The following is a 115343-nucleotide window of genomic DNA, read 5'->3' as shown; positions in this document are numbered from 1 at the left end:
TCGGCTCCGAATCCGAGCATGCAGCTACCAGCGGGCTGATAACCGCAGCCGCCACAGCAAGCCGCAAGAAAGTCGCGCGCGTGGTGGGAGTCACGTCATGCACTGTAGCGGCAGCTCATGGGGTCAACCACCGACATCCCCATTGACCTGCGTCGTTATCGGGTCATCCGGTGTTTCGCAACGTCGGGTCACCGCAGCCGGTGTGCGACAGTAACGGGATGTTGTGGGCGCTGCTGCGACAGTATGCGCGGCCGTACCGGCGGCTGCTGGTCGTCGTCGCGGTGCTTCAGCTGATCAGCACCCTGGCGTCGCTGTATCTGCCGACGGTCAACGCGGCCATCATCGACGACGGCGTGGCCAAGGGCGACCTGACCACCATCGTCGAACTCGGCGGGGTGATGCTCGCCGTGACCGGCCTGCAGGCCGTGTGCGCGGTGGGTGCGGTGTTCTTCGGGTCGCGGGCGGGCATGGGGTTCGGCCGCGACCTGCGCTCGGCGATGTTTCACCACGTGACCGGATTCTCTGCCGAGGAGACCGCGCGGTTCGGCGCGCCGTCACTGCTGACCAGGACCACCAACGACGTCCAGCAGATCCAGGTTCTGGTGCAACTGACCTGCACCATGCTCATCACCGCGCCGATCATGTCGATCGGCGGCATCGTCATGGCCGTGCACCTCGACGTCGGCCTGTCCTGGCTGCTGGCCGTCGCCGTGCCCGTGCTGGCGCTGGCCAACTACTGGATCGTCTCCCGCCTGCTGCCGATCTTCCGGCGCATCCAGCGTCAGATCGACGGCATCAACCGGGTGATGCGCGACCAGCTCGCCGGTATTCGGGTGATCCGCGCGTTCGCGCGGGAAGGCTTCGAACGCAATCGGTTCGCCCAGGCCAACGAGGCGTTGACCGACACCGCGCTGGACGCGGCCCGTTGGCAGGCGCTGATGCTGCCGGTGACGACGCTGGTTATCAACGTCTCCAGCGTCGCGCTGATCTGGTTCGGCGGCCTGCGTATCGACGCGGGGCAGATGCAGGTCGGCGCGTTGATCGCGTTCCTGTCCTATTTCATGCAGATCCTGATGGCGGTGCTGCTGGCGACGTTCATCCTGGTCATCATTCCGCGCGCATCGGTGTGTGCCGAACGGATCACCGAGGTGCTGTCCACCGAGCCGCAGATCACCAGTCCCCCGCATCCCGTGCGGCCGGCCGCCGTCGACGGCGAGATCCATCTGCAGGCCGCGACCTTCAAATACCCCGGCGCCGAACGCCCGGTGCTGCAGGATGTTTCGTTGACCGCGCGGCCCGGAACCACGACTGCCGTGGTCGGGTCGACCGGATCGGGTAAGTCGACGCTGCTGGCGTTGATCTGCCGGATGTACGACGTGACGTCGGGTTCGGTGCACATCGACGGCGTCGACGTCCGCGATTACGACACCGAGCAGCTGTGGTCGAACATCGGCCTGGTGCCTCAACGTGGCTACCTGTTCTCCGGCACGGTGGCCGACAACCTGCAGATGGGCGCGCCGCCGGGGCAGGTGGCCACCGAGGACGAAATGTGGGAGGCGCTGCGGGTGGCAGGCGCCGACGACTTCATCCGCGCCAGCCCCGACGGGTTGGCGATGCGGGTGGCCCAGGGCGGCATCAACTTCTCGGGCGGGCAGCGGCAGCGGCTGGCCATCGCCCGTGCGGTCGTGCGTCGACCGGCCATCTATCTGTTCGACGACGCGTTCTCCGCGCTCGACGTGCACACCGACCTGCGGGTGCGCAGCGCGCTCCGCGACGTGTCGGCGGATGCGACGGTGCTCATCGTGTCGCAGCGGATTTCGACGGTCGCGCAGGCCGACCAGATCGTCGTCATCGACGACGGCCGCGTCGTGGGCGTCGGCACCCACGAGACGCTGTTGGTCCGATGCGCCGAGTACGCGCAGTTCGCCGATTCGCAGGCGATGGGCGCCGCCGTCGGGGGCGAACAGTGAGCGGGCCGGTGGCGCGGCCGATCCGGGGCGTGGTGCAGGCGCCGACCGAACGGTCCCGCGACTTCACGGGTTCGGCGGTGCGGCTGGTGAAGCGGCTGACCCCGCACCGCGCGTTGGCGACCACGGTGATCCTGCTGGGTGTCGGTGGCATCGCGATCAGCGTGATCGGCCCGCGGATCCTCGGACACGCCACCGACTTGTTGTTCAACGGTGTGATCGGACGCCAACTGCCCGCGGGTCTGACCAAGCAGCAGGCCATCGACGCCGCCCGCGCCCGTGGTGACAACACGTTCGCCGACCTGCTCTCGGGTATGGACGTCGTGCCCGGTCGCGGCGTCGACTTCGGCGCCATCGGCCGCACCCTGCTGCTTGCCCTCGGCCTGTATCTCATTGCCGCCCTTCTGGTTTGGCTGCAGTTCCGGCTGCTCAACGTCGCGGTGCAGCGGACCATGATGACGCTGCGTTCAGATGTCGAGGACAAGGTCCACCGGATGCCGTTGTCCTACTTCGACACCCGCCAGCGCGGTGAAGTACTCAGCCGGGTCACCAACGACGTCGACAACATTCAGACCTCGCTGTCGATGACGATCAGCCAACTCATGACGTCGGTGCTGACCGTGCTGGCGGTGCTGGTGATGATGTTGACGATCTCGCCGTTGCTGACCCTGCTCACCGTCGTCACCGTGCCGTTGTCGCTGTGGGCCACCAGGGTGATCGCGCGGCGGTCCCAGCGGCTGTTCGTCGCGCAATGGACTAACACCGGGCGGCTCAACGCCCACATCGAGGAGACCTACAGCGGCTTCACCATCGTCAAGACCTTCGGCCACCGGGCCAGCGCGACCGAACAGTTCGGCGACCTCAACGACGATGTGTACCAGGCCAGCGTCGGCGCCCAGTTCTTCTCGGGCCTAGTGTCACCGGCGACGACGTTCATCGGCAACCTGAGCTACGTCGCCGTCGCGGTGGTCGGCGGTCTGCAGGTCGCGACCGGCCAGATCACCCTCGGCAGCATCCAGGCGTTCATCCAGTACGTCCGCCAGTTCAACCAGCCGCTGACGCAGGTAGCCGGGATGTACAACACGCTGCAGTCCGGTATCGCCAGCGCGGAGCGGGTGTTCGACTTGTTGGACGCGGAAGAAGAGACCCCGGACGGCGAGGGCCGAACGTTCCTTACCGCGCGACAAATCGCCGAAACTTCGAGAGGTAAGGAACGTTCGCGCGGCGGCGTCGCCGGCCGGGTGGAGTTCGAGCACGTCAGCTTCGGCTATCGCCCCGGCGTCCCGGTGATCGAGGACCTGTCGCTGGTGGCCGAACCGGGCAGCACGGTCGCGATCGTCGGGCCCACCGGGGCGGGCAAGACGACGTTGGTGAACCTGCTGATGCGGTTCTACGAGGTCGATTCCGGGCGCATCCTCGTCGACGGGGTGGACATCTCGACGGTGAGCAGAACCTCGCTGCGGTCTCGGATCGGCATGGTGCTGCAGGACACCTGGTTGTTCGCCGGCACGATCTACGAGAACATCGCCTACGGCCGGCCCGACGCCGGCGAGGACGAGGTGATCGCGGCTGCCAAGGCGGCCTACGTCGACAGGTTCGTGCACATGCTGCCCGACGGGTACCAGACCCGCGTCAGCGACGACGGCGGCAACATCAGTGCGGGGGAAAAGCAGCTCATCACGATCGCCAGGGCGGTGCTGGCCCAACCGCGACTGCTCGTGCTCGACGAGGCGACCAGCTCGGTGGACACCCGCACCGAGCTGCTGATCCAGCAGGCGATGGCCGAGCTGCGCCGCGACCGGACGAGTTTTCTTATCGCCCACCGGCTCTCGACGATCCGCGACGCCGATTTGATCGTGGTGATGGAGGCGGGTCGCATCGTCGAACGCGGCAGCCACGCCGAGCTGCTCGCTAAGCGTGGCGCTTATTGGTCCATGACGCAGGTGTAGTCGCCGTAGTCTCGACGTGATGAGCGAAACGGTGTACACCTTCTGCCGGTACTGTCTGGCGTCGTGTGGCCTCGAGGTGACGGTCGACGGCAACCGCATCACCAAGATCGCCGCCGACAAGCAGAACCCGCATTCGTGGCAGGACTTCTGCGCCAAGGGCCGCACCGCCAACCAACTCGTCGAGCATCCGCGCCGGATCCTCAACCCGATGCGCCGCGTCGGTGACACCTACGTCGAGGCCACCTGGGACGAGGCGATCGCCGACATCGCCGCCAGGATGACCGCGCTCATCGATGCCGACGGCCCCGACGCCGTCGGCGTCTACTACGGCAATCCGGCGGGATTCTCGTCGTCGAACGTCATCTTCATGAACGGCTGGCTGGACGCGATCGGGACCCAGAACCGTTATGCGGTGGGCTCGGTCGACCAGAACGCGATGCACGTGGCGGCCCAGGCGATGTACGGCTCGATCCTGATGGCGCCGGTATCGGACATCGACAACTGCGACTACTTCCTGCTGGTCGGCACCAATCCCGCGGTGAGCGCATGGAATTGGCTGGAGACCGTGCCGGCTGGGTGGCGACGCGCGCTGGCACGCCAGAGGCAGGGCGCCAAGATCGTGATCGTCGATCCGTTGCGGACCGAGAGCACTGAGAAGGCCGACATGCATCTGGCGGTGCGGCCCGGCCAGGACTGGGCGCTGCTGCTGGCGATGGTCAAGGTGATCCTCGACGAGGGTCTCGAACACCGCCAGGACTGCACCGAGCTGGCCACGGGCGTCGACGATCTGCGCACGTTGGTCGCCGACGCCGACCTCGACGACCTGGCCGCGCGCTGCGACGTCCCCCGCCGCGAAATCGAGCAGGTGGCACGGGAGTTCGCCGCCGCGCGCGGCGCCATGGTGGTGACCCGCACCGGGGTCTCGATGCACGTGGCCGGCACCGTCGCCGAGTGGCTCGGCCACGTGCTCAACGTCATCACCGGCCGGATGGACCGCCCCGGCGGCCGCAGATATGAGCCGGGCTACGTCGACGCGATCCGGATGTCGGGGATGGTCAAGGCCAAGCCGCACCGCAGCCGCCTGCTCGGCCGCGAAATGGTCGCCGGCGCCCACGCGTTGTCCGAATTACCCGACGAGATAACCACCGCCGGCCGCGGCCAGATTCGCGCGATGCTGATCAACTGTGGAAACCCGGTGGTGTCCGGACCTGACGGGGCGCGACTCGACAACGCGCTGGCACAGCTGGAACTGTTGGTGGCCATCGATTTCGTGCAGCGCGAGAGCCACCGCCATGCGCATTGGCTGCTTCCCGCCGTGCACTGGCTTGAGCGTGATGACCTGCTGGCGTTCACCAGCAACATGCACGATGAGCCGTACCTGCAGTACGGGGCGAGGGCCGTCGAACCGCCACCGGGCGCGCGTGAGGAGTGGCGCATCTTCGTCGACCTCGCGATCGCGATGAACGCGCCGTTGTTCGGCGCCAAGGGGCTCAACGGTTTCGTCAAGGCCACCCGCAGGTTGGCGCGAATCACCCGCAGGCCCGCGCTGGAGTTCGGACCTCATTGGATCGACCGCCTGGTGGTCGCGACCGGCCGTAAGTTCAACGGCCGCAGGATCAAATGGCGCGACGTCATCTCCCATCCCCATGGCATGGTGTTGGGCCCCAGGGAGTTCGGCCACTTCAGGAATGCGCTGCGCACCGACGACAAGAAGATGCATGCCGCGCCGCCCGAATTCGTCGAGCGGGCCCGCGAGTTGCTTGCCGAACCTCGCCCCGAGGCGCCGCTGGGCTATCCGTTCCAGCTGGCCAACCGGCGCCGCAGGCATTCGATGAACTCGTGGCTCAACGAGCTACCCGGCCTGCACCCGGCAGGCAAGGGCAACGACGTCGTCATCCATCCCAAGGACGCCGCCGACCTGGGAGTCAGCGACGGCGATCTGGTGCGGGTCTTCTCCCCGGTCGGCGCGATCGAGTTGAAGGCGGTGCTCAGCGACGCCCCGCGCCAAGGCGTGGTGATCATCGATCATGGTTGGGGCTCACGCGTCTTCGACCCCCGCGGCGGAGCCGGGCCGGTGTCCTACGGCGCGAACCGCAACCTGCTCATCGACGCTCGACCGGTCGACCCGCTGTCGCAGACCGCGACGCTGAGTTCGTCGTACGTCGGGGTCGAACGCGTTTAGAGTTGCGGGCCCTCGGCGCGTAGATCATCGACGTTGCGCATCGCATCACGCAGCTTGCCCAGCCATTCGTCGGCGTGTTCGCCGACCAGGCGGACCGACCACGCCAACGCATCTGACCGTGACCGTGCCACCCCCGCGTCGACCAGCGTGTCGAGCACCTGGCGTTCCGGCTGCCGTAGCCGCGTCATGACCGGTACGGCGAGACGGGTGAACATGATCGGCTCGGCGTCATCGGAGCCGACCCGGACGCCCCAGGCCACCTTGCGCCCGTAGCGCGCCTCGGCTTCGTCGGCGATGGCCATGCGTTCGGATCGCGTCTCCTCCCGGAACCGCGCCACCCGGCCGGAGGCGTGCGCCTCACTTTCCGGGGTGTCGGAGCCCTCGGGGTCGGGCAAGCGCCCGATGACGGTGATTTCCTCGCGGTCGACGATGACCGTCGGGTCACCGGTGAACCAGCCCCCCGACAGGCGGCCGGCGAACCAGTCGGGCGCGTCGCCCGCATCGGGCTGCTGTGTCTGCTGCCAGCCACCGGGTCGGCGGCGGCCGTGGATGTGGTGTCTCATGATTACATGATTACACCGTTACAAAGCTGGTGGGACGGGTTTCACCCTAGGGCGAACAACCTGGCGACGAGTTGATCAGCGGTCGGCGAGAAGGACGCGGGCGCACCAATCGTCGACCTGCGGCTGTGCGACGCCCCGCTCACCAAGCCATCCGAGTGGTCCGCCGGGATGCGCGTCAAGTGCTTTGAGCGCTGCGAGGATTCCCTTGGGCAGGGTGCTGAACAGTTCCGACGGCGCCCCCATGAGCCGGCTCCGGAACTTCGCGCGCTTGGCCGGCGCGACGGTCCGAACCATGCGTTCGATCACGGCCGCCATATTCGGGCCCGTCCGGTAGTAGTCGGCCAAAATCTCGGCGTGCGTCACCCCGGCGGCCGCCAGGAGAACAGCGATGAGCACACCGGTGCGGTCTTTACCCGCGACGCAGTGCACCAGCGTCGGCCCGTCGGCGTCGAGCACAAGGTCGAAGATGGCCGCCATATGCGGGCCGAGTTCGTCGAGAATCCGCCGGTACAGTCCGGCGACGTCAAAGATGCCGGCATCTGACAACGCCGCCGCGGGGTCGGCATCGGGGGCCATCGGGATCCACACGACTCGGGTGCCATCGCGGTCCAGTGGGTGGCTTCGGCTGCGTGTCTGCACTGATCGAAGGTCGAGAACGACCGACGGCGGCCAGGCAACCGAGTCCGGGAGCGCGTCACCGTCGAGCGGAGCATCCGAGCGCAGGAGAACACCGTGCCGTAGCCGAGTTCCGTCGGCGCTGCGAAGACCACCGAGATCGCGGAGGTTTGCTAATCGCTGAATTGAGCGCGTGGCCACTGGCCGCTACCTCGCCTTCGGATCGACCGAATCCAGCAGTGCCACCGGCAGTTCGAGCCAGCGCGCCCGCAGCCACTCGGCCAGGGTCTTCGCTTGTGAATCCTGCCTGGTGTTCTCCGCGGCGCCGCGACCCAGCAAGCCGCGGACGACGAAGTTGAGCGCCCAAAGGTTGGGTAGTTCGGTGCGCATGACGGGTAAGTCGGCGACCTCGGGCAGCAGCTTGCGCAGCCGCTCGGTGCTGAGCGCGGACCGCAGCCAGCGCCACTCTTTTTCCGAGCGGACCCACACGCCGACGTTCGCATCCCCGCCTTTGTCGCCCGAGCGTGCTCCGATCATGCAGCCGAGGGGAGCGCGACGCGTCGGGCCGTCGAACTCGGCGACAACCGGTGACTCGTCGTCCCACCGGAGGTCAGCCGTCTGGGTCGCAGGTGGGACCGCACGCGCGGTGCCATCGGGCAGATGGGCAACGTGGCGAATCTCGGTGTTGGGCAGGTAAACCGGCTCGTAGATGCCGTATGGGCGGGCGTTCTCCGGCGGTGAGGTGAAGGCCGCGCCGGGGAAAGTCGCCAACCCGAGTTCTATGGCCGCTGAGGAGAACCTTCGGCCCACCTTCTGCGCGTCGGGATCGCGCGCGGTGACCGTCAGCGCGGCGACCGCGCACGCCGCGTCGTCCGGATCGGGTTGGTCGGTTCGATCCAGTCGCCATGTCACGTCGTCGATGTGGCCAAGGGCCGGCTCGAGTTGCCGACGGAACAATGCGGCTTTGACCTCGACGTCGGGGCCCGGCACGAGCAGTGTGATGCTGTTGCGATAGCCGCCCAGGGTATTGACGGCGACTTTGGTCGTCGGCGACGGCGGAAGCCCTCGGACGGGATGGACACGGACTCGGTCAGGGCCGGCGACACCAAGCGTGATCGACCGTAGGTCGGCGGTGACATCCGGATTCCCGTAGTAGCGCCCTTGAATCTCGTAAAGCAGTTGCGCCGTCACCGTTCCCACCGTGACTGCGCCTCCCGGACCCGGGTGCTTGGTGATCACCGACGAGCCATCCGCGGCGATCTCGGCCAATGGGAACCCGAGCGGTTGTCCGTCCATCACAGCTGGAAGTTCCCGAAAGAAGGAGTAATTGCCGCCGCAGACCTGGGTGCCGCACTCCAGAAGGTGTCCCGCGACCAGCGCACCGGCCAGTTCGTTGAAATCGTCGGCGGACCACCCATGCCACCACGCGGCCGAGCCGATGACCATCGCGGCATCGGTGACCCGTCCGGTGACGACGATCTGGGCGCCCGCCCCCAGTGCGGCGGCGATCCCCCACCCGCCCAGGTAAGCGTTGGCCGTCACCGCGTGTCCGGGGATCCCGGGACAGCCGCGCACGTCGTCGCCGTCGACGTAGGCCACCGGCAAGCCCAACGGCCTCAGTGCCGCCGCGCACGCCGCGGGTGCGAGACCTCCGGCGTTGGCGACGATGCGTACCCCCGAGGCGGCGATGAGGTCGCGACAATCGGTCACCTGCTCGACGAACGTGGCCGCGTACCCATCCGCCGAGCCCTTCTCCCGAACGCGAGCCAGCACCCACATCGTGAGCTCAGCCAGGTAGTCCCCGGTCAGGACGTCGAGTGGACCCCCCTCGAGCATCTCGCGCATCGCCGACCTTCGATCGCCGAGAAAACCTGAGCAGTTGCCGATTCGAATTGCGCGCTCGGCCACGTCTGAGATCACCACCACTCCTCCACCGGGGTAAGCCACCCGAAGCTGAGTGTATACTGTCCGACGTTATTCAGAGTTCTAAGGTCGGTCTAATCCGACCGATCGACACGTCGATACGACGTCTGCGTCCACAACCGGAGCCGAGATGATCTCCACCCCGGAACACGAGATCTTTCGCGCCAGTGTGCGCGGTGCCATCGAGCCGCCACATCCTGTCCTTCATCGACGACTGGGGGCCTGCCAGCATGACCAAAGCACCTTGGCCACAACGCATTCTGGGGCGACTCGCGGCCTAACGAAGCGCTGGCGATTGCAGAACGGTACCGAGTTTCTCTAACACCTCTGGCCATACGCGCAGCGGCGCCCTCGGTGAGCCAACGCAGATACGGTCGGCGCCGGCCTGGTAGAAATCGACGACGACTTGCTCGGTCACCTCCCGCGGGCTCACCATCACCGTGATCTCGAAGTCCTCGTCACCGCGGCCATATTCCGCAAGATAGCTTCCGATCCGCGCGACCACATCCCGCGTCGACTCCGGCGTATGCCACGTACCCAACCAGCCGTTGCCAAGGCGTGCCGCACGGCGCAGCGCATGTTCGGACTCGCCGCCGAACACGATGGGCAGCTTTGCTCCGCGTGGCGGTTTCGGATTGAAATGCACCGGTGGCAGCTTTACAAACCTGCCGTTCGACGACGTGATCTCGTTGGACCACAGCGAGCGCAGGACCGGAACGATCTCGTCGCAGCGCGCCGCCCTGGTCCGAAAATCGATTCCGGCCGCCGCGAACTCTTCGGCCATCCAGCCCAACCCCGCCCCGAGAATCACCCGCCCTCCGCTGAGGATGTCGAGTGTTGCCACCGCTCGTGCCGTCACCAACGGATCGCGAAGAGGTAATACGTACACACACGTGCCAAGCCTGATGGTCGTGGTCTTCGAAGCGACACCACCAAGCAAAACCCATGGGTCGTATAAGTTCACGGCGCTGGGCACCGGCGGGGCGCCGTCATCGCGATATGGATACTTCGATCTGATGACATCTGGCCAGATCAGATGCTCAGGCACCCATACCGAGTCACACCCGGCCAACTCGGCGTCCTGGGCGAACCCGACAAGCTGATCCGGCTCCACCACCGACAGCCAAATCCCGACCTTCGGCTTCGAGTAGGGCCTTACCGGTCTGAGGACAACCATGTGGCCCTCCACTGCCTTTCCACCGCCGACTCATCCCCCACGACGGCGTCGCCTCGGTGGGGCGCCCCAAGAATAGTCGGTTATTAGCCAGAGCGGAAGTGTCGGACTTTTAGGGTCGGGGCCGTGCCCGGGTCGGGCGGGGCAGCTGGACCCGGGCCGGCACGTATTCCGTCAGCCCGAGCTGCGCCTGGCTGAGCCATATGCGTCCGGTTCCCCCACGTGCGAGCGCCGCCAGCAGGTGCTCGGCGGCGTCCGCGGGACTCAGCAGTTCCAGACCGGCGTCGAGGACGGCGGATCGCACCTCCGAAGGCACCAGCGGCGTGTCGACGACGCCGGGACAGAAGATCGTCAACCGCACCCCCCGTCGCTGTAGGCTGCTCGCCACGCTGAGTCCCAGCCCGACCACCGCGTGTTTGGTCATCGCGTAATACGGGTCGTCCGGATACCCCATCACCCCGGCAAGGCTGGCGACGAGCACAACGTCGCCTCCCCCGGCGGCCTCCATCAGCGGGACACCGGCCCGCAGACCGTGGATCACCCCTTCGACGTTGACGGCGTAGGCTCGCCGCACGCGCTCATAGGCAACGCTGACGACGTCGGGTTCGAGGATCGGTACGGCAGCGTTGAGGACCAGCAAATCCAGTCCACCCAGCCGAGTGTCAGCCGCCCGGGTCACCTGCTGCCAGTCGGCGGGTTCTGCCACATCGGCGACAACGAGCTCGACACCGCGCTGCCGAAGCCGGGCTGCCCCCGCCGGGTCGATGTCCACCGCGAGCGCACTGGCGCCGTCCGCCGAGAGCCGCTCGGCGATCGCGAACCCTATTCCGCTGCCACCGCCGGTGACCACGGCCCTGCGCGGATGCACGGGGAGCCCATCGGCTTGGTTATCGTCCACCCGCAGATGTCAACCGTCTTTGGTGGAATGCTCTTCGAGGTACGACAGGTGTTCGCGCATCGCCATTTCCGCCTCGCTGGCATCACCCTTCTCGATGGCTCGGACGATCTCGACATGCTGGCGAAACGTCCGCTTGCCCACTTCGGCACTGAGTTTGAGGTGATGAACCGGTTCGGTGACCTGGTGCAGGGCAGAGACAAACGCGGCGGCGACCCGGTTTCCGGATGCCTTGCTGATCGTCGAGTGGAATCGAACGTCCAATTCTGGAACGGCGGGATCGTCGAACGTCAGCGCCTTCTCCTCCTCGAGCACATCGTTGAGTTCGTCCAGGTCGGCCTGCGAACGATTGAGCGTCGCCAACCTGACCGACGGCACTTCGAGCATCCGACGGACCTCGGCCACCTCGCGGTAATCGACCGATCCCACCCTCAACATGTTCTCGATGTACTCACCGACGTCTGCGCCGAACGCATGATGGTCGAGGCTGCGCACAAATGAGCCTCCACCGGCCCCTGGCATCTTCTCGAGCAACCCGTCGGCGACCAACGTGCGTAACGCTTCGCGAATCGTGGTTCTCGATACACCGAAATCCGCCGCCAACTCGATTTCAGTGGGTAGCTTCTGGCCCGTGACCAGCGCCCCTGACCTGATCGCGTGGCGGATCTGCTCTTCGACTTGGTGTCGAGGACGTTTCACAACCGTCGCAGAAAAAGTCGGCGATTGCTTTTCCTTGGTCCCCACGTTACCTCCGACGGCACAGCTCGGAACTTGCCTGACCTTGTAACTGTACTAGAGTCAGACAATTGCCGCTCGAACGCATATCTACAACTTCGAAGTTTTCCGTCAACAACCGTCAAGATTCAGGGGGCCGGCTTGCCGTCCGTGTTCGTCGAAGAGATTGCCCAGGGGTACAACCCGCAGGAATGCGGCGAGGTCACCGCATCGGCCGGCAGCGCTTTGGGGCTCCGGGGTGGTTGCCGGTGACCGGGGTGCGCTACCAGAGCGCGGACGGTATCGCCACGCTGACGCTCGACGAGGTGGAGAACAAGAATGCCCTGAGCGCGACGTTGGTGCGCGGACTGAACGGCGCCCTGGAACGGGCGCTCGCCGACCCTGACGTGCGCGCGATCGTTATCACCAACGACGGCAACACCTTCTGCGCGGGCGCCGATCTACGAGCCGGCGCCGAGCGGTCGAAGACGGACGTCGTTCCGGTGTTCAACATGATCCTGGACGCCCCCAAACCCGTGGTTGCACGGATCGCGGGCCACTGTGTGGCCGGGGGTGTGGGTCTGGCTGCGGCGTGCGATATCTCCGTCATCGACGAGCGGGCCAGGCTGGGATTCACCGAGGTCCGGATCGGTGTGGTGCCGGCGATAATTTCTCTGGTGTGCCTGCCGAAGCTCACCCGCGCCGATGCGTCCGATCTCATGCTGTCGGGCCGACGCATCACCGGCGCCGAAGCTGCTCGGATCGGGCTGGTCAACTACGCGGTGGCCGCCGAGGAACTGGACCAGAAGGTCGCAGAGCTATTGGGCGAACTGCTCGCCGGCGGGCCGATCGCGATACGAGAGACCAAGCGCCTGATCCGATCGATGTCCTCGATGGCTTCGCCCGAAGCGTTCGCCGCGATGACAGCGCTGTCGACGGCCCTGTTCGCCTCGGACGAGGCCGCCGAAGGCATGGCCGCATTTCGTGAAAAGCGCCCGGCGGCCTGGATTCCGGGGTCCTGCGAAACGGCCGACGCCAAGGCCTACTGAATGGATTGGCCGCCATCGGCCACCAGTACCGAGCCGGTCATGTAATCGGACCGGTTCGATGCGAGTAGCACGGCTAGCGGCCCGATTTCCGCCGCATCGGCCATGCGCCGTGCCGGGATACGTTGGAGAACACGAGTTTCCATCGCGGGATCGGCACGCACGTCGGCACTGAGGTCGGTCGCCACATAGCCCGGCGCAATGGCGTTGACCTGGACGCCGTGGCGCGCCCACTCAAGGGCCAGCACGCGGGTGAGGTGCAGAATCGCCGCCTTTGACGCGCAGTAGGCCGAAAAGCCCGATGCCGCCATCACCCCGAAGTGACTCGCCACATTGATGACCTTCCCGGATCCCTGGGCGGTCAGATGGCGCCCCGCAGCCTGACAGCAGATAAAGGTGCCGCGCAGATTCGTGTTGATCACCCGATCCCATTCCGCCAGAGACAAATCCAGAGCGTACGAGGCGGTCAGGATGCCTGAGTTGTTCACCATGACATCGAGACCGCCCAGTCCTTGACGGACGTCGTCGACGGCGGCATTGACACTTTCGGCGTCGGTGACGTCCATGTGAGCGACGACGGCCGCACGGCCCAACCCACGGACTTCGTCGGCAACCTTCTCGAGGTCCGGCAGCGACCGCGCCACGAGCCCGACATCGGCCCCGGCCGCCGCGAGTTCCAGCGCGATCGCCCGGCCGATTCCCCTGCTCGCGCCGGTGACCACGGCCTTACGCCCCACCAGAATCTGATCGCTCATACGGTGAGCATGCCAGATGCCGACCAATGGAGTTGATTGTCCGCTCTTTTTCACGTATAAATTGTCCATCAATTGCTCCGCGCGGGCCGCGGGTTGAATTAGGGGGTCGGCGATCGGACGCGTCAGCCTGGGATCGGGCAGACACCAGCAGACCGGCATCGGCGGCCGCACCGGTGCCGAGAGCCCGGAAATCCCGCCGACGGACTTTGGACAGTCTGCCGCTGTGTCGGACAAAACAATCCCAACCACCGTCGGGCTCACGCATAATCGCGGCGAAGAGATCAGCGCTGGAGTCCGCCCGAACCGACGCGCGGGAACGCGAGAATGACACAGTCCACCGAGCACGATGACGTGCTGATCAGCCGTCGCACCGGCGAGGCGGTTCACCTGATCCTCAACCGGCCTGCGGTACTCAACGCGCTCAACACCGAGTTGCTTGACGCGCTGGACAACCAGCTGGACTCCGCCTTGGCCGACGCGACCGTCCGGGTCATCATCATTCAGGGCGCGGGCGGGCGGGCGTTTTCGGCCGGGGCGGATCTGAAGGAACTCACGGGGCTCGAGAGCGAGGCAGCGCTGCAGCTGCTCAACCGGGGCCAGCAGGTGTTCCGCCGGATCGAACTGGCACCGAAACCGATTGTGGCGGTGGTGGACGGATTCGCCATCGGCGGCGGTTTCGAGCTGGCTCTGGCCTGTCATCTGCTGATCGCGACCGAGCGATCGGCGTTCGGTCTGCCCGAAGCGACGTTGGGCCTCATACCCGGCTACGGCGGCACTCAGCGCCTCACCGACGCACTGGGCCGCCGCCTGGCCTTACGACTGATGTTGACAGGTACCCGCCTGAGCGCCGAAAGCGCCGCCCAGGCAGGGATGCTGGCGTGCCCGGCGGTGGCGCCCGACTCGCTGGCCGCCGTCGTCGACGAGTTCGTCGAACAACTGTGCCGGGCAGCACCTGCCGCAACACGTGCCGTTCTCACTGCGACGAGCGCCGGGGTGCCGTCGACCTTGGCGCTCGGACAGGAAGCGGCGCTGGCCGCGATCGCGATCTCGTCGGACAACGGGCAGGGCGGTATCGCGGCGATGCTGGCGAAGATGGCCGACCGGTGAACCTGTCTGACGCCGCAGCCCTCGACGAAAAGGCTGCCGACCTCGCCCTGCGACCCGAAGAACTCACGCTGCGGGACAAGGCGCGCGATGTCATCGCTGCCGATATCGCACCATATGCCGCCGCCACCGATCTCACCGGTGAGTTCCCCCACAAGCAGTACCGAGCGCTCGTCGACGCCGGTCTCGGCGCGTTACCGATCTCGAAATCCGATGGCGGATTAGGGGCATCCAGTGCGGCTTACGCCGTCGTCATGGAGGAGATCGCTGCGGCGTGCGGGTCGACGTCGTTGGTGTACATGACCCAGATGCACGCCGCGTGGCCGATCGTGCGATGGGGCACCCCCGAACAGCGAGCAATGTACGTGCACCGCTTGTGCGTTGGTGACATCTACGGCTCCATCGCGATCTCCGAACCCTCGGGCGGCTCTGATGTCAGCGCCTTGACCACGACCGCACAACCGCTCGGCGACGGCTTCGTGCTCAACGGGACGAAGACGTTCATCACCTCCGGTGACGTGGCCGGGGTGATCGTGACTTTCGCGACGGTCGACCGCAGTGCCGGCCGTGACGGCGTGGTCGCGTTCCTCATCGATCCCGACAACGGCGGCGTCGATGCCAGCACGCCGTTCGCCAAGATGGGAATGCACGGCTCGTCGACGGTGGAACTGTGCTTCCGAGACTGTGAAGTACCGCGCTCGGCAGTGCTCGGCGACATCGGCAAAGGTTTCGCCGTCGCAATGTCTTCCGTCGTCAAGACGCGGCTCAGCGCGGCGGCCCAAGGGGTGGGATTCGCCGCGGCGGCGTTGCGGGCAGGCGTGGAATACGCCGCCGAGCGAGATCTTCTACACCCCAAGAACGATGCGGGACAGTTCATTCAGTCCGAGCTGGCATTCTTGCGCGCCAAGGTGCTGGCCGCCCGACTGCTGTTGATCCAGACCGCACGCGTCATCGACGCCGGGAACGGGACCGAGGTGGCCGAAGTCTCGACCGCCAAACTGTTGTGCACCGAGCTGGCCGTCGAAGTCGCCGACCGCGTCGTCGAGCTGATGGGCCCTGACGGCGACCGGCGTGAGGCCACCATCCAGCGGTTGTTGCGTGATGCGCTGGTGACCCGAATCTACGACGGAACCAACGAAATCCAGCGGTTGCTGATCGCGCGCGACACCTATTCACGAGGACAGAGAACATGACTCAACCACCCAGCCCGCTCAACGTGTCGGTGATCGGGGCCGGAACAATGGGTTCTGGCATCGCAATCACGTCGCTGCTCGGCGCGCACAACGTATGCCTCATCGACGTCGACGACGAACGTATCGAGCTGGGTAAGGAACAGGTCGCAAAGTTCCTGGCGCGCAGCCTTTCTCTCGGCAAGATCAGCGAATCCGATCATGCCGCTGCCACCGGTCGCCTCAGCGCCTCGACTTCGCTGAAGTCCGCCCGCGACGCCGACATCGTCATCGAGGCGGTGTTCGAAGACGTCGAGGTCAAGCAGGCGCTTTTCGGCGAGCTTGATGCGATCTGCCGACCGGACACCCTCTTTCACACCAATACCTCGACGCTGTCGGTGACGGCGATCGCCGCCGGTTCGGAGCGGCCCGATCGGGTCGTGGGAACCCACTACTGCAACCCCGCTCCACTGATGAAGCTGGTCGAAGTGGTACCGGGGCGCCGTTCGGCGGACGAGGCGATACGCCGCTCCGTCGCCTACATCGAATCCATCGGAAAATCCATCGTCACGGCCAAGGACGTACCCGGGTTCATCGTCAACCGGCTCCTGGTGCCGTTCGAGAACGATTGCATCAGAGCCTTGCAGGCCGGTCGTGCCGACGTGGAAACCATCGATGCCGCCGTCACGCTCGCCCTCGGGTATCCGATGGGCCCGTTCAAACTGCTCGATACGGTCGGGCTGGACATCCACTACGCGGTCTCGATGAGCTTGTTCACACAGCTTCACAATCCGCGCTTCGCGCCCCCTCCCCTGGTCACCCAGATGATCGCGGCCGGCGACCTCGGACGAAAAACGGGCAGGGGCTTTTACAGCTACGAGCAGAAGTTGGCGTTCGGTGCCTAAGGAGGCTCAGTTGCAGACAATCGGAGTTCTGGGATTCGGTTCGATGGGGGCCGGCATCGTAGATCTGTGCGCCCGCGCCGGGCTGTCGGTTTTGGTTCTGGATCAGTCACCGGAGCGGCTCGACGCCGGCCATCGCGCGATAACCGAGTTCCACGCCGCCGGAATCGCTCGCGGTCTGACCGATCCGGCTCTGCTCGAACAGGTTACCCAGCGCATTACCGGGACCGTCGACCCCGCCGACCTGGCCGCTGCCGACCTGATCGTCGAGGCCGTCACCGAAGACGAAGGGGTCAAGGCCGAGGTTCTCGGCAGGGTCGCGACCCACGTGAGCGAGGAATGTGTGATCGCCTCGAACACATCGGGGCTGTCGGTCACCCGGTTGGCGACCTACGTGTCACGCCCCGAGCGCTTTGGCGGTTTGCACTTCTTCAACCCCGCCCAGTTGATGCGTCTCGTGGAAGTGATCCGGCCGATCCAGGCCGACAAAGCCACGGTCAGCACGCTGGTCGCGTTCGCCGAACGGATCGACCGCCACCCGGTGGTCGTCAAGGACCGGCCGGGTTTTCTGGTCAACCACCTGCTCATCCCATACCTCAACCAGGCCATACAAGAGTACGACGACGGGCTTGCCACCTGCGCGGACCTGGCAACCGCGGTGAAGTTGGGGCTCGGCTATCCGATGGGGCCGCTGCAACTTCTCGACCGCATCGGACTGGACACACATCTACACGCCACCGGAGTCATCTACGAGGACACCGCCGACCCGGGATTCGCGGCGCCGGCCCTGCTGCGCGAACTTGTGGCGGCGGGCCGCCTGGGACGCAAGACCGGTTCGGGGATTTCCGATCTCGAGGACCCGCGATGAGCGCAGATGAAGCGGCCTACCAAGACCTGCTCGTCGAATTCGACAGTCCGGTACTTCGGATCACCATCAACCGGCCCGAGGCGGGCAACAAGTTCCGCGACCTCACCGCGATCGAACTCGCTGATGTGTTGCGCCGCTTCCGGTCCCAGCGTGAGCTTCGGGTCGCTGTGCTGACCGGTGCCGGTGATAAATTCTTCTGCATCGGCGGTGAACACGACCCGTTCGACAGCTATGACTACGGCAACGTCATGCCGATCGTGGACGTATACGAACTGATCGATTCGGTGCCCAAGCCGATCATCGCCGCGGTCAACGGGTACGCCGTCGGCGGCGGCAACGTCTTGCACACCGTATGCGACCTGTCCATCGCCTCTGAGCGGGCACAGTTCCGCCAAGTCGGCCCGAGCGTGGGCAGCTTCGACGCCGGTTACGGCACCGCCTATCTCGAAGAAACCATCGGCCGCAAGCGGGCCAAAGAGATGTGGTACCTCAATCGCAAATACACCGCGGAGCAGGCGCTGGCCATGGGGCTGGTCAATGAGGTGACACCGCACGCCGAACTGCCCGATCGGGTCAATGAAGTGATCGACGAACTGCTCGGTCGCGGACCGCAGGCGATCGCGGGACTCAAGGCGGCGTTCTCGGGCCGGCACACCGGTATCGTCGGTCAGGCTCGGATGGCTCACGATCTTCTGCTCACTCAATATCTCAGAACCGAAGAGGCACAAGAGATGTCCCGATCGTTCCGGGAGAGGCAACCACCCGACCCGACGAAGTTCTGGACATGAGCGACCTGCTGCTGGACGTGGTGCGGTCCTTTTCGGATCGCCAAGTGGCGCCCAGGTCGGCGGACATCGATGCCGCCGACGCAATCCCCGACGACCTCGTGCAGGCGATGCGCGAACTCGACCTCGTCGGGCTCACCACCGCCGAGCTTGATGTGGTGCCACTGTTGACAGTGATCGAACAACTCGCGCGGGCCTGCGCCAGCGTTGCGCTGCTCGTCGTGGCGCCTGACGGCACAGTCGGGCAACCACGTTCTACCGTCGGCCTGCGTGGCCTGCGAACGGGAGCGGTGGCGCGCACCCCCGATGCGCTCTTCCGGTATGCCGTCGCCGCGGCGGCGATCGGAAGTGCCCAGTACGCCCATGACCGGACGGTGCTGTATCTGTCATCGCGACGTGCGTTCGGCCGCAACCTCATCGAGATTCCGGTACTGCGCGAAACCACGTCAACATTGCACGCCCGCTTGACCAACGCGCGGCGCGCCGTTCACGCATCGGCCCACACCGAGGATTCATCCGACGTCGAAGCCGTCACTTTCGAGGCCGCGCGGGTGGCTGCAGCCGTCGCGTACAGTGCCATCGAACTGCACGGAGGGTACGGCTACATGTCCGAATACCCGTTGGAACGCATAGCACGAGACTGCGTTTCACTGCGCGCACTGGTGAGTCCACGCTTCGCGGGAACGTGATGGCCAGTCAGCGGATGCGCGAGCTGACCGCCAAGCTCAACGCGGCGCCGATGGTGCACCCGGACGAATCGGTGACAGCGCAGCGCACGAACTTCGACGACATGGACGCGACTTTCGTGCTGGCGTCCGACGTCACGGTCACACCCGCCGAGGTCGGCGGTGTGCCCTGTGACTGGGTCACGGTCGCAGGCGTACGCGACGATTATGTCTGCGTCTACCTGCACGGCGGTGGCTACGCGATCGGTAGCCGGCGCAGTCACCGCGAGGTGGCAAGCCGCTACAGCCGCGCGCTCAACGCCCGCACGTTGTTGGTGGAATACCGGCGCGCACCCGAATATCCCTGCCCGGCCCAACTTGACGATGCCGTCGCCGTCTATGACGCGCTCCTGGGCTCTTGCGTGGTACCGCAGAAGATCGCGGTTTGCGGCGAGAGTGCGGGCGGCGGGCTGACCATCGCTCTGCTGAGCGAGCTCGTCCGCACCGGCCGTCGAATTCCGGCCGTGGCGGCGGTGGTCTCACCGTGGGTCGACCTCACCCTCAGCGGAAATTCCCTAGCCGAGAACGACCGCAGCGACCCGATCGTCGTGCGCGAGGTCATCGTGCGATATCGAGATTGGGTCTGCGCCGGCCTGGCCAACGACGATCCGCGGGTGTCACCGGTCCACGGTGATCTGACTGGACTTCCGCCAACGTTTGTGACCGCCAGCAACTCCGAGATGTTGCGTGACGACGCGCGGTTGCTCGTGGATCGGTTGCAGACCGCGGGGGTGTCGGTCACCGTCGACATACTCGACGAAGCGTTGCACGCGTGGACCCTGTTTCCATACCTACCGGAGTCTCGGCGGACGGTTGAACAGGTCGCGGCGTTCGCTTCGGCCGCCTGGGGCGCGGTAAGCACCTAGGCCAACCGGTCTGCGTCGATGCGGGTGAGGGTCGATGCGGGTGAGGTAAGCCCCAGGCGACCCTCGACACGCCACCTAGCAGTCGGCGTCGCCCGACGTGCCCACGTGCCCCAACTCGTACGCCTCCTCGTCGACACTGCGGTACTGCGTCCAGAATCCGATGACGCTCTCGGCCGCGATAGTGACGATCTCCTGGCGATCTCCCTTGAACCAGCTGTCGACGCCTTGCTGATTCCAAACGGAGTTCGCCAGCCCCGCACGCACCGATTCGGTGTAGCTGCGGATCGCCGCGGGCCGCGGCGCCATCGAGCGGGCCCCCCGCGCGAACATCATCCGCAGACACTCGGTGATGTATCGCGCGTGGCATTCCGCGAAGAACATCGCGTTGCCGGCATGCCCCAGATATGCGGTCGGGCCGGGGGTGAGGAACAGGTTCGGGCAATCCTCAAGCGCCAGACCGAGGTAAGCCTTGGGATCGGCATCCAGACGAGCGGTGACGTCGACTCCGCCCGCACCCGTCACCTGCATCGGCAACAGATAGTGGTCGGCCTGGAACCCCGTCGCGTAGATGATGACGTCCAGTTCGTCCTCGCCGTCGGCCGTTCTCACGCCGGTCGGCGTTATCTCGTCGATACGAGAGGTGTTGAGCCGCACATTGTCCCGTCTCAACGCCTGATACCAGCCGTTGTCGATGAGCATCCGCTTGGTGAAGGGTGGATAGTCCGGCGTCACCAGCTTCACCAGATCCGGGCGGTCGCCGATCTGCTCGTCGATGTACTTCAGGAGCTGGTTTCGGAGCCGCTCGTTGTCCTTGCTGATCGAACCGGGCTTATCCCAGTTCGGGTCGACCGTGATGAACGGGGTGGTGCCGTCACCGAAACGCCAGGACTCCGAGAACCGATTCCACTGGCGGTACATCGGAATCCGTTCGTACAGTTCCCGCTCCCGGCCGGTGAGCTTTCGTCCGTACTTCTCGTGGGTCAGCAGCCACTGCGGGCTTCTCTGGTAGACGACCACCTGCCCGGCGATCGGCGCGATCGCGGGAACGATCTGCTGTGCGCTGGCCCCGGTGCCGATCACCGCGACCCGAAGCCCGCTGAGGTCGACGTTGTGATTCCATCGCGCCGAATGCCAGGATGGGCCTGCGAACGTGTCCTGCCCGGAAATCGCCGGGTACTTGGGGATCCTCAGCAAGCCGGGCGCCAGGATGACGGCGTTGGCGTCGGTGGTACCGGTCGTGCCGTCCGGGCGGCGGAAGCCAACGCGCCACAATGCCGCATTCTCGTCCCAGTGCAGTGTCCGAACCTCGGTGTTGACCTGCACCTTGTCGTCGAAGCCGCTGTCCTGCACGACCCCGCGAAGGTAGGACAACAGCGCAGGCTGCGGGCTGAAGTGCTCGGGCCACCCCGGATCCTGGTGGAACGAGAACGAATAGAGAAGGCTCGGTGTGTCGACCCGACATCCGGGATAGGTATTCGTCCACCAGGCCCCTCCGGGAGAGGGATTGGCCTCTGCGACTGTGAAGTTCTCGATGCCGCGCTCGTGGAGTCGGCGCGCCACCACGATCCCCGTGGCGCCGGCGCCCACGACGAGGATCTTGAAGTCGGCTGGGGCGTTGATCGGCTCCAGTGGCTCGACGGGGCCGATGCCGGTCTGCTCGCGGACGTAGGTCCGGTATTCGGCGGGCACAGGTGCCCCCACTGCCAGATCCATCGCCGCCTGCAACAACTCGTCGTCCGGCACCGGCGGCTGTCGCTCGCCTTCGATGAAGGGCGGCAGAATCTCTGCGGCCTTACGCTCGATATGGTCTCGGTCGGCCAGGTCCAGAATCGCGTTGGGATCACCGGAGAGGTGAGTTACCACTGCCGCAAGCGTTCTACGGTCGGCCTTGCTCAGCAAGGTCATCAGCTCTTCTCCGGTGAGCTCGGATAGCGGCATCGGTGTCCTCTCTTGCCACAACTGGACTGGCACGGCTGCCATGATGTACGTGGGCTCAGTCAGCGGCGCAGCCACCGCCGAACCGATCACGCGTTGCTGCGCTTGCGCTTCCGAGCGGGTCGGCCCATCAGCGGATCGAGCAGACGGTCCGGCAATGCCTTGAACTCGAGCAATGGTTGAGCGAGCCCCGGAATGGCCACCATGCCCCGCTTCCGGTTGCTCCTGAGCACGTCGACCATCCGCTTGGCCACAGCCTCAGGAGTGAGGACGCCGATCCCCCCTGCGCGTGCCTCGATGAAGCCGACGACCTGATCTTCGGCGGCCTTGGAAGCCAGCGGGGTGCCCTTGACCGAGCCGAGAGCAAAGGTGAAAACCCTGATGCCGTAATCCTGGACTTCGCTTTGCAGGTCGAACGCGAACCTGCTCAATCCGGCCTTGGACGGTATATAACAGCCGAGGTGGATCATCGATATCTCACTGGACAGTGAACCGGTGGTCGTGATGGTTCCCGTACGCCGCGAGATCATGCTCGGTAGCACCTGCCGAACCAGTTCCATATGAGCGATCATGTTGACCGTCACTGTCTTTCGGATCTGCTCGGTGGTGTACTCCTGGAACGGTCCGGACGGGCAGATCGCGGCCATGCACACGAGTATGTCGACTGGACCGTTGATTGCCTCTGCCCGGGCGACCATCCCATCGAGCTCGTCGAGGTTCGACAGATCGGCCGCGATGGTCGCAGCCCCGGTCTCGCGACCGACGTCCTCGAGCTCGGGTCCTGCCAAGGCCAGCACGGTGACTTTCGCCCCCTCGGCCACCAACGCACGGGTCAGTGCCGCCCCGACGCCGGTTGACCCCCCGATGATGAAGGCATGGGCGTTGCAGAGATCCATCTGATCAAAGTCCCTTTCGTGAACGATCTGCACAGATGTTGCCGCGCAGGTGATACCGGATGCCGGACAGCGCTTTGTTTTTCGCCATCTGTCCGGCCCCGACGTGGAAACCGCCGGGCTCAGCCGGCCTTGGGCGCAGCATCGAAGAGCAGATGGATCGGACCCCAGTTCCGCAGCGCGACACCGACGTACTGGGGCTTTTCGGCTTCCGGGTTGATCCGCAGATTGGGCATTCGGCTCAGCATCGAGGCGATTGACATCTCCATCTCATACCGGGCGAGGAAATGCCCTGGGCACTTGTGCAGGCCCACGCTGAAGGTGATGTGCTTACCCTTGGGACGGCTGATGTCGAAGTCCTTGGGCTCTGAGAACACGTCCGGGTCGCGGTTGGCGCCTGCGATCGAGGTATAGAGCTGGGTGTCCTTCGCAATGGGGCAGCCTGAGATTTCGACGTCCTCTTCGGTTGCCCGCCAGAAGATCTGCACGGGCGGGTCGAATCGCAGTGACTCTTCGACGAATGCCGGAATGAGCGACGGGTCGGCTACCAACTTGTCGTACATGCCCGGAATCGTGAGCAACCGATAGATCGCGTTGCAGATACTGTTGGTGACGGTTTCGCTTCCCGCCATGAGCAGGTCACGCGCGACGATCGTGACGATCTGCTCGTCGGTCAGCGGGGCGCCGTCTTCGGTCATTCCGATCAGCAGGGTGAGCAGGTCGTCCGCTGGGTTGGCCCGGTGATCGGCGATGACCTCCACCATCCGCGCCTCCATCTTCTGCTGTTCTTCGCGCGCCCTGCGCGCAACGTCCTCGGCATCGGGAGGCGAGTTGAACAATGCGTGCCGAGCGTGTCGGTACGACAGAAGCAACGGGAAGTCGGTTCGTTCCAGACCGAATAGTGTGCCGATGATATGCGCGGGCAACTTCTCGGCGAAGTCGGCGTATACCTCCATGTGCCCGGTGGGCAGCTTCGCGTCGATCAGCAGGTCGATCTCGGACTGCACGACCGACTGAAGGCGGGGCTGAATGTTCTTGAGGCTCAGTAGCTGGTTGAAGGTCCGCACCCGGTCCTTGGGCTGATGTTCTTGATACTGCTCCTCGGGACGGGCCTGCAGGCGGAAGCGCGCGTTGTTGAACATGACGGTGTACACATCGTCGAACCTTGTCACCAGGTAGCCGCGCAACATGGGATCCCAGGAGACCGGACAGTTGCTTCGAAGGTCGTCGAGGTACGCGAAAGGCTCACCAGGCGTCTGCTGAAAGAGCGAGCTGGTCGCATCCTGAGTGGTCATGCAGTTTCTCCTTTGCGGTGGTCACACCGTCGTGGACAGCGAATGCGCGTCCTCACTATCGGCGTTGGTAGCGAGCTGCACGGCACCGAATCACCCTGCAGGCGCGCTTGTTCGGCGAACTGGCCATCACGGCGCGGACCACTCAACACGTGTAAGCCCGTCCGAGCAGACACACCGGCTAACCGACCGAAATGCACATGTCCGACAATAGCCACACCCGCCATTAGACGTCAACTGTCAGACTCTAACTCCGACCGTTCGTTTCCAGCCGACGGCGAAGCCGTCGGTGCGAGGTGATCGAGGCGAGAAGGGCTGCCGGCCGACCGGCAGCGCAGCAGCGGCGACAGCTCCGCTCAGCGACCCGCTTGCGACGGATACAGCATCGTCTGCCATGTTTGGCGACCGTTGGCGCTGTGAGCCAGGTTGCTCTGGGTGTAGATCCGTCCGTCGGGCCCCAAATACGTGCCGGTGGCCGGATCGTATTGGGCACCAACGATCAGGGGCACCTCCGGCACCGGAGCAAGGACAGGTTCAGCGGCGGAGACGGTGGGTTCGGGGGCCTGGGCGTCCGCCGAGTGTTGCGGAACGTCCTGCCCGGAGAGGGTGGCGTTGGCATCACCCTTCCAGTTGTCGCCGGCGTTGAGCGCCACGTATTGCTCGTCGCCTTCACACATCCTGGCTGTCGGAGCCCGTTTACCGGGATGGGTGATGCAGGGGTAGTTTCGCGCGCCGCGGACATTGAACATCGAGTCCTGAGGTATGCGGCAGTACAGGTCGCCGCTCGGGGCGTCCGGGTAGTCGGTGATACTGGCCGAACGCCGTTGCTGTGCGGGCAGAAAGCCGGTGGTGCACGGGGGCGGCAGGTTGAGATTGAGGTTGAAGTCCAGAAAGGCGCCCTTGTAGTCCTGTTTGGTGTTCAGGTTCGGAATCCCCCCGGCCTGCATGTTGGCAACGCCCTGCGGCAGCAGCACCAGTATCTGCTCCAGCGCGGGTTGGTAGGTGAGGGCGACCTCTCCGACGCTGGCGAGGTTGGCCATCAGGATCGGCACTGACGGTTGCAGGCGCTGCATAAGTTCGCGGGCCTGTTCCGCCGACGCCGGCCCTTTTCGGAAGACCCCGGCCACGGCCGCGTCGGCGTCGCGAAGTCCGCCGGTGATGGCGGCGAGGTTCGCCGCCCACGCCGTGATGGCCGGCGCGGTATCGATCTGGGAATCGAGTACAGGTTGAGATTGTTCGATGAGCCCGACGAGGTGGTCGAGGTTGGTGCGAGCATCGATGGCAAGTTGCGTGGAGCCTTTGACGAACCGGGCGATGTCGGGACCCAATCCGCCGAGCGCGATGTAGCTTTCGTCGATCACGGTGCGCAGGTTGTCCTGCGGGATGGTCTCCAGACCACGGTTGGTCGCGTCGAGTACCGAATTGATGTTTGGCGGCACCCAGGTGCGACTCCGCGGGATCACGTCGCCGTTCTTCAGTGGTGCCGCGGTGGCATTGCGCGGTTGCAGCGCAATGTACTGCTCGCCGATGGCCGATTGGCTGTGTACCTGTGCGTCGAGATCTGACGGGATCTCGATGTTCGACTTGAGGGAAAGGACCGCTTCCACCCCGGTGTCGGTAAGCCGGACATCCACGACACGCCCGACTTCGGTGCCGCTGTAGGTGACGTTGCCGCTGTCGTAAATGCCTCCGGCCTCAGGCAGTTCCACAGTGACGGTGTAGCGGCCGACGCCGAATAGCAGCGCAGGCAGCTTCACGTATCCGAACATCATGACGGCGCCGGCAACCAACGCGATGACGATGAAGAGCACCAGCTGAATGCGGACCCGCTTGTGGAGGTGCATATCACGGTCCCTGGTCGAGGTGATAGGGCACTACCAGAGGGTTACCTGCGGTAGCGGGGCTGGGGAGTTGACCGATGGTGCGGCCCCACTGCATCTCCAGTTCCGTCAAGTCGCCTTCCCACCGGGTACCGGTGAACAGTGAGGTGTCGATTCGACTCAGTGTCAGGTCGACCACCGCCGTCAGGTTCGCGTAATCGCCGCGCACCCAATTTCGGATGTTCTCGTTGGGCCACGGGTAGGTGGCCAGAGCACTCAGCGCTCGGGTCAGCGCGGGTCCCGCATTGGCAAGCGATTCCAGAACCGGGCCCAGCTGTTTGAGTTCGGCGGCCAGCGCGTCCTTGCTCTTGTCGGAGACATCGCCCGCCACCGCAAGGAATTTGCCCAACTGGTCGACTGCTTCGACGAAGGGGTCACGCTGCTCGTTGAGCACCTTCAGCGCGTCGGGAATCACGCGGAGCGCGGTATCGACAACCGGTTTCTGCGCGGCGACCTTACCGACAAGGCTGTTGAGGCTCTCGGTGGCGCTGAGGATGTCCTGCTTTTGCGTATCCAGGTTCGCGGCGAACTGGTCGAGTTGTTCGACGAAGCTGCGTAAGTCTTTGTCCCGGCCGGCGAAGGCGGTCGAGAATGCCTTTGTGATGTCTTGGATGCGGCCGATCCCACCGCCGTTCAGGAGCAGCGAGATAGCCGCCAGTGTCTGTTCGGTGGTGGGGTAGACCGAGCCCCGCGACAGCGGGATCAGTGAGCCCTGACGCAGCTTGCCTTCGGGCGGCTCATCGGTCGGGGTGGCCAGTTCGATGTGTATGGAGCCCAACAGACTTGTCTGGCCCACCTTGGCGGTGACGTTGCCCGGGAGGTCGACATCGGCGTTGAGCCTCAATGTGGTCAGCGCATGCCAGCCTTGTCTTTCGATCTTGGTGACGTTGCCGACGGTGACGTCACCGACGCGGACCCGGGAATTCTGCTGGATGTTGATGACGTCGGGCAACTGCGCCTGGACCTCGTAGGCGCCGGGACCGTCGCCTTCGGTGCCCGGCAGTCGCAGCGAGTTCACCCCGCGCCATCCGCAGCCGGCCAGGGCAACGACGGTCAACATCAGCACGGCGCTTATCACGCTGTGGCGTAGCTGGTTTCGCGTCATGATCCACCGCCAGGCACGACCATGAGTCCGGGCAACCCGTCAGCGGGATCGGTCGCCGCCGCCGCATCGCCCGCTGTGGTTGGCATCTCGGCGGGCGACGACGGACCGGGAGCAGGCGGCGGCGATGGCGGGTAGCCCGGACGCAGCCAGTCCTCGCTGTATGTCACTTCGTTCGGCCGGGCCTGTGCGTTGACGAAAGGGTTGAGCCCGATCGGCGGGAAGTTGTATTGGCGGTTCTTGACGATCGGCGCGAGATACTGCACGCAGAGTTTGGCCGCCTGTTCGGCCCGCAGCCGCGATGCGGCCTGGATGGCCCCGCACAGGAACGTAATGGGGTCCGAGAAGTTGTTGATCGCCAGCGCCCCGGTCAGTGAGGCGTGCGCGGGTTCGTAGATGTTGACGAAGTTCTGAAAGGCGGTCGGGCCGACGTGCAGCGTCTGTTTGACGTCGTCGATGCTGTCCGCCACCGCTTGTGAGATCGACGTCAACCTATCCGAGGTGGTACCGAGCGCCTCACGATTGTCGGCAACAAAGCTGTCCACCGCCCCGGCAACGTTGTCGACGTCGACGAACATCTGGCCGAGTTCGTTTCCTTCGTTGGCCAACAGCGCGGTCACCGATGCCAGGTTGAGGTTGAGTTCACGCATGAGCACGGTGCTCGACTGAAGCGCCGACACCAGGGTCGCGAGGTTCCTCACTGTGGAGAAGATGTCTTGGCTGTGATCGCCGAGGGTCGAAAACACCTGCGATAGTTCGATGATGGAGTCCCGGATGTTCATGCCCTGACCCCGCAAGTTGTCGGCAGCCGTGTTGATGAACTCCCCGAGCGGACTGGCTCCCCCTGGTTGGGTCGGCTGCAGCATGTGCGCGAGCCTTTCCAGTTGTTGACGAAAATCATCCCACTCGACGGGGACGGCAGTTCGCGCCAGCGGGATCACCTCGCCGGTACGCAACACCGGGCCTCCGGTGTAGACCGGCGTGAGTTGGATGGCTCGAGACGTGATCAGCTGGGGCGAGAGGATCACGGCCTTGACGTCCGCCGGAACCTGGTAGGTGTCGTCGAACCAGAAGCTGACCTTGGCCCGGCCGGGAAGTGGCTCGATCGTGTCGATCTCGCCGACCCGGACACCGAGAATCACCACGTCGTCACCGGGGAATATACCGTTGCTGTTGGCGAAATACGCTGTCACGTGGGTTCGTCCGGCCTTCGCCGAACCGTTGACGGTGACCACTCCCCCGATCAAACTGAGCACGAAGACGATCGCGAGGGCGACTCGGACACTGGCGGTACGACTCATTGGCCACCGCCCATCGGCGGGGAGGCCTCGGCCGGCCCGGGAAGGTCCGCGGGCGCGGGCGTTGGCACGGCTCCGGCCGGAGACTCCGCGGGAGGCCCGGGTGGCGGACCGCCCGGCGGCGGGGCAGCAGCCGGCTCGCGGTAGGGATAGCGTGGATCAGCGGGGTTGCCCGTGATCGCTTCGGGTAACGTCAGATTCGGTGCACCGCCCTGCCCCGTTCGCGGGTACGGAACTGGGAGAGCCGGTGTGCCCGGTTGACCGATCTGGGGGTCGGTGCGCTGCGATGGCAGCAATACATTGGGATCGAGCCCCAGGTCCGAGAAGGCCGCCTCGACGAAAGGTTGCACGAACTGTCCTGGCAGCAGGTTGGCGACGTAGGCCTTGAAGAACGGGCCCGAGGACACCGACTCTCCGAGCGACAGGGCATATACGTTCAACATCTTGACGGACTTCTGAATCTGCTCCTTGCGGTTGTCGATGATCGTCAGAGCACCGTTGAGCTTGTCGAGCATGGGACGCAACTGCTCGTGGTTGTCGTTGACGACGGCCGACACCTGGTTGGCCAACCCCGAGATGTTGACGCCGAGATGGTCGAGTCCCGCGCCCTGATCCTGCAACGCCACCAACAACGCGTCGGTGTCGGCGATCAGGCCGACCACCTGTTGGCTGCGCTCACCCAGCACGGTGGCTGCCTTGTTGGCGTTGGCCAGCAGGTCGCGCAGCTGTTGATCGCGCTCGTTGAGGGTCTTCGAGAACCGGGCCACACCCGAGACGGCGATCTGCAGATCCGGTGGGGTGTCGCGGAAGGTCTCTGCCAAGGTTTCCAACGCTGTGCTTACCGCGTCGGTGTCGAGTCCGCTGACCGCCGCGGTCAGATCCCCCAGCGCGTCAGGCAACTGATAGGCCGGGATGGTGCGATCCAGCGGAATAGGCGCGGTAAGGGCGTTCTTCCCGCGTGGCACGACTTCCAGCACTTTGGCGCCCAGCAGGCTCTTGGTCTTGACCATGGCTTCGGTGCGATCACCCAACCGGACATCTCGCCGCACGTCGAAGGTGACCAGTACCTTGGGGCCGTCCAATTTCACCGAGGACACCTCACCCACCTTGAAGCCGGCGACCTGGACGGCCGCACCTGCGGGAAGCCCGCTGGCTTCAGCGAAGTACGCCGAATACTGTGCCGAGGAATCGAAGAACGGCAGCTTCTTGTACTGCAATGAGCCGGTGACGGCCGCGGCGACCACCCCGACGCCGATGGCGGCGATGATGACCGGGTTGCGTTCGGAGAAGGATTTCATTTCGCCGTGCACCGGCCCGTGTCCTGACCGGCCAACTTCACGTACACAGGTTGACCGCCCTTCCCGTTGAGCTTGAGTACCACGTCGCATAGGTAGAAGCTGAAGAAATCCCCGTAGAGTCCCAGCCGGTTGATGGCCTGATAGGCATCGGGCAGGGTCTTCAGCAGATGGTCGAAATATTCATGGTCGGCCACAACGATTCCGGCTGTCCGATCCATCTCGTGCACAACTTTCGGCACCGCCGGTCCCGCCCGACTGAGCAGATCCGTCAACGACGCCGCACCGGTACTGATGTGGGCCACTCCGGAGCTGATCTCGGCTTTCTGGTCGGCCAGCCCGCCCACGAGCTCAGATACCGAGTCGATCGCCGTGGCGAACTGGTCGGTTTGGTCTCCAAGCGATCCGAGCACCGTGTTGAGATTGACGATGACCTGACCGATGAGCGAATCACGGTCCGCCAACGTGTTGGTCACCGAAGCAGTCTGGGCGAGAAAAGAACTGATCGTCGCGCCCTGACCTTGGAACGCCTGGATCAACTGCGACGACAGCGCGTTGACCTGAACCGGGTCGAGCGCCTGAAAGAGCGGACGAAAGCCGCCGATCAGCGCGTCGAGGTCGAGCGCGGGTTCGGTGTGATTCATCGGAATCGTCTGACCGGGCTGGAGTCGTTGAACGGAACCGACGCCGTCGCGCAGCTCGAGATAGCGACCGCCGATCAGGTTGTCGTAGCGAATCGACGCCCTGGTGGCTTCGGTCAACACGACGCTGTCATCTGCCGAGAACTCGACCAGCGCGGTCGCCTCGGGACTGATCGAGATCTCGTTTACTTTGCCGACCTCAACGCCGGCAATGCGCACGAAGTTTCCTTCTTCGAGGCCACTGACGTTGGCAAACTCGGCGCGGTAGGTTTTTTCGGCTTGAAACCGCAACTCTCCGAACACCATTATCACCGCAAAGGTGCCGAGCACGCACACCACTACGAAAAGGGTGAGGCGCCACACCGCGCCGAAAAGGTTGTCTGTCATGGCGTTGAACCCCTGCTGCCTGCCGCCAGAGGTGCCTCTGGGGGTGGTATCGGACCGCTGGCCGGTGGTGGACGTTGTGGATCCATACCGGGGGGTTGGGGCACCGCCCGGGTTACGGGGAAGTAGTTCACCCACCACGGGTGCCCGATACCGGGATTCGACCGGATGTCCTGACCGGTACCCCACCCGGTGTTGGTGACCAACTGGCGCACCGGGAAGTTCTTCGATGCGTCCGGCAGCGAGCCGCACCCCGGTCGTCCGCCGGGCCCGCCCTTGGCCGCCACGATGGGCAGGTGGTCTGGGTAGCGATATGGGTTGTCGCCCAGCAGAATCGACGTGTCAATGATCAGTGACTTACCGTTGCCGCCGAAGGCGGCGTACCCACCATTGTCCAGCCACCACTTGGCGCCGACCAACATGCAGGTGAACTCGGGGTTGTACTTCATCAACAGCCCGGTCGTGGGTTCGGCGACGTTGATCGCACGAATCATGTTGTCGTGGCCTGGTGCGACGGCTTCAACGCCCACCCGGCCGAATCCCGCCACCGCTAATAGCAACCCGTTCAGCTCGGCTGCACGCGTGCTGATCGTGGTGCTCGTCGCACTCACCGCATCCAGTACGGTCAGGATATCTTCGGCCGCTGCATCGTAGGTATCGGCGAATCCCCGCAACGCGCGCCAGTCCCGCGCCACGGTGTCCATCCGTGGGTTGACCGCCATGAGTACGTGGTTCGCATCGGTCGTGGCGCGTCCGATCCGCTCGCCTTGCCCTTCGACCCCGTCAGCCATGGCACTCAACACAGCGTTCAGCTTCGGCGGGTCGACATTGCGCAGCACGTTGAGCAGGTTCTGAAACACCGTGTTGACCTCGGTGCTGACATTTCGGGAGATCAACTCGGCGCCAGCTGAAAGCCGTTCGGCGCTGGGGTGTTCCGGGTAGATCAAATCCACGTATTTGGCGCCGAACACGGTGGTTGCCCGGATCTCGGCTGTTACGTTGGCCGGGATGAACTTGACCTGATCCGGGTACAACTCCAGCTTCATGCGCACCGGGCGTCTGCCCGCTTCGATGCCGGCGACACGACCGACCTGCACGCCGCGCATCTTCACCTTGGCGCCGGACTCCATCACCAATCCCGAGCGCTGCGATGTCAGCGTCACCGGGACGAACGATCGGAATTTCTCGGCGAACAGGGCCGACGAAAGTAAGACGAACAACACACAGAACACGACCAACAAAGCTGTCCACCACAAGGGGTTGATACGGCGCTGGCCAGATCCGGTCGCCACGCCGCTACCCCGACAGGTTGAAATGGCCGGACTGACCGTAGATGGCCAGCGATACACACAACACCGCCAGCGAGGAGGACACCAGCGATGTTCGCACCGCGCGCCCTACTGCCTCGCCCACACCAGCAGGGCCGCCAGAGGCGGTGAAGCCGTAGTACGTGTGCACCAGCATGATGACCGTTGCCATGGTGACCGCCAACAGGAACGACCAGATCAGATCGATTGGGTTCAAGAAGGTGTTGAAATAGTGGTCGTACACACCCGTCGACTGCCCGTAAACCGCCGTTGTGCCGAAACGTGCGGACAGGAACGACATGAGGACCGCCACGCAGTACAACGGGATCACCACGATCACCCCGGCCACCACCCGCGCGGACGCCAGGTAGGCGACCGACCGGATCCCCATCACCTCCAGGGCGTCGATCTCCTCGTTGATGCGCATGGCGCCCAGTTGCGCGGTGGCCCCAGCTCCGATCGTTGCGGCCAACCCGATTCCAGCGGTCAACGGCGCGATCAGTCGCACGTTGAAATACGCCGATGCGAAGCCGGTCAGCGCCTCCACCCCGACCTCGGCGAATTGGTTGTAGCCCTGGACCGCCACCAGTGCGCCGGTGGTCACCGTCAAGAATCCGACGATGACGACCGTGCCGCCGATGACAGCCAACGCTCCCGCGCCCAAACCCATCTGGGCGATCAACCGGATGATCTCTACCCGATAGTGCACGAACGCATCGCCGATGGAACCCAATGTGCGGCCGTAAAACTCTGTCTGCACACCGATGCGGCTCAACCCCGCGACCCAACCGCGCGCGGTGCGTCTCAGGCGCGGAAACCGAGTACTCGGGACACCGACGGTCACGTCGTCGCCTCGACGCCTACCGCGGTCGCGATCACGTTGATCGCGAACAACGCCACGAACGTGTACACGACCGTCTCGTTGACCGCGTTACCCACACCCGCCGGCCCGCCGCCGACCGAAATACCCTTGTAGCAGGCGATCAGCCCGGCCGCCAAGCCGAAAAGCGCGGCCTTCACCAGCGAGATCAGCACATCTGCCAAGCCGGTCAACAACGTCAGCCCCGCCGCGAACGCGCCCGGGGTCACGTGCTGGACGTACACCGAGAAGAAGAACCCGCCGCAGATCCCGACCAGTACCACCACTGAGGACAGCAACGTAGACACGAAGGTCGCCGCCAACACCCGCGGCACCACGAGCGCCTGGATGGGGTTGATGCCCATCACGCGAAGGGCGTCCAACTCTTCACGTATCGTCCTCGCTCCGAGGTCCGCGCACATCGCCGTTGCTCCCGCACCGGATATCACCAGGACGGTCACCACGGGACCTAACTGCGTCACCGCTCCGTACGCTGCGCCTGTGCCGGAAAAATCTGCGGCACCGAACTCCAGCAACAAAATGTTGAAGGTGAACATCAGCAGCACCATGAACGGCACCGCCAGCATCAACGTCGGCAACAGCGAAACCCGCGCCACGAACCACGATTGCAGCAAGAACTCCCGCCACGCGAACGGTTTGCGTGGAATGAGCACCAGAGTGTCCAGCGACATGGCGAAGAACCCACCGACGGCGCGTGCCGGCTTGCCGATCACCGACGTGTTCAGCAAGACCATCACAGACCGTTTCGTCGATGTTGGGTCGTAGCCGTGTTCGCCATTTCTGAACCCGGTGAAAACCAGGTGCGCACCGGATTCTGCTGGAACGTTGGCACTGTCACTAGCCCCTGGTCGTCGGCTTGGTGGATCCGTTGGTGCTGGGGTCTGCCGGCGTGATATCGATCCCCTCGACGCCGAGCAGCTCCGTCAGCGCGGCCTCTGCCGGGCCTTCGGCGGACAGCGGATTCACAATGCCCAGGCGCACTGCCTCGTTCAGGGCGAGCCCGGCCACCACCAACCGTGCGGCCACGACCAGCAGCCGTGTCGAGGGCGGCTCGATACCGGCGTGGCGGGCCCGTCGTAACGCCACTGCGCTGCGCACCAGCCGCTCGGCGATGTCCTCAGACACCCCCGACTCGTGGATGACGACCCGTGCTTCGAGCTCGGGTCTCAGATAGTCGACTGCGACCGTCACGAAGCGTTGCCGGAAGGATGGCTTCAGCTCCTTGAGCAAGCTGCGTGACTCTGGGTTGTACGACGCCATGAGCGCGAATCCCTCAGCGGCGGGGATTGTTTCGCCGGTCCGGTCGAGGTAGAGCTCCCGGCGGTCGTCGAGAAGGGAGTGCAGGACCGCCAACGTGTCGCGGCGTGCCTCTGCGACCTCGTCGAGGTAGCACACATCGCCGTTGCGGACGGCCGTGGTGAGCGGACCGTCCACCCACCGGACATCTCCACCCACCACCAGGTAGCGGCCCAGCAGGTCACTGGCAGACAGTTCGTCGTGACACGAGACGGTGATCAGCGGTCTGCCGAGTGTCTCGCTCACGTGACGGACCAAACGCGTCTTACCGCAGCCGGTCGGCCCTGTCAGCATCACCCCGACGCCGCTCACGCAGGCCGCACGCATCGCGTCGCATTCCCCGCCGGCCGGCACGTAATACGCGCTGTCTGGCTCGAATTCGACTGCCGCTGTGGCGTTTTTCATTGACTAGTCAACTCCTCGTGTACGCGGCCGAGGACTGCGGGCAGATCCGCAGCTCTCGACACTCGATGGAACCGGCCAGGGCCGAACCGACGTTCAAGCTGCCCGTCGGTGGCCTTGCCGACCGCTAGCTGACGAAAGATGACGCCCGCCGCGACGGCCTCCTCGACCGCGCGGTTGACATCCGCATCGGCGTAGGCACCCTCGTAGCCTTCATCGGATGGCACCGCGTCGCCGATCGACAGCAGTACCCTGCGTTCTGCAGGCGCTTCCGCCAGCCTCTTCGTCACGTGGCGCAGGGCTGCGCCAAGGCGCGTGTAGCCCGACGGCCTGATCTCCGCTCCCGCAGGCAACGACCACACGGGATCGCTGAAGTTGCGCAGCCGGATGACCTCTACCCGGTGACGGGTTTCGCCGGTGAAGGCAAACACGGCGAATCGTTCGGCGCTGCTGCTCATCCCGGCGCACAGCGCGTCGCTGCACGCGAGTTGGAGCTTGAACTCCGCCCCGCCCCGGCCCTGTAACGAGGACGTAGCGTCGAGCAACATCGCCGTGGCGACATCGCGCTGTGCGGGCAGCATCGCCTGATATATCCGGTCGTCTGTATATCCCCCGGCCTTGGACTGCCCGAACTGCTCCACGTAGGCGGAGACGTCGAGTTGGTCACCGTCGTCCATCCGGCTCCGCCGGGCCAGTGCATGCGGGGCCATGAACCAACGTCGAATCTTCGGATCCAAGGTGGTATGCCGGTCATATCGCGGTGTCATTCGTCGTTCCACGACCGTGACGAAGTCTTGGCGGTACCGGCTGAGTCGGTAGTCCCACTCCGGATACGGCACGCCTACCCGGCGGTCGGCGTCACTGGATTCGGCTTCGCTGTCGGGCGATTCCTCGAAGATGACCAGCCGAGCAGATTCGCCCTCCGTGCCGCCGACCGGCATCGCGAGGCGCATGTGACGCAGATTGCGCCGGCTAGACCATGGCACCCGGTTGCGTCGCTTGCCGTCTCCGATGATTCGCTCACGGTGCTGGCTCAACGGTCGGATCCCGGGCGGAACGCCGAACAGCTCAGGAACATTGAGCACGAGGTTGCTGCGAGCCAACTCGTACGCCTGCTGCAGCAACTCGTCGATGTCGCTGACCGGCTCAGCCCGCTGGTCTGGCACCATCGCCGCGTAGCCCGGCGACATCGCAGGCCACGATGCGGTCGCCCAGCCCATCGCCGCCCGGCCCTCCACGATCCGCAACGCCCGTCGTTCCCGGGGCGTCAGCACCGACCAGTCGAGCGTCGACACCATCTCCTTGGTGGGCGAACTCTGCAACGCGATGCCCAGGGTCATCGCCCGAATGACGGTGATTCCCGGAGGGTTCGACTGCGCTACAGGCACATAGACGGTGGAGAGGTCCGTGCCGAACGAGCCGCGCTCACCCGAGACGAGCTGGGTGGCGTGTCGTCGCCCGCCGCTCAGCGCCGGAGCGAGAACCGCCGCGACGTCCGAAAGCGTACTGAGGTCGCACTCCGATGACGTTTGCACAGGCATTCGCTTCAGTGGCGACGGGTTAGGTGATCCTGGGAATGACCTCGCGGCCAAACAATTCGATAGACTCCATCACCGCTTCGTGCGGGATACCCGGCAGCGTTGTCTGACAAAGCATCTGGTCGACACCCGCCTCGAAGTACCGCTCGGCCTTCTTGGCGCACTCGTCGGGGGACCCAACGATCACCATGTCGTTGTCATTGACGACGTCGAAGGTCAGCTGTTCGAAGTCGATACCCATCATTTCCTGCAGGTAGTTGTAGCTACCCTCGCGAGGATCCATCCACTTGGCCGCCCCGACGAACGCCCCGAAGGCCCATTCGAGGTAGCGCATCACCGCCGCGCCGGCGCGCTCGCGCGCTACATCACCGTCTTCGGCGCAGTAGACCATCGTCATGGCCGCCACCTGATCGTTGACGAAGTGCCCGACGGGATCGGCATGCTTGATCCCCTCCCGGTACAGGGCGATTCGGGAGGCCAGCTCTTCCAGCGGCAGCATCAAGGTGAAAGACAGCAATCCCAGCCCCTTGCGCCCCATCAGCTCGTGCCCGGGAGCTCCGGTGGTCGCTGCCCACAGCGGCGGGTGTGGCTGCTGCACCGGCTTGGGAACCACAGATCGCGGCGGGAAGACGATGTCGCCCTCGCTGCGCTCGACAACCTCTTTGGTCCAAGCGTCGAGGATGATATCCAGGCTGCACTCCCACTGCTCGCGGGTATCGGCGGGGTTGATGCCGAAGCCTTCGAGCTCGAGCCGACTCAGGCTCCGGCCGGTGCCGAAGTCGAGCCGTCCGTGTGACAAAATATCAAGCACAGCAGCGGATTCCGCCACGCGGACCGGGTGGTTGTAGTTGTAAGGCAGCAGGCGTACCCCGTGGCCGAGGCGGATCCGCTCGGTCCTGGCTGCGATATGAGCCAGCATGACATCGGGCGCCGAGCTTTGCGAAGCCTCTTCGTAGAAGTGGTGTTCGACGAACCACACGCTGTCATAGCCGCACTTTTCAGCCTGAACGGCCTGTTCAACGACATCGTGGAACGAACGCTCAGTCAACTCCGGTGTGAACACCGCCTCAACCTCGTAGGGCTGGCCCTCGGAGTCGAACGCAGTGTGCTTCTCGCCGGGCCGTGGTTCCCGGGGGACCGGCATCTCGAACAACATCCCGCACTTTCGGGTCACCGACGTTCTCCTGTCTTGTTGTTTCGCGTTGGTCGTTAACTGGCAAAAACTAGGCAAACTTGTTGATGAAGGCGCCCGTGCGTTCGATCGAGGCCTGGGCCTCGGGCAAGAACGAGGCGAAGTACTGATAGACGTGCGGCAGGCCGTCGGCCACCGTCAGCGTCACCTCGACACCGTCGGACTGCGCCTTGGCCGCCATCCGGTGAGCGTCATCGAGCAGCACCTCTTCGCTGCCCACCTCGATCATCAGCGGCGCAAGGCCGGACAGGTCGGCGAACAGCGGTGAGACCATCGGGTCGGTCGGCGGGTGACCTTGAAGGTATGCGGTGGCCGACATCGTCAACGACTGGCCGCTGGCGATCGGATCGACGGCAGCTTTCGATTCGATTGTGGAACCCGACACCGTCATATCGACCCACGGCGACCACACGACGACTGCGGCCGGCCGGTTTGCGCCCTCGTCACGTAGCCGAATGGCGCACGAGATCGCCAGTCCCCCACCGGCCGAGTCTCCGAGCAGAGCCAGTCTGACGGGTTCACCGCCTCGTCGGCCCAGCACCCACGAAGATGCCGACGCCGCATCGTCGAGTGCCGCCGGATAGGCGTGCTCGGGTGCAAGGCGGTAGTCGGGCACCAGCACCGTGGCGTGCGCGGCGCGCGCGATCCGCGCCGCCGTCGAGCGAACACCTTCGGGGTTGCCGCACATCAGCCCGCCACCGTGGAAGTACACCACGTAGCGGCCCGGCTTACTTTCGCTCACGCGTACCTGTAGGGAGCGCACACCGTTGGCATCCACTTCGGTGATCTGTGCATCGGTGTCGATCGGGAAGTCGGAAAACATCGCGTCGTAGCCGGTACGGAATTCTTCGATCGTCGGTTCCGGATGATCGGGCAACATACCCCGCCACATGGCGAAGACTCGCGCCACGTTCTCGTTGCTGCCGCTCATGGACATCGCCGCCTCCGGTTGGTCCGAACAATGATGACCGACATTAACCGCTGACGCAGTTTCAGTCAACTGTCGGACTTCAATCCTAATGCGCATGAAGCATCGTCGTGGGGGCTGGTGCTGCGTATCACTGGGATGCGGCCGGCGTTCGACACCGCCGCGCACCACCCGGCCACCGTGAGAATGCGCAGATGGTCTGAGATCAGGAAAATCGGGTCAGTTCAACAGATCCACGAGCACCTGGTGGTCGCGCGAAGGCTCGGGCAGATCGAGCTTGTGGCCCATTCGGTCACGCTTGGCGCGCAGATAACTGAGATTGCTTTCGGTCACGGTCGAGGGCAGCGACACCTGCTCGACAACTCTGATTCCGCGCCGCTCGAGCTCGGCGCACTTCGCCGGATTGTTGGTGATCAGCCGCACCCGCACGATACCGAGGCCGGCCAGAATCGCCGCGCCTATCTCGTAGCTGCGGGCATCGACGGGCAGACCCAGATCGATGTTGGCGTCGACGGTGTCGCGGCCGCGTTCTTGAAGCGTGTAGGCGCGCAGCTTGTAGCCCAGCCCGATGCCACGGCCTTCGTGGCCCCGCAGATAAACCATCACCCCGCAGCCCTCGGCTGCGATGGCGCGCAGCCCACGCTCGAACTGGTTGCCACAATCACAGCGCAATGAGCCGACCACGTCGCCGGTAAGGCACTCGCTGTGCATCCGCACCAGGATCTCCGACCGGGCAGGGTCGGAGATATCACCCATCACCAAGGCGAGATGCTCCGTACCGTCGACAACCGAACGATAGGCGTGGGCTCGAAACTCACCAAAGCGGGTCGGCAGCCAGGCGCTACCGATGAGTTCGACGAATCGCTCTGTCGCCCTCCGGTATTCGACCAAGTCGGCGACGCTCAACACGGGCAGGCCGTGGTCGTGGGCGAATGCGTCCAGCTCCGCTCCGTGCGCCATCTGTCCGCCGGCACCGACGATTTCGCCGATCACCGCAACTTCGGACAGGCCGGCCAGCCGCAACAGGTCTATCGAAGCCTCGGTGTGCCCCGGTCGGTTCAGCACCCCGCCCTCGCGGTAGCGAAGGGGAAAGATATGCCCGGGGCGCCGGAAATCGGTTGCGGCGGCGTCTAGATCGGCGAGCGCCCGGATCGTCCGGCTCCTGTCCAGCGCGGAGACACCTGTCGTGGTGCTGCGATGGTCGACGCTCACGGTGAACGCGGTGGCGTGTGCGTCCTCGTTGTTCTGCACCATGGGAGGTAGCTGCAGCACGTCGAGGCGTTCACCGAGCATCGGCACGCAGATGATCCCGCTCGTGTACCGCACCAAGAAATCCAGGTCGTCGGGCGTCGCGAACTCGGCGGCCATCACGAGATCGCCCTCGTTCTCCCGATCCTCGTCGTCGACCACGATCACCATGCCGCCGACCGAGAGCGCGTGCACCGCTGACCAGACCGCGGAGGCCCCACCGGTATCGCGTCGATCACCGGAGGCTTTCGGCACCGCCCCCGGAAAGCGCCCAGTCGTCACCAGAACCTCCTCGTCCAGCCGACCGCAAGCGCCCCCGTGCGCTGACGTCAGCGGTTCCAGTCAATCCAAGGAGTGACCAACTGTCAACTGTTGGTCATTTAACCGACAGCTTAGGCCGGATCCGGCCGCATGTGCTCTTCGAGATAGCTGAGGTGATCGATCATGGCTTTTTCGGCCGCGTCGGGATTTTGCTTCTCGATCGCGCGGACGATCGCGATGTGCTGACGCACGGTGCGCTCCCCCACCTCGGCATCGAGGTCGAGGTGATGAACCGGTTCGGTGACCTGATGGAGCGCCTGGACAAATGCCGCCGCGACGCGGTTCCCGGAGGCCGCCCCGATCAGCGAATGCAGGCGTACGTCCAACTCCGGTACCACCGGGTCGTCGTGAGATGACGTTTTCTGCTGGTCGACGATCGCGCGCATCTCGGATACTTCGTCCTGCGTGCGGTTTTCCGCGGCCAGTCGCACGCACGGAACCTCGAGCATTCGGCGCACTTCGGCGGCCTCCTGGAAGGCAATCGAGCCCACCCGCACCAGGTTTTGCATGTCTTGGCCAAGTTCTTCGCCGAACGTGTGGTGGTCGAGCGCCCGAACGAAGCTGCCACCGCCCGCGCCGGGCACCTTTTCGATCAGACCATCGGCGACCAGCGAGCGCAGCGCTTCCCTCACCGTGGTGCGCGATACCCCGAAATCGCGGGACAGCGCCACCTCCGTTGGCAGTTTCTGGCCAGTCTTGACCACGCCGTTGCGGATCGCGGCCCGAATCTGCTCCTCGACTTGCTGGCGCGGGCGTTGCACGATTTTTGGCTTGAACGGTGAAGCCGTGAAATCTGCCGTCGTCAATTCCACACCCTTCCGGTGCTTTAGAAAACCCTGGTTAAAGCCCTATTTAAACCTATTTGCCTCTGGGTTCCAAGGGTACACCCGGGTGTGTCGATTTCATCCGCTGACCGTACTGTCGACTTTTAGCATGTTCGTGTTAATGTCGAACAGTCGTCCTACAGGCAGAAGGGGGCTGTGGATGTCCGACGGTCAAGGCAATGGTCTCGAAAACCACGACGGGCGTTCGGAATTGCCGCTGTCGGACGTGCGCGTCCTCGACCTCACCGGGTCCTACGCCGGTCCGACCGCCACGATGCTGTTGGCCGACATGGGCGCGTCGGTCATCAAGGTCGAAGACCCGCACGGTGATGACACCCGACGCTGGGGGCCGCCGTTCGTCAACGGCGCGTCCACGTGGTTCTTGTCGGCGAACCGGAACAAGCGCGGCGTCTGCCTTGATCTGAAAACGCCCGAAGGCGCCGAGTTTCTGCACCAACTCCTCGCCACCAGCGATGTGCTCATCACCAGCTTCAATCCGGCGAAGCTGGACCGCCTCGGGCTCTCTCCGGACGCGGTCACGCAACGTCACCCCGACCTGGTCTACTGCCTCATCTCCGGGTTCGGCCTCGACGGTCCAGACTCCGCGCTATCGGGCTATGACCTGATAGCACAGGCACGTTCGGGCCTGATGAGTGTTACGGGCCCTTCGCCCGACTCCCCGCAGCGAGTTAGCACCGCCCTGTCGGATTCGGTGGCCGGGCTGGTCGCCTCCTTCGCGATCGCCTGCGCGGTGTACCGCCAGCGTCGCACCGGGCTGGGCGATGTCGTCGACATCTCGTTGTTGGACTCGGCGCTTTTTCTGATGGCACCCAGAGTCGCCGCGTTTCTCGCCGGAGCCGAGGAACCCCGCCCATGCGGCGCAACCGACTCGGTCCTGACGCCATACCAGAGCTTCGCGACCAAAGACCGGCCGATCGTGGTGGCCGCAGGCAACGACCTGATGTGGCAACGCCTGTGCTCGGTGCTCGGCGACGATGCGTTGGGCGCGGACCCCGAACTCGCCTCCACCGAAGGCCGCCAACGTAACCGGCCCAAGGTGATCAACGCCATCGCCGAGCATCTGGTGCGCCGACCGGCGGCGGACTGGCTGGCACGATTCGCAAAAGTGGGTGTCCCGTCGTCGGCGATTCACACCCTCACCGAGGTCGTGCACGACCCGCAGCTCGAGTACCGCGAATCGATCATCAAAGCCGACCACCCGACCGCAGGGCCAACCGAGATGGTGGGCCCGCCATGGCGTCTGCTGTCCCACCCGAGCCGTGATATCAGGTTGCCCGCACCAGGTCTGGGGGAGCACACCGACGACGTACTGGCCGAGCTCAGCCGCGACGGCTTGGGCCGAGGTCTGTTACATCCCAACGGCGAACATCCCACCCCGCAGCCTCGAGATTGACCTGGGGGGTCGCCCACGATCACACGTATCGGTCGCGCAGGCACGCCTTGAGTACCTTGCCGGCCGCATTTCGCGGCAGCACATCGGCGAACTCGATGCGCTTGGGAACCTTGTACCCCGCCAACGACTCTCGGCAGACGCACCGCACATCTTCGGCCGTCAGCGTCTGTCCGGCACGGGGAACGACCACCGCGGTGACCGCCTCCCCCCATCGATCGTCAGGTAGCCCTATGACGGCCACCTCACTCAGCGCCGGCAGCCGGGCGATCACGTCCTCGACCTCGCGTGGATAGACATTCTCGCCGCCGGTGATGATCATGTCCTTCTTACGGTCCACGATGTACACCAGGCCCTCCTCGTCCATCCGGGCAAGGTCGCCGGTGCGCAGCCACCCGTCGACGAGGACTTCCGCGGTGGCCTGTTCGGCGCGCCAGTAGCCTTTCATCACCTGGTCCCCCGATACGACGATCTCGCCGATCTCGCCGATCGGTACATCTTTCATGTCGTCGTCGACCAACCGAACCGTCGCAAGGCATTCCATCTGGCCCGCGGCCGACAGCAGCCCAGGTTCGCCAGTGATCGCCCGGTGATGGTGGTCCAAACCCAATATCAGGACGTTGCCCGCGAGTTCGGTCATTCCGTAGGTCTGGACGAAGACCTCGCCGAAGCGCTCGATACCGCCTTCCAGCAGCGTCGGTGCCATCGGAGCCGAGCCGTATACCAGTAGTTCGACCGACTCGAGCCGGGCGCTGTCGATGTCGGGGTGCTGCAACAGAAAGTTGAGCATCGTCGGGGCCAGGCCGGTGTGGGTGATTTCGTGTTCTTCGACCAGGCGAAGGTATTCGGCCGCATCGAAGGAGGACATCAGCACGACGGTGGCCTGGCGCAGGTGGTACATGAGGGGGATAAACGCCGCGACATGGCACAGCGGGAAGCAGAAGAGTTGGCGGTCGTCTCGATCGGGTTTCCACTCGATCATCGCGTTCAGCAGTGCGCTGACGATGTTGCGGTGGGTCAGCATCGCGCCTTTAGGGCGACCCGTGGTCCCGGACGTGTAAACCAGCCAGGCAACGTCGTTTTCGTCACTGTGTCCGCGTGCCGGCTCCAGCGCCGTGGCACCCAGCAACGAGCGATAGCTCAACGCCCCGGATTGTTCATCCCCGATGACCACCACGTGTCGAATCGACGGCACGGCGGACCGGATCTCGGTCAGCCGTTCATAGTGGTTGCCCCCGACGATCAACACCGCCGGTTCGGCGTCGGACAGCACATACTCGATCTCGGGCACGGCCAATCGCTGGTTGATCAGCGCGAGGGTGTTCCCGGCCTGCGATACCCCGTACAGGCAATCGATGTACTCCACGCAGTTGTCCGCCAGGATGGCCACACGTTCGCCGGGTTCGGTGAGCATGCTCAGGCCGGCAGCCAGCCTGCTCGCCCGGTCCGAAAGTTCCCAGAACGCCCAACTGACCCCGTCGCAGACGAGCGCAGGGTGGGCCGGGCGCCTGAGGGCCGCACCGTGGACGATCGAACTCAGTAGCATGCGGCCCCCAACTCCTCTACCTTGCCCTGTATTGTCCGACTTTAGTCATAACTCCGGCCCTTGCCAAGGCCACGACGTGGGAGCGCAGTTGACCGTGCCGAATTCCGGTTCCTCACCAGCCCAGCCCCTTGAGGTCGGGGTGGGTTTCTGGAGCATGCAATCGACCTACATGCGTCCCATCCCGAGAACGCAGGTGTACGAGGAGGCGGTGGCGGAGGCGCGCACCGTCGAGGAGTTGGGGTTCGACACGCTGTGGATGGGCGAGCATCACCTGTCCTATGACGGCTATTGCCCGTCCCTTTTTCCGGCGGCGGCCGGTCTGCTGACTGCCACCAGCGGGCTACGGATCGCCTCCGGGGTGATGGTGGTGCCCTTCCACACCGCAACGCGAATCGCGGAAGGAACCGCCGCGCTGGCATCCTTGGCGCCCGGGCGATTCCGACTGGCGGTCGGGATCGGTTATCGCCCTGTCGAGTTCGCCGCCGCAGGAGTGAAGCTGGCGGATCGAGCGCGGCTGACCGACGAGCGACTCGACCAGCTGAGCAGCCCCGGCTCACAGGACCGGACGGGTCCCATCGACTTGTGGTTCGGCACCGGTGTTTCGCACGGCGTCGCGCGGGCCGCCCGATTCGGGGCCTCGGTGCTGCTCATGCCCACCGTCACCAGCCGGAACGTGGCGGCGATGCGGGAGACCTGGGCCGAGGCCCTGCCGCGGCGAGCCGATCGGCCGCCGAGGTTCGGCGCGATGCGGGAGTGCTGGGTGGATGACGATCCGGCAATGGTGCAATGGGCCCGCGGCCGATTACTGGAGATGTGGCGGCACTACTCGAATTTCTGGCTTGACGATCCCGCCGGCCAGCGGGCGCGCCGCGACGAGTTGGCCGAACAGATGACCAAGCAGGCCGTCTTCGGCTCCCCGGGGGAAGTCGTCGACCGCCTCGGCCGGCTCATCGAGGCCGGTGTGGACACGCTGGCGCTACGGGTGCGCTTCGACGGCGTCAGCGGTACCGCGCTGCGGCGTTGCCTGGACCTGCTCGCGGACAAGGTCTTACCGCAGTTGGGCGGGCGGGTATGAGCGGCCCTCGGCTCGCGGTTGCGGCATCCGGTGCAGACGCCGCAGAAATCCGACGACTGGCCGGGATCGCCGAACACCACAACATCGATGCCCTCGTCGTGGGCGCCGTCACGGCCGGCTTCCCCAATGCCGACGACACGTACGTGATGACGGCCGCCGGTGGCGTCACCGCCTGCACGCGGCACCTTCGGATCGCGGTGGCGCTCAGTTTGCGAGGCTCGGCGCCGCCCTTGCGGATCGCCGAGGACATCGGCGTGCTGGATGTGATGTCGGCCGGTCGACTCGAGTTGCTCCTACGTCGCCAGCCCGACGAGCGTTGGAGCCGGGACCTCGCCGCCGTCCTGGGCGCATGGTCGGGATGGCCGCTCGACGACGGCCGGCTGATGCCGGTCACCCCCGCGCCGGTGCAACCCAACATACCGGCCTGGACCGTCGACGTGTCCTCGCGCCAACCGACGGCAAAGCCGCTGGCACAAGGGAAGTCGATGATTTTCGTCGAATGGTCCCACGGGACAGCGGTGCCCGGCATCGTGGCGCTGCAGAACATCAGGCACGCCAGGGACGCGGCGGGCGCCGCGACGGTCGTGGTTGACGTCGGTTCGGTGCCCAAGGGCGATCGCGTCGAGGTGATTGCCGTGCTGGGTGCCGTCGTGGCGCCGTGCCTGCGGTGCGCTGCCGACGAAGTGGCGATCCTCGCGCAGGACGCCACCGACTGGCTCGTGCGACGTACCGACCTGCACCACCCGCCACGCGGGTAACAGACCGCACGGCGCGCGGCCGATTTGTCTATGTTTACCGCGTAAGTTTAAAGATAGACATTGACACGTGCGCCTTGCGCCTCTACTTTGGGGCGAGCCGTCAACTGCGCGTACCACTTCCCTTCGACGCCGAGGAGCCCCATCGTGACGACTGCAGCTCAAGCCGCCCGACAACTGCTTGATGGTTTCTCAGCTGGTGACCTGGCTGCCGCCCTCGCCGCGATCGATCCCGAGCTGGAGTTGACCTACTCCGACGCCGTCCCCTGGAGCGGTGTGTGGCGGGGCCATGCGGGTTTTCAGCAATTCGCAGGCAAGATGCTGGAGCGGTTCGAAGTTCAGGTCCTCGACTATGAGGTGTTCGACGCGGGGGACGGCAATGCCGCCAGTCGGGTGATGACCCGGTTCACCTCCCGAGCCACCGGTGAATCCGTCGACATGCCGGTCGCCGAACTGTATTGGGCCCGCGATGGCAAGCTATACCGCATCGAGCCGTATTACCAGAATCAGACGATCATCGCGGAGATGTACGCCAAAGCCGCTGCGCTCTAACCGCTTAAGCGATCCGCCGACCACCGCCCACAGTCCCGGGAATGCCACCCCGTCAGAAGCTGCGTGGCATCCCGAGGGACTCGGCGATGAAGTTCAAGGCCATCTCGTTGGCAATCGGAGCCAGCCGGTAGAGGCGGGTGCGACGCCAATAGCGGTTCACCCCGCATTCTGTCGTGTAGCCGATTCCGCCCATCACCTGCATGCCCAAGTCACAAGCGGTGAAACAGTTTTCGGCGGCAACTGCCTTGGCGGCGGTCGCCTCGGGACCGCAGGGGCGCGCCTGGCTCTGTAGCCATGCCGCGCGGTACACCATCAGCCTCGCCTGCTCGATGAGCAGGTGCATCCGCGCCACCGAGTGCTGCACCGACTGGAATCTGTTGATCGCACCGCCGAACGCCTGACGTTGCCCGGCGTAGGCGATCACTTCGTCCAGGGCGGCCTGTGCCCAGCCCAGGCACAGCGCGGCCGTACCGATCCGTTCGTGGTTGAGCATGTCGATCAGGTGATAAAAGCCGCGATCCACCTCGCCGATGACGCGATCGGATCCCACGCGCACGGCGTCATATCCGACGATGTTGGTGTCCTCCCCGCTGAGGACCTCGATGGGATCGATGCTGACGCCGGCTGCATCGGTGTCGACCAGGAACAGCGTCACCCCACCGGCTTTCTTGCCCTCACCGATCGGCCGTGTTCGTGCCGCCACGATCAAGTGATGCGCCGAGCGGGCCGCCGAGGTGAAGATTTTCCCGCCATTGATCACCCAATCGTCGCCATCGGCGGCGGCGGTCGTTCGCATCGCGCCCAGCACGTCGGTCCCGCCGCCGGGTTCGGTGAGCGAGAGCGCAAAGCGACGCCGGCCCGCGACCAGTTCGGGTAGCAGCGTCTTCTTCTGTTCCTCGGAACCGGCGGTCGCGAGCAGGTGACCGCCGAAGCACATCGTGGGAAACAGCGGCCCGATCGCGTCACCGGCCGGCGATGCGGCCTCCACCACCAACGTGGAATCCACGATGTTGCCGCCAGATCCGCCGTACGCGGGATCGATGCCGACTCCCAGCCAGCCCGCCGCGGCGAACTTATGCCAGATGTCCTCGCGATGCTCACCGGCTTTCGCGCACGCGGCGACGACGTCCGGCGGGCACTCCCTGCGCACGAAGCTGCGTACCGAATCCTGCAACATCTGCTGCTCGTCGGTGAGCATGAAATCCATCCGGCCTCCTCATCGCCACGAAAACGGCTAGGTCTGATGATATACATACCTGACTACTGTCGGACCTTTACCATGGAGGTGCCTCATGAGCGGTCAGCTCACCGGTCCGCTGGCCGGTCTCAAGGTGGTCGAACTGGCCGGCCTTGGCCCCGCACCGTTTTGCGCGATGCTGCTCGCCGACCTCGGCGCCGACGTGACCTGTGTGGACCGCGCAGCCTGGGTGGGCACCTCCGAACCCATGGATGTGCTGCGCCGGGGGCGCCGATCCATCGCAGTGGACCTCAAACATGACCGGGCCGCGGAAACCGTGCTGCGACTGGTCGAGCGCGCAGACGTCTTCCTGGAGGGGTTCCGTCCCGGGGTGGCCGAGCGCCTGGGCGTAGGACCGCAACCCTGCCGTGACCGCAACCCGGCCCTGATCTACGGCCGGATGACCGGTTGGGGTCAGGATGGCCCGTTGGCCAGTGTCGCCGGCCACGACATCAATTACATCGCGGTCGCCGGCGCGCTGCAGCCCATCGGTCGGGCCGGGGAACCGCCGGTGCCCCCGCTCAACCTGCTGGGTGACTTCGGCGGCGGCGGAATGTTGTTGGCATTGGGTGTGCTTGCGGCATTGCAGGAACGCGCGGTATCCGGGTTGGGCCAGGTAGTCGACGCCGCGATGGTCGACGGAGCATCACTTTTGCTCACGATGCTGCACGATCAACGTCACATCGGCATGTGGTCGGAGCGTCGCGCCGACAACTACATCGACACCGCGGCACCGTATTACGACACCTATGAGACGTCCGACGGTCAATATGTGGCGGTCGGAGCCATCGAACCGCAGTTCTGGTCGGAATTGCTCCGACTGCTCGACCTCGACCCAGCAGAGCTACCCGACCAGGAAGACAAGGACAAATGGCCCGCCATGAAGCGGCGGTTCGCCGACATCTTTGCCAGCCGGACCCGCGACGCATGGTGTGAGATCTTCGACGGCGCCGACGCGTGCGTCACCCCCGTTCTTGCCCCCAATGAGGTCGCAGCCTATCCACACATGGCGGCGCGCCGCGCGATGATCACCGTCGGCGACCGCGTGCTGCCTGCACCGGCGCCGCGGTTCAGCCGGTCCTACCCGGCCCACCCGAGCCAACCGCCCCGACCGGGCCAGCACAGTGTGCACGTGCTGGCCGGCGCCGGGTTCAGCGAGGATGAAATCAATGACCTGCTCTCCTCAGGGGCGGTGGCCGGCGACGACGGCGGATCACCGGCTCACATCCGGAACACGCCGTAACCGCCCTTGACGCCGCGCACTTCGGCGGAATGGGTCGCCGACAATGCCATCCCGAGCACGTGCCGGGTATCCCTGGGGTCGATGATTCCGTCGTCGTAGATCCGCGCGGTGTTGTACAGCGCCGTTGACTCATCCTCGATCTGGGCCTCGATGGACTGCCTCATCGTCGCGTCGGCATCCTCATCGAACGGCTTACCTTGGGCCAGCGCGGATTGGCGCGCGACGATCGAGAGCACGCCGGCCAGTTGTGTTCCGCCCATCACGGCCACCCGCGCCGTCGGCCAGGAGAAGGCGAACCGCGGGTTGAACGGCCGGCCCGACATACCGTAGTTGCCCGCGCCGTAGGACGCACCGGCCATCAGGGCGATATGCGGCACCGTGCTGTTGGCCACCGCGTTGATCAGTTTCGCCCCGTCCTTGACGATGCCCCGCTTCTCGTACTCGGCGCCGACCATGAACCCGGTGCAGTTGTGGATGAAGATCAACGGCTGATCCATCTGGTTCGCCAATTGAATGAACTGCGCGGCTTTCTCGGACTCTTCGTTGAACAGGACGCCCTGTTTGTTGGCCAGAATCCCGACCAGATATCCGTGAATTCGCGCCCACCCAGTCAGCAATGCCTGGCCGTAGTAGGGCTTGAATTCGTCGAACTCGCTGCCATCCACGATCCGCGCGAGAAGTTCGCGGATATCGAAGGGCACCTTCGGATCTGCCGAGGCGATGCCGAGCAGGTCCCCGGCATCCTCCAGCGGCTCGACAACGGGACCCGGCTCCGGACCGAGCTTGCGCCAGCCCAGATGCGAAATGATCTGTCTGGCAAGCCGAATGCAGTCCACCTCGTCGTCGGCAAGATAGTCGCACAGCCCCGAGTCGCGGGCGTGCATCTCGGCACCACCGAGAGTCTCGTCATCGGACTCCTCCCCGGTGGCCATCTTCACCAGCGGCGGCCCGCCCAGGAACACCTTGCTCTGGTCCTTGATCAGGATCGTGTAGTCGCACATGCCGGGCACGTAGGCGCCACCGGCGGTGGCATTGCCGAACACCAGCGCGACGGTGGGCACCCCCATCGCCGACATCTGCGTGAGGTGCCGGAACTGGTTGCCGCCCCGCAGGTAGAACTCACCCTGGCTGGGCAGGTCCGCGCCGCCGGACTCGACAAGAAACAACAGTGGCAACCGGTTCTCCCGGGCGATGTCCATGGCCCGCAGGATCTTGGTCACCGATATGGGATTGATCGCCCCGCCCCGCACGGTGGGATCACTGGCGATCAGCATGCACTCCGCACCCTCGACGACACCGATCGCGGTCACCACGCTGCCACCGGTCGGAAAACCGGTCCCGACAGCGGCCAGCGGCGACAGTTCGATCATCGGGCTGCCGATGTCGACGAGCAGTTCGATCCGCTCCCTGGGTAACAACCGCCCTCGTTCGCGGTGCCGGTCCACATACTTCTGGCCACCACCACCGAGCGCCTGTCCCACGTGCGCCTGGACCTCGGCCAGCGCGCGCTCCATCTCCTGCCGGTTGTCGACGTAAGCGCTCGCCCCCTGATCGACCGACGTTCTGAGCCGCTGCATGAGCCTCCTATGCCGAGTTCGACTGACGAACAACCCGAGGACGGGTATTGTCCAATGTCGGACTATACCCAGGAGGCGCGATACTTTGTCCACCCTGACGAACCAGCTCCGCGCCGATCTGGCCGCCGAGTACGACGACCTGGAACACACATTGGCAGCCGTCGGGCCGGACCAATGGGACGCGCCCACCCCCGCCGAAGGATGGGCGATCATCGATCAACTCGCACATCTGGCGTGGTCGGAGACGGTCGCCGCGCAGGCCGCGCTCGACCCGGACGGCTACATCCAGTGGCGCGACGCTCTCGACGGTGATTTCGAGCCAGCCGTCCTCGCCGGCTTGGAGCAGGGACGCCGGCTGTCACCGGCCGCCCTGCGGACACGCTGGCGGGAGGCGTCTCGGCGGCTTCTGACGGCGATCGACGGGCTGGCTCCCGGTAAACGTATTCCCTGGTTCGGACCCTCGATGAGCGCCACCTCGATGATGTCGGCCCGGCTGATGGAAACGTGGGCGCACGGACAAGACATCGCCGACGTGGTCAAAGTCGAACGGACGCCGACGGCCAGGCTGCGACATATCGCACATCTGGGCGTCGCCACTCGCGAGTGGAGCTATCGGCTTCGCAACCGTCCAGCGCCCGAACACGAGGTGCGGGTGGCGCTCACCAGCCCCGACGGCGACACCTGGGCGTGGGGTTCCAGCGACGCCCCCGAGCGGGTTGTCGGAGCGGCGCTCGACTTCTGCCTGGTCGTCACCCAGCGCCGCCACGTACTGGACACCGCGCTACGGACCGAGGGGGTGCACGCCGCCGACTGGATGGCAATCGCCCAGGCCTACGCCGGCGCCCCCGGCCCCGGGCGCCCACACGGATTAGTGGGCTAGTATCGGCATGATTTCAACTGTCCGACATTATGCTCATCGCATGTCGTCGTTCGTCGAGAGGATCCCGTGTTCCAGCGCGTGCTAATCGCCAACCGGGGCGAGATCGCCCGCCGTATCACCCGGACGTGTCGTGAACTCGGCGTCGGGGTCGCGGCCGTGTACTCCGATGCCGACGCGGACGCGCTTCACGTCCGCGACGCCGACGTCGCCGTGCACCTGGCCGGCAGCACCCCCTCCGAGAGCTATCTCGACATCGAGCGGGTGATCGAGGCCGCTCGGCGTACCGAAGCCGACGCCATCCACCCCGGCTACGGTTTCCTGGCCGAGAACGCTTCGTTCGCGCAATGCTGCGCGGATGCGGGGATCACGATGATCGGCCCATCCCCGGAGGCCATCCGTCGAATGGGATCCAAGACCGAGGCCAAGCGGACGATGGCTGACGCCGGGGTTCCCCTCCTGCCGTCGGCCGAGCTTGCGCCGTCCGATGACGTGGTGGCAGCGGCCCAGACCGTCGGCTATCCACTCTTGGTCAAGGCGAGCGCCGGCGGGGGCGGAAAGGCCATGCGGCTGGTGCACGACGAGACCACCCTTGTCGAACACGTCGCTGCCTGTCGCCGCGAAGCGCGCGCAGCATTCGGCGACGACACGGTGTTCTTGGAGCGTTATCTGCTCGGCGCCAGGCATATCGAGGTTCAGGTCTTCGGCGACGAGCACGGTCAGGTTTTCCACCTCGGGGAACGCGAATGCTCGATACAGCGGCGCTATCAGAAGGTTCTCGAGGAGGCCCCGTCGCCCGCGGTGGACCCACCGCTGCGCGAGGCCATGGGCGCCGCCGCGGTCGCCGCCGCCAAGGCCATCGACTACGTCGGGGCCGGCACCGTCGAGTTCCTGTTGGATACCGACGGCGGCTTCTATTTCCTGGAGATGAACACCCGCCTGCAGGTCGAACATCCGGTCACCGAACTCACCACCGGTCTCGACCTCGTTCGCCTACAACTAATCGTGGCCGCCGGTGAACCGTTACCCCGGGAATTGGCCGACATTCACATCGTCGGGCATGCGATCGAGGCCCGGCTCTACGCCGAGGACGTCGCGGCCGGGTTCTTGCCGGCGTCGGGAACGCTTGCCCGGTTCACCATTCCGGATCGGCCCGGCATCCGGGTGGATACCGGGGTCGGCACCGGATCGGAGGTGTCCATCCACTACGACCCGCTGCTGGCCAAGGTCATCGCCCACCGTGACTCCCGCGCGGAGGCCGCCGCGGCTCTCGCCGCAGCCCTCCAGCATGCCTGCGTGGACGGTGTCACTTCCAACCGCGACTTGCTGGTCGGGGTCCTGCGGCATCCCGCCTACTGTCGCGGCGAGACCACCACGGCGTTCCTGTCCGAACACTCGCCCACCGACCTGGTCAAGCAGGGACGTCGGGAAGTGGCAGCGGCACACCCGGCTTATATCGTTGCCGCCGCGCTCGCCGTGGTCGAACGAGGTCGCGCCACCGCGACGGTGCTGCGCAGCATACCGGCCGGCTTCCGGTCGACCCCGTCGATCCCGCAGGAAGTGCTGCTCGACGACGGCGATACCACGCACTCGACGCGGATCCTGACGCGCCACAACGGATATGACATCGAACTGGACGGCACGACACCGAACGTGTCTATCCACCACAGTTCGCCCGAGCTGGTCGACATCTCCCTGGACGGGGTGCGCCGCCGGTTGGTTGTCGAGTTCACCCCGGAGCGCCTCTATGTCAGTGGCCCGGAGGCGGTGTTGCCGCTGTCCGTGCGGAATCGCTTCGCCGAACCGGAGTCTCGGGTCGAAGCCGGTTCCCTGGTGGCACCGATGCCCGGCACCGCCATCCGAGTGGGCGTGGAGGTGGGTTCCCGGGTGGCCAAGGGCGATTCGCTTGTGGTGCTGGAGGCGATGAAGATGGAGCACACCATCACCGCAGCCGGGCCGGCCACTGTCGTCGCTGTGAAGGTGTCGCCCGGCGACCAGGTGGATGCCGGGGAGGTACTCGTGGTGCTCGAAGACGACCTCGACGAAGCCGGGAATTGACCGGAATGAGCAGGGACACACCGACGCTCGACGGCGCGAGCCGGTGAGCCTGCGGCGCAAGACGGTGATCGTGACCGGTGGCGGGTCAGGTATCGGCCGCGCTACCGCGCTCACCTTCGCCCGTCGGGGCGCCCTGACCCATGTGGTCGACATCGCGGCCGCGACCGACACCGCAGCCGAAGATCCTGGAGATGGACTGCTGGTCGGACACGCCATGGACGTGCGCGACGCCGAGGCGTGGACCGCGCTGGTGGACCGGGTGGGCCGGATCGACGGGTTGGCCCTCGTGCACGGCGTGGTCGCCCGAGAGCGCGACACCGTCCTCGAGATCGGCCTACCCGAGTGGGAGCGCCTTCACGCGGTCAACTGCACGGGGACCTGGTTGGGCATGCGGGCCGTGTTGCCGGCCATGATCAACGCCGGTGGGGGCGCTATCGTCTGTACGTCCTCGGCCACCGCGATCGGGGGCACCACCGGCCTGGCCGCCTATGTGGCGTCGAAGGGTGCAGTGATCAGCCTGGCCCGACAGGCCGCCATCGAGTATGCCCGCGCAGGAGTGCGGGTCAACGTCGTGGCACCCGGCGTGATCGACACCCGGCTGGTGGCGAACGCTCCACCACGGTTCATCGAAAGCGTCAGGCGTAGTACGCCGTTGGGCCGTGCCGGCTCCGTCGACGAGGTTGCCGCCGCCATCCGGTTCCTGATCTCCGATGACGCGAGCTTCATCACCGGCCATGTCCTGCCGGTGGACGGCGGTCTACTGGCCCAAGGCGTGACGCCGCTCGAGGCGCACTCCCCGTAGCCGACCCCTTGGGATGCGTCCAGCCGCCGGCTCCTCCCCCGGAGCCGACGGCTGGAATTCCCTCACTCCTCGCTCCACAGCTCCTTGTTCACCGTGTAGAGGTACGGAACCATCACGATGGGGCCGAGGATGTACATGCTGTTGAAAATCCACCAGCCCAGGAACCCGAACGCGGGGTCGCCTCCGGCTGCACCGAAACGCTCATCGAAGTGAATCAGTCCGTTGGTCGTCCAGCCCACCCAGAACAGCACGAGCATCCAGGTAGTGGTGATCATCCACCGGAAACCCCACCGCTTCATCTTCAGGAACGCCCACGCTGCGCACAGCCGCATCGGCCAGAGGACGAACATCGCCATGAAGATGTAGGACTGTTCACCCGGCCCTGCGACACCGTTGATCAGGAAGCTGCTTCCGTAATCGGCGTAGTAGAAGCCGTCGAATCCGAACCCGTAACCGTCCCGCAGAATCGACCAGGAAACGCCGGTTCGAGCCGCGAAGGTGCAAAATGACCACCCGACGAAGTTGGCTGCCGCATCGATGATGGCGAACGCCCCGATCACCGACACGTGCCAGGGCCGGACGGCGTGGCGTCCCTCCTTGGATATCTTCCACAGCTGGTAGACACCGTAGGCCAGTACGGGTAAGCCCAAGGGGCCCACCAGAATCGAGCCAGTGATGATGACACCGGCGAAGAACCACTTCTCCGCCCGCCGTATCCGTCCAGCTTGTACGTCAAAGTCTTCGGCAGAGTCCGCGCGCGCCGGTTCAAGTGATGTCGACATACCCTGTCCTCCGTTATCTTCCTGGCGTCCAGCCGTTTTGGATCAGGGCATAGGGGACCAGCGAAGCACCCTCAATGATGACGCCGGTGAACAGAAGCGCGGCCAGCACGACGCCGAACTTGACCAGGGGGTCGAGGTCGGCCCAACGGTGCTCGTCGTCGACGGATGCGGCGGCGGGTTCCTTCGTCGGTTCGGTCATATCGTTGTCCCCACTCGTTAGCGATCGCCAAGGCGGCTCATCACGAACCACCAGAACATGAAGATGAGGACGTCCGCGCCGACCATCAGGCCGTACCACAGGATGTCCCGCAATGGCAGATAAGCGTTGTTCATTCGAAACGTCCTTTCAGAACAGGCCATAACCCAACTGGTTGCTGTGTACGGCCTGCAACGCGATGACCGTGAGCATGAAACCCAGATAACCGCCGAGGAAGGCCAAAACCCCTCGACGCCGCCTGCGGTTTTCGTAGGACCTCGACATGGTGCTCCCCTTTCCGATGGTCCTAGTTCGCCAGACCTAACTGTCTAATACCAGACATTCGACATGCTAACACCTAATGGTCCTTCGGCATAGAAAATGGTGTACTCCCCGTTGGGGGCGGACATCCGTGCGCTCAGCGCGGGGCCGTCACGTTCGGGCGCCGCAAAGCGCGCACCCGGCGGAGCCGTTCAAGCCAACCGAAGCCCTGTTCACCGTCCCAGTCGAAGATGGCCGGGCCTTCGACAAGCACAACGGAATCCGGGTCCTCATAGGAGACGCCGAGCGAGAATCCCACCGGTGCCTGCAACGTGTAGGACATGGCATGACACTGAACGACGGCCGCCGTGCTGCGCTTGGCGCCGGTTTCCAACGTGACCTCGACGGCGGCAGGCAGACCGGCCGCGGATGTCAGCGCGGGCGCGGCCACCATTGTCAACGGCCGGGCTAGGCCTTCGGCGACAACGAAGCCGGTGCGAAGCGGCGGTGCACCGGCCTCCTCCACCAGCATGGCCATGATGACGCGCCCGCTGGGAAAGACACAGTTCACCCAGGCCTCGTGCGTGAGCGGTCCGTAGGAGCGCGCACCATAGGTGTGATCGCGAAAGCCGGTGCATTCAAGGGGTATCGGGCTGCCCTCGACCACGACATGGCCGTGGACCCGGCAGGCTTGTTCGAGGTGGAAGTGCCCCCATGACTGCTGGGAGAGCGCCGCCTTGTTCATCACCCAGGCGTCGTGGAGTCCGTCGAGGGTCAGGTCCACCCGTAACCGTTCGACCGGACCGTCGGCGATCGGCGCGGCGGCCGCCGCGGAACTCGTGACGCGCCGGGCCATCCCGTCGTAGCGCAGGCTCCACCGCTGAAGCGGGGTGTCGCAACTGAAGACCAGGTTGCCGCTGGATGCCGCGCTTCGGCAAGCATCGGATCCGAACGTGCGACTTACCAGGAGATGCTCACGGTCGGGCAGAAAGACGCTGAGCACGCCCTCCCACACATCGGCCTCGGGGGCCATTCGACCCATGTGGACATAGACCGAGAGTCCGCTGGATCGGTCGAATGACGTGAGGATCAGATTTTCGCTCCAGTTCGCCGGCCGGTCATCGGCCAGCGGTTGTATCCGGTCATCGGATGCGTCTGTCATGTGCCCGGTCTCCTTGTGTGCGCGTCACGCCGCAGGCGGTCCTTTGCCTCAGTGCCGGTTGAGTTCGATGATTCCCAGGCCCTGATGGGCGCCCCACGTCGCCACGCCGAGCGCGTCGTTGAAGTAGTGGCCATCGCCCATCCGGGGGTAGCGGACGGGTACGTGGCTGGCGACATCGATCTCCACGCGTTCTTCGCGGTCGGCTCCGAGGCACCGCCACGATGCCGAACCGTAACCCCTGCGTTCGGGGAAGCCGGCCACGCGGACCCAGGGCTGCTCGAAAAGAACTGCGCCCGAACCGGTGTCGATGAAGGTGAAGCCGACGTGGCGGCCACCGACCAGCATCGTCACCGCGCTGATGAACATCGTGGCATCGGCGAACACCATCGGTGTCCAGAACGCCAGATCGAACGTCGCAAGATCGCGGGGGCCCCAGCTGTGGTCGCGCACCAGCAGTCCGGTGGCCGACACCTGAGAGTCGCCGCACCAGACCGTGCCCGACCAGACACACGGCACCTCGTAGTGATCGAGGATGACGTCCGGTCTACCCAGCGCGGCCGCCGCAGGTCCCCAATCGGTCGGCGCCAGTGTCGAGGTGACCTCGAGGTCGAACCCGAACCGCGTTGGCCCATCCGTTCTTTCGGCAGCCCAACCGCCAGGTCCGTCGTCTTCTCCGGCCAGGTTCACCGCCACGCGCCACCGGCGGAACGGTTGTTCCACGGCAACGCTTACCCCCGGTATGTCGAAACAGTCGTCGCCGTGGTGAGCAACAACCGCCGAACATCTGTTGCCGGCCACCTCGACGAAGGCCTTCGCCTCGACCTCGTTGCGGCTGGGCATCCGTTCCAGATGCAGGTAGACAACGGTGTCGGTGGAATCGTCGCGTCCGACGAAGAAGTAGTTCTCCTGCCAGATCGGTGAGGCATCCGGGGTGTGCAGGAACTCGTCGTTGTCAGCAAGCATGATCTGCTCCAATGTCAGATTGCCGGTCAGCAGTGCACTTCAGCCGGTCGAACTGAGCACCTATTCGGCGGCCAGCACCTCAGCGAGAAGCCGAATCGCGGGATTGTTGCTGGCCATGTCCTGGGGCCAACCTTGGATGCCTAGCAGTTTGAACTTGCGGGCGCTCTGCGCGACGGTGATCGCGCAACGCAGCGCGCCGAACACTTCGTGGAACTGCCGGTTTTCGATCGGATGTCCGGAAACCTCGGCGTAGTGGGCGAACACCTCGTCGTCGTCGGGAAGTCCGGGGAGGCGCGGAAAGCCATGGGAATCCACGTGGATATGGTCACAGGCCAGCATCCAGGCGATGTCGGCCTCGGGCGGTCCGATATGGGCCATCTCCCAGTCCAGCACCGCGGACAGTTCGCCGTCGTGATAGAGCACGTTGCCGTGATGCGCATCGCCCCAGCACAGGCTCAGCCTGCTGGGTTCATAGCGATGATCTTTGACCCAATCGAAAGCCTTACCCATCAACGGCATCGGTTCGTCGGTCGCCCAGGCAAGCATGTCCTCCCAGTACTGAATCTGCGCGTCGAGGGCCGCCAATCCCGAATCAGGAGAGCCCAGATCCGGCAGGTCAAGTGAGCGCCAATCGATACGGTGCAACTCGGCCATCGCGCCGATCACCTGGTCGTGCATGCGTCGTCGCTCAGCGGGTGTGGACTCGAAAAACAGGCCGTGTCCGTGCGGTCCCGGCGGCGTGTCGGGTGGAAATCGTCCCTCGACATAACTCATGGCGTAAAACGGCTTTCCGATCAACGTGGGATCGTCTTCGACACCGACCACGTCGGGCACCGGGAGATTCCCGGCGGCCAGTCCGCGCATTGTCCGCGCTTGAGCCAGGATGTCGTAGTCGAGGAAGATCGGAACATCTGGCGCCCAGCGGAATACGAATCGTCGCGGCGAGTTCGCACCGACTTCCTTGACGGTCAGGATGAAGGTGTCATTGCTGTAACCGCCCGCGGACCGCGCGTAGTCGACGACTTCCAGTGGGCCCGTCGACAGCGCCTCGGCAAGCCATCCCGCCAATAGCGCGGCCCGTTCGACATCAGCCTCCACCGGTGCAGCCATGTGTCCCCCGTCGGTGCGGTGTGTTGCAGCTAATAGTCCAACAATTGACTATTGACTAATGTATGTCAAGAGTCTCAACAGGACGTCCTGCCGGGCACAACCGATCCGCCAGCGCCTCCCGATGAGCCGTCGGCGTGCCGAACATGAGTTGACCGGTCTTCGCACGCTTGAAGTGCAGCTGCGCTGCATGCTCCCAGGTGTAGCCGATGGCACCGTGCACCAGGATGCACTGCGATGCCACGTGGGCGTAGGCATCCGAACAGTGCGCCTTGGCCAGGCCTGCGATCAGCGACAGGTCGCTGTCGGGTTCCGCTGCGGCCAGCAGACCGTAGTACGCGACACTGCGGGCGGATTCGACTTCGACCAGCATGTCGGCACAGGCGTGTTTGATCGCCTGGAATGATCCGATAGGACGGCCGAATTGGTGACGCACCTTCGCATACGACACCGCCATGTCCAAGGCTTGTTGGGCGCCGCCGACTTGCTCGGCGGCCAACCCGATCGCCGCACGATCGATGATCCGCCTGACCAGGGCCCAGCCGGCCCCCTCGTCGCCGAGCAGCCGCGCCGGCGTATCGGCAAACTCCAGCCTTGCCTGTTTGCGGGTCAGATCCACCGTCTCCAACGCTGTACAGCGCAGTCCGGGCGCACCGCGCTCGACGGCAAACAGGCTGAGACCCTTAGCCGTTCGTCCGACAACGAAGACAACGCCGGCCGTCGCGCCGTCGATAACGTAGGACTTGTGGCCGTCGACGCGGTATCCAGTCGAAGTGGGTGTCGCGCGGAGGGCCACCGCGTCCTCATCCCACCGGCCGGTATCCTCGAGCACCGCCAATGTCGCGGTCAACTCCCCTGCCGCGATGTCCGGAAGGTAATCGCGTTGTGCTGCTGGGTCGTTGGATGCCAACAAGGTGTTGACTCCCAGCATGACGGTCGAGAAGTACGGGGCGCACAACAGCGACCGTCCGGCTTCCTCCAATACCACGCCGACGTCGTCCCAGCCGCCGCCGTCACCGCCGAAGGTCTCCGGGATCGCGAGGCTGATCAGCCCCATCGCGGCTATCTGCGACCAGATGGCGCGATCCCAGCCTTCCGGGGTGTCCATGAGGCGACGAACCTCAGACTCTGTGGCGCAGCTCGCGAACAAATCGCGCACCGCGCGCCGTAGGTCCTGCTGTTCTTCGCTGAAACGCAGACGCATGTCATCCTCCGATCGTCGGCGACCCCGCGGTCGTCGCTAGGAACGTGGCATTCTGAGCAGCCCGTCGGCGATCGCGTTGCGCTGCATCTGATGGGTTCCGCCGCCGAGGCTCAGCCCCAGGGAACTCACGAACCGTTCACCGCCCAATGCCGCGGCATGATCGTCCGGATCGATGGCGGCCGCCGACATGCCGAGCAGTTCGGCGCGAAGATCCTGCATCATGACCGACAGCGCGCCGCTGCGCAGCTTGCCCGCTGCGGCCAGGGCCAACAACTGGATCGGTTCCTCGGTCTCGGCGCTGGCCTGGCGAATGGCGTTGAGCCGCTGCACCGCCAACGCCTCCCACAGCTTGGCCAACGCGTCGCGGTGCCCTCGGGTCCCCCGCTGGGCGCAGAGCCGCGCCACGTCGCGGAACTGTGCGGCGAAGACGGCGTAGCTTCCCATCGTCAGACCGCTGCGTTCGGCAGCAAGTACTCTCAGCGCTGCGGTGGCGCCGTCGTTGGGCGCGCCGATCACGTTCGTCATCGGGACGGTGACGTCATCGAAGAACACCTCGGCGAACTCCGCCGAACCGCCGATCTGCTTGATGGGCCGCACGTCTATGCCCGGCGACTTCATGTCCACCACGAAGCAGCCGATGCCGTGTTTACCCGCCGATCCCGGCTCGGTGCGGGCGAGCATCAATCCGAAGTCGGCGTGCTCGGCGGTGCTGCTCCAGATCTTCTGCCCGTTGACCCGCAGGGTCACACCGTCGGTGATCGCGGTCGTTCGCATGCCGAACAGGTCGGAGCCCGCCTCGGGCTCGCTGAAGAGCTGACACCACAACTCTTCTCCGCGCCCGACCGGCGGAAGCCACCGCGCTTGCTGTTCGGGGCTGCCCAACGCCAGCAGGAGCGGCGTCAACATCGAGATGCCGACGATGTTGACCGAGAAGTTCGCACCGACCGCGGCCATCTCCTCGGCCTGCACCAGTTGTAGGGCGACCGAACGGGGCCGGCCTCCGAGTTCGGTCGGGCACACCGGCAACGGGAATCCCGCCGCGGCCAGCCGCCGATGCCATGCCAATGTTTCGACCAGTGAGTTCTTCATGTCGAAGCGGTCGAACACCGGCGCGCGGTTGTCGGTCAGATGCCGGCGGATCTGCGCGCGGAACGCTCGCTCCTCGGCATCCCATGCAGCGGAGCCCGGGAAGTCGTCGAAAGGTTCACTCACCGTGTACATCCAGTCTGGAGTCTCCGAACGGCTCGTCGCGGGCTCGCAGCGCGGCCCGCAGGCCGTCGCGGTGGATCATCGCGGCAAACGCACGCGCCGGAGGTGTCTCATGGGCCAAGGCGTCTTGTTCCGCGGCCAGGTCCTGCAGCGCTTCCCGGCCCATCAGGTCGATGCCATGGTTGATGACATGCTTGTTGCCGACCAGCATTTCCCGTTCGACCATCGACATCCGTCTGGCCAGAGCCATCACCTCATCGCCGAGATCAGCGGCCGGGACCGAGTCGAGAGCGAAGCCGATACGGGCAGCGAGCTTCCCGGTCATCGTGTCGCCGGTGAGCAACAGCCGCTTAGCCCATTGAGGGCCGACATGGTACACCCACATCTGGGTGAGCGCCACCCCCAGGGACCGCACTGCCGGGAACCCGATGGTGGCGTCGTCGGCCACCATCGTGATGTCACAGTGCCCGGCGAGATCGGTTCCCCCGGCCAGGCAGTAACCATGCACCTGTGCAATCACCGGTATCGGGCAGTAGTACACGCGCTCCCACTGCCTGGACATCTCGCGGAGGTACTTGGCGTTCTCCTCGACCGAGCGCGAACCGTACGAACCTGTGCCGAGGTCATATCCCGCCGAGAAGGATCTACCTGCACCTCGGATCACCACGACGCGCGTTGCCTCGTCCGCACCGGCCGCCTCGACCGCCTCGGCTACCGCACATGCCAGCTTGAACGAGATCGCATTGTGGGTATCGGGTCGGCTGAGCGTCAGGATCCTCACCCGATCCTTTTGCTCGACAACGAGATCCGCTCCGGAAGTCGCTGATCCTGTGCCCGTCACGGCGAGCCGACCCGCGCCGTGTCGACGGAGTCCGGCGTTTCCAGCAGGCTTCGCGCCCGCGCCCGCAGCACATGCTTTTGCACCTTGAGCGTGGCCGAGCTACGCGGAAGCTCATCGACGACGAAGATGTATTCGGGTGTCTTGTAACCCACCAACTCGGTACGAGCCAGCGCCTGCAACTCCGAGGGGTCGATGACAGCTTCTGGTGTGGGTACGACGAAGGCGGCACCGACTTCCTGCTTGCGCGGGTCGGGAACACCGACGACCGCCACCTCGGCGACCGCAGGATGGCGAACCAGGCAGGCTTCGACTTCGACGGGGTAGACGTTGAACCCGCTGGTCTTGTACATGTCCTTGGAGCGGCCGCGGATGGTGATTGTTCCGTCGGGTCCACGCGCTGCGATGTCGCCGGTCTCCCACCAACCGTCGGCCCGAAGCGAGGGATCGGGGTCGAGCATGAAGTATCCGGCGTGAACGTTGAAGCCACGTATCGCGAGCTCGCCCGCGCAGCCGACCGGACATTCCACGCCGGAATCGGAATCGGTGATCCGCACTTCGACGCCCGGCATAGGTAAACCCGCGGTCCCAAGGCGACGTTCACGCGGCCAGGCGTGGTCACTCTGGGTGATGAGCGCGGTCGACTCGCTCATCCCGTAGGCGTGGGTGAGTCCCGTGATCCCCAGGTGGTCGTCGATCGCGCCCTGCAGTTCCTCCGTTATCTCTCCACCGCCGCAACAGCCTTTGACCAAGGTGTGCAGATCCCGGGCGCGCCCGTCCGTGGCGGCAGCACAGAGCATGGTGAAATGCGTTGGCACACCGTATAACGCGGTGATCCCGCGCTCCTCGACCAGATCAAGGACCAACCCCGGATCGAATTCCTTCAGCAGATCGATGCGGCACCCATGGGTGAGGGTGTTCAGCAGTGCGTTGACTGCCCCGAAGCAGTGGGTCATGGGTAGATAGCACAGGAGCCGGTCGCTGCTGTCGAAACCCATCCGCTCTCCGCTGTTGAACGCGTTCTGCAGGGCGGGGCCGTGCCGCGTCATGCTGCCCTTGGGCCGGCCCGTGGTGCCCGAGGTGTAGATGATGTAGAGCACATCCTGGGCGTTGAGCGGTCCGGCCGCGCTGGCAATGAGGTCGGTGTCAGCGTGCGCGCCCGCCAGGGCCTCCCACTGCGGATCCGGCTGGCCCACTTCGTCTTCGATGCGAATGCGTACTACCTCGTTGACGTCGGCCGGTCCGCCCAACGTGGCCCGCTCATCGGCGAGGGCCGACTCGAACTCCGCGTCCAGAGCGCCGTCGGAGATGACGCAACGGGACTGCGAGTGTGCGACCAGGTAGGCCAGCTCACCCGTTCGATACCTGGGGTTGGCGAGCACGTTGACCACACCCAGCCGAGCAAGAGCAAACGCGATGAGCACCCACTCGATCCGGTTGGTCAGCGCGGTGGTGACATGGTCCCCTTTCCGCAGCCCGAATTCGGCGAACCCGGTGGCCAATCGTTCACTGCTCGACCAGAGTTCGGCGAAGGTGAGCTCGGCCGAACCGGCGGTCACATACGGCGCATCGGGATGGGCAGCCGCCACCGTCGCAAGCGCCTCACCCACCGTCATAGCGCCGAGGGAGGGACCGCTCATGGCTGCCCCTCGACGTGCCGGCGGGTCGGGATCGCGACATCGCCGATCAGCGCGGAGTCGCACATGGGTCTCTCCAATACGTGCAGGGCACACGGTGCCAAGACCTGCATACAGGTTAATGTCCGACATCATACTTTATCGCCAGGAGAACAATCAACGGATCGAGACCGATCCCGACAACAGCACCGTCGCCCCTGGTTGATGAGCCGACGGTGAGGTTTGGCGCGGATTTGTCGCGCTCGTCGCCACTCGGCGCTACAAGTTCGCAGGAGAGTTCAACTGGGGCCCGCCGCCACCTCGCGGGCCACTAACGCAACGCGGCGCGCTAGTTGCGCTTGCGCAGCAGGACCGCGGCACCGCCGGCCACCGCCGCGATCAACAGCAGAACGGCCAACGTCGGGTTGACCCACAACCACACCAGGGCCAGCGCGGCGATCACCGGCGACACCGCGAACAGCACCATGACCGGATGCTGCTTGACCACCGCTAGCGCGCTCTGCGCGCGGATCCGGCCGATTTCCTTCGCCATCTGCTCAGGATGCCAGTGTTCCGCCTAGATCGCGTGGCGTTTTACGGGCCCGACTTCGTGATCGGTGCAACCCTCCGAGGGCGCCGCGCTAACCACTGCCCATTCGCCGATGGCGATCACATTTCCAGCAGCAGCGTCACCGGACCGTCGTTGACGAGCTCGACCTGCATATGGGCGCCGAACACCCCGGTCTGCACCTGGGCCCCGAGCCCCCGTAGGGCGTCGGCGAAGGCGTCCACCAAAGGCTCGGCGACCGCACGGGGCGCCGCGGCGTTCCACGCCGGCCGCCTTCCCTTGGCGGTGTTGGCGTACAGGGTGAACTGGCTGACGACCAGGATCGGTGCGCCGACCTCGGATGCGGACTTCTCGTCGTCGAGAATGCGTAGCTGCCAGAGTTTTTCGGCGAGGCGCTGCGCCTTGGCCTCGTCGTCGTCGTGGGTGACCCCGACGAGGGCGAGCAAGCCCTGGACCCCGGGGCGCTCTGCGGCCCCGACCACCTCGCCGTCGACTTTCACCGCGGCCGTAAGCACCCGTTGCACCAGGACACGCATGGTCGCAGATGCTGCCACGTGCGCCGGACAGCGCACTTCTCGACCCCGTTTGCATACCCCATGGGGGTATCGGTACGCTGGGGTAATGAGCACAACGACAATCACCGTCGCCGGGATGACCTGCGCCCACTGCGCCGCGTCGGTCCGTGAGGAGATCGGCGAGATCGCAGGTGTCAGGGCCGTGGCGGTCGATGTCGCCAGCGGTGCGGTGACCATCGACAGCGATACCCCGGTGGACCCCGTCGCAATCCGGCGCGCCGTCGAAGACGCCGGCTACCAACTGGCCAGCTGACATGTCGACGATCGAGTTGTCGATCGACGGGATGACGTGTGCGTCGTGCGCGAACCGGATCGAAAGGAAGCTCAACAAGATTGACGGCGTCAGCGCGTCCGTCAACTTCGCGACCGAGAAGGCGCGGGTCACCTACGGCGACAGCGTGACGCCGGAGGTCCTGGTGAACACGGTCGAAGACGCCGGTTACCAAGCGTATTTGCCCGCTGGCGTTTCCGCTGACGCGCCGGGCGAGCAGGACCCCGCCGCATTGCTGCGCGACCGGTTGCTGATCTCGCTGGCGCTGACGGTCCCGGTGATCGCGATGGCGATGGTGCCTGCGCTGCAGTTCACCAACTGGCAGTGGTTGTCGTTGACGTTGGCGGCGCCGGTGGTGGTCTGGGGTGCGTGGCCGTTCCACCGGGCGGCGTGGGCCAACCTGCGACACCGCACGGCGACGATGGACACCTTGATCTCGATGGGCACCCTCGCCGCGTTGGGATGGTCGCTCTACGCGCTGTTCTGGGGTACGGCCGGTATGCCGGGCATGACCCATCCGTTCGAGTTGACGATCAGCCGCACCGACGGCACCGGCAGCATCTATCTCGAGGTGGCCGCGGGGGTGACGACGTTCGTGCTGGCCGGGCGTTACTTCGAGGCCCGCGCCAAGCGCCGGGCCGGTGCCGCGCTTCGTGCGCTGCTGGAGCTGGGCGCCAAGGACGTCGCGGTGCTCAGAAACGGTGCCGAACAACGTATTCCACTCGACCAGTTGGCCGTCGGCGACCAGTTCGTGGTGCGCCCAGGGGAGAAGATCGCCACGGACGGCGTTGTCGTCGAGGGCAATTCGGCTGTGGACGCATCAATGTTGACGGGCGAGTCGGTGCCGGTGGACGTCGGTCCGGGCGATCAGGTGACCGGCGCGACGATCAACGTCGACGGCCGGCTCGTGGTGCGGGCCAACCGGATCGGCTCCGACACTGCGCTGGCGCAGATGGCCCGGCTGGTCGAGGAGGCGCAGAACGAGAAGGCGCAGGTTCAGCGGCTCGCGGATCGGGTGTCGGGTGTCTTCGTGCCGGTTGTCATCGCCCTGTCGCTGGCGACGCTCGGATTCTGGCTGGCCACAGGAATATCGGTGGCCGCGGCGTTCACCGCCGCGGTGGCGGTGTTGATCATCGCCTGCCCGTGCGCGCTGGGGCTGGCCACCCCGACCGCGCTGATGGTCGGGACCGGCCGCGGCGCACAGCTGGGAATCCTGATCCGGGGCCCCGAGGTGCTGGAGTCCACCCGGCGCATCGACACCATCGTGTTGGACAAGACCGGAACGGTCACCACCGGGACGATGACGCTGCTCGACGTGCTCACCGCCGACGGCGAAGAACCCGATCAAGTGCTGCGGCTGGCCGGTGCGCTGGAACACGGCTCCGAACATCCGATCGCCAAGGCGATCGCCACCGCCGCACGCGACAAGCTCGGTGAGCTGCCCGTCGCGCAGGAGTTCACCAACCTGCGCGGTCTCGGTGTGCAGGGTGTGGTCGACGGGCACGAGGTGGTGGTAGGCAGGCCGCGGTTGGTGACGATGCCCGACAGCCTCGCCCAGGCCATGCGGCGCGCGCAGGCGGAGGGGCGCACCGCCGTCGTCGTCGCCTGGGACGGCACCGCACGCGGGGCGCTGGTGGTCGCCGACGCGGTCAAACCCACGTCGGCCGGCGCCATCGCAGAACTGCGTGCGCTGGGGCTGACGCCGATCATGTTGACCGGCGACAACCGGGCGGCCGCCAAGGCGGTGGCACGTCAGGTCGGCATCGACGAGGTGATCGCCGAGGTACTGCCGCACGAGAAGGTCGAGGCCGTCAAGGGGCTGCAGGCCGACGGCAAGGTGGTGGCGATGGTCGGCGACGGCGTCAACGACGCCGCGGCGCTGGCACAGGCCGATCTGGGGATGGCGATGGGCAGCGGCACCGACGTCGCGATCGAGGCCAGCGACCTGACGCTGGTGCGCGACGATCTGCGCGCGGTTCCCGACGCGATTCGCCTGTCCCGCAAGACGTTGGGCACCATCAAGGGCAACCTGTTCTGGGCGTTCGCGTACAACGTCGCTGCGCTGCCGTTGGCCGCCGCCGGCTTGCTGAACCCGATGATCGCCGGGGCCGCAATGGCTTTCAGCTCGGTCTTCGTGGTCAGCAACAGCCTGCGGCTGCGTCGCTTCACACCATCGCGGTAGCGGACGTCACAGCGTTGCGGTGACCGGCCCGAGCACCTGGCAGTTCGGGTCGGTGGTGAAATCGAACATCGCGCCACAGCCCCGTCCCGACGAGACATACGTGGTACCAGGGTGATACGGCTCGTACACCTGCGCGGACTGCGCCCCCCGGGACTGTGCGCATTTACCCGGTCCGCCCTGGACATGCACACACGCCACCCCGAACTTCGGTTCGAACATGCCCAGACAGCCGACCGGGGTCACGGTCGCGGTGACCATGTCGGCACCCGACACCTGAACGACCTGCGGCGGCGACAGCGTGAAGGAGCACGGGCCCGGCGGCGGAGGTGGCTGCGCATGCGCGGTGGGCACGTTCGCCATACCGACCAGCACGACGGTCGACGCCCACAGAGCGGTGATCACTCGGATCATGCCTGGATGGTATGTCAGCCGGCCGTTCGTCGGGCCCGGAACAGCTTGACGTCACCTTTCACGCCCTTGAGCCGACGCGCACCGGCGAACGACCACGCGAACCGGTCGGCCGAACCGATCGCGTCGCGGACACTTTCGGCGACCAGCACCGAACCCGGCCGTGCCACGCTCGTCACCCGGCTGGCCAGATTCACCGGGCTGCCGAACCAGTCGCCGGCCCGGCTCACCGCGGATCCATGTGCCAACCCGATGCGCAGTTGCGGGAAGTCGTCGTACTTCTCCGCTGCGGCAAGCAGTTCGAGCGCCGTGTCGAGCAGCGCCCGGGGATCGGTGCTGACCAGCATCACCGCGTCCCCGATGGTCTTGACGAACCGCACCGGCGGCGCGACCGCATCGCGGGTCAGGTTCGCCAGCCGGCTGGCCAGGGTTTCCAGTTCCTCCGGCGGCACCGCCTCACCGAGGCGAGTGAAGCCGACGAGGTCGGCGAACATCACGGCGACCGTGCGGGCACCGGGCAGTGCCCCAGCGGCACGTTCGGCCGTGCTGACCGCCTCGGTTTCCAGCGTGTGCCGTAGTTGGATGTGCAGCACGTCATCGCACAGCGGCCCCAGCAGCGGGGAGACCTCTTGCACCAGGCCCTCGTAGGCCTTGGCGAGCTGCAACTCGGTGGCACCGGGCGCGATCACCGCTTCGAGCACCACTTCACGCATGGCTTCGGCCGTCTGCGCCAAACCGTGTCCGAGCACTCGGGCCACGCTGATCACCTGCTCGCGGCTGAGCCCCACGTCGAGGAAGACCTTGGCGCGCACGGCCGCTTCGCTGTCGGCGCGCAGGTGCACCGCGGCGCCGGGATCCTCGGCTCTCGGCAGACCCAGCGCCGACTGCAAGGCCTCCAGCAGATCCAGGTCGATGCCGGTTTCCTCGCAGATCTGTCGCGCCGACACATGCACGCCGTCGTTGCCGACCAGACGGCCCGCCGGCAACAGCATCGGCGACACCTCGCCGCGAATCTGCTCGACGGAAAAACCCCGGCCCAACAACCACTCGATCAGCTCGGCACGTTCGGCGCGGGCTTCGCCGTCGAGGCCATCGAGCAACCCGGACGACGCGATGTCGAGATCTTCGGCCACCGGCCCAACGTATACCGCCGCGTCGTGTCATATTCGCTGCCATGGCCACGCCGGTTCTGTACGGGTTACCGCCGATCATCGCCGAGGGCGCGCACACGCTGATACTCGGCAACATGCCCAGCGCGATGTCGTTGTCTGCCCAGCAGTACTACGGGAACCCGCGCAACGCGTTCTGGCGGATCACCGGCGAGATCTTCGGTTTCGGCGCCGATGACCCCTACCACGCGCGGGTGGCCGCGCTGACCGCACACAGGGTCGCCGTCTGGGATGTTCTGCGCTCGTGCAAACGGCTCGGCAGCCTCGACGCCGCGGTGCAGCCGGACAGCATGGTGCCCAACGACTTTGGGAAGCTGTTCATCGACTATCCGGGCATCGGGCGGGTGCTGTTCAACGGTGCGGCAGCGGAGAAGAACTACTACCGCCTCGTCGGCGCGGCGCCGACGGTCCGGTACCGCCGGCTGCCGTCGACCAGCCCGGCGCAGACGATGCGCTATGCGGAAAAGTTGGCGGCGTGGCGCGAGGCGATACGTCGGTAGCGGTCGCGAGCGTGCGCAAAGTCGCGAATTTTGTCGGCGTGTCGGCCGCAGACACGCACACTCACGGAGAAGAGGGCTAGGACACCGGCGGCCGGCGCTGCGCCCACGGCCGGGCCTTCTCGATCTGCGCGCCCAGGGACAGCAGCGTGGCCTCGTCGGACGGGCGGCCGACCAACTGAATCGACGTCGGCACACCGGTGCCGTCCACGCCCCACGGTACGACGGCGGCGGGCTGCCCGGTCACGTTGAACATCGCCTGGAACGGCACGCGCGCAGCCACCAGGTTCAGGGTCGACACCGCGCCCCTGCGTTGGTACGCGCCGATGCGCGACGGCCCGGTCGCGGTGCCCGGTGTGACGACCACGTCGACATCGTCGAAGATCGACTGGACGCGTTGGGCGAGTTCACGTTCCGCGGCCCGAATACGGGTCATGCGCTGACCGGAGACCAGCCCGCCGATCCTGGCGAACGCGCGCGTACGCGCTTCCAGGCGGTCGGGGTGCGGAAGTAACCGCACCTCGTCGGAGACACCCTTGAAGTAGCGCGACAACGCATGCGCGATCGCCGTGCGAGGATAGTCCGGATCGGCCACCACCACGTCGTGGCCGAGTTCGCGCAACAGCACGCCCGCCTCGTCCACGGCGGCCCGTTGGGACCTGCCGATCCGGGCGAGCAGCGGCGGTGGCACCTTGGTGCTCAACGCGATCCGCAGCCGGCCAGGTGCTTTGCCGGCGGCGGCGACGAACGCCGAATCGCCTACCGTCACATCGAGGAACAGCGCCGCATCCTCGACGGTTCTGGCCATCGGCCCGTTGACGCTCAACCCGTTCCACGCGTCGTCGTGCGGCGTCATCGGCACCCGATCGCGTTGGGGTTTGATGCCGAACAGCCCGCACCACGTCGAGGGGATCCGAATCGAACCCATGCCGTCAGAACCCAGCGCCATCGCCGCCAGGCCCGCCGCGACCGCCGCGCCGCTGCCTCCGCTGCTTCCGCCGGGGGTGTAGTCGGTGTTCCACGGGTTGCGCGTCGCGCCGTAGCTGACCGTCTCGGTGAACGGCCAGATCGTCATCTCGGGTACCGCGGTCTTACCGATGATGACCGCCCCCGCATCGCGCAGCCGCCGCACCACCTCGGCATCGCGGGTAGGCGCCGGGCCGTGGGCCGCGGTGCCATATGTCGTCGTCGCCCCGGCGACATCGACGTCGTCCTTGATCGCGATCGGCACGCCGAGCAGCGGAAGGCGCTCGCCTGCGTTCAGTCGATCCTGCGCGAGGCCGGCTTCCTGGCGCGCAGAGTCGGCGAGCACGATGCGATACGCCCTCAGCTGCGGGTCGAGCCGCGCGATGCGGTCCAGGTAGCACTCCAGCAATTCCGGCGCGGTGATCGTGCCTGCCGCCAGTCGTCTGGCCTGTTCGGCGGCACCTGCGAAGGCGAGCTCACGGGTCTCCATCCGCGGCAGCGTAGCGGTTCAGCCGCCGTATCGGGCGGCATACTCCCCGGGTGTGCAGCCCAGCATGTTCCGAAAGTCGTTGATGAAATGAGCCTGGTCGTACCAGCCGAGGCGGATGGCCAGGTCGGCGAAATCCATCTCGGCGTGGCTCTCGATCTCCAGCGCCGCCTGCTGCAGCCGGTAGCGGCACAGCACCCACTTGACCGGGACCCCGACGTAACGGCGGAAGATCCGCTGGGTGGTGCGGGTACCCCACGGTGAAAGGCGCATCACCTGCTCCACGCGGTGCAGTCGACCGTCCTCGCGGATCCGGCGGAGCAACGCGCCCAAGGTCGTGTACGTGCTGTCCGGTGTTCCCGGGTACCCGGCGATAAGGTCGTCAAGCGTCTGGGAGGCGGCGCCGACGTCGTCGTCCAGATCAATTGGGCCACCGAACAACTCGTCGCCCACCGGCTCTACGCGCCCGGTGAATTCGGAGGCGTCGCAGCCGAAGCGGGCCGCGAAACCGCCGGGCAGAAACCGTGCGCCGACGACCGCACCCCGTCCGGCGATCGTCGTGTGAAAGACCCGTTCGACCACACCGTGCACCAGAGTGTTCGGCAAGGAAAAGCCGTGGCGCGGACTGTCGTCGCCCCATTCGTGGGTGATGTGCATCGAGGGAAACGTGATCACCGTGCTGTCGAACGGGTTCTGACCGCGAAGGTCCCAGGTCACCGACCAGAAGTACTCGACGAACCTGGCCGCCGCGTCGGAGGGGGGCCACCTGTCGAGGTCGAACGTCGACGCGGTGTGGGTGCGGCCGACGACGCCGCGCACGGGTGGTTCCGCCCGCTCCCCCGGCGTGGATTCAGACACCGAGAACTCCTTGTTGTCGTCGATGCGGACATTCTGTCGCGGATCTCCAATTCAACGCCGCCTGCCGGCGATGAGACTTGCCGACATGAGCGTGAAACCGATTCCCGACGGATACACCAGCCTGACCCCGTTCCTGTGCATCGACGGCGCGTCGATGGCGATCGACTTCTACGTTTCGGTGTTCGGGGCCACGGTCGTCGACCGGATGGACGGACCAGACGGGACGGTGGCGCACGCCGAGTTGGACTTCGGCAACGGCCGGCTCCAACTCGGCGACCCCGCGCAGGCCTACGACATCGCCGCACCCGATCCCGACGCCGCGGCCACCCATTCCGTCGCGCTGTATTGCCCAGACGTCGACGACGTCGTCACCAAGGCCGAACAGGCCGGTGCGGCCATTCGTGAGCCGGCGCAGACGTTCGTCACCGGTGACCGGTTCGCGTCGATCCTCGACCCGTTCGGCCAGCGCTGGACGGTGATGACCCGGGTCGAGGACGTCTCACCCGAGGAACGCGACCGCCGGTTGTCCGAGTGGGCGACGGCGAACACATAACCGCTAACGTGGCGGAATGTCTTGTGTGTTCTGCGCGATCGTCGCCGGTGAAGCCCCGGCCATCCGGATCTACGAGGACGACGATTACCTCGCCCTGCTGGACATCCGACCGTTCACCCGGGGCCACACGCTGGTCATTCCCAAGCGTCACACCGTCGATCTGACCGACACACCGCCGGAGACCGTCGCGGCGATGGTGAAGCTCGGGCAACGCATCGCGCGGGCCGCTCGAAACTCCGGGCTGCACGCCGACGGCAACAACGTCGTCATCAACGACGGAAAGGCCGCGTTCCAAACCGTGTTCCACATCCACCTGCACGTGTTGCCGCGTCGCTCCGGCGACAAGCTGTCCTTCGCCAAGGGCATGCTGCTGCGCCACGATCCCGACCGCGAAGAGAGCGGACGGCTGCTGCGGGAGGCACTGGCGCAACTCGACGAGGCTGCGCAAGACTGAGCACATGAGCATGCCCCTGTGGGAGCGGTACATCGGCCTGCCGATGCTGAGGCTGCACGACAAGATCTACCAGGGCACCAATGGCCGCATCGGGCACCGCATCCTGCCCGGTACCCCGCCCAACCTGCTGCTGCACACCGTCGGCGCGAAAACCGGGATTCAGCGCACCAATTCGTTGACCTACGCCAGGGACGGCGACAGTTATCTCGTCGTCGCATCCAAGGGCGGGGACCCCAAAGCCCCCGGTTGGTACCACAACCTGAAGGCCGACCCGAACATCGAGATCAACGTGGGCCCCAAGCGGTTCGCGGTGACGGCCAAGCCGGTGCTGCCCGACGATCCCGACTATCCGAGGTTGTGGCGCATCGTCAACAAGAACAACGCCGACCGCTACCAGAACTATCAGAAGCGGACATCGCGCCCGATCCCGGTCGTCGTGCTTAGGCCTCGTCTTTGAGCGCGGGCAGACACGCGAACACCCCCAAAAAAACGGGGATCTCAGGGGGTCCTACGCGTTCCCCAGCTTGCGCGTGGGCCCAGCTCGCGAGGTCAGAACAGTTCTTTGGCCAGCAGTTCCAACGTCTTGTCACGAGCGGGTGCGGTGGCCGGGCCGGTGCCGCGGCGCGCCGACGCGACCGGGTTGACCATGACCTCGTCGACGTCGAACTCGGCAGCAAGGGCGCGCATCTGCTCGGCTGCCTGCGCGGGGGTGCCGACGACCGCGCGCTGTAGCGCGTCCTCGGCGATGCGCTGCGCGTGCGGTGTCAGCGTCGACTCTTCGGCGTCCTCGACGAGTTCGAGCGGGCCAAGCGGTTGACCCGTGCGCAGCCTGGCCATCATGTGCAGGTTGGGCAGCATCAACGCCTTTGCTTCCTGCGGTGTTTCGGCGACCACCGCGTTGACGGTCAGAAACGTCAGCGGTTCAGGGGCCTGATCGCTTGGCCGGAACTTCGACCGGTACACCTCCAGCGCCTCGGCGGTGCCCTTGCCGGAGAAGTGATGGGCGAACACGTACGGCAGGCCCTTGGCGGCGGCCAGATGCGCCGAGTACATCGACGAGCCCAGCAGCCACAGCTTCGGCACCGTCACCGCGGCCGGGGTGGCCTTGAGGATGTAGCGCTCGTTGGGGATCGGCACCCGCACCCCGCGCTCGCCCATCAGCGCGACGAGGTCGTCGAGGTAGTCGGGGAACGCCTCGATGTCACGATCGTCGCGACCGGCCGCGTTGCGCAGGGCCCATGAGGTCACCGGGTCCGAGCCGGGCGCCCGGCCGATGCCCAGGTCGATACGTCCGGGATGGGCGGCCTCCAGCAGCGCGAACTGTTCGGCCACCGCCAGCGGCGCGTGGTTGGGCAGCATCACCCCGCCGGACCCCAGCCGCACATGGGTGGTGTGAGCGGCCAGGTGCGCGATCAACACCGGCGGGCTGGTCGCCGCGACCGACGGCATGTTGTGGTGCTCGGCGACCCAGTAGCGGGTGTAGCCGAGACGGTCGGCGGTCTGGGCGAGCTGCGTCGACGCCGCCAGCGCATCAGAGGTCGACTGATCGGTACGAACCGGAACGAGGTCAAGGACAGAAAGCCGCATGGCTAGGTCAACGCGGTGACGCACCTATACGTTCCCTGGCCGCCCTGAACAGCGTGTGCGCATCGGGTTGCTCCTGGAGCAGCCGCTGGATCGGCCGATGCGCAGTGCGCGACTATCCGACGGAGGCCAGATCGCCGGCCAGCCGGAACACCTCGTCGAGCATCTGCGGGGTGAGCTTGCCGGTGAACGTGTTCTGCTGGCTGGGGTGATAGCAGCCGATCAACGTGAGGTCACCCAGTTTCGCCGTTGCGGCGTGGCCGAATTGGGGTGCGGGCTTGCCCACCGTCCCTCCGCCGGTACGCACCATCTGCAACGCCGCTCGCCAGGCGAACCCGCCCAGCGCGATGATCACCCGCACGGTCGGGGACATCAGGCGCCATTCCGCATCGAGCCACGGTGCACACGTGGCCCGCTCGGCCGGTGTCGGAGCGTTACCCGGAGGTGCGCAGCGAACGGCGGCGGCCACCCGGGTCTGGTTGAGCCGCAAGCCGTCCGCGGCATCCACGCAAACCGCCTGATTGGCCAGCCCGGAGCGGTGCATGGCGGCGATGAGAAAGTCGCCGGAGCGGTCGCCCGTGAACACCCTGCCGGTGCGGTTGGCGCCATGCGCTGCGGGCGCCAACCCGACGATCATCACCCGCGGCCGCTTCGCCCCGAACCCCGGAATGGGACGCCCCCAATACGGCTCGCCTGCGAAGGATTTCCGCTTCACCACAGCCACCTCTTCACGCCACTGCACCAGACGCGGGCAGGCCCGGCACATCGACATAGCGGCGTCCAGCTCCTCGATGGTCTGCGCGGCGCCGGCCACCGACGCCACCTGAGCCGCCGTCGCCGCCACCGCGGTGGCGGGGGTGGCCGGATCACCGGGCCAACCAGAACCCGGTGGCACCGGGGAGTCGAACAGCTTTCCAGTACGGGGATGGGCCAGCTTCACCACACCACTGTGCACGGGAGGAAAATTGGCGTGCCTACCGGCCCCGGCCGAGGTTAGATACCCCAGATGGACAGTAAACGCGGACCGCTGGCCCTGATTCTGTTCTCCGCGTTGACGGCCGGAGCGGGCAACGGCATCTCGTTGGTCGCGTTTCCGTGGCTTGTCCTGCAGCGCAACGGATCCGCGCTAGACGCATCGATCGTGGCGATGGCGGGTACGCTGCCGCTGCTGGTGGCGACGATCATCGCAGGCGCGGCGGTCGACTACCTGGGTCGCAGGCGGGTGTCGATGATTTCCGACGCGCTCTCTGCGCTGTCGGTGGCCGCGGTGCCGGTGCTGGCGTTGACGTTCGGCGCCGAGGTGCTCAACGTCGCGGTGCTGGCCGGCCTGGCAGCGCTCGGGGCGTTCTTCGACCCGTCGGGGATGACGGCCCGCGAGACGATGCTGCCCGAGGCCGCCGACCGCGCCGGTTGGACGTTGGACCGGGCCAACAGCGCCTACGAAGCCGCGTTCAACCTCGCCTACATCGTGGGACCCGGGATCGGCGGCTTGTTGATCGCCACGATCGGCGGGGTGAACACGATGTGGGTGACCGCGGCGGTGTTCGTGCTGTCGATCTTCGCGATGGCGGCGCTTCGCCTGGAGGGTGCGGGCAAACCCGACCGCAGCGCGCTGCCCGACGGCGTCTGGGACGGGGTCGTGGAGGGCTTGCGGTTCGTCTGGAACCTGCGGGTTCTGCGGGTGCTGGCGCTGATCGACCTCGCGGTGTTCGGGCTGTACATGCCGATGGAGAGCGTGCTGTTCCCGAAGTACTTCACCGACCGCGACGAGCCGGCCCAACTCGGGTGGGTGTTGATGGCGCTGAGCATCGGCGGTCTGGCCGGCGCGCTGGCCTACGCGGTGACGTCGAAGTTCATGAGCCGGCGGGTCACGATGGTCACGGCCGTGTTGACTCTCGGCGTCGCGATGACCTTCATTGCGTTCCTGCCACCGCTGCCGGTGATCCTGCTGCTGTCCGCACTCGCCGGGTTCGTCTACGGCCCGATCCAACCGATCTACAACTACGTCATGCAGACGCGCGCACCTGGGCATCTGCGTGGCCGGGTGGTCGGGGTGATGGGCTCGCTGGCGTATGCCGCGGGCCCGCTGGGATTGATCATCGCGGGTCCGCTGGCCGACGCCGCGGGTCTGCAGACGACGTTTCTGGCGTTGTCGCTGCCGCTGGTGCTTCTCGGTATCGTGGCGATCTTCCTACCGGCGCTGCGCGATCTGGACCGTTCACCGCAGGCCCTCGCCGAGCGCGCCGACCAGTAACCGTTGGCGTCAAACGGCGTTGGCGTGCTGACAACTATGCTCATTTTCAACACGTTTCGCCTCATCCATGGTTACCTCGGTAACTGGCCCCGATCGTGCTGAGGGCGGCGGCATCGGGCTACTGGGGATTCGTGGAGGGTTCATGGCGAGGGTGAGCGACGAAACGCTCGGTGACGTGCGAAGAGAACTCGACCGCTTCAAGAACGAATGGCGCCGCGGCGACGGTCACTACGCGGCAGCCCACCTGGCGGGCGCGGTCGAAACGCTCTTGGAAGAAGCCGAATCCAGTATCGACGAGCCGCTCTAGCCGGCGCCCCGGCGTCCGGCGGATGGCCCTTTCCGCGCGATCGCGGCAAGTTCTTCGCGCGTGCTCGCGCCTACCCGCTGACACGCGCGGTAGACGTGGCCCTCGACGCTGCGCACCGACATCACCAGCCGCTTGGCGATCTCCCGGTTCGACAGGCCTGCCACCACCAACTCGACGACCTCGCGTTGCCGTCCCGTGAGCGGCTGGCCGGCGGGCGCCCGCAACGCCGGCGTACAGAGCCCGCCGCAGGCGTCGCTGAGTTCGGTGGCCACTGCGGCGGCATATAGCCCGCGCTTGCGTTGCTGACCGCGGGTGAAGGCGACCGCCGCCTGAGCGGCGACGTCCGCGGCGGTCGCGCGGTCACCGATCCCAAGGTATTCGTTGGACGCGGCCAGCAGACCTTCGCCGTCGTCGGCGGCAAGCGATTCGGTATGCCGCGCAACAGCACTGGCAAGCGCCAGCGCCAGTTCATCGGCCAGCTCACCGGACCTTGCCGCCCACGACGTGTCACCCCACTGCGCCGCCGCCTGCAGGCAGGCCAGCTCGTGCGTGGGCTGCTCGCGCTCACGGGCCTGCCGCGCCGCGGACCCGACGGTCGCCATCGCCTCGGCGAGGCAGCCGTTCGCGGCGAGCGCCCACCCGGTGGCGATGCTCAGCGTGGTCTGCATGAACAGGTAGTCGGAGGGAACACAGTTCTGCGCCAGGGCCATCGCCGTATTGGCCGCATCGGCCTCACCCAGTTTCGCGTGTCCCTCGGCGAGCGCGAAGTACGTTGCGGGCCGTAGACCCGTTGTGATGCCGTGTCTTTCGACACCGGCCAGCGCCTCGTGCAGAAGCTTCACCGCCGCCTTGGCGTTTCCGCGCATCAGTTCGGAGTGGCCCAGCAAGGAGGCGAGGTTCGCGTAGGCCAGGCCGGGCACTTCGGTGGCGGATTCGGCGATGCGCTGCACCATCGCCTCGCACTCCTCGATGCGCCCGGTCAAGCGGCATGCACGGGCGTACACGCTGGCGAACCAGAACCGCATGTGGGACGCCTGGAAGGAGGTCATGGCCCGCTCCAACGCCGCCTCTGCGACCGTCGTCAGTTCCTCGGCGCGCCCCAGCGCGCCCAGCGCCATTGTCCGGGCCACCGCGGCCATCATGGCGTGAAAATCCGAGGACATGTCGGAATCCAGTGCTGCCCTTGCCTTTTCCTCGGCTTGGCGGCAGCGCGCCCAAACCGCGTCAACGCATGCCTCGATCGCGATGCGCGCGGTCTGCTCGGCCGGCGACTCCGGTCCTCGGGCCAACTCCTCGAGGATGACCGCGGCATCATGGCAGCGGCCCAGCATCCAGACCAGGTTGGTGGCGCGCAGCGTGGCCCACTGGTGGGCGCCTTGGGCCCCGTCGTCGCTGAGCTCTCGCAGCGCCTCCTCGGCCGGACCGCCGCGGCCCAGCAGAAGCAGGTTCATCGCCCGCACGGCGGGGGCTTCGGGCGCGCCGGCCGCCACCGCCGCCGCGGCGAATCGGTCGGCGAGGTCCAGGTCGAGCAGCGTCATCGCGTAGCGCGCGGACTGCAGACACAGTTGCGGATCGGGCGGCAGGTCCGAGTCCATGGCCAGCAGCGCGCGGCGCACCGTCGCCCGCATGTCGGCGTCGGGGTCCTTGGCAAGCCGTTCAGCCAACCTGCCGCGGATCTTCGACAGGTACATCTCCCCCGCCGTGGCCCTGCGCAACTCGCCGAACAGCGGATGCGCCAACCGGGCCATCAGTGTTCCGGCCGCGCGCTCGACGGTGATCAGATGCAACTGCTCGGCGGTCTCGAGGTCGGCGCGCCCCACCAGATCGCACAGCGCGTCGACGGCCAGCGGCTCACACTGCGACAGGGTGTCGACGACGAGGGCGACCTGCGGGTCGAGTTCGCACAGTTGCCTGCCGACCATGTCGGTGATGCTCTGCGAGACCGCCACGTCGCCGTCCCACATCCACACCCCGGCCGAGGACCGCATCCGGCCCGCCGCCACCTGATCCTTGACCAGCTGCTGCAGGAACAGCGCGTTACCGTCGGTGAGCTTCCAGAACCGTCGGGCGCTGCGCGCATCGACGGCGCCGCCGAGCACGTCCTCGATCATGACCCGGGTCGCCTCGGCCGATAACGGTTCCAGGTCCAGACGGGCCAGCAGGCCGTCTTTCCACAGTGCGGTGACGGCGTCCGGTTGATCGGCGCCGGACCGCACCGTCACCACGAGACGGGCGCCGCGGCTCTGCGCGAGCTGGTGCACGACGTGTGCGGACAGTCCGTCGAGCAGGTGGGCGTCGTCGACGCCGATCAGGACCCGACCCCGATGCTGTTGGTCGACAAACGAATTGATCACGCGTCGCACATTTGGCATGGGCTCACCCATCGGATCGCTGATCAGCGCGGTGAACGCGCCGAGCGGCAGAGCTCGAGCGGACTCCGTCCCGACGATCCAGTTGGTGCGCTCTCCGGCGCGCTCTGCGCGGGTCAGCACTTCGCGGGCCAGCCGGGTTTTGCCCACGCCCGCAGATCCGACGATCACCACGCCGGATGTGCCGCCACCCCCGCCGAGCGCGCGACGAATCACGTCCAATTCGCCGTCGCGCCCCGCCAGCGGATTCCCGCTGATCACGGCGCGACTATAACTCTGGTCGGTTGGCAGCGTTCGGATTTCATCTGCTCTCGTAGGATTGCGGTGTGGAGTCCGTCCTGGACGAGTTGATCGCCCAAACCCCTGAGGGTTCGGAAGGCATGGTCGTCACCGATCCCGACATCCTTGCGTCGTATCGGCACGACCGCGCGTTCGACCCGAGCGCGGGAACACCGCTGGCCGTGGTGCGGCCGCGCAGCACCGAGGACGTGCAGACGGCGCTGCGCTGGGCCACCAAGCACAAGATCGCCGTCGTGCCGCGCGGGATGGGCACCGGGCTGTCCGGCGGCGCAACCGCTCTGGACGGGGCGATCGTGCTGACCACCGAGAAGATGCGCGATATCGCCGTGGACCCGGTCACCCGCACGGCCGTCGTGCAACCGGGACTGCTCAACGCCGAGGTCAAGAAGGCGGTCGCCGAGCACGGGCTGTGGTATCCGCCGGATCCGTCCTCGTTCGAGATCTGCAGCATCGGCGGCAACATCGCGACCAACGCCGGCGGGCTGTGCTGCGTGAAGTACGGCGTCACCACCGATTACGTACTCGGATTACAGGTGGTGCTGGCCGACGGGACCGCGGTGCGGTTGGGCGGGCCACGGCTCAAGGACGTCGCGGGCTTGCCGCTGACCAAGCTGTTCGTCGGAAGCGAGGGCACACTCGGCGTCGTCACCGAGGTCACCCTCAAACTGTTGCCTGCACAGCACAGCGCGTGCACCGTCGTGGCGACCTTCGACTCGGTGGAAGCCGCGGCCAACGCCGTCGTCGCCATCACGGGCAGAATCCGCCCGTCGATGCTGGAGTTCATGGATTCGGCGGCCATCAACGCCGTCGAGGACAAGCTACGGATGGGCCTGGACCGCACCGCGGCCGCGATGATGGTGGCCGCCAGCGACGACCGCGGACCCTCGGGCGCCGCCGACGCGGAGTTCATGGCGCAGGTTTTCGGCGATCACGGTGCCAAAGAGGTGTTTTCGACATCGGATCCAGACGAGGGCGAGGCGTTCGTCGCCGCACGCCGGTTCTGCATACCCGCCGTGGAGATGAAGGGGTCGCTGCTGCTCGAAGATGTCGGTGTGCCGCTGCCCGCGTTGGCGGACCTGGTGGCCGGCGTGGCGAAGATCGCGGCAAACCACGAATTGATGATCTCGGTGATCGCCCATGCCGGTGACGGCAACACCCACCCGCTGATCGTGTACGACCCCGCCGATCCGGTGATGACCGAACACGCGCAGGCCGCCTTCGGCGAGATCATGGACCTCGCCGTCGGTCTGGGCGGCACGATCACCGGTGAACACGGGGTCGGCCGGCTCAAACGGCCCTGGCTGGCCGGTCAACTCGGCCCGGAGGCCATGGAGCTCAACCGTCGCATCAAGGCGGCGCTGGACCCCGACAACATCCTCAACCCCGGCGCGGGCATCTGACCCCTGGCGATTTCGGTGTACTTGGTCACGGTGAGCGGAACGAAGTACACCCGAATCGCCGGATGCTATTGACACAGTCCCGGGCAGTGTCATACCAATGAGACATGACAGCGACCCTGTCTCACAATTCGCCGGCACGCTTCCAGCTCGCCAACGCCAGCACCTGGCGCGCTCCGTGGGCGATGTACCAGGCGCTGCGTGACCACGACCCCGTGCACCACGTCATCCCCGAGGGCAGGCCGGACTCCGGCACATTGGGGGCTCGCCCCCGCGACTACTACGTGCTGTCCCGGCACGCCGACATCTGGGCGGCCGCCCGCGACCACGAGACGTTCTCGTCGGCACAGGGGCTGACGGTCAACTACGGCGAGCTCGACCTGATCGGTCTGGCCGACAATCCGCCGATGGTCATGCAGGACCCCCCGGTGCACACCGAGTTCCGCAAGCTGGTGTCGCGCGGGTTCACCCCCCGACAGGTCGAGGCGGTCGAACCCAAGGTGCGCGAGTACGTGATCGAGCGAGTCGAGCGCATTCGGGCCAACGGCGGCGGTGACATCGTCGCCGAGTTGTTCAAGCCGCTGCCGTCGATGGTCGTCGCGCACTACCTCGGCGTGCCCGAGGCCGACCGCGACAAGTTCGACGGTTGGACCGACGCGATCGTGGCCGCCAGCACCGCCGACGGTGGGATCGCCGGCGCGCTGGGCACCGCCGGTGACGCGGTGGGCGAAATGATGGCGTACTTCACCGCGCTGATCGAACGTCGCCGGGTGGCACCCGAAGACGACACCGTCTCGCACCTGGTGTCCGCTGGCGTCGGCGCCGACGGGGACATCTCCGGGGTGCTGTCGATACTTGCGTTCACGTTCACGATGGTCACCGGCGGTAACGACACCACTACCGGCATGCTCGGCGGTTCGGTGCAGCTGCTGCACCAGCGACCCGACCAACGCCGGCTGCTGGTCGAAAACCCCGACCTGATACCGGATTCCGTCGACGAATTCCTGCGGCTGACCTCACCGGTGCAGATGCTGGGCCGCACGGTGACCCGCGACGTCACGATCCATGACACCACGGTGCCCGAAGGACGCCGGGTGATGTTCCTGTACGGCTCGGCCAACCGCGACGAACGTCAGTTCGGCGACGACGCCGCAGAACTCGACGTGACACGAAAGCCACGCAACATCCTGACTTTCAGCCACGGTGCGCATCACTGCCTGGGCGCCGCGGCCGCCCGGATGCAATCGCGCGTCGCGCTCACCGAGCTGCTGTCCCGGATCCCCGAGTTCGCCGTCGACGAGGACGGAATCGTCTGGTCGGGAGGAAGTTACGTGCGACGACCACTGTCCGTCCCGTTCACGGTCAGCGGCTGATGGCGGGCGACTGGCTGGCCGCGCGACGCACCGAAGTCGCTGCGGACCGCATCCTGGACGCCGCAGGCGAGCTGTTCGCCGAACAGGAGGCGGCCACGGTCGGTATGCATGAAATCGCCTCGGCCGCAGGCTGTTCACGCGCGACGCTGTATCGGTATTTCGACAGCCGCGACGCGCTCTACACCGCCTACGTGCACCGCGAGGCCTACCGGCTCTACCGCGAGATGACCGATCAGGTCGGCTCGGTGGCAGACCCGCGCGAACGGCTCATCGAGGGCATGCTGGCGTCGCTGCGCAATGTGCGCGAAAGTCCCGCGCTGGCATCGTGGTTCGCCAAGACGCAGCGGCCGATCGGCGCCGACATGGCCGAACAGTCCGAGGTGATCAAGGCGCTGACCGAGGCGTTCGTCATCTCGCTGGCACCCGACGAGCCCGAGGTGGTGGCGCACCGCGCCAGGTGGCTGGTGCGGGTGATGACGTCGCTGCTGGTGTTCCCGGGTCACGACGAGGCCGACGAACGGTCGATGCTCGAGGAGTTCGTCATGCCGATCGTGCTGCCGAGCACCCAGACCACGCAGTAGCCGCTCAGGCCACCCAGTACGCCTGCGCCTTGATGGATTTCTTCGGGATCTTGTAGTTTTCCCGGAACACCTTGGCGACCGCGCGGGTGGTGCGGTTGTCACAGGCCACCCAACCGAAATGGTCGGAGGCGTCGAACGCCGCCGAGCTGACGGCCTGCACCAACGCCTCGCCGGAGTTCTTACGCTCCACCCACACCACGTCGGTGCTTCGCGCCACGGGCAACTGCTTGTCGTCGTCGTGGCTGGCCTCCAGGTACACCCGCGCCGGGGTGTCACCGATCGCCTGCAGCAGCGAGTTGATCGCGGGCAGCGACGCGGTGTCGCCGACGATGACATAGCCGGCGGGTTGCGGTTCGGGCAGCGTGAAGTTGCTGCCGAGGACCGTCACCTCGATGGTGTCGCCGGGCCGGGCGTTCTGGGCCCACTGCGAGGCGACGCCGTCGTGCAGCGCGAACTCGATGTCGACGGTGTCGGCCTCCGGGTTGGGGTCCACCAGCGTGAAGCCGCGCTGATGCAGCTTTTCCCCGTCGGCGAACCACATCCGGATCCACATCGTCGGATGCAGCGCCCGGTCGGTGAGCATCCCACCGGCGGTGAAGCTCAGCCGCAGATAGTGCGCGGTGACCTCACGCCGTCCGGTGACGGTCAGCTGGTAGTCGCCCGCACGCAGCAGCTTGAGCACCGCGCCCTGGAACCCGCGGGTCGGCTTCTTGTCGGACATATGAAAACAGCCCCTCAATGAATCGGTTTGTTAGGGCAGCTTAACCTAAGAACGAGGCTACCCGCCGCGTACGCGGGTGAACCGGTGCAACAGCCACGACAGCGGCACGGTGACCACGAACGTGATCGTGAACAGCCAGAAAACCGAGCCCGTGTAGATCGGGTAGCGCACGATCTCCACCATCACCAACTCCATCGTGATCAGGTGGATGAGGAAGATCTCGTAGGAGATTTCGCCGAGGAACACCATCGGTCGGCTGGCAAGAAACCGCGAATACAGTCCGCGGTCCCCCAGCGCCAGCGGGGCCACCATCAACGTGGCGATCACCGCGTAGAACCCGGTCTTGGCCAGCGCCTCGCGCAACTCGGTCGGCGAGGTGGTGGGTTCACCGGCGATCGGCGTGGAGACGATGAAGTAGCAGACCACCGCCAGCGGGATACAGGCCAGCGCGTACGCCCGCACGCCCAGCGGCTGCAACGCCGCCAGGACCATGCCGCCGACGAACCACGCCAGATACGTCGGCAACCACAGCTTGCCCCCGTCGGGCAGAAAGTCGGTGGTGTGCACCAGCACCAGCCACGCGGGTGAGATCAACGCGAGCCCACCCAGCCCGGTCAACAGCAGCGCGGGCCGCCACCGTCGACGACAGAGCACCACCAGCAGCAGGTAGGCCAGCACCGGAAGCACAACGTAGAACGCCACCTCGACGGCCAAGCTCCACATCTGGGTAAGGCCTTGGTGCAGAAACGAATACAGATAGTGGTCGGTGTAGATCTGGGTGAGCGTCAGGTTGCGAAACAGGCCCTCCCACGTGTGCCCGGGGTTGGGTCCGGCGGTGCGGAAGTGGTAGACGAGATAGGCCGCCAGCACCGTGACGACGTAGGCAGGCATGATGCGACGAACCCGGTGCCAGGCGTAGCGGCGTACCGACGGCGCCGGTTTGTCCGACGCAGCGGCCTTCACCCACGGCCGGAACAGCAGAAAACCGCTGAGCACGAAGAACACCGGCACACCGATCTCCATGCGCGAATACACCAGCCCGACGTAGCCCTGCGGATACTTGCCGGTGGTGTAGGCGGCGTGGGTGAGCATCACCAGCAGCGCGGCGACGGCCCGGATACCGGTGAGCGAGGCGACCCGCTCGGGCCTGCTGACGGACTCCAGCCCGCCCTGCGCATCCAACCCGCGCGACAGTGTCATTTCGATTTGCGGCTGGGTTTCCCGCCCTTGCGTGGCGGACGGTCGGGCTGCAAGTTGATCAGGATGCCCTGAATGCGGGTGCGCTCCAGGGCTTTCACCGTCTCGCGGGACAGCTTGGCAGGCAGTTCCACCAGCGAATGATCGGGCCGGATCGAGATGTGCCCGAAGTCGCTGCGGTTCAGCCCGCCCTCGTTGGCGATGGCGCCGACGATCGCGCCCGGACTCACCTTGTGCCGCTTGCCCACTGCGATGCGATACGTGGCGAAGCCCTGTCCGGGTCGGCGGGCTTGTCTGGGTCCGCGGTCGGGCCGCTCGGCACGTTCGGGCCGCTCGTCGCGGCGACGCTTCTCCGGCGGCGGTTCTGACATCAGGAACTGCTCGCCGTCCCGGGACTGCACCGCGAGCGCCGCGGCGATATCGACCATGGGGACGTCGTTTTCGCGCTCGTAGTCCTCGATCATGCTGCGGAACAGGTCGACTCCGGGCGCGTTGAGCGCATCGGTGATCGAGTCGCGGAACTTGGCGACGCGCTGGGCGTTGACGTCTTCGACAGTCGGCAGGTCGGCTTCGACGAGCTTGGAGCGGGTGGCTTTTTCGATGGCCTTGAGCAGGTGCCGTTCCCGTGGGGTGACGAACAGCAGCGCCGCACCCGAGCGGCCGGCCCGCCCGGTGCGCCCGATGCGGTGCACGTACGACTCGGTGTCGTGGGGGATGTCGTAGTTCAGGACGTGGGAGATCCGCTCGACGTCGAGCCCGCGCGCGGCGACATCGGTGGCGACGAGGATGTCGATGCTGCCGTCTTTCAGCGCGGCGATGGTGCGTTCGCGCTGCGCCTGCGGGATGTCGCCGTTGATGGCGGCCGCGGAGAAGCCGCGCGACCGCAGCCGTTCGGCCACTTCCTCGGTGGCCTGCTTGGTGCGGACGAACACGATCATCGCGTCGCCCTCTTCCACCTCCAGCACCCGGGTCAGCGCGTCCATCTTGCGGTGCCCGGCGACCTGGATGTAGCGCTGGGAAATGTTCTCGGCGGTCGCAGTTTTCGACTTGACCGTGACCTCGACGGGGTCGTGCAGGTACTTGGTGGTGATCTTGCGGATCGCGGACGGCATCGTCGCCGAGAACAACGCCACCTGCTTGTACTCGGGGGTCTCGGCCAGGATCCGCTCGACGTCCTCGACGAAGCCCATCTGCAGCATTTCGTCGGCCTCGTCGAGCACCAGATAGTCCAGATGCGACAGGTCCAACCGGCCCTTCTCCAGGTGATCGATCACCCGCCCGGGGGTGCCGACGACGACCTGTGCACCGCGCTTGAGCCCCGCCAACTGCGGGCCGTAGGACGATCCGCCGTAGATCGGCAGCACGTTGATCTTGGGCAGGTGCGCGCCGTACCGTCCGAACGCCTCGGCGACCTGCAGCGCCAACTCGCGCGTGGGAGCCAGCACGAGCGCCTGGGTGGCCCGGTTGTCGGGATCGATCTTCGACAGGATCGGGATGGCGAAGGCGGCGGTCTTGCCGGTGCCGGTCTGGGCCCGGCCGACCACGTCGGAGCCGGCCATCATCGCCGGGATGGTGGCCGCCTGGACCGCGGACGGCGACTCATATCCGACGTCGGCGACGGCCTGCAGCACCGCCGGGTGAATCTGCAGGTCAGAAAAGGTCAATTCGGCAGTCGGAGGTGCCTGGTTCGTGTCCGACTCAGAGGACGTCATCAGCTGGGATTCTAATGCCCGTTGTGTCACCGAATCGCCACATGGCACTGTCGTCACTTGCGTCACAGAACGCCGGCCGGGTTCCGCGGTGTGTCGACGCGATCTGCTCGACGCAATTTGCGAGGGTGGGTTAGGTGAAGTGCACGGTTCGGTTCTGCGGTGGCATCGCGATATCGGCAGTTCTGCTCGCCGGCTGCGGGGCGGGTGACTCAACCGTCTCGAAGACGCCGGGCCCGACGGCGCCACCACCTGTCCCGGCCACCGCTGCGCCGTCGCCGGTGCCGTCGACGCCCGCACCGGGCACGACGGCGGCAGCAGACCCGTGCGAGGTCAACCTCGCCGCGCCCGAGATCGCCAAGGCGGTTGCGGAGTTGCCCCGCGACCCGCGCAGCGAACAGGGCTGGAGTCCTGAGCCGCTGGCGGGCAACTACAACCAATGCGCGCAGTTGTCGGTGGTGATCGTCAAGGCCAACACCAACGCCGAGAACCCCAACACCCGCGCGGTGATGTTCCACCTGGGCAAGTTCATCCCCAGCGGGGTGCCTGCCACCTACGGTTTCAACGGCATCGATCCGACCGCCAGCACCGGTGACACCGTCGCGCTGCGCTACTCCAACGGGGTGCCGGGCTTGGACAGCGTGGTGAAGTTCCGGTGGAACGGCAACGGGGTGGAGCTGATCGGCAACACGCCGGGCTGACCCTTTTGTTGGACGTCGCGGCGCCGCGGCGCCGAACGTGGGTTACCCGCACGGCGTTCTGGCGGTAGACGTGCATCGAGCCCACGTTCGGCGGCCTAGTGGGGCTCGAGCCCGGAAATCCGCGCGTCGGGCCGTACCTTGTGCGCCTGCGGCCACCCTCTTGCCTGCATCGCATCCCGCACGCGGGCCAGAAATACATGCGGCCGGTAGCGCAACAGATCTCGACTCACCCGAATGATCAGCCAGCCTTGCGCGGTCAGTTCGGCCAGCCGGTCGATGTCGTATGCGTGTTGCGCGGGATCGTCCCAATGTTGCCGACCGTCGTATTCGACACAGACCTTGAATTCCGCCCACCCCATGTCGATGCGACCTACGAAGGAACCGTATTCGTCGACGACGAGAATCTGTGTTTGCGGCTTCGGAAACCCGCCGGCGATCAACAGCAGGCGTGTCCGGGTTTCCTGCGGCGATTCGGAACCGCCGTCCATCAGCGCCAATACCCGCCGTAGCTGCACCATGCCGCGGGCACCGCGACGGGTGTCGGCGAGACGCATGACATCGCCCGCCTTGAGACCGGTGGCGTTGGCCAACGCGTCAACACGGATGATCGCCCGCTCGAGACCTTTTCTGCGTCCGATGTCGAACGCCGTGCGCGCCGGCGTGGTCACCGGCAATCCGTGCACGACGCCGACCTCGTCGTCGCGCAATTTGTTGCGATGTATGAGAATGCCCTCGACGGGGCAGGCCTCAGTGCGAATCAGCTCGGCCGGTAACTCTTCGCCAATCCATCGAGATCCGTACAGCGCCGATGCGGACATTCCGGCGAGGGTGGCGTTTCGCGCGGACCACAGCCAGGCGGCCACCGCTCGTCTGTCCGGTGTCAGCTTCACGCCTTTGGGCAGGTAGACATTTCGATAGACCATGTCGTGGCGGCTGACCAGCGTGCGCCTGGTCACCAGGCCGGCCGCCGCCGCTTCGGTGCCGATGAACGGCAGGGATTTTGTGTTCATGCGGTGACTGTCGGCACCGCGTCTCACACGATCGGCCGGAGCGACGGTGCGCACGGGCCGGCCTGTGGATGGGCATGCCGTTGGGGATGACGAGTGTGGGCTCGTGACACGCTCGAGGCCGACACCGCGTGCGGGTAACCCACGTTCGCGCCAACTTGGGGTGTCGGGGGGCTCGCCTACAGTGGCAGCGTGTTCGTCACCGACGACCGCGTCATCTACAGCGCCTCAGACCTCGCGGCGGCGGCGCGCTGCGAGTACGCGCTGCTGCGCGCGTTCGACGCGAAGCTGGGCCGCGGCCCTGCAGTCAGCGTGGACGACGAGCTGCTCGCCAGAACCGCCGAGCTCGGCGGTGAACACGAGCGGCGCCACCTGGATCGGCTGCGCGACATGGCCGACGTCGCGATCATCGGCAGGCCGCCGTCCACGGTCGAGGGGCTGACCGGCGCGGCCGAACAGACCCGGCGCGCCGTCGAGCGACGCGCTCCGGTGATCTATCAGGCGGCGATGTTCGACGGCCGGTTCGTCGGGTTCGCCGACTTCCTCATTCTCGACGGGGACCGCTACCTGCTGCGCGACACCAAACTGGCCCGTTCGGTCAAGGTGGAGGCGCTGCTGCAGCTGGCCGCCTACGCCGAAACACTTTCGGCTGCAGGTATTCCGGTGGCCGATGAAGTCGAGCTGGTGCTCGGTGACGACGCCACCGCCCGCTACCGTCTCGACGAGTTGCTTCCGGTGTACCAGGGCCGGCGCGCCGCCCTGCAGCGCCTGCTCGACGACCATTTCGCGTCCGGCGCGCCGGTCGACTGGTCGGACGAGACGGTGCGCGCCTGTTTCCGCTGCCCCGAATGTGAGGTCCAGGTTCGCGCGACCGACGATCTGCTGCTCGTGGCGGGCATGCGGGTCAGTCAGCGGTCCCGGCTCATCGACGCGGGCATCACCACCGTCACCGAACTCGCGCGACATGAAGGTGCGGTGCCCGAACTGTCATCGCGGGCGCTCACCGCGCTGCGGACCCAAGCGCGGCTGCAGTTGACCCCGAAAGTCGACGGCAAGCCCGCCTATGAGGTGGTGGACCCGCAGCCGCTGATGGTGCTGCCCGATGAGAACAGGGGCGACCTGTTCTTCGACTTCGAAGGCGACCCGCTGTGGACCACCGACGGCCGCGAGTGGGGCCTGGAATACCTGTGGGGGGTACTCACCGTCGGAGGCGAATTCCACCCGTTCTGGGCGCACGACCGGGCCAGCGAACGCCAGGCGCTGATCGACTTTTTAGCCATGGTGCGCAAGCGGTTGCGGCGCTACCCCGGCATGCACATCTACCACTACGCAGCCTACGAGAAGAGCACGCTGCTGCGTCTGGCCGGCCGCTACGGCGTCGGCGAGAACGACGTCGACGAACTGCTCCGCAACGGCGTGCTGGTGGACCTGTATCCATTGGTACGCAAAAGCATTCGGGTGGGGACAGAGAACTACAGCATCAAGTCGCTGGAACCGCTCTACATGGGCAACGAGCTGCGCAGCGGCGAGGTGACCACGGCCACCGACTCCATCACCCAGTACGCCCGCTACTGCGCGCTGCGCGACGAGGAACGCAGCGACGAAGCCGCCGCCGTGCTCAAGCAGATCGAGGATTACAACCTTTACGACTGCCGCTCGACGCGCCGGTTGCGCGACTGGCTGATGGCCCGCGCCATCGAAGCCGGGGTGCCGCCGCGCGGACCCCAGCCGGTGCGCGACGACGAGGCCGCCATCGAGATCGGGGACGCCCTCGAACGCAGACTGCTCAAGTTCGCAGGCGACGGCGTCTCGGCACGCACCCCCGAGCAGACCGCCGTCGCGATGTTCGCCGCCGCCCGCGGCTTTCACCGCCGGGAGCACAAACCGTTCTGGTGGAGCCACTTCGATCGGGTCAACAACCCCGTCGACGAGTGGGCCGACGACGGCGATGTGTTCGTCGCCGACCGGGCCGTGATCGAACACGACTGGCACCGGCCGCCCAAGGCCCGCAAACCGCAACGGCACCTTCGGCTCTACGGGGAACTCGCCAACGGCGAACTGACCCGCGAGATGTACGCGCTCTACGACCCGCCGGCCCCCGCGGGGCTGGCCGACGATCCGGACCGCCGCGCATTCGGCGCCGTCACCGTCCTCGAATGCAACGACCCGCAAGTGCCGACCGAAGTCGTCGTCGCCGAGAGGCAGCCGAAGAACGGCGACGTGTTCGATCAGCTGCCCTTCGCGCTGACACCGGGTCCGCCGATCAACACAAAGCCGTTGGAGGAGTCGATCGAGGCCACCGCGGCCGCGGTGGCGGCCGGGCTGCCGATGGTGCCGTGTGACGCCGTGACCGACATCCTGCTGCGTCGCACCCCGCGTACCCGCAGTGGCAACCCGCTGCCGCACGGCGCCGCGATCGAAGACGACATCACCGCCGCGTTGCTCGACCTCGACGCCTCCTATCTCGCGGTGCACGGGCCGCCGGGCACCGGTAAGACATACACCTCGGCACGGGTGATCGAACGACTGGTCAACGCCCACGGGTGGCGCGTCGGCGTGGTGGCCCAGTCACATGCGGTGGTAGAGAACCTTTTCGCCGACGTGCTGAAGGCCGGTGTCGACGGCGCGCATGTGGCCAAGAAGCTCAACAGCGTCAACTGTGGCTGGACCGAGCTGACCAACCCCGAGTTCGCTGCGTTCATCGACGAGCACACCACCGGCGGCGTCGGCTGTGTGATCGGCGGCACGGGCTGGGACTTCGCCAACCCCGCCAAGGTTCCGCGCCAGTCACTACACGTGCTCGTGGTCGAGGAGGCAGGCCAGTACAGCCTGGCCAACACCATCGCCGTCGCTCCGGCAGCCCGCAACCTGATGCTGCTCGGTGATCCGCAGCAGCTGCCGCAGGTGAGCCAGGGCACCCACCCCGAGCCGGTCGACCGCTCAGCGCTGGGCTGGCTGATCGACGGAAGACACACGCTGCCAAGCGAACTCGGCTACTTCCTGGACCGCTCCTTCCGGATGCACCCGGCGGTGTGTTCGACGGTATCGCGGCTGTCCTATGACGGCAGGCTCCAATCGTTCGACAGCATCACCGCAGCGCGCGTGCTCGACGGACACGCGCCGGGGCTGCAGGTGCTCACCGTCGACCACACCGGTAATTCGACCGAGAGCCCCGAGGAGGCCGATGCGATCGTCGCCGAGATCGCGCGCCTGCTGGGCACCCCGTGGTCCGACGAGGACGGCACGGTGCCGTTGAGCCAGCACCACATTCTCGTCGTCACGCCGTACAACGCACAGGTGGTGGCCCTGCGTCGCCGCCTCGACGCCGCGGGATACCCCGACGTCGAAGTCGGCACCGTCGACAAGTTCCAGGGCAGGCAGGCTCCCGTGGTCTTCGTGTCGATGACCGCGTCGTCGGCAGACGATGTTCCGCGGGGAATCGCGTTCCTGCTCAACCGGAATCGCCTCAACGTCGCGGTGAGCCGGGCCAAATACCTGTGTGTGATCGTGCGCTCTGCGCTGCTGACCGACTATCTGCCGACGACGCCGGACCGACTTGTCGAGCTCGGCGCGTTTCTCGCACTGGCGCCATGTGATACACCCACGGGATGAGCTTGACCGACCGGCTGGCCGCGATCGTCGGCGCCGCCCATGTGAGCACCGACCCTGACCTGTTGGCCGGACGCACCGTCGACCACACCGGGCGCTACCGAGGCAACGCCGCCGCGCTGGTGCGGCCGGGAACGACAGACGAGGTCGCCGCCGTGCTGCGAAGCTGCCGCGACGCCGGTGTCTGCGTCACCGTGCAGGGCGGGCGCACCTCGCTGGTCGCCGGCACGGTGCCCGAGCACGACGACGTCCTGCTGTCCACCGAACGGCTGCGCGACGTCGGCGAGGTCGACGTCGTCGAGCGGCGGATCCACGTCGGTGCCGGTGCGACGCTGGTCGAGGTGCAGCGCGCAGCGGCCGCGTCGGGCCTGGTGTTCGGTGTCGATCTGGCCGCGCGCGATTCGGCCACCGTCGGCGGTATGGCGTCGACGAACGCCGGCGGGCTGCGCACCGTGCGCTACGGCAACATGGGTGAGCAGGTCATCGGGCTGGACGTGGCGCTGCCCGACGGCACGGTGCTGCACCGGCACAGCCAGGTGCGGATGGACAACACCGGATATGACCTGGCGTCCCTGTTCATCGGCGCCGAGGGCACGCTCGGCGTGATCACCGGGCTGGATCTGCGGCTGCATCCCTTGCCACGGTCCCGGGTGACCGCGATCTGCGGGTTCGCCGACCTGGAGGCGCTCATCGAAACCGGCCGGGTATTCCGGGATCTGGACGGCATCGCCGCACTGGAGTTGGTCGACGCCCGCGCGAGCGCGCTGACCGCCGAGCATGTCGGCGTGCCCGCCCCCGTCGACGGTGCCTGGCAGCTGCTGATCGAACTGGCCGGCGATGACGACCAGACCGAGCGGCTGGCGGGCGCGCTCGACGGCGCCAAACTGACAGGTGAACCGGCGGTCGGCGTCGATGCCGCCGCACAGCAGCGGTTGTGGCAAGTGCGCGAGGCGGTCGCCGAGGTGCTGGGTGTGTACGGTCCGCCACTGAAATTCGATGTCTCGCTGCCCCTTTCGGGCATTTCGGAGTTCGCCGAGAGCGCGTCACTCCTCGTCGCAGAACACGCCCCCGCGGCGATCCCGGTGCTGTTCGGCCACATCGGCGAGGGCAACCTGCATCTGAACGTGTTGCGCTGCGGGCCGGACGCGGAGCGCAGGTTGTACTCGTCGATGATGGCGTTGATCGCCCGCCTCGGCGGCAACGTCAGCTCTGAGCACGGCGTCGGCACCCGCAAGCGCGACTACCTCGCGATGTCACGCACCGACGCCGACATCGCGGCCATGCGAGCGGTGAAGACAGCTTTCGACCCGACCGGATACCTCAACCCCGCAGTGCTTTTCGACACATAAGCCGAGCGAGGCGATTGTGCGGTCGAGGAGTTCGTCAGTCGCCGCGAGGCCGCGACTCGTCGGAGCGGCGATGTCGCGGGTGCCGATGGTGATGGCCGGTCGGCAACTGATACGTGTCGCGCACCGACGACGGGGGCTCGGCCAGCGGCCTGCGCCCCATCGGCCGGAACCGCTGCCGGCTATCGATGTGAAACCCGTTGTGTGCGTGGCCGATCGGTTCACGATCGGGCGACGCGGTTGGGGTCGACGGGACGTCGGCGAGCAGCTGGTCCAGTCTTGCCTGCCAGCGCGACGGATCCGGTTCGGGTTCGGGTTCGTCCCACGACACGGTGTACTCGAGGTAGTCGTCGTCGTCGTCGACGAACGTCTCGTCCCCGCCGTAGTCGACGGCCGGACCGGCACCGGCGTCGGGGTCAAGGCCGTCGGGGCCGTCGACCGGGTCGCGTTCGAAGCCCACGAAGAACAGTGCCAGCACCACCCCGATCAATGCGACGAACGCCGGCAACAGCATTGCCTGCGACATCGCCGCGGCGAACGGTTTGTGAAGGAACGTGGGCAGCTCCATCACGCCGCCCGACACCCGGGTGGCCCGGTCGGCCGTCGGCGGCATGACCGCGCCGATCCGCCAGGTCATGAACGCCGCAATACCGGCGCTGCCCAACACCGCCCCGACCTGACGGGTGGCGTTGTAGACGCCTGAGCCCGCGCCGGCGCGGTCGACGGCCAGATTACGGGTGGCGGTGGCGGCCAGCGGTGACCAGATGAACGCCATGCCCACGCCGGTCACCGTCAGCGGAAGCACGAGCCGCCAGATCGGCGTGGTCGGTGTCATCTCGATCGACAGCCACGTCATCGAGATGGCCAGCACGGAGAACCCGAAACCCACCACCGGCCGCGGATGTGATCGGTCGACGATCTTGCCGACGAACGGTGCCAGCACGCCGGTGACGATCGCCATCGGCGCGATGAGCACCGCCGCGCGGGTCGGTGAAAGCCCGCACACCCCTTGGGCGTAGAACATGATCGGCACCATCATCCCGGTAACGACGAACCCGATCGTGGCGACACCGAGGTTGGACAGATAGAAGTCGCGGTCACGGAAAATCGCCAACGGGATGAGCGGCTCGCGGGGGTTGACCGACTGCCAGATCAAAAACGCGGCCATGAAACCGACCCCGCCTGCGATAGTGCCGAATATCCACGGCGCCCACTGGTTGGCCTGGCCCTCCTGCAGGGCGAACACGATCATGAACATGCCGATGCCGGACAACAGCACGCCCGGGATGTCGAAAGGCTGCTTGCGCCTGGGCAGTTGGGGCACCAGGCGGGCGGCCAGCACCACACCGAGGACGCCGACGGGCACGTTCACGAAGAAGATCCACTGCCAGCCGAGGCCGTCGAGCAGGAAGCCCCCGGCCAACGGACCGACCAGCGTCGCGACGCCGGCGGTCGCGCCCCACACACCCATCGCGACGCCGCGACGGTCGGCCGGGAAGATCCTGGTGATCGTCGACAGGGTCTGCGGCGTCAACAACGAAGCCCCGACGCCCTGCAGTACCCGGGCGGCCACCAGCATCCCGATCGTGCCGGAGAGGCCACACCACAGCGAGGCGGCGGTGAACATGCTCAACCCGATGACGTAGAGGTTCTTCGGGCCGAACCGGTCGCCGAGCCGCCCGGCCACCAACAGCGGCACGGCGTAGGCCAGCAGGTAGGCGCTGGTCACCCAGATGACGGCGTCGTAGTCGGCGCCCAACTCGTCCATCAGCGACGGATTGGCGACCGCCACGATGGTCGCGTCGACCAGGATCATGAAGAACCCGACCATCATCGCCCACAGCGCGCTCCACGAGCGGCCGGCGACGTCGGCGGGTTCCCGCGACAGCAGGCGGCTGAGCTCGTGTCGCACTGCCGAGGCACGGCCGGTTGGCGGGGGAATCAGGTGTGAAGGCATCTCGAGTCAACTAAGTACGTGACGATTCAGCCGACGCTACGGAGCTTGTGCGGTCCCGACAAGTCGGGTGCACACGGGTAACGCAGGGTCAGGCGGGCTCGGGGACGGTGTCGCCGATGACGCCGTACCCGTGGTCGACCGCCGGCGCACCCTCCGCGTGGTGGTATCCGCCGCGCAGCGTGGGTGCCAGCGCGAACAACGCGACCACCATACCCATCGTCATCACCAGAGCCAGCGCGATCTGGTCGTTGCCGAGCACGCCGACCACCGGCGCCACCGCCGCACCCAACCCGAACTGCGCGGCACCGAGCAGCGCCGCCGCCGTGCCCGCGGCCTCCGGATGCCGGGACAACGCCACCGCGGGCGCGTTGGGCAGGACCAGGCCCAGGGCGGCCAGGATCGCCCACACCGGAACGACGAAGCCCCACAGCCCGCCGACGTGGGTGACCGACAGCCCGATGAAGACGGCGCCGGCCGCCGTCGCGGCCACCAGCGCGCACAGCATGATGGCCGGCGGGGCGAACCGCCGCAGCAGCACGACGTTGAACTGCGTCGCGCCGATCAGCGCGATGGCCCCGGCCGCGAACACCAGCGCGAACACCTGCTGATCGAGGCCGTAGCGGCCCTGCAGCACGAACGACGCGCCCGCGATGTAGGCGAACAGACCCGACATGCTCAGCGCGGCGACCAGAACCAGAACCACGAAGCGCACGTCGCGCAGCAGTTCGCCGTAGGTGGCGATGATGCCGCGCACCTTCAGCGGCCTGCGGTGCGACACGGGCAGGGTCTCGGGCAGCGCCAGCGCGGCAACCACCAACAGCGCGCCTGCCATCACGACCAGCGCGGCGAACACCCAATGCCAGGACGCGGTCAACAACACCGCGGCTCCCAGCGACGGAGCCAGAACGGGCGCGACCCCGAGCACCAGGATCAACCGCGACATCACGGTGGCGGCAGCCGACTCCGTGAACAGGTCGCCGACCACGGCGATGGCCACCACCGCGGTCGCGGCGGCACCCATGCCCTGCAGCCCGCGGGCCAGGCCCAGAACGGTGATGTTCGGCGCGAGCAGGCACAGCAGCGACGCCACCATGTGCAGCACGATGCCGGCCATCAGCGGCCGTCGCCGGCCCAGCGAATCCGACAACGGCCCCACGATCAGCTGGCCCAGCGCCAGACCCGCCAACGTCCCGGTCAAGGTGAGCTGCGCGACCGACGATGACACCCCGAGCTGCTCCCCGATCTCGGGCAGAGCGGGCAGATACATATCGATGGTGAGCGGACCGAGCGCCACCATGACACCCAGGACGAGGATCATCCGGGTGCGGCTCGGCGGCTTGGATCCGGAGATCGATCCAGAGATCTCGGAAGCCGTGCGCGTCAGGTCCACAGCCGGTGATGTTGCCATGAAGATGGTTAGCGTCGCTTCTCATTATTTTCTTCCCGATCGGGCACACAGTGAGTGCGATCACCTCGGGCACACCAGCCCGGAGTCGTGCGTTATGTGAAACGGATAGCCTGAAGTCAGCCGTTCGGACCGGGGAGGCCGCCGATGAATGCCCGATCAAGGGCCAAGAAGCAGCTGCCCGCTACCCACGACGGCGCCGCCGAGGATCCCAGCGCTGCAGCCAAGGTGCTTTCCGGGGTCATCGAACGCGGTTCGCGGGTGCAGGCGCCGGCGGTCAAGGCCTACGTCGACCGCATCCGCGAACGTAACCCGGGTGCGACGCCTGCCGAGATCGTGAAAAAGCTTGAGACGCAGTATCTGGCGGCGGTGATGGCCAGCGGTGCGGCCGTCGGCTCCGCGGCCGCGGTTCCCGGCATCGGCACGTTGACCGCGCTGTCGGCGGTCGCCGGGGAGACCGTGGTGTTCCTGGAGGCGACGACGCTGTATGTGCTCGCCGTCGCCGAAGTGCACGGAATTCCCGTCGAGCACCGGGAGCGCCGCCGCGCCATGGTGCTCGGCGTGCTCGTCGGCGACGACGGCAAGGCGGCGCTGGCCGACCTGATCGGGTCGGGCCGCACCAGCGGCGCGTGGGTCGCCGACGGGGCCGCGACGTTGCCGCTGCCGGCGGTGTCGCAGCTGAACTCCCGCCTGCTGCGGTACTTCGTCAAGCGCTACACGCTCAAGCGCGGAGCGATCGCCTTCGGCAAGCTGCTGCCGGTGGGCATCGGCGCCGTCGTCGGCGGAGTCGGCAATCGTCTGATGGGCAAACGCATCGTGGCCAACGCCCAGAAGGCGTTCGGCAGCCCGCCCCCGCGCTGGCCCTCGGCGCTGCACGTGTTGCCGGCACCGTGAACTAGCGTGGGCGCCCCAGGCGACGATGGGCCATAACGCCGTTGTCGTGGCTTGACGGTTGCTTCGGCGCTAGCCTTTAGGGCGGTGGAAAGGCGGGTAACCGCACAGAACATGGCAAGCGTTTCACCGCGCTTGCGTGACGCGAGAATCGAGGCGAGTAGCTACCGTGAGCTCACCTTCACCATTCGGACAGAACGAGTGGTTGGTCGAGGAGATGTATCGCAAGTTCCGCGAGGATCCCTCGTCGGTAGATCCCAGTTGGCATGAATTCCTGGTCGACTACTCCCCCGAGCCAACCACCGACAGTGAGGTCGCCGACGGTAACGGTCAACGCGCCGCGGCGCCCGTCTCCCCGCCTGAACCCGCGCCCGCACCCGCACCGAAGGGCTCCGCGGCAAAGCCAGCCGAGCCCAAGAAGTCCGCGGCGGCGAAAAAACCTGAACCCAAGGCGGCTGAGCCCAAAGACAGCAAGCCGAACAGCGACCAGGCACAACCGAAGGCCAAGACCGCCGCACCGCAGCCCGACGGCGACGAGACCCAGGTGCTGCGCGGGGCGGCCGCGGCGGTCGTCAAGAACATGTCGGCCTCGTTGGAGGTGCCCACCGCCACCAGCGTGCGCGCCATCCCAGCCAAACTGATGATCGACAACCGGATCGTCATCAACAACCACCTCAAGCGGACCCGCGGCGGCAAGATCTCGTTCACCCACCTGATCGGTTATGCGCTGGTTCAGGCGGTCAACAATTTCCCGAACATGAACCGTCACTTCACCGAGATCGACGGAAAACCCAACGCCGTCACGCCCGCCCACACGAACCTGGGACTGGCGATCGACCTGCAGGGCAAGGGTGGCAGCCGGCAGCTGGTGGTGGCGGCCATCAAGAAGGCCGAGTCCATGCGCTTCGGCCAGTTCATCGCCGCCTACGAGGACATCGTGCGGCGGGCCAGGGACGGCAAGCTGACCGGCGACGACTTTTCGGGCGTGACGATTTCGTTGACCAACCCGGGCACCATCGGCACCGTGCACTCGGTGCCCCGGCTGATGCGTGGGCAGGGCGCGATCATCGGTGTCGGCGCGATGGAGTACCCGGCCGAGTTCCAGGGCGCCAGCCCGGAACGCATCGCGGACCTGGGCATCGGCAAGCTGGTCACGCTGAGCTCCACCTACGACCACCGCATCATCCAGGGCGCGGAGTCCGGGGACTTCCTGCGCACGATGCACGAGCTGTTGCTCTCCGACGATTTCTTCGACGAGATCTTCCGCGAGCTGAGCATCCCCTACGAGCCGGTGCGCTGGCGCACCGACAACCCCGACTCGATCGAGGACAAGAACGCCCGCGTCATCGAGTTGATCGCCGATTACCGCAACCGCGGTCACCTGATGGCCGACATCGACCCGCTGCGACTGGACAAGAACCGGTTCCGCAGTCACCCCGATCTCGACGTGCTGACCCACGGCCTGACGCTGTGGGACCTCGACCGCGAGTTCAAGGTCAACGGGTTCGCCGGCGCCGAGCACAAGAAACTGCGCGATGTGCTCGCGGTGCTGCGCGACGCGTACTGCCGCCACGTCGGGGTGGAGTACACCCACATCCTCGAACCCGAACAGCAGCAGTGGCTGCAGGAGCGGATCGAGGGCAGACACGACAAACCGACCGTCGCGCAGCAGAAGTACATTCTGAGCCGGCTCAACGCCGCCGAGGCGTTCGAGACGTTCCTGCAGACGAAATATGTTGGGCAGAAACGGTTCTCGCTGGAAGGGGCGGAGACGGTCATTCCGACCATGGACGCCGTCATCGACCAGTGCGCCGAGCACGGCCTCGACGAGGTGGTCATCGGCATGCCGCACCGCGGTCGGCTCAACGTGCTGGCCAACATCGTCGGAAAGCCGTACTCGCAGATCTTCAGCGAGTTCGAGGGCAACCTGAACCCGTCGCAGGCGCACGGCTCCGGTGACGTCAAGTACCACCTGGGTGCGACCGGCACGTTCATCCAGATGTTCGGCGACAACGACATCGAGGTGTCGCTGGTCGCCAACCCGTCACATTTGGAGGCGGTGGACCCGGTGCTGGAGGGTCTGGTCCGGGCCAAACAGGACCTGATCGACATCGAGAACGAAGGCGACGACGACACCGGCTTCACCGTCGTGCCGCTGATGCTGCACGGTGACGCCGCGTTCGCGGGCCAGGGTGTGGTGGCCGAGACGCTCAACCTCGCACTGCTGCGCGGCTACCGCACGGGCGGCACGATCCACATCGTCGTCAACAACCAGATCGGTTTCACCACATCGCCTTCCGATGCCAAGTCATCGGAGTACTGCACCGACGTCGCCAAGATGATCGGGGCGCCGATCTTCCACGTCAACGGTGACGATCCCGAGGCCGCGGTGTGGGTGGCGCGTCTGGCGGTGGACTTCCGGCAGAAGTTCAAGAAGGACGTCGTCATCGACATGATCTGCTACCGCCGCCGCGGCCACAACGAGGGCGACGACCCGTCGATGACGCAGCCGGCGATGTACGACGCGATCGACGTCAAGCGTGGTGTGCGCAAGACCTACACCGAAGCGCTGATCGGCCGCGGCGACATCTCGATGAAAGAAGCCGAGGACGCGCTGCGCGACTACCAGGGCCAGCTGGAACGCGTGTTCAACGAAGTGCGCGAACTCGAAAAGCACGCGATCGAACCCAGTGCGTCGGTGGAGGCCGACCAGATGGTGCCCGCCGGGATGCACACCGGGGTGGACAAATCGCTGCTGGCCCGCATCGGTGATGCCCACCTTGCGCTGCCGGAAGGCTTTACCGTGCATCCGCGGGTGAAGCCGGTGTTGGAGAAGCGGCGCGAGATGGCCTACGAGGGCAAGGTGGACTGGGCGTTCGCCGAACTGCTGGCGCTCGGCTCGTTCTTGGCCGAAGGCAAGCTGATCCGGTTGTCCGGGCAGGACACCCGCCGCGGCACGTTCAGCCAGCGGCATTCGGTGATCATCGACCGCAAGACGGGCGAGGAGTTCACCCCGCTGCAACTGCTCACCGTCGATCCCGACGGCAACCCGACCGGCGGCCGGCTGATGGTGTACGACTCGGCGCTGTCGGAGTTCGCCGCGGTGGGCTTCGAATACGGCTACTCCGTGGGTAATCCGGACGCACTGGTGCTGTGGGAGGCGCAGTTCGGCGACTTCGTCAACGGCGCGCAGTCGATCATCGACGAGTTCATCAGCTCGGGTGAAGCCAAGTGGGGTCAGCGCTCCGACGTGGTGCTGCTGCTGCCCCACGGTCACGAAGGCCAGGGCCCCGACCACACGTCGGGCCGCATCGAGCGGTTCCTGCAGCTGTGGGCCGAGGGCTCGATGACGATCGCGGTGCCGTCGACGCCGGCGAACTACTTCCATCTGCTGCGCAGACACGGTTTGGACGGTATCCACCGCCCGCTGATCGTGTTCACCCCGAAGTCGATGCTGCGCAACAAGGCAGCGGTCAGCGACCTCAAGGAGTTCACCGAGGCCAAGTTCCGCTCGGTGATCGAGGAGCCCACCTTCGCCGAGGGCGACGGTGACCGCAGCAAGGTGCGCCGGATCTTGTTGTGCAGCGGCAAGCTGTACTACGAGCTGGTGGCCCGCAAGAACAAGGAGGAACGCGACGACGTCGCGATCGTGCGCGTCGAGCAGCTCGCCCCGCTGCCCCGCCGGCGGCTGGCCGAAACGCTCGACCAGTACCCGAACGTCGAGCAGTACTTCTGGGTGCAGGAAGAGCCGGCCAACCAGGGTGCGTGGCCGACGTTCGGGTTGACGTTGCCCGAGGTGTTGCCGGAGAAGCTCGGCGGCATCCAACGCATCTCGCGCCGGGCGATGTCGGCGCCCTCGTCGGGCTCGTCGAAGGTGCACGCCGTCGAGCAGCAGGAGATCATCGACGAAGCCTTCGCCTGAGAGCGGACCCGACACCCCGCTGAGCGTCGCGGGTCTGCGCACGCTCGCACCGGACACGGCGGCCCGCTGTAGGCGCTACCGCCGGTACCGGTAGCCTCGTTTCGAGTTCACGACCAGAGGAGCGGTTATGGAGGGCTTCGCCGGAAAGGTCGCCGTGGTGACCGGTGCCGGATCGGGTATTGGGCAGGCGCTGGCGATCGAGCTGGGCCGGTCGGGCGCCAAGCTGGCGATCAGCGACGTCGACACCGAAGGGCTGGCCGTCACCGAGCAGCGGCTCAAGGCGATCGGCGCGCCGGTGAAGGCCGACCGCCTCGACGTCACCGAACGCGAAGCCTTCGAGTTGTACGCCGAGTCGGTGGTGGCGCATTTCGGCACCGTCAATCAGGTCTACAACAACGCCGGCATCGCCTACGTCGGCGATGTCGAGGTGACGCCGTACAAGGACATCGAGCGTGTCATGGACGTCGATTTCTGGGGTGTGGTCAACGGCACCAAGGCGTTTCTGCCGCACCTGATCGCCTCCGGTGACGGCCACGTCGTCAACGTCTCCAGCCTGTTCGGAATCTTCTCGGTTCCCGGCCAGGCCGCATACAACTCGGCGAAGTTCGCCGTGCGCGGGTTCACCGAGGCGCTGCGCCAGGAGATGATCGCCAACCGGCATCCGGTGAAGGTGACGACCGTGCATCCCGGCGGCATCAAGACCGCGATCATGCGCAACTCGACGGCCGCCGAGGGGGTCGACAAGGAAGGCCTGACAAAGACTTTCGACACCCGGCTGACGATCACCACCCCGGAGAAGGCGGCGCGCGAAATACTGGCCGCCGTCCGGAAGAACAGGCCCCGCGTGCTCGTCGGCCCGGACGCCAAGGTGCTCGACGCGATCGTGCGGATCACCGGGTCGGGCTATCAGCGGCTCTTCAACACGGTGATGTCGCGGCTGGTGCCCAACGCACACTGACCGCTGTCCGGCGAGCGTGCGCAAACTCGTCGAATTCGACGGCGTGGCGCTCGGTGACACGCACGCTCGCGGAGAAAGAGGGTCAGTCGCCGAGGGGGTGTTCGGCCAGGAACGCGTCCGCGACGCGGGCCGGGTCTTCACCGTCGGCGACATCGGCGCGCATCTGCGCGAGCGCCGCGGTGTCCAACACCCCGGCCACCTCGTTGAGCGCGAGCACCTGCCGTTCGTCGAGTTCGTTGCGGCGGTACAACGGCACCAGGTTCTGCGCGCGGATCAGCGACGTCTTGTCCGACAACGTCAACAGCTCCGTGGGAATACCCGTCGCAGCGGTCGTCGTCCACCCCGCGTTGATCTCCCCCGCCAGCACCGCCGCGAACAGCGTTGCGCTGTCCGGGAATTCACGTGACTTCCCCAGCTCGCAGGTGCCGAGCGCGGCGGGTCCTGGTTCATCGACGACGTGGCCGACGCGCAGCTTGGCGCAGTTGTGCACCGCCGCGGTGACGTCACGGCCGCCCCACGCGTCAGCCGTCGGCTCGGTGACCGCGAGCGTGGGCTTGTCCTCCGCCGACATCGTGTAGTCACCCGCGGCGACACCTTCGGGTAAGGCCGACAACAGATCCCGGTACACCTGCGCTGCCGACCGCGCCGTCGCGTCGGGCATGAACCGGTGCAGCAGCTGCCCGGTGAAGCCGGGCACGACGCGGACGTCGCCGGAGTCCAGTTGGGCCAGCGGATCGGTCGCGGGTTCGACGTGCGCCGGGCTGCCGTAGAACCGCAGCGCCGCCGCGTAGAGGTGTGCGATCACCGACGCCTCGGGGTCAGGTGTGGAGCCGACCGCGATGGATGGTGCTGCCGCGTCGTCGCCGCATCCCGCGGTGGCCAGGACGAGCAGCGCGACGAGCGCCGACACCAGCCACCGGACGGACATCGTCAGGTGCCGGCGGCGGCGGCCACCGCTTGTGCCACAGCGGGTCCGACGCGTGGGTCCAACACACTGGGCACGATGCAATCGGGCGAAAGGTCGTCGGCGACCACCGAGAAGATCGCCTCGGCGGCGGCCACCTTCATCTCTTCGGTGATGCGTCGCGCCCCGGCGTCCAGCGCGCCGCGGAACACACCCGGGAACGCCAGCACGTTGTTGATCTGGTTGGGGAAATCGCTACGCCCGGTGGCCACCACGGCGGCGTACTTCTTCGCGTCGTCGGGATGGATCTCCGGGTCGGGGTTGGACAGCGCGAACACGATGGCGTCCGGGGACATCGTCGCAACCAGTTCGGGTGGCACCACACCCGCGGACAACCCGAGGAACACGTCGGCGCCGTCGAGCGCCTCGGCCAATCCGCCGGTCAGCCCGCGCGGGTTGGTCTGCTCGGCCATCTCGGTCTTGTAGGCGTTGAGGCTTTCCCGGTCTTTGTGCACGATGCCCTGCGAGTCCAGCACCGTGATGTCGCGGATCCCCTTGGCCAGCAGGATCTTTGCACACGCCACACCCGCTGCGCCCGCGCCGGAGACCACGACGCGCAGCGACGCCGGGTCACGCTCGACGACGGCCGCCGCACCGATCAGCGCCGCCAGCACCACGATTGCGGTGCCGTGCTGGTCATCGTGCATGACGGGGCAGTCCAGCGCGTCGATCAGGCGGCGTTCGATCTCAAAGCAGCGCGGCGCGGAGATGTCCTCGAGGTTGACCGCGCCGAATGTCGGGCGCAGCCGGATCAGCGTCTCCACGATCTCGTCGGGATCCTTGGTGTCCAGCACCAGCGGGATCGAGTCGAGGTCGGCGAACTCCTTGAACAGCGCGCACTTGCCCTCCATCACCGGCAGCGACGCGGCCGGGCCGACGTCGCCGATGCCCAGCACCGCGCTGCCGTCGCTGACCACCGCGACCAGGCGGTTGGCCCAGGTGTAGCGGGCGGCCAACGTGTGGTCCGCGGCGATCGCCCGGCTGACCTGCGCTACCCCGGGGGTGTAGGCGATCGACAGCGCGCGCTGAGTATCCAGCGGCGCCTTGAGTTGTACGCCGAGCTTGCCGCCGACATGGGCAGCAAATATCTCGTCGTCAGAAAGGACGATGTTGGATTCGGTCACCGAATGCTCTTCCACCGCTTGCGACACGGGGTCGAGGGTAGCGACGAACCGGTAGGTAACCTAATCGACTCAGATGAGGCCGAGGTCGGTGACCGCCTTGCGCTCATCAGCAAGTTCACCTGTCGTCTTGTCGATGCGGGCGCGGGAGAAGTCGTTGACCTCCAGCCCCTGCACGATCTTCCAGTTGCCGTTCTCGGTGGTCACCGGGAACGACGAGATCAGGCCCTCCGGCACGCCGTAGCTGCCGTCGGAGACCACCGCCATCGACACCCAGTCGTCCTTCGGCGTGCCCAACAGCCAGTCGCGCGCGGCGTCGACGGTCGCCGACGCGGCCGAGGCCGCCGACGAGGCACCGCGCGCGTCGATGATCGCGGCGCCACGCTTGGCGACCGTGGGGATGAAGTCGTTCTCGATCCAGTCCTGGTCGTTGACCACCTCGGCGGCGTTTCTGCCCGCCACCTCGGCGTTGAACAGGTCGGGGTACTGCGTGGCCGAGTGGTTGCCCCAGATCGTCATCTTCTTGATGTCGGTCACCTTGGCGCCGGTCTTGCGGGCCAGCTGGCTGATCGCCCGGTTGTGGTCCAGTCGGGTCAGCGCCGTGAACCGCTCGCGCGGGATGTCGGGGGCGTTGGACATCGCGATCAACGCGTTGGTGTTGGCCGGGTTACCGGTCACGCCGATGCGGATGTCGTCGGCGGCCACCTCGCCGAGGGCCTTGCCCTGGGCGGTGAAGATCGCGCCGTTGGCCTCGAGCAGATCGCTGCGCTCCATGCCCGGTCCACGCGGGCGGGCACCGACCAGCAGTGCCAGGTTCGCGCCGTCGAAGATCTTGTTGGCGTCGGCGCCGATCTCGACTCCGGCCAGCAGCGGGAACGCGCAGTCGTCGAGCTCCATCACGACACCCTCGAGCGCTTTGAGTGCGGGCTCGATCTCGAGCAGACGCAGTTCGATCGGGCGGTCAGGGCCCAGCAGCGAGCCGCTCGCGATGCGGAACAACAGGCTGTAGCCGATCTGGCCGGCCGCACCGGTGACGGCGACCTTGAGGGGTGTTGTGCTCACGTCAGATGCTCCTTGAATCCAGATGGTTTCCCGCTCGAACCTAGCGCACCGCCGTCACCCTGCTGATCTCCGGTGCCGCTCGCCGCTCAGGTCGGTCTGGCGGCTCGCCGCTCAGGATCGAGCACGTCGACCCCGTCCTGCTGCCACGCCTCGCGCATCGCGTCGGCGCCCTTGAGCCGCACCCAGGCCGCCTCCGTGGCGGTGATCGGCGTCGCCGACAACACCGTCACCGGCGGCAGCGGTGGCGGCAACGCGACGTCGTCGATGTCACTGGTCGCCAGCAGGAACGCGGTGAACGGCGCCCCGTCCCACAGCGGTGACTCGAGGTCGATGAGCGCGTTCGGCTCGAGCACCAGCCCCTCGACGGCGGGGGCCGCCGCCACGATCGCGATGGACCGCACCAGCCCATGCGGCGAGGCACCGCGCAGCGCCACGCAGATCTCGGCGCGCGGACCGTGCAGCGCGTCGGTGACCATCTCGGTGGGGTCGAACATCGGATGCCGCGAACAGCCCAGCGAGACATAGTGAACGACGTCCTCGGAACCGGGTCGGCCGTCGGGCCCGAAGCGCAGCACGTCGATGTTCTCGGTACCGAGGAACGTGACGCTTGCCACGTCGGGGTCCGCGGTGATGCCGGCCCGGGCGAAGTGCTCGCCGACGTGCGCGCGCACCAGCCCCAGGACGTCGATCACTCGGCCGACGGCGCTTCGGCCGATGCCGCAGACACCTCGCCAGCGGTGACCTCGGGGAGGGTGAGGTTCCTACCGGTGTCCGGGTCGAAGACCACCAGTTTCGACGTGTCGACCGCCAGCTGAATGGTGTCACCCTGCTTGGCCGTGGAATCGGTGGAAACCCTTGCGATGAACTCGTTTTCGCCGGTACCGGACTCGGCGGCCAACTCCGCGAGCTGGGCCGACCGCGCCCCGGCACCCTCGCTCTTGAAGTGCACGTACTTGTCGGCGCCCAACGACTCGACCATGTCGACCGTCACGTCGAAGGTGAACGCACTGATGCGCGCGTACACGTCGAGCACCGCGGCGTCCTCGATGTGCTCGGGTCGGATGCCGACGATCACGTTGGCCGGTGCCTGACGGCGGGCCAACAGCGCCGAAGCTTCCGGGGTCAGCGTGACTTCTCCGAACGGCAGTCGCATGCCCACGTCGGTGATGGTGGCGGGCAGGAAGTTCATCGCCGGTGACCCGATGAAGCCCGCCACGAACAGGTTGGCCGGGTTCTTGTAAAGCTCATCGGGAGTGCCGATCTGCTGCGCGACCCCGGCCAGCATCACCACCACCCGGTCGCCCAACGTCATGGCCTCGGTCTGGTCGTGGGTGACGTAGACCGTCGTGGTCCCCAACCGATCCTGTAACCGCGAGATCTCCGAACGCATCTGCACGCGTAGTTTGGCATCCAGGTTGGACAGCGGCTCGTCCATCAGAAACGCCTTGGGATCGCGGACGATTGCGCGGCCCATCGCGACCCGCTGCCGTTGACCGCCGGACAGCTGGGCCGGCTTGCGGTCCAGCAGTTCGCTCAGGTCAAGGATTTTCGCGGCTTCGTCGACCTTGCGGGCGATGTCTTCCTTCTTCATCTTCGCCAGGGTCAGCGGGAAGGCGATGTTCTGCCGGACGGTCATGTGCGGGTACAGCGCATAGGACTGGAACACCATCGCGATGTCGCGGTCCTTGGGCGCCTTCTCGTTGACCCGTTCACCGCCGATGCGCAACTCCCCGGAGGTGATGTCCTCCAGCCCGGCGATCATGTTCAGCGTGGTGGACTTTCCGCAGCCCGACGGCCCGACCAGGATGATGAACTCGCCGTCGGCGATCGTCAGCGACAGCTCCTTGACGGCCGTTGCACCGCCCGCGTAACTCTTGGTCACCCGGTCCAACACGATTTCGGCCATCGAACTACCCCTTCACCGCACCGGACGTCAGGCCGGCGACGATCCGTCGTTGGAAGATGAGAACAAAGATAATGATCGGGACGGTGATGACCATCGCGCCCGCCGCGATCGATCCGGTCGGCTCCTCGAACTGTGAACTGCCGGTGAAGTTGGCGATCGCCACCGGCGCGGTGATCGCGCGCTCGGTCGCCGTCAGCGACAGGGCCAGCAGCAGGTCGTTCCACGCGAAGATGAACACCAGGATCGCCGCGGTGACGATGCCGGGCGCCGCCAACGGTGCGATCACCTTGCGGAAGGCCTGCCACGGCGTGGCGCCGTCCATCTTGGCCGCCTTCTCCAGATCCCATGGGATCTCCCGGAAGAACGCCGACAGCGTGTAGATCGCCAGCGGCAACGCGAAGGTGATGTACGGGATGATCAGCCCCGGCCAGGTGTCGAACAGCCCGATGCTGCGCCAGATGTTGAAAAGCGGTGTCACAAGCGAGATTTGCGGAAACATCGCGATGAGCAGGGCGACGCCGATCAGCAGCCGCTTGCCCGGAAACGTCAGCCGGGCCACCGCGTATGCGGCCATGCCGCCGATGACCACCGCGATCAGCGTGGTGATCAGACCGATACCGATGGAGTTGATCAGCGCCGAGGAGAAGACGTTGCCCTGGAAGATGCCCTTGTAGTTGTCGAAGGTGATCCCGTCCGGAATCAGCTTGCCGTCCTTGACAGTCGACGTCGGCTTCAACGACAGGCTCAGGATCCACAGCACCGGAAGCAGCGCGTAGACCACCACCAGCGCGTTGACGACCGTCCAGCCCGTCGCGCGCCGGGCATTCACCCGCTCAGCCATCTCAGCGGCGCTCCTCGTCGGATCCGGGCGCCGAAGCGCCGAAGATCTTGATGTAGATGAACGCGATAATCGCCACCGACAGGAAGATCAACACCGAGATCGCCGACCCCAGGCCGAGATTGAACGCCTTGAACAGGTTGTCGTAACCCAGGATCGACACCGATCCGGTGTCGTTGGCCCCGCCGGTCAGGATGTAGATGTTGTCGAAGATGCGGAACGCATCCAGGGTGCGGAACAGCAGTGCCACCAGGATCGCCGGTTTGATCAGCGGGATAATCACCTTGACCAGACGCTTCCACGGCCCTGCGCCGTCGACCTGCGCGGCGTTCAGCAGATCCTGGGGCACCAGGGCCAAACCGGCCAGCAGCAGCAGCGCCATGAACGGCGTCGTCTTCCACACCTCGGCGAGCACCACGATGCCCAGCGACGGAATCTGTTGGGTCAGCGGTGCGCTGCCCTCCGGCAGCAGGTTGGCCAGATAACCGGTGCCCGGTGTCCACGCGTAGTACCAGCTGTAGGACGCCGCGACCGTGACGATGCCGTAGGGCACCAGGATCGCGGTGCGCACCACGCCCTTACCGAAGATCGTCCGATGCATCACCAACGCCAGCGCCATGCCGAGCACGAACTCGATCGCCACGGAGACAACCGTGATCGCCACCGTGACCACGAACGCCGTCCACCAGTAGCGGTCGGTGAGCACGGTGACGTAGTTCTCCAGCCCCACAAACGATGTGTCGTCGGGGGTGGCGAGGTTATAGCGCAACAGGCTCAACCACACCGCGTAGCCGATCGGGTAGGCGGTGACCGCCAGCATCAGCACCACCGCGGGCGCGATCAGCCAGAACGCCAGCCGTCGCTCGGATCTGCGGTCGTCGGTGCCGGCGGACGCAACGGCGCGAGACGCCGTCGGAGCCGTCGCCGTCATGGAATCAGCCCCTTACCGTCGATGGCCTTCTGCACCTGCTCGGTAAGTTCGTCAGCCGTACGCTCCGGGTCGATCGCCGAGATCGGCGCCAACGTGACCGAGATCCGCGTCGAGACCGACTGATAGACCGGCGTCGCCGGACGCACGGCGGCGTTGGTGAGCTGGTCGCGGATGATCTCGTACTGCGGGTACTTGGCCTGGAACGTCGGATCGTCGTACAACGAGGTGCGCACCGCGGGCAGCCCGCCCTCCACCGAGGTGTAGCGCTGGTTCTCGATGTTGCGCAGGCAGCGGATCGCCTCGAACGCCTCCGTGCGGTGCTGGGTCGTCTTGGCCACCGCCAGGTTCAGCCCGCCCAGCGTCACCTTGGCCCGCTGGCCCGGGCCAACACCGGGATAGTGCGCGAACCCGAACACGTCCTTGCTGGCTTCATAGGCGGCCTCGAACTGCTCGTCGCTGGGTGAGAAGCTGCCGACGTCGTTGATGCTGTCTTGCAGATCGGGGCGCTCGTTGAGCGGCAGAAAACTCACGCCGCCCTTGACGGCGTTCTCCAGCAGCGACGGCAGAACATAGGGCCAGTTCACCTCCAGCGCGGCTTTGCCCTGCTCCAGTGCCAGCCGTGCGGTGGTCTCATCGGTCTGGGTGATCGACGGATCGGCGCCGGGCGCGGTAGCAACGTCCTTCATGATTTGCAGGGCCTTGACGGTGGCGGCTCGATGCTCGGGGGTGTCGGTCAGCGTGACTGTCTTACCGTCCTCGGAAAGCACCTGACCGCCAGCGCTTTCCAGCAAGGTGTTGAACCACACCACCAGGCCCTCGTACTGCTTGGCCTGCACGGCGATCCAGCCCGGCTTGCCCGCGGCGTGCAACCGCGTCGCCTCGGCCACCATGCCGTCCCAGGTGGTCGGCGGCTCGTCCATCAAATCGGCTCGGTACCAAAGCAACTGGGTGTTGGTGGTGATCGGGGCCGCGTAGAGCTGGTCCTGCCACGTGGCCGTCTCCAACGGTCCGGGCAAGGTATTGGAGGTGGCGTCGGCCTCGGCCAACCCGGCGGGGTCATCGGAAAGCGGTAGCGCCCAACCGGCCTCGGCGAACTCCGCGGTCCACACCACGTCGAGCGCCATCACGTCGAGCGTCTTGTCGTTACCGGTCAGCCGCCGAGCCAGTTGCAGGCGCTGATCGTCGGCACCCTTGGGCAAGCTGACCTGCCGAACGGTGAACCGGTCGCCGAACTGTTCGTTGCAGCGGTTGGCGACCGCCGTGAACGTCTGAGCTTCGTTAGCCGGGGTGTAGTAGTTGATGACGATTCCGTCGCTGTCAGAACCGCACGCCGCCACCGTGGACGCCGTCATCAGCGCAGCCAACAACGCAGCACCCAACCGCCGTGCGCCCACGCGCACGTATGGGACGGCCACCACCCGCCTCCAGTCCGCGTCGATGTCGCCGCCGCTGCGGCTCCACCCTCCGATGTCGCCGCCGCCGCGGCTCCGGCGGGAATCTCCCGCGCGCAAACCGTATGGCGAGTTACGCGTGATTTGCAACACCACGGCCGCGCGCGTCGCAGACCGTTACGCAATTGCGAACGTGCGCAAACTCGCGTGAGCAGACGGCGTGTCGCCCGCACACGCTCGCGCGGGATCAGATCGTCAAGCGCGCCAGCAGATCCCGTCCGCGTTCGGCGTTCTGCGGATCGCACAGCACGTCGTAGCGTCCTGCCACCAGCTGCATCGTCGAGCTGAAATCTCTTGTGCCGCGCGCCATCGCGTACGGGATCGCCGATGTGATCAGCCCGAAGAACACACCGGCGATCAGGCCGGTGGCCAGTGCACTCCACGGGTTGGGGCTGAAGAACCCCAGGATCAGGCCGATGAACAACCCCAGCCACGCGCCGGTCAGCACACCGCCGCCGAGCACCTTCGGCCATGTCAGCCGGCCGGTAACGCGTTCGACCTGCATCAAGTCCACCCCGACGATCGTGACCTGCTGCACCGGGAACTCCTGATCCGACAGGTAGTCGACGGCGCGCTGCGCCTCGGCGTAGGTCGGATACGACCCGATCGGCCATCCCTTCGGCGGCGTGGGCAGCGGCGGAGGGGCACCGCGCCCCACGCTCGGCGTGCCCGGGGCGGCACCGGGCTTCGGTCCAGGTTGAAACGGGCTGGTCATCGGTATTCAATCTCCTTAATCACGCGCCTGATCAGGTGATTCTCCCAACCGGATCAACGCTTGAACGGCCGCAATCGTGCCCAGCACTTGCGCTAGGTTGAAAAGCATGACAAATCCCGGCGAGGACTCAGGAGAAACGACACCATCCGATTCCAACCGAGGTGCGTCCGAGCCGACGCCAGTCGAGCAGGCACGGGACCAGTCGACCGAAACACCGCCGGAAGCGCAACCGCACCGCGAGCAGGCCGCTGACCAACCCGGCTACCCGTCGCCGCCCGCGTTCAGCCCGCCCGGCGGGCCGTATCAGCCCCCGGCGAGCTACGACCCGACGTCCTACCCCGCCGGCTATCCCCCGCCAGGGGGCTATCCGCCACCGCCGCAGTACTCGGATCCGTCAGGCTTCGGCGCGCCGTCATACCCGCCGCCGCCCTACGGCGCGGCGCCGCCCTACGGGGCGCCCACACAGGGCTACGGGCCCCCGCCGCCCGGATATGGCCAGCCGCCGCCGGGATACGGGCCAGCGGGCTACCCGGCACCCGGATACGGCGGTGCGTACGGCACCCCCGGCCAGAAGGTCAATTCGATGGCGATCGGCTCCCTGGTGGCCTCCGTCATCGGCGTGATTCCGTTCCTGTGCGGCATCGGCTCGATCATCGGCATCGTGCTCGGGATCATCGCGCTCAACCAGATCAAGACCTCCGGTGAGGGCGGGCGCGGAATGGCCATCGCCGGCATCGTCATCGGTGCGTTGACATTCCTCATCAGCGTGGTCACCGGCATCGCCTTCTTGAGCTCCTGACCTCGTCGCGTCAGGACGGCGGCTGAAACGGCGACTCCATGCGTTCCATGCCCGCCGCGCGGCCCTTACCTGCGATCACCAATGCCATCTTTCGGCTGGCTTCGTCGATCATCTCGTCGCCGAGCATCACCGCGCCCCTGGCGCCGCCCGCGCGCGAGGTGTGCCATTCGTAGGCCTCCAGGATCAACTCGGCGTGGTCGTAGTCCTTTTGGCGCGGGCTGAAAATCTCGTTGCCTGCGGCGATCTGGTCGGGATGCAGCACCCACTTGCCGTCATAACCCAGCGCGGCCGACCGGCCCGCCACCCGACGGAACCCGTCGATGTCGCGAATCTTCAGGTACGGACCGTCGATGGCCAGGACGCCGTGGGTCCGTGCGGCGACCAGGATCCGCATCAGCACATGATGATGCGCATCGCCGACGTCGTAGCCCTCGGGCTGTTCGCCGACCTCGAGGGTGCGCATGTTCAGGCTGGCCGCCATGTCGGCCGGGCCCAGCACGAGTGCCTGCACCCGCGGCGCGCCGGCGATTGCGTCAATGTTGGTCAGCCCCTGCGCATTTTCGATCTGGGCCTCGATCCCGATGCCGCCGACCGGCAGGCCGTGCGTCGTCTCGAGTTGGCTCAGCAGCAGATCCAGGGCCTGGATATGGGAAACGTCGGCCACCTTGGGCAACACGACGATGTCCAGTGACGCGTCCGGCGCCGACGCGACGGCCGACACCACTTCGATGAGATCGGCGTGGGTCCACGGTGTGGTCCAGTCGTTGACCCGCACCCCGCGCAGTTGGCTGGACCAACCAGGCTCGGCCAGGGCCGCCGCGACGGCGCCGCGGGCCTGGGCCTTGGCGTCGGGTGCCACGGCGTCCTCCAGGTCCAGGAACACCTCGTCGGCGGGAAGTGACTTCGCCTTCTCGATCATCTTGGCGCTGCTGCCGGGAACGGAAAGCACAGTTCTACGGGGTCGATACCGGTTTTCCACAACCACACTCTCTACCCTTTGATTCATGGCGGCGGTGAACAGGGTCTATGCGGCCCGGCTAGCGGGGCTGGTGGTACTGGGCCCCGACGGTGAATCCATCGGCCGCGTCCGCGATGTGGTGGTCAGCATCAGCATCGTGCGCCACCAACCGCGGGTGCTCGGCCTCGTCGTCGAATTGCTCACCCGCCGAAGAATTTTCGTTCCGATTCTGCGCGTGACGTCGATCGAACCGGGGGCGGTGACGTTGGCGACCGGCAGCGTCTCGCTGCGCCGGTTCGCCCAACGCCCCGGCGAGGTTCTGGTGCTGGGCCAGATCATCGAAACGCGGGTCCGCGTCGATGACCCGGAGCTGTCCCATCTGGCCGGAATCGACGTCATCGTCGTCGATCTGGGCATCGAGCAGACGCGCACCCGCGATTGGGTCGTCACCAAGGTGGCCGTGCGTCCGCAGCGCAGGCTGGGCCGGCGCAGCAATGTGCACGTCGTGGACTGGCGCCGGGTGCACGGTCTGACGCCGTCGGGCCTGGCGATGCCCGACCAGGGCGTCGCCCAGTTGCTCGAGCAGTTCGAGGGGCAACGCGCGGTCGAGGTGGCCGAGGCGATCCGCGAACTGCCCGCCAAGCGGCGCTATGAGCTGATCAACGCCTTCGACGACGAACGGCTGGCCGACGTGCTGCAGGAACTGCCCGAGGACGACCAGACCGACGTGGTCAAACGGCTGCCCGCCGAGCGGTCCGCCCGGGTGCTGGAGGCGATGGACCCCGACGACGCCGCCGACCTGCTGGGCGCGATGAACCCGTCGGAGGCCGAACACTTTCTGCGCCGCATGGATCCCGAGGACTCCGAGGATGTGCGGCGGTTGCTGTCGCACTCACCCAACACCGCGGGCGGGCTGATGACCTCCGAACCGGTCGTGCTGGCCCCGGACACCACCGTCGCCGAGGCGCTGGCCCGGGTCCGTGACCCCGATCTGACCCCGGCGCTGGCCTCGCTGGTGTACGTGGTGCGCCCGCCGACGGCCACCCCGACCGGCCGTTACCTGGGCTGTGTGCACCTGCAGCGGCTGCTGCGCGAGCCGCCGGCCGACCTGGTGAGCGGCATCATCGACACCGATCTGCCGGTCCTGGCGCCCGAGGACTCGCTGTCGGCGGTGACGCGGTATTTCGCCGCGTACAACCTGGTGTGCGGGCCGGTCGTGGACCCCGAGAACCACCTGCTGGGCGCCGTGTCGGTGGACGACCTCCTCGACCACCTGCTGCCCGAGGACTGGCGCGACACCGAAGAGCCCGAGCTCTCCGGCGCCGAGGGGGCGTCATGACCGAGCCGTCGCCCCGGGGCCGCCTGGACACACCGCTGACGTCGCGCCGGTTCGGCTTCACCTACGACCCCGAGGCGGTCGGGCGGGTCAGCGAGTCGATCGCCCGGTTCCTGGGCACCGGGCGGTATCTGGCATGGCAGACCATCCTCGTGATCGTCTGGATCATCCTGAATTTGTTTGCTGTCAGCTTGCGCTGGGACCCGTATCCGTTCATTCTGCTCAACCTCGCGTTCTCGACGCAGGCCGCATACGCCGCGCCGCTGATCCTGCTGGCACAGAACCGGCAGGAGAACCGCGACCGCGTGTCCCTCGACGAAGACCGTCGCCGCGCCCTGCAGACCAAGGCCGACACCGAATACCTGGCCCGTGAGCTGGCCGCTCTGCGGTTGGCGGTCGGTGAGGTCGCCACCCGCGACTATCTGCGCCGTGAACTCGACGAACTGCGCGACCTGCTCAGCCGACCACAGCAACCGGCCGCCAGCGGGAACGATGACGACACCGGTCTGGGCGGGCGGTGAGCGGCGGGTACGGAAAATAACGCTTGCACCGGCTAACGCCATTGCTGTAACACTTCCGTAATCGACTAGGTATGGTGACCTGGTTCACAAGCGATCGCAGACCAAGGACGGTTGAGTGCACATAAGGGGAGTCGCCGCCCTCAAAGCCGTGCGGCGCCGAGCAGGGCGCGTGCTTGCCAAGCCGGGCCCACGTGTGCACGACGTGCTGTCCCCGCCCCGGGTACGGGCGGGCATGGCGATCGCCATCATCACCCCCGTCGTGCTGGCGGGCAGCGTCGGCGCGTCGGCGCAGTCGACGCGTACGCAGGTGCGCGACGCGGCGGTGACGCCGCTGGCCGCCGTCGAACCCTCACCGCAGAACCACACCGGCCCGTCCGTCGTCGCGGTCACCAAAGCGCCGACCCCGTTCCACATCGCCTCCACCTCGGCGTCCTCACCGCCGCCCGCTGCCGTGGTGAACTCACCAGGGGCGCTGGGGATTCCGGCCATGGCGTTATCGGCGTACCGCAATGCCGAACGCATGATGGCCGCCGCGCAACCCACCTGCGGTGTCAGCTGGAACCTGCTGGCCGGTATCGGCCGCATCGAGTCGATGCACGCCAACGGCGGCGCCACCGATGCCAGCGGCACCGCGGTCCGGCCGATCTACGGCCCCACGCTGGACGGCACCCTGCCCGGTAACGAGGTCATCGTGCAGAGCCGGGTGGCCGACCGCGTCACCTATGCCCGCGCGATGGGCCCGATGCAGTTCCTGCCGGGCACCTGGTCGCGCTATGCCTCCGACGGTGACGGCGACGGTAAGGCCGAGGTGCAGAACCTGTTCGACTCGACCCTGG

The 115343-nt window shown here is 66.3% G+C and carries 103 protein-coding genes (2 of these 103 cut by a window edge); 40 read left to right on the top strand and 63 right to left on the bottom strand.

All coding sequences use genetic code 11. The features are described 5' to 3' along the window. A protein-coding gene (locus K3U96_RS07150; RefSeq protein ID WP_069404847.1) for a DUF3558 domain-containing protein crosses the window boundary here: on the bottom strand, positions 1-103 show its beginning. 464 nt of this gene lie to the left of the window's left edge; the window shows 103 of its 567 coding nt (coding positions 1-103); its start codon is at positions 101-103; its stop codon lies off the left edge, out of view. 115 nt (positions 104-218) lie between these two features. Between K3U96_RS07150 and K3U96_RS07145 the strand changes: the two genes are divergently transcribed. Genes K3U96_RS07145 through K3U96_RS07135 form a run of 3 tightly spaced genes read left to right on the top strand, consistent with a single transcriptional unit; the run spans position 219 to position 6098 of the window. Beyond that, complete coding sequence (locus K3U96_RS07145) at positions 219-1970, top strand: ABC transporter ATP-binding protein (RefSeq protein ID WP_220692528.1); 1752 nt, start codon at positions 219-221, stop codon at positions 1968-1970. A gap of 8 nt (positions 1971-1978) precedes the next feature. After that, entirely contained in the window at positions 1979-3916 is a 1938-nt protein-coding gene (locus K3U96_RS07140; RefSeq protein ID WP_372514872.1) for an ABC transporter ATP-binding protein, read from the top strand. A gap of 19 nt (positions 3917-3935) precedes the next feature. Beyond that, positions 3936-6098 carry a molybdopterin-containing oxidoreductase family protein gene (locus K3U96_RS07135; RefSeq protein ID WP_220692526.1) on the top strand — a complete coding sequence of 721 codons (2163 nt, stop codon included), beginning with the start codon at positions 3936-3938 and terminating at the stop codon, positions 6096-6098. Here the strand turns inward: K3U96_RS07135 and abmR are convergent. The 6 genes from abmR to K3U96_RS07105 all read right to left on the bottom strand — a co-directional run bounded on the left by abmR (position 6095) and on the right by K3U96_RS07105 (position 11967). Continuing rightward, positions 6095-6661, bottom strand: a complete 567-nt coding sequence (gene abmR, locus K3U96_RS07130) for an ATP-binding transcription factor AbmR (protein ID WP_069404849.1) — start codon at positions 6659-6661, stop codon at positions 6095-6097. The two genes, K3U96_RS07135 and abmR, sit on opposite strands and share 4 nt — an antisense overlap. Positions 6662-6736: 75 nt before the next feature. Further along, positions 6737-7477: a tyrosine-protein phosphatase gene (locus tag K3U96_RS07125; RefSeq protein WP_220692525.1), complete on the bottom strand. Its 741-nt coding sequence runs from the start codon at positions 7475-7477 to the stop codon at positions 6737-6739. A 6-nt stretch (positions 7478-7483) separates the two neighbouring features. Next, a complete protein-coding gene (locus K3U96_RS07120) occupies positions 7484-9196 on the bottom strand; it encodes an acyclic terpene utilization AtuA family protein (RefSeq protein ID WP_268928472.1) in 1713 nt (570 codons plus the stop codon). Between the two features lie 280 nt (positions 9197-9476). Next, positions 9477-10376 (bottom strand): TIGR03619 family F420-dependent LLM class oxidoreductase, encoded by a 900-nt coding sequence (locus K3U96_RS07115; protein ID WP_220692524.1) that lies wholly within the window; start codon positions 10374-10376, stop codon positions 9477-9479. A gap of 109 nt (positions 10377-10485) precedes the next feature. Next, the gene (locus K3U96_RS07110; RefSeq protein WP_220692523.1) at positions 10486-11271 is read right to left on the bottom strand and encodes an SDR family oxidoreductase; all 786 of its coding nucleotides are present in this window, start codon (positions 11269-11271) and stop codon (positions 10486-10488) included. Positions 11272-11280: 9 nt separating this feature from the next. Further along, the gene (locus tag K3U96_RS07105) at positions 11281-11967 is read right to left on the bottom strand and encodes a FadR/GntR family transcriptional regulator (RefSeq protein ID WP_230982391.1); all 687 of its coding nucleotides are present in this window, start codon (positions 11965-11967) and stop codon (positions 11281-11283) included. 284 nt (positions 11968-12251) lie between these two features. Between K3U96_RS07105 and K3U96_RS07100 the strand changes: the two genes are divergently transcribed. After that, positions 12252-13031: an enoyl-CoA hydratase/isomerase family protein gene (locus K3U96_RS07100; RefSeq protein ID WP_220692522.1), complete on the top strand. Its 780-nt coding sequence runs from the start codon at positions 12252-12254 to the stop codon at positions 13029-13031. On the opposite strand, the gene K3U96_RS07095 is transcribed toward K3U96_RS07100, so the two are convergent. Further along, the gene (locus tag K3U96_RS07095; RefSeq protein ID WP_220692521.1) at positions 13025-13783 is read right to left on the bottom strand and encodes an SDR family NAD(P)-dependent oxidoreductase; all 759 of its coding nucleotides are present in this window, start codon (positions 13781-13783) and stop codon (positions 13025-13027) included. The genes K3U96_RS07100 and K3U96_RS07095 overlap by 7 nt on opposite strands. 324 nt (positions 13784-14107) lie before the next feature. Here K3U96_RS07095 and K3U96_RS07090 point away from each other — a divergent pair, with 324 nt between their 5' ends. The 7 genes from K3U96_RS07090 to K3U96_RS07060 are packed head-to-tail and all read left to right on the top strand — an operon-like array spanning position 14108 to position 20202. Further along, on the top strand, positions 14108-14890 hold the full coding sequence (locus tag K3U96_RS07090; protein ID WP_220692520.1) for an enoyl-CoA hydratase/isomerase family protein: 783 nt from the start codon (positions 14108-14110) through the stop codon (positions 14888-14890). Further along, positions 14887-16080 (top strand): acyl-CoA dehydrogenase family protein, encoded by a 1194-nt coding sequence (locus tag K3U96_RS07085; RefSeq protein WP_220692519.1) that lies wholly within the window; start codon positions 14887-14889, stop codon positions 16078-16080. Before K3U96_RS07090 ends, K3U96_RS07085 begins: the two co-directional genes overlap by 4 nt. After that, entirely contained in the window at positions 16077-16961 is an 885-nt protein-coding gene (locus K3U96_RS07080) for a 3-hydroxyacyl-CoA dehydrogenase family protein (protein WP_220692518.1), read from the top strand. Before K3U96_RS07085 ends, K3U96_RS07080 begins: the two co-directional genes overlap by 4 nt. 10 nt (positions 16962-16971) lie before the next feature. After that, entirely contained in the window at positions 16972-17826 is an 855-nt protein-coding gene (locus K3U96_RS07075) for a 3-hydroxyacyl-CoA dehydrogenase family protein (RefSeq protein WP_230982390.1), read from the top strand. Beyond that, positions 17823-18614 (top strand): enoyl-CoA hydratase-related protein, encoded by a 792-nt coding sequence (locus tag K3U96_RS07070; RefSeq protein ID WP_220692517.1) that lies wholly within the window; start codon positions 17823-17825, stop codon positions 18612-18614. Before K3U96_RS07075 ends, K3U96_RS07070 begins: the two co-directional genes overlap by 4 nt. After that, positions 18611-19300: an acyl-CoA dehydrogenase family protein gene (locus tag K3U96_RS07065; protein WP_220692516.1), complete on the top strand. Its 690-nt coding sequence runs from the start codon at positions 18611-18613 to the stop codon at positions 19298-19300. The genes K3U96_RS07070 and K3U96_RS07065 overlap by 4 nt, the downstream gene beginning before the upstream one ends. Then, positions 19300-20202, top strand: coding sequence for an alpha/beta hydrolase (locus K3U96_RS07060; RefSeq protein ID WP_230982479.1), 903 nt, complete (start codon positions 19300-19302; stop codon positions 20200-20202). The genes K3U96_RS07065 and K3U96_RS07060 overlap by 1 nt, the downstream gene beginning before the upstream one ends. A gap of 75 nt (positions 20203-20277) precedes the next feature. On the opposite strand, the gene K3U96_RS07055 is transcribed toward K3U96_RS07060, so the two are convergent. The 17 genes from K3U96_RS07055 to K3U96_RS06975 form a co-directional block, all read right to left on the bottom strand. Beyond that, complete coding sequence (locus tag K3U96_RS07055; protein WP_220692514.1) at positions 20278-22140, bottom strand: flavin-containing monooxygenase; 1863 nt, start codon at positions 22138-22140, stop codon at positions 20278-20280. Between the two features lie 86 nt (positions 22141-22226). Beyond that, positions 22227-23066, bottom strand: a complete 840-nt coding sequence (locus tag K3U96_RS07050) for an SDR family NAD(P)-dependent oxidoreductase (RefSeq protein ID WP_220692513.1) — start codon at positions 23064-23066, stop codon at positions 22227-22229. An 86-nt stretch (positions 23067-23152) separates the two neighbouring features. Continuing rightward, the gene (locus K3U96_RS07045; protein WP_220692512.1) at positions 23153-24325 is read right to left on the bottom strand and encodes a cytochrome P450; all 1173 of its coding nucleotides are present in this window, start codon (positions 24323-24325) and stop codon (positions 23153-23155) included. Between the two features lie 353 nt (positions 24326-24678). Next, entirely contained in the window at positions 24679-26166 is a 1488-nt protein-coding gene (locus K3U96_RS07040) for an MCE family protein (RefSeq protein WP_069404933.1), read from the bottom strand. 1 nt (position 26167) lies between these two features. Beyond that, the gene (locus tag K3U96_RS07035; protein ID WP_220692511.1) at positions 26168-27307 is read right to left on the bottom strand and encodes an MCE family protein; all 1140 of its coding nucleotides are present in this window, start codon (positions 27305-27307) and stop codon (positions 26168-26170) included. Continuing rightward, the gene (locus K3U96_RS07030; protein WP_220692510.1) at positions 27304-28605 is read right to left on the bottom strand and encodes an MCE family protein; all 1302 of its coding nucleotides are present in this window, start codon (positions 28603-28605) and stop codon (positions 27304-27306) included. The genes K3U96_RS07035 and K3U96_RS07030 overlap by 4 nt, the downstream gene beginning before the upstream one ends. Further along, complete coding sequence (locus tag K3U96_RS07025) at positions 28602-29900, bottom strand: MCE family protein (RefSeq protein WP_220692509.1); 1299 nt, start codon at positions 29898-29900, stop codon at positions 28602-28604. Before K3U96_RS07025 ends, K3U96_RS07030 begins: the two co-directional genes overlap by 4 nt. Continuing rightward, positions 29897-30925, bottom strand: coding sequence for an MCE family protein (locus K3U96_RS07020; RefSeq protein ID WP_069404929.1), 1029 nt, complete (start codon positions 30923-30925; stop codon positions 29897-29899). The genes K3U96_RS07025 and K3U96_RS07020 overlap by 4 nt, the downstream gene beginning before the upstream one ends. Next, positions 30922-32214 carry an MCE family protein gene (locus K3U96_RS07015; RefSeq protein WP_220692508.1) on the bottom strand — a complete coding sequence of 431 codons (1293 nt, stop codon included), beginning with the start codon at positions 32212-32214 and terminating at the stop codon, positions 30922-30924. The genes K3U96_RS07020 and K3U96_RS07015 overlap by 4 nt, the downstream gene beginning before the upstream one ends. 4 nt (positions 32215-32218) lie before the next feature. Continuing rightward, a complete protein-coding gene (locus K3U96_RS07010; RefSeq protein ID WP_220692507.1) occupies positions 32219-33073 on the bottom strand; it encodes an ABC transporter permease in 855 nt (284 codons plus the stop codon). Then, on the bottom strand, positions 33070-33843 hold the full coding sequence (locus tag K3U96_RS07005) for an MlaE family ABC transporter permease (RefSeq protein ID WP_220693432.1): 774 nt from the start codon (positions 33841-33843) through the stop codon (positions 33070-33072). The genes K3U96_RS07010 and K3U96_RS07005 overlap by 4 nt, the downstream gene beginning before the upstream one ends. A gap of 103 nt (positions 33844-33946) precedes the next feature. Next, positions 33947-34810 (bottom strand): CbbQ/NirQ/NorQ/GpvN family protein, encoded by an 864-nt coding sequence (locus K3U96_RS07000; protein ID WP_220692506.1) that lies wholly within the window; start codon positions 34808-34810, stop codon positions 33947-33949. Next, the gene (locus K3U96_RS06995) at positions 34807-36348 is read right to left on the bottom strand and encodes a nitric oxide reductase activation protein NorD (RefSeq protein ID WP_069404925.1); all 1542 of its coding nucleotides are present in this window, start codon (positions 36346-36348) and stop codon (positions 34807-34809) included. Before K3U96_RS06995 ends, K3U96_RS07000 begins: the two co-directional genes overlap by 4 nt. A gap of 19 nt (positions 36349-36367) precedes the next feature. Further along, positions 36368-37501: an LLM class flavin-dependent oxidoreductase gene (locus K3U96_RS06990; protein ID WP_069404924.1), complete on the bottom strand. Its 1134-nt coding sequence runs from the start codon at positions 37499-37501 to the stop codon at positions 36368-36370. Between the two features lie 67 nt (positions 37502-37568). Continuing rightward, on the bottom strand, positions 37569-38468 hold the full coding sequence (locus tag K3U96_RS06985) for an alpha/beta hydrolase (RefSeq protein WP_220692505.1): 900 nt from the start codon (positions 38466-38468) through the stop codon (positions 37569-37571). A 216-nt stretch (positions 38469-38684) separates the two neighbouring features. Next, the gene (locus K3U96_RS06980; RefSeq protein ID WP_268928483.1) at positions 38685-39968 is read right to left on the bottom strand and encodes a bifunctional 3,4-dihydroxy-2-butanone-4-phosphate synthase/GTP cyclohydrolase II; all 1284 of its coding nucleotides are present in this window, start codon (positions 39966-39968) and stop codon (positions 38685-38687) included. A gap of 137 nt (positions 39969-40105) precedes the next feature. Continuing rightward, on the bottom strand, positions 40106-40840 hold the full coding sequence (locus K3U96_RS06975; protein WP_069404948.1) for a FadR/GntR family transcriptional regulator: 735 nt from the start codon (positions 40838-40840) through the stop codon (positions 40106-40108). 178 nt (positions 40841-41018) lie between these two features. On the opposite strand from K3U96_RS06975, the gene K3U96_RS06970 reads away from it, so the two are divergent. After that, entirely contained in the window at positions 41019-42272 is a 1254-nt protein-coding gene (locus tag K3U96_RS06970) for a CaiB/BaiF CoA transferase family protein (RefSeq protein WP_069404922.1), read from the top strand. Positions 42273-42291: 19 nt separating this feature from the next. Here the strand turns inward: K3U96_RS06970 and K3U96_RS06965 are convergent, their stop codons facing one another. Next, positions 42292-43815: an acyl-CoA synthetase gene (locus tag K3U96_RS06965; protein ID WP_220692504.1), complete on the bottom strand. Its 1524-nt coding sequence runs from the start codon at positions 43813-43815 to the stop codon at positions 42292-42294. Positions 43816-43969: 154 nt separating this feature from the next. Here K3U96_RS06965 and K3U96_RS06960 point away from each other — a divergent pair, with 154 nt between their 5' ends. The 3 genes from K3U96_RS06960 (at position 43970) to K3U96_RS06950 (ending at position 46197) form a co-directional block, all read left to right on the top strand. Further along, positions 43970-44890 (top strand): LLM class flavin-dependent oxidoreductase, encoded by a 921-nt coding sequence (locus K3U96_RS06960; protein WP_220692503.1) that lies wholly within the window; start codon positions 43970-43972, stop codon positions 44888-44890. Further along, the gene (locus K3U96_RS06955; protein ID WP_220692502.1) at positions 44887-45648 is read left to right on the top strand and encodes an LLM class flavin-dependent oxidoreductase; all 762 of its coding nucleotides are present in this window, start codon (positions 44887-44889) and stop codon (positions 45646-45648) included. The genes K3U96_RS06960 and K3U96_RS06955 overlap by 4 nt, the downstream gene beginning before the upstream one ends. A 144-nt stretch (positions 45649-45792) precedes the next feature. Beyond that, entirely contained in the window at positions 45793-46197 is a 405-nt protein-coding gene (locus K3U96_RS06950) for a nuclear transport factor 2 family protein (RefSeq protein WP_069405402.1), read from the top strand. Between the two features lie 52 nt (positions 46198-46249). Here the strand turns inward: K3U96_RS06950 and K3U96_RS06945 are convergent, their stop codons facing one another. Beyond that, complete coding sequence (locus tag K3U96_RS06945; RefSeq protein ID WP_220692501.1) at positions 46250-47404, bottom strand: acyl-CoA dehydrogenase family protein; 1155 nt, start codon at positions 47402-47404, stop codon at positions 46250-46252. 85 nt (positions 47405-47489) lie between these two features. Between K3U96_RS06945 and K3U96_RS06940 the strand changes: the two genes are divergently transcribed. Beyond that, positions 47490-48677, top strand: a complete 1188-nt coding sequence (locus tag K3U96_RS06940; RefSeq protein ID WP_220692500.1) for a CaiB/BaiF CoA transferase family protein — start codon at positions 47490-47492, stop codon at positions 48675-48677. Here the strand turns inward: K3U96_RS06940 and K3U96_RS06935 are convergent. Then, on the bottom strand, positions 48656-50254 hold the full coding sequence (locus K3U96_RS06935; RefSeq protein WP_220692499.1) for an acyl-CoA carboxylase subunit beta: 1599 nt from the start codon (positions 50252-50254) through the stop codon (positions 48656-48658). The two genes, K3U96_RS06940 and K3U96_RS06935, sit on opposite strands and share 22 nt — an antisense overlap. A gap of 85 nt (positions 50255-50339) precedes the next feature. Between K3U96_RS06935 and K3U96_RS06930 the strand changes: the two genes are divergently transcribed. From K3U96_RS06930 to K3U96_RS06920, 3 genes are all read left to right on the top strand, one after another. Next, positions 50340-51134: a TIGR03084 family metal-binding protein gene (locus K3U96_RS06930; protein WP_230982389.1), complete on the top strand. Its 795-nt coding sequence runs from the start codon at positions 50340-50342 to the stop codon at positions 51132-51134. Between the two features lie 66 nt (positions 51135-51200). Next, positions 51201-53189: an ATP-binding protein gene (locus tag K3U96_RS06925; RefSeq protein ID WP_220692497.1), complete on the top strand. Its 1989-nt coding sequence runs from the start codon at positions 51201-51203 to the stop codon at positions 53187-53189. Positions 53190-53232: 43 nt separating this feature from the next. Continuing rightward, positions 53233-53991, top strand: a complete 759-nt coding sequence (locus tag K3U96_RS06920) for an SDR family NAD(P)-dependent oxidoreductase (RefSeq protein ID WP_220692496.1) — start codon at positions 53233-53235, stop codon at positions 53989-53991. A gap of 62 nt (positions 53992-54053) precedes the next feature. On the opposite strand, the gene K3U96_RS06915 is transcribed toward K3U96_RS06920, so the two are convergent. From K3U96_RS06915 to dtd, 12 genes are all read right to left on the bottom strand, one after another. Further along, a complete protein-coding gene (locus tag K3U96_RS06915; protein WP_069405395.1) occupies positions 54054-54773 on the bottom strand; it encodes a hypothetical protein in 720 nt (239 codons plus the stop codon). Positions 54774-54786: 13 nt separating this feature from the next. After that, positions 54787-54972 (bottom strand): hypothetical protein, encoded by a 186-nt coding sequence (locus K3U96_RS06910; protein ID WP_069405394.1) that lies wholly within the window; start codon positions 54970-54972, stop codon positions 54787-54789. Positions 54973-55119: 147 nt separating this feature from the next. Next, positions 55120-55254 (bottom strand): hypothetical protein, encoded by a 135-nt coding sequence (locus tag K3U96_RS27045; RefSeq protein WP_268875938.1) that lies wholly within the window; start codon positions 55252-55254, stop codon positions 55120-55122. Positions 55255-55387: 133 nt separating this feature from the next. After that, positions 55388-56392, bottom strand: a complete 1005-nt coding sequence (locus K3U96_RS06905) for a DUF7064 domain-containing protein (RefSeq protein WP_220692495.1) — start codon at positions 56390-56392, stop codon at positions 55388-55390. A gap of 48 nt (positions 56393-56440) precedes the next feature. Then, entirely contained in the window at positions 56441-57355 is a 915-nt protein-coding gene (locus K3U96_RS06900) for a DUF7064 domain-containing protein (protein WP_220692494.1), read from the bottom strand. A 60-nt stretch (positions 57356-57415) separates the two neighbouring features. Next, positions 57416-58465: a phosphotransferase family protein gene (locus K3U96_RS06895; protein ID WP_220692493.1), complete on the bottom strand. Its 1050-nt coding sequence runs from the start codon at positions 58463-58465 to the stop codon at positions 57416-57418. A 55-nt stretch (positions 58466-58520) separates the two neighbouring features. Beyond that, entirely contained in the window at positions 58521-59666 is a 1146-nt protein-coding gene (locus tag K3U96_RS06890; RefSeq protein ID WP_220692492.1) for an acyl-CoA dehydrogenase family protein, read from the bottom strand. A 36-nt stretch (positions 59667-59702) separates the two neighbouring features. Beyond that, positions 59703-60878 (bottom strand): acyl-CoA dehydrogenase family protein, encoded by a 1176-nt coding sequence (locus K3U96_RS06885; RefSeq protein WP_220692491.1) that lies wholly within the window; start codon positions 60876-60878, stop codon positions 59703-59705. After that, complete coding sequence (locus K3U96_RS06880) at positions 60871-61656, bottom strand: enoyl-CoA hydratase-related protein (protein ID WP_220692490.1); 786 nt, start codon at positions 61654-61656, stop codon at positions 60871-60873. Before K3U96_RS06880 ends, K3U96_RS06885 begins: the two co-directional genes overlap by 8 nt. Positions 61657-61712: 56 nt before the next feature. Further along, positions 61713-63353 (bottom strand): class I adenylate-forming enzyme family protein, encoded by a 1641-nt coding sequence (locus tag K3U96_RS06875; protein ID WP_220692489.1) that lies wholly within the window; start codon positions 63351-63353, stop codon positions 61713-61715. A gap of 325 nt (positions 63354-63678) precedes the next feature. Continuing rightward, positions 63679-63882: a hypothetical protein gene (locus K3U96_RS06870; protein ID WP_220692488.1), complete on the bottom strand. Its 204-nt coding sequence runs from the start codon at positions 63880-63882 to the stop codon at positions 63679-63681. Positions 63883-63998: 116 nt separating this feature from the next. Then, positions 63999-64433 (bottom strand): D-aminoacyl-tRNA deacylase, encoded by a 435-nt coding sequence (gene dtd, locus K3U96_RS06865; protein ID WP_220692487.1) that lies wholly within the window; start codon positions 64431-64433, stop codon positions 63999-64001. A gap of 85 nt (positions 64434-64518) precedes the next feature. Here dtd and K3U96_RS06860 point away from each other — a divergent pair, with 85 nt between their 5' ends. Together K3U96_RS06860 and K3U96_RS06855 are read left to right on the top strand one after the other, a co-directional pair. Continuing rightward, positions 64519-64725: a heavy-metal-associated domain-containing protein gene (locus K3U96_RS06860; RefSeq protein ID WP_069405384.1), complete on the top strand. Its 207-nt coding sequence runs from the start codon at positions 64519-64521 to the stop codon at positions 64723-64725. 1 nt (position 64726) lies between these two features. Then, positions 64727-66925, top strand: a complete 2199-nt coding sequence (locus tag K3U96_RS06855) for a heavy metal translocating P-type ATPase (protein WP_220692486.1) — start codon at positions 64727-64729, stop codon at positions 66923-66925. A 6-nt stretch (positions 66926-66931) separates the two neighbouring features. On the opposite strand, the gene K3U96_RS06850 is transcribed toward K3U96_RS06855, so the two are convergent. Then, positions 66932-67336, bottom strand: a complete 405-nt coding sequence (locus tag K3U96_RS06850) for a hypothetical protein (RefSeq protein ID WP_220692485.1) — start codon at positions 67334-67336, stop codon at positions 66932-66934. A gap of 14 nt (positions 67337-67350) precedes the next feature. After that, a complete protein-coding gene (locus tag K3U96_RS06845; protein ID WP_220692484.1) occupies positions 67351-68466 on the bottom strand; it encodes an adenylate/guanylate cyclase domain-containing protein in 1116 nt (371 codons plus the stop codon). Positions 68467-68507: 41 nt separating this feature from the next. On the opposite strand from K3U96_RS06845, the gene K3U96_RS06840 reads away from it, so the two are divergent. Beyond that, complete coding sequence (locus tag K3U96_RS06840; protein WP_220692483.1) at positions 68508-69002, top strand: DNA-deoxyinosine glycosylase; 495 nt, start codon at positions 68508-68510, stop codon at positions 69000-69002. Between the two features lie 76 nt (positions 69003-69078). Here the strand turns inward: K3U96_RS06840 and K3U96_RS06835 are convergent, their stop codons facing one another. Further along, positions 69079-70455: an amidase gene (locus tag K3U96_RS06835; protein ID WP_220692482.1), complete on the bottom strand. Its 1377-nt coding sequence runs from the start codon at positions 70453-70455 to the stop codon at positions 69079-69081. Positions 70456-70473: 18 nt separating this feature from the next. Beyond that, on the bottom strand, positions 70474-71310 hold the full coding sequence (locus tag K3U96_RS06830; protein ID WP_230982388.1) for an AraC family transcriptional regulator: 837 nt from the start codon (positions 71308-71310) through the stop codon (positions 70474-70476). A gap of 85 nt (positions 71311-71395) precedes the next feature. Here K3U96_RS06830 and K3U96_RS06825 point away from each other — a divergent pair, with 85 nt between their 5' ends. Genes K3U96_RS06825 through K3U96_RS06815 form a run of 3 tightly spaced genes read left to right on the top strand, consistent with a single transcriptional unit; the run spans position 71396 to position 72774 of the window. Further along, complete coding sequence (locus K3U96_RS06825) at positions 71396-71863, top strand: VOC family protein (protein ID WP_220692481.1); 468 nt, start codon at positions 71396-71398, stop codon at positions 71861-71863. Positions 71864-71879: 16 nt separating this feature from the next. Beyond that, positions 71880-72317, top strand: coding sequence for an HIT family protein (locus tag K3U96_RS06820; protein ID WP_220692480.1), 438 nt, complete (start codon positions 71880-71882; stop codon positions 72315-72317). Positions 72318-72321: 4 nt separating this feature from the next. Continuing rightward, positions 72322-72774, top strand: a complete 453-nt coding sequence (locus tag K3U96_RS06815) for a nitroreductase family deazaflavin-dependent oxidoreductase (protein ID WP_220692479.1) — start codon at positions 72322-72324, stop codon at positions 72772-72774. Between the two features lie 92 nt (positions 72775-72866). On the opposite strand, the gene K3U96_RS06810 is transcribed toward K3U96_RS06815, so the two are convergent. Both K3U96_RS06810 and K3U96_RS06805 read right to left on the bottom strand, forming a co-directional pair. Further along, positions 72867-73904: an LLM class flavin-dependent oxidoreductase gene (locus K3U96_RS06810; protein WP_220692478.1), complete on the bottom strand. Its 1038-nt coding sequence runs from the start codon at positions 73902-73904 to the stop codon at positions 72867-72869. A 112-nt stretch (positions 73905-74016) separates the two neighbouring features. After that, positions 74017-74841, bottom strand: coding sequence for a uracil-DNA glycosylase (locus K3U96_RS06805; protein WP_069405194.1), 825 nt, complete (start codon positions 74839-74841; stop codon positions 74017-74019). A gap of 66 nt (positions 74842-74907) precedes the next feature. On the opposite strand from K3U96_RS06805, the gene tap reads away from it, so the two are divergent. Together tap and K3U96_RS06795 are read left to right on the top strand one after the other, a co-directional pair. After that, entirely contained in the window at positions 74908-76155 is a 1248-nt protein-coding gene (gene tap / locus K3U96_RS06800; protein WP_220692477.1) for a multidrug efflux MFS transporter Tap, read from the top strand. A 151-nt stretch (positions 76156-76306) separates the two neighbouring features. Then, a complete protein-coding gene (locus K3U96_RS06795; protein WP_110917305.1) occupies positions 76307-76462 on the top strand; it encodes a hypothetical protein in 156 nt (51 codons plus the stop codon). Here the strand turns inward: K3U96_RS06795 and K3U96_RS06790 are convergent. Continuing rightward, positions 76459-79092, bottom strand: coding sequence for a helix-turn-helix transcriptional regulator (locus K3U96_RS06790; RefSeq protein WP_220692476.1), 2634 nt, complete (start codon positions 79090-79092; stop codon positions 76459-76461). The two genes, K3U96_RS06795 and K3U96_RS06790, sit on opposite strands and share 4 nt — an antisense overlap. 119 nt (positions 79093-79211) lie before the next feature. Here K3U96_RS06790 and K3U96_RS06785 point away from each other — a divergent pair, with 119 nt between their 5' ends. The 3 genes from K3U96_RS06785 (at position 79212) to K3U96_RS06775 (ending at position 82482) form a co-directional block, all read left to right on the top strand. After that, entirely contained in the window at positions 79212-80531 is a 1320-nt protein-coding gene (locus K3U96_RS06785; RefSeq protein ID WP_220693428.1) for an FAD-binding oxidoreductase, read from the top strand. Between the two features lie 104 nt (positions 80532-80635). Continuing rightward, positions 80636-81901: a cytochrome P450 gene (locus K3U96_RS06780; protein ID WP_220692475.1), complete on the top strand. Its 1266-nt coding sequence runs from the start codon at positions 80636-80638 to the stop codon at positions 81899-81901. Next, entirely contained in the window at positions 81901-82482 is a 582-nt protein-coding gene (locus K3U96_RS06775; RefSeq protein WP_069405183.1) for a TetR/AcrR family transcriptional regulator, read from the top strand. Before K3U96_RS06780 ends, K3U96_RS06775 begins: the two co-directional genes overlap by 1 nt. 4 nt (positions 82483-82486) lie before the next feature. Here K3U96_RS06775 and K3U96_RS06770 read toward each other — a convergent pair whose 3' ends face one another. The 3 genes from K3U96_RS06770 to K3U96_RS06760 are packed head-to-tail and all read right to left on the bottom strand — an operon-like array spanning position 82487 to position 86112. Then, positions 82487-83203, bottom strand: a complete 717-nt coding sequence (locus K3U96_RS06770) for a siderophore-interacting protein (protein ID WP_220692474.1) — start codon at positions 83201-83203, stop codon at positions 82487-82489. Positions 83204-83260: 57 nt separating this feature from the next. Next, positions 83261-84403, bottom strand: a complete 1143-nt coding sequence (locus K3U96_RS06765) for an acyltransferase family protein (RefSeq protein ID WP_220692473.1) — start codon at positions 84401-84403, stop codon at positions 83261-83263. Continuing rightward, positions 84400-86112 carry a DEAD/DEAH box helicase gene (locus K3U96_RS06760; protein ID WP_069405186.1) on the bottom strand — a complete coding sequence of 571 codons (1713 nt, stop codon included), beginning with the start codon at positions 86110-86112 and terminating at the stop codon, positions 84400-84402. The genes K3U96_RS06765 and K3U96_RS06760 overlap by 4 nt, the downstream gene beginning before the upstream one ends. 134 nt (positions 86113-86246) lie before the next feature. Here K3U96_RS06760 and K3U96_RS06755 point away from each other — a divergent pair, with 134 nt between their 5' ends. Then, entirely contained in the window at positions 86247-86810 is a 564-nt protein-coding gene (locus K3U96_RS06755) for an LppP/LprE family lipoprotein (RefSeq protein WP_084223114.1), read from the top strand. 95 nt (positions 86811-86905) lie between these two features. On the opposite strand, the gene K3U96_RS06750 is transcribed toward K3U96_RS06755, so the two are convergent. Then, entirely contained in the window at positions 86906-87820 is a 915-nt protein-coding gene (locus K3U96_RS06750) for a type IV toxin-antitoxin system AbiEi family antitoxin (protein WP_220693427.1), read from the bottom strand. A gap of 189 nt (positions 87821-88009) precedes the next feature. Here K3U96_RS06750 and K3U96_RS06745 point away from each other — a divergent pair, with 189 nt between their 5' ends. Both K3U96_RS06745 and K3U96_RS06740 read left to right on the top strand, forming a co-directional pair. Beyond that, positions 88010-91429 carry a TM0106 family RecB-like putative nuclease gene (locus K3U96_RS06745; protein ID WP_220692472.1) on the top strand — a complete coding sequence of 1140 codons (3420 nt, stop codon included), beginning with the start codon at positions 88010-88012 and terminating at the stop codon, positions 91427-91429. Next, positions 91426-92775 carry an FAD-binding oxidoreductase gene (locus tag K3U96_RS06740; protein WP_220692471.1) on the top strand — a complete coding sequence of 450 codons (1350 nt, stop codon included), beginning with the start codon at positions 91426-91428 and terminating at the stop codon, positions 92773-92775. Before K3U96_RS06745 ends, K3U96_RS06740 begins: the two co-directional genes overlap by 4 nt. A 34-nt stretch (positions 92776-92809) precedes the next feature. Here the strand turns inward: K3U96_RS06740 and K3U96_RS06735 are convergent, their stop codons facing one another. Next, positions 92810-94606, bottom strand: coding sequence for an MFS transporter (locus tag K3U96_RS06735; protein WP_230982477.1), 1797 nt, complete (start codon positions 94604-94606; stop codon positions 92810-92812). Positions 94607-94817: 211 nt separating this feature from the next. Next, the gene (locus tag K3U96_RS06730; RefSeq protein ID WP_220692469.1) at positions 94818-96137 is read right to left on the bottom strand and encodes a multidrug effflux MFS transporter; all 1320 of its coding nucleotides are present in this window, start codon (positions 96135-96137) and stop codon (positions 94818-94820) included. Positions 96138-96281: 144 nt separating this feature from the next. Between K3U96_RS06730 and K3U96_RS06725 the strand changes: the two genes are divergently transcribed. The 3 genes from K3U96_RS06725 (at position 96282) to K3U96_RS06715 (ending at position 101905) form a co-directional block, all read left to right on the top strand. After that, positions 96282-97028, top strand: a complete 747-nt coding sequence (locus tag K3U96_RS06725; RefSeq protein WP_069405191.1) for a hypothetical protein — start codon at positions 96282-96284, stop codon at positions 97026-97028. Between the two features lie 214 nt (positions 97029-97242). After that, entirely contained in the window at positions 97243-100947 is a 3705-nt protein-coding gene (locus tag K3U96_RS06720; protein ID WP_230982476.1) for a multifunctional oxoglutarate decarboxylase/oxoglutarate dehydrogenase thiamine pyrophosphate-binding subunit/dihydrolipoyllysine-residue succinyltransferase subunit, read from the top strand. A 127-nt stretch (positions 100948-101074) separates the two neighbouring features. Further along, positions 101075-101905, top strand: a complete 831-nt coding sequence (locus K3U96_RS06715) for an SDR family NAD(P)-dependent oxidoreductase (protein ID WP_220692467.1) — start codon at positions 101075-101077, stop codon at positions 101903-101905. An 82-nt stretch (positions 101906-101987) separates the two neighbouring features. On the opposite strand, the gene K3U96_RS06710 is transcribed toward K3U96_RS06715, so the two are convergent. The 9 genes from K3U96_RS06710 to K3U96_RS06670 form a co-directional block, all read right to left on the bottom strand. Next, complete coding sequence (locus tag K3U96_RS06710) at positions 101988-102833, bottom strand: glycine betaine ABC transporter substrate-binding protein (RefSeq protein WP_220692466.1); 846 nt, start codon at positions 102831-102833, stop codon at positions 101988-101990. Between the two features lie 2 nt (positions 102834-102835). Then, complete coding sequence (locus K3U96_RS06705) at positions 102836-104020, bottom strand: NAD(P)-dependent malic enzyme (RefSeq protein ID WP_230982387.1); 1185 nt, start codon at positions 104018-104020, stop codon at positions 102836-102838. 42 nt (positions 104021-104062) lie between these two features. Next, on the bottom strand, positions 104063-105052 hold the full coding sequence (locus K3U96_RS06700) for a malate dehydrogenase (RefSeq protein WP_069404696.1): 990 nt from the start codon (positions 105050-105052) through the stop codon (positions 104063-104065). Between the two features lie 86 nt (positions 105053-105138). Continuing rightward, positions 105139-105744, bottom strand: coding sequence for a suppressor of fused domain protein (locus tag K3U96_RS06695; RefSeq protein WP_069404697.1), 606 nt, complete (start codon positions 105742-105744; stop codon positions 105139-105141). Continuing rightward, the gene (locus K3U96_RS06690) at positions 105741-106958 is read right to left on the bottom strand and encodes an ABC transporter ATP-binding protein (protein WP_220692465.1); all 1218 of its coding nucleotides are present in this window, start codon (positions 106956-106958) and stop codon (positions 105741-105743) included. Before K3U96_RS06690 ends, K3U96_RS06695 begins: the two co-directional genes overlap by 4 nt. A 4-nt stretch (positions 106959-106962) precedes the next feature. Next, positions 106963-107787: a carbohydrate ABC transporter permease gene (locus K3U96_RS06685; RefSeq protein WP_205870993.1), complete on the bottom strand. Its 825-nt coding sequence runs from the start codon at positions 107785-107787 to the stop codon at positions 106963-106965. 13 nt (positions 107788-107800) lie between these two features. After that, positions 107801-108727 carry a carbohydrate ABC transporter permease gene (locus tag K3U96_RS06680; RefSeq protein WP_220692464.1) on the bottom strand — a complete coding sequence of 309 codons (927 nt, stop codon included), beginning with the start codon at positions 108725-108727 and terminating at the stop codon, positions 107801-107803. Next, entirely contained in the window at positions 108724-110121 is a 1398-nt protein-coding gene (locus K3U96_RS06675) for an ABC transporter substrate-binding protein (RefSeq protein WP_271035567.1), read from the bottom strand. Before K3U96_RS06675 ends, K3U96_RS06680 begins: the two co-directional genes overlap by 4 nt. 244 nt (positions 110122-110365) lie before the next feature. Continuing rightward, a complete protein-coding gene (locus tag K3U96_RS06670) occupies positions 110366-110893 on the bottom strand; it encodes a general stress protein (RefSeq protein WP_069404701.1) in 528 nt (175 codons plus the stop codon). 106 nt (positions 110894-110999) lie between these two features. On the opposite strand from K3U96_RS06670, the gene K3U96_RS06665 reads away from it, so the two are divergent. After that, positions 111000-111692, top strand: a complete 693-nt coding sequence (locus K3U96_RS06665; RefSeq protein ID WP_069404702.1) for a DUF4190 domain-containing protein — start codon at positions 111000-111002, stop codon at positions 111690-111692. Between the two features lie 10 nt (positions 111693-111702). Here the strand turns inward: K3U96_RS06665 and K3U96_RS06660 are convergent, their stop codons facing one another. Next, positions 111703-112671 (bottom strand): HpcH/HpaI aldolase/citrate lyase family protein, encoded by a 969-nt coding sequence (locus K3U96_RS06660; protein WP_220692463.1) that lies wholly within the window; start codon positions 112669-112671, stop codon positions 111703-111705. Positions 112672-112696: 25 nt separating this feature from the next. Between K3U96_RS06660 and K3U96_RS06655 the strand changes: the two genes are divergently transcribed. The 3 genes from K3U96_RS06655 to K3U96_RS06645 all read left to right on the top strand — a co-directional run. Beyond that, positions 112697-113989: a magnesium transporter MgtE N-terminal domain-containing protein gene (locus K3U96_RS06655; protein ID WP_069404703.1), complete on the top strand. Its 1293-nt coding sequence runs from the start codon at positions 112697-112699 to the stop codon at positions 113987-113989. Then, on the top strand, positions 113986-114507 hold the full coding sequence (locus tag K3U96_RS06650; RefSeq protein WP_220692462.1) for a DUF1003 domain-containing protein: 522 nt from the start codon (positions 113986-113988) through the stop codon (positions 114505-114507). Before K3U96_RS06655 ends, K3U96_RS06650 begins: the two co-directional genes overlap by 4 nt. Positions 114508-114622: 115 nt before the next feature. Further along, on the top strand, positions 114623-115343 hold the 5' portion of the coding sequence (locus K3U96_RS06645) for a lytic transglycosylase domain-containing protein (protein WP_230982386.1). 698 nt of this gene lie beyond the right edge of the window; only the first 721 of its 1419 coding nucleotides appear in the window; the start codon lies at positions 114623-114625; its stop codon lies off the right edge, out of view.

Origin of the sequence: Mycolicibacterium holsaticum DSM 44478 = JCM 12374 (genome assembly GCF_019645835.1) — a bacterium.
GTDB classification, from domain to species: domain Bacteria; phylum Actinomycetota; class Actinomycetes; order Mycobacteriales; family Mycobacteriaceae; genus Mycobacterium; species Mycobacterium holsaticum.
This window is presented reverse-complemented; position numbering and strand designations above follow the sequence as displayed.

Excerpts from the sequence above, each read along its gene's own strand:
- K3U96_RS07145 (WP_220692528.1), top strand. The coding sequence starts at position 219 with ATGTTGTGGGCGCTGCTGCGACAGTATGCGCGGCCGTACCGGCGGCTG.
- K3U96_RS07135 (WP_220692526.1), top strand. The coding sequence starts at position 3,936 with ATGAGCGAAACGGTGTACACCTTCTGCCGGTACTGTCTGGCGTCGTGT.
- abmR (WP_069404849.1), bottom strand. The coding sequence starts at position 6,661 with ATGAGACACCACATCCACGGCCGCCGCCGACCCGGTGGCTGGCAGCAG.
- K3U96_RS07115 (WP_220692524.1), bottom strand. The coding sequence starts at position 10,376 with ATGGTTGTCCTCAGACCGGTAAGGCCCTACTCGAAGCCGAAGGTCGGG.
- K3U96_RS07095 (WP_220692521.1), bottom strand. The coding sequence starts at position 13,783 with ATGAGCGATCAGATTCTGGTGGGGCGTAAGGCCGTGGTCACCGGCGCG.
- K3U96_RS07090 (WP_220692520.1), top strand. The coding sequence starts at position 14,108 with ATGACACAGTCCACCGAGCACGATGACGTGCTGATCAGCCGTCGCACC.
- K3U96_RS07080 (WP_220692518.1), top strand. The coding sequence starts at position 16,077 with ATGACTCAACCACCCAGCCCGCTCAACGTGTCGGTGATCGGGGCCGGA.
- K3U96_RS07070 (WP_220692517.1), top strand. The coding sequence starts at position 17,823 with ATGAGCGCAGATGAAGCGGCCTACCAAGACCTGCTCGTCGAATTCGAC.
- K3U96_RS07065 (WP_220692516.1), top strand. The coding sequence starts at position 18,611 with ATGAGCGACCTGCTGCTGGACGTGGTGCGGTCCTTTTCGGATCGCCAA.
- K3U96_RS07060 (WP_230982479.1), top strand. The coding sequence starts at position 19,300 with ATGGCCAGTCAGCGGATGCGCGAGCTGACCGCCAAGCTCAACGCGGCG.
- K3U96_RS07055 (WP_220692514.1), bottom strand. The coding sequence starts at position 22,140 with ATGCCGCTATCCGAGCTCACCGGAGAAGAGCTGATGACCTTGCTGAGC.
- K3U96_RS07045 (WP_220692512.1), bottom strand. The coding sequence starts at position 24,325 with ATGACCACTCAGGATGCGACCAGCTCGCTCTTTCAGCAGACGCCTGGT.
- K3U96_RS07040 (WP_069404933.1), bottom strand. The coding sequence starts at position 26,166 with ATGCACCTCCACAAGCGGGTCCGCATTCAGCTGGTGCTCTTCATCGTC.
- K3U96_RS07035 (WP_220692511.1), bottom strand. The coding sequence starts at position 27,307 with ATGACGCGAAACCAGCTACGCCACAGCGTGATAAGCGCCGTGCTGATG.
- K3U96_RS07030 (WP_220692510.1), bottom strand. The coding sequence starts at position 28,605 with ATGAGTCGTACCGCCAGTGTCCGAGTCGCCCTCGCGATCGTCTTCGTG.
- K3U96_RS07025 (WP_220692509.1), bottom strand. The coding sequence starts at position 29,900 with ATGAAATCCTTCTCCGAACGCAACCCGGTCATCATCGCCGCCATCGGC.
- K3U96_RS07020 (WP_069404929.1), bottom strand. The coding sequence starts at position 30,925 with ATGACAGACAACCTTTTCGGCGCGGTGTGGCGCCTCACCCTTTTCGTA.
- K3U96_RS07005 (WP_220693432.1), bottom strand. The coding sequence starts at position 33,843 with ATGGTCTTGCTGAACACGTCGGTGATCGGCAAGCCGGCACGCGCCGTC.
- K3U96_RS07000 (WP_220692506.1), bottom strand. The coding sequence starts at position 34,810 with ATGAAAAACGCCACAGCGGCAGTCGAATTCGAGCCAGACAGCGCGTAT.
- K3U96_RS06995 (WP_069404925.1), bottom strand. The coding sequence starts at position 36,348 with ATGCCTGTGCAAACGTCATCGGAGTGCGACCTCAGTACGCTTTCGGAC.
- K3U96_RS06990 (WP_069404924.1), bottom strand. The coding sequence starts at position 37,501 with ATGTTGTTCGAGATGCCGGTCCCCCGGGAACCACGGCCCGGCGAGAAG.
- K3U96_RS06985 (WP_220692505.1), bottom strand. The coding sequence starts at position 38,468 with ATGAGCGGCAGCAACGAGAACGTGGCGCGAGTCTTCGCCATGTGGCGG.
- K3U96_RS06970 (WP_069404922.1), top strand. The coding sequence starts at position 41,019 with ATGTCCGACGGTCAAGGCAATGGTCTCGAAAACCACGACGGGCGTTCG.
- K3U96_RS06965 (WP_220692504.1), bottom strand. The coding sequence starts at position 43,815 with ATGCTACTGAGTTCGATCGTCCACGGTGCGGCCCTCAGGCGCCCGGCC.
- K3U96_RS06960 (WP_220692503.1), top strand. The coding sequence starts at position 43,970 with ATGCAATCGACCTACATGCGTCCCATCCCGAGAACGCAGGTGTACGAG.
- K3U96_RS06955 (WP_220692502.1), top strand. The coding sequence starts at position 44,887 with ATGAGCGGCCCTCGGCTCGCGGTTGCGGCATCCGGTGCAGACGCCGCA.
- K3U96_RS06945 (WP_220692501.1), bottom strand. The coding sequence starts at position 47,404 with ATGGATTTCATGCTCACCGACGAGCAGCAGATGTTGCAGGATTCGGTA.
- K3U96_RS06940 (WP_220692500.1), top strand. The coding sequence starts at position 47,490 with ATGAGCGGTCAGCTCACCGGTCCGCTGGCCGGTCTCAAGGTGGTCGAA.
- K3U96_RS06935 (WP_220692499.1), bottom strand. The coding sequence starts at position 50,254 with ATGCAGCGGCTCAGAACGTCGGTCGATCAGGGGGCGAGCGCTTACGTC.
- K3U96_RS06915 (WP_069405395.1), bottom strand. The coding sequence starts at position 54,773 with ATGTCGACATCACTTGAACCGGCGCGCGCGGACTCTGCCGAAGACTTT.
- K3U96_RS06910 (WP_069405394.1), bottom strand. The coding sequence starts at position 54,972 with ATGACCGAACCGACGAAGGAACCCGCCGCCGCATCCGTCGACGACGAG.
- K3U96_RS27045 (WP_268875938.1), bottom strand. The coding sequence starts at position 55,254 with ATGTCGAGGTCCTACGAAAACCGCAGGCGGCGTCGAGGGGTTTTGGCC.
- K3U96_RS06905 (WP_220692495.1), bottom strand. The coding sequence starts at position 56,392 with ATGACAGACGCATCCGATGACCGGATACAACCGCTGGCCGATGACCGG.
- K3U96_RS06900 (WP_220692494.1), bottom strand. The coding sequence starts at position 57,355 with ATGCTTGCTGACAACGACGAGTTCCTGCACACCCCGGATGCCTCACCG.
- K3U96_RS06895 (WP_220692493.1), bottom strand. The coding sequence starts at position 58,465 with ATGGCTGCACCGGTGGAGGCTGATGTCGAACGGGCCGCGCTATTGGCG.
- K3U96_RS06890 (WP_220692492.1), bottom strand. The coding sequence starts at position 59,666 with ATGCGTCTGCGTTTCAGCGAAGAACAGCAGGACCTACGGCGCGCGGTG.
- K3U96_RS06875 (WP_220692489.1), bottom strand. The coding sequence starts at position 63,353 with ATGAGCGGTCCCTCCCTCGGCGCTATGACGGTGGGTGAGGCGCTTGCG.
- K3U96_RS06870 (WP_220692488.1), bottom strand. The coding sequence starts at position 63,882 with ATGGCGAAGGAAATCGGCCGGATCCGCGCGCAGAGCGCGCTAGCGGTG.
- dtd (WP_220692487.1), bottom strand. The coding sequence starts at position 64,433 with ATGCGTGTCCTGGTGCAACGGGTGCTTACGGCCGCGGTGAAAGTCGAC.
- K3U96_RS06860 (WP_069405384.1), top strand. The coding sequence starts at position 64,519 with ATGAGCACAACGACAATCACCGTCGCCGGGATGACCTGCGCCCACTGC.
- K3U96_RS06855 (WP_220692486.1), top strand. The coding sequence starts at position 64,727 with ATGTCGACGATCGAGTTGTCGATCGACGGGATGACGTGTGCGTCGTGC.
- K3U96_RS06850 (WP_220692485.1), bottom strand. The coding sequence starts at position 67,336 with ATGATCCGAGTGATCACCGCTCTGTGGGCGTCGACCGTCGTGCTGGTC.
- K3U96_RS06840 (WP_220692483.1), top strand. The coding sequence starts at position 68,508 with ATGGCCACGCCGGTTCTGTACGGGTTACCGCCGATCATCGCCGAGGGC.
- K3U96_RS06835 (WP_220692482.1), bottom strand. The coding sequence starts at position 70,455 with ATGGAGACCCGTGAGCTCGCCTTCGCAGGTGCCGCCGAACAGGCCAGA.
- K3U96_RS06825 (WP_220692481.1), top strand. The coding sequence starts at position 71,396 with ATGAGCGTGAAACCGATTCCCGACGGATACACCAGCCTGACCCCGTTC.
- K3U96_RS06820 (WP_220692480.1), top strand. The coding sequence starts at position 71,880 with ATGTCTTGTGTGTTCTGCGCGATCGTCGCCGGTGAAGCCCCGGCCATC.
- K3U96_RS06815 (WP_220692479.1), top strand. The coding sequence starts at position 72,322 with ATGAGCATGCCCCTGTGGGAGCGGTACATCGGCCTGCCGATGCTGAGG.
- K3U96_RS06810 (WP_220692478.1), bottom strand. The coding sequence starts at position 73,904 with ATGCGGCTTTCTGTCCTTGACCTCGTTCCGGTTCGTACCGATCAGTCG.
- tap (WP_220692477.1), top strand. The coding sequence starts at position 74,908 with ATGGACAGTAAACGCGGACCGCTGGCCCTGATTCTGTTCTCCGCGTTG.
- K3U96_RS06785 (WP_220693428.1), top strand. The coding sequence starts at position 79,212 with ATGGTCGTCACCGATCCCGACATCCTTGCGTCGTATCGGCACGACCGC.
- K3U96_RS06780 (WP_220692475.1), top strand. The coding sequence starts at position 80,636 with ATGACAGCGACCCTGTCTCACAATTCGCCGGCACGCTTCCAGCTCGCC.
- K3U96_RS06775 (WP_069405183.1), top strand. The coding sequence starts at position 81,901 with ATGGCGGGCGACTGGCTGGCCGCGCGACGCACCGAAGTCGCTGCGGAC.
- K3U96_RS06770 (WP_220692474.1), bottom strand. The coding sequence starts at position 83,203 with ATGTCCGACAAGAAGCCGACCCGCGGGTTCCAGGGCGCGGTGCTCAAG.
- K3U96_RS06765 (WP_220692473.1), bottom strand. The coding sequence starts at position 84,403 with ATGACACTGTCGCGCGGGTTGGATGCGCAGGGCGGGCTGGAGTCCGTC.
- K3U96_RS06760 (WP_069405186.1), bottom strand. The coding sequence starts at position 86,112 with ATGACGTCCTCTGAGTCGGACACGAACCAGGCACCTCCGACTGCCGAA.
- K3U96_RS06750 (WP_220693427.1), bottom strand. The coding sequence starts at position 87,820 with ATGAACACAAAATCCCTGCCGTTCATCGGCACCGAAGCGGCGGCGGCC.
- K3U96_RS06740 (WP_220692471.1), top strand. The coding sequence starts at position 91,426 with ATGAGCTTGACCGACCGGCTGGCCGCGATCGTCGGCGCCGCCCATGTG.
- K3U96_RS06735 (WP_230982477.1), bottom strand. The coding sequence starts at position 94,606 with ATGATGGTCGGGTTCTTCATGATCCTGGTCGACGCGACCATCGTGGCG.
- K3U96_RS06730 (WP_220692469.1), bottom strand. The coding sequence starts at position 96,137 with ATGGCAACATCACCGGCTGTGGACCTGACGCGCACGGCTTCCGAGATC.
- K3U96_RS06725 (WP_069405191.1), top strand. The coding sequence starts at position 96,282 with ATGAATGCCCGATCAAGGGCCAAGAAGCAGCTGCCCGCTACCCACGAC.
- K3U96_RS06720 (WP_230982476.1), top strand. The coding sequence starts at position 97,243 with ATGTATCGCAAGTTCCGCGAGGATCCCTCGTCGGTAGATCCCAGTTGG.
- K3U96_RS06715 (WP_220692467.1), top strand. The coding sequence starts at position 101,075 with ATGGAGGGCTTCGCCGGAAAGGTCGCCGTGGTGACCGGTGCCGGATCG.
- K3U96_RS06710 (WP_220692466.1), bottom strand. The coding sequence starts at position 102,833 with ATGTCCGTCCGGTGGCTGGTGTCGGCGCTCGTCGCGCTGCTCGTCCTG.
- K3U96_RS06690 (WP_220692465.1), bottom strand. The coding sequence starts at position 106,958 with ATGGCCGAAATCGTGTTGGACCGGGTGACCAAGAGTTACGCGGGCGGT.
- K3U96_RS06680 (WP_220692464.1), bottom strand. The coding sequence starts at position 108,727 with ATGACGGCGACGGCTCCGACGGCGTCTCGCGCCGTTGCGTCCGCCGGC.
- K3U96_RS06670 (WP_069404701.1), bottom strand. The coding sequence starts at position 110,893 with ATGACCAGCCCGTTTCAACCTGGACCGAAGCCCGGTGCCGCCCCGGGC.
- K3U96_RS06665 (WP_069404702.1), top strand. The coding sequence starts at position 111,000 with ATGACAAATCCCGGCGAGGACTCAGGAGAAACGACACCATCCGATTCC.
- K3U96_RS06655 (WP_069404703.1), top strand. The coding sequence starts at position 112,697 with ATGGCGGCGGTGAACAGGGTCTATGCGGCCCGGCTAGCGGGGCTGGTG.
- K3U96_RS06650 (WP_220692462.1), top strand. The coding sequence starts at position 113,986 with ATGACCGAGCCGTCGCCCCGGGGCCGCCTGGACACACCGCTGACGTCG.